Here is a 92,608-nt window from a genome sequence, read left to right as displayed (position 1 = left end):
AACGCTGGATTGGGAGACCCCAGCCCAGCGTCTGGCTAAGCTCCTGGCCGAAGCCAGTTGATCAACTTGTGTTGCAACGACTCCTAGAATCCGCCAGGTCCCGGCGGGGCGTTCGTCTGTCTGGGCGATATCAGGCTGCGCTGCGATGTGACGCCGGCCTTCGGGCGGGCCTTGTGGCTGTCACCGGCCATGGTCGGGTCTGGTCGGGGGCGGGGGTCCAGCGCTCCCGTTCGATCCGTGCCCTGATCGCGCCGCTGTTCTCCGGGGGCATTCGCTGCGGCCAGAGCGCGGCGCGGAGCAGGGCCGCGCCGGGGATCAGGAACGCCAGCATCCATCCCCAGAACAGGGCGGTCTCGTGGTGGACCAGGTAGGTGATCATCGCTCTGACTCCTCTCGCTCGGAATCCTCTGCACCACAGGTGATTTCATTCATGCTCGGCGCGTCGGCGGCGGCCACGCCCAGAGATTCGAGGGCTGTGACGTCGGCCGCCAGTTCGCGCAGCTGCGCCAGGTACTCATCCATCGGCACGGGCCACCCGTCCGCCCCAACCACGAACCACGACCCATCCGAGCACTGGAGGTAGCGGCCTTCGGGTTCGATACTGGGCGGTCCGGATTGCCTTGCGGGCCGCGCCTTTCGGCGGCTCATCGGGCGTACCTGCGGAACTTCGTGGTCCAGGCCGCGCGTCCCCTGGGGGTAATCGACCAGCGGGACGCGTACGGGGCGGCCGTCACCAGGCCGCGTGATTCCAGCTGCCCGATCGCCCGGCGGGCCGACCACCCGGTGATCTGGGCCTGTTCGCTGATCTGAGCGGCGGTCAACATCCCGCCGGGCGCGAGCACGCCCAGCACCGCCGCCTCCGCCATGGACCCGGTTGCCATAGCTACCCCCTTTGGTCGCCAATGCGTCTGTAGGGCGGGTACCGAACGCCAGGTGGACCGGCTGCGGATACCCACCGTTTGACCTTGACACCCTGGTCAGGTGACTTTGTCCCGCTGCGGGACAAGGGCTTGCCAACGCACGTAATCTGAGCTCTGTCAGGGGTACGGAGGGAGCGGGCATATGACCGGCGAAGATCTGTTCATCGGGCAACGAGTCAAGGCGATCCGGAAGCGGCGCGGCATCACGCAACAGGTGCTGGCCGACCGGACGGGGCTCTCACGCGGCGCGATCGCCAAGTACGAATCCGGTGAGCGCCCGGTGGATTCGCGACGCACCCTGCTGGCCCTGGCGGCGGCGCTGGGCGTGACCCTGGGTGATCTGACCGGGCACGAACAAGACAAGCTGGACCCGTCCACAGCCGAATTCCACACCGCCGTACCGGATCTGGAAACGGTCCTGTGGACGCGGGGCAACGTCACGGACACCCGCCCGCCACGCACCCTGGATCAGCTTGCGGCGGACGCACACCGGGCCACCAAGCTGCGCAACAACTGCGATTACGCGACGCTCGGGCCGATGCTGGTCCCGATGCTCACCGACGCCTACCGACACGTCGGTGAGGCCAAGGCCGACCAGACGGAGCGGGCCTGGGACGTGCTGGGCACGGTGGCCTATGGCATCGCCTCCGCGTTACGAGCGCGCGGCTATCACGCACTCGCTTGGACAGCGGCGCTGGAGGCGGAGCGGGCGGCGAACCATATCGGTGGGGCCGCGCCGATCGCCGCCGCCGCATTCAGCCGGGCACAGATCATGTTGTCGCGCCCGGGTGCTCTGCCCGCCGCCCTGGCCACGGCGACAGAGACGGCGGAGCGGATCGCCGCCGAGGTTCGCACGCTGGGCGAGATCGAGACGTATGGGATGCTGCACCTCCAGGCGTCGATGGTCGCGGCGACCCTGGGTGGCGATCCGGAGCCCCATCTGGCTGAGGCGGCGGAGACGGCGGGCAGGCTGCGCAGCGCCCGGCCGAATACCTCTGTGGCGCGCAATGAATCGTTCGGCCCGGCGAATGTGGCGCTGTGGCGGATGTCGGCGGCGATGGAACGCCGTGAGCCGAGCGAAGTACTCGCGCTCGCACCGACTTTGCAACCCGCGGATCTACCCAATGAAGGGCGGCGCGCGCAGTACTTCGTGGAGATCGGCAAGGCACACGCCATGCGCAAGGACTACCGCGAGTCGATGCACTCCCTGCTTCGGGCCGAGCACGCCGCACCCCAGCACGTCCGCACCATGCCGCCCGTACGTGAGCTGGTCGGGCACATGATGCGCACGGCGAAGCGGGATCTCACGAGCGGAGACCTGGGCAAGCTGGCACAGCGCGTAGGCGTCGTCCCCGCCTGACCGAATCCACGGTCTCGAATACCTACAGATCAGAACGATATTCGGTGTGCCTTCTGGCCCACCGCCACAGCGGCACCATCCTGGCGTTCGCGAGGACGGTGTCACTCTGGGTCGAGGGATGGAAGTGGAGGCCATCGATTTCGGTGCGGGACGGGGATTCCTTTCAGCTGGCCGCACCGACGGACAGCGGACGAGGTTAGCCGTTGGTTGGGCTCAACTGCCGCAACCATTGGTCAACGATCTGGGCGGTCGTATGCGCCTCGGTGCTGCACAGTGCGACGTGTTCCGTGTCCACGGTCTGGACAGTCTGTTCGGTTGACCATGTTTCGATGGGCCACTCGTTGAGGTTGTGCGTCGGTGACGGTTTCGTGCATTTGATGACGAGCGCCTGGCATTCGACAGGCTGATACTCGAGTTGCAGCAACAGGTCGAGCCAGCAGGCCAGTGCGGTCAAGCGTTCGGTGGTGAAGCCGGCGAGGTCGGGAATCATGGCTTCCGTATCGACCACGGCGTCTCTCGCGGTTCCCATTTGGCGCTCGTTCGCCTCCCGGGCGATGAAGGAATCGAAGATGATCAATCCGCGCAACCGGGTGTTGTCTTGTTCCAGCAATCGAGCTGCGGTGGCGTGGGCGAGGTTTCCCCCTCCCGACATGCCGGCCAGGACGAATTCGTCGTCACCGACGGTGTCGAGGACGGTCCTGCCGATACTGTCGATGGCGGCGTCGAGCGACGCCGGCAAGGGCTCATCCGGCTCATATCCCGAGAGCGGGATGACCGAGACGCGGCGATGACCACCCAGATGGGCGGCGAGCAGAATGTACTGAATATATCCGCCGAGGAATGCCGGGGTGGAGATCAATACCACGTGGGGCAGGGTATCGCCGCCACTGTTGTGGGGCGTTCCTCCGCTGAGTCCGATGCCCTTCGGTATTCCCTCGGTGTAATGGTCGAACGCCGGGCGGAGTTGCGCAGCCGCGAGGAGGAACTCCAAGCCGTCGGCGAACCTGTCGTCGGCGACCGCCTGTCTGAACATGCGGACAATAGATGGTTCCGTGGATGGGGCGCTCGCCACGGTGGCCCGGTCGGGGGCGTGTCCGACCCCGTTGCGTCGAGGCGCGAACAGGGTGGCTCCGCGTATGGCGAGTTGCGGTTCGCCGCTGGCGACCGCGGTGACGGTCATGTTCCGTACGGCCATGAGCCCGAACAAATCCCCGAGACCTTTGTCGAGGGAGTCGGTGTCGACGAGAATGATCCGCCCCGGGTTCTCGGATTGAGCCGACTTCACCAGCTCCCATATCGCCGATCCCGTCGGGTCCGCAACCTCGTCAGCCGATACCGAAATCGCGCCGCGCGTGAGCACCAGGAAGGTACTGGCATCGAAGCGTTGTTGTCCGGACCAGGACCGCAAAGCGTCCGACACCTTCTGGGTCATGGCGTGCGTATCCGTTGGGAGCGCACCGGATTCGTCTCTGCGGCAGTCCAGAACTATGACCTGAGTATTGTCGATATCGGGCCCGTTCAGCGCTTCCGTCCAGTCGCAGGGCGCCACTTCGGGTAATGACGCGGGAGCGGGAAATGTGGACCACTCGACGGTGTGATTCTCATTCATGGCTGCTTCTTTCAGGATTGCGGCTGCGGCACCCCCCGAGGTGTAGAACCTGTTACTGCGACTGGCATGTATGGCGTTGCCAGTGCCTCGCTGACGGTCCGCAATGAACTAGCTCCGGGAGCACTCGTCCCTGCTCCACGGCGCGTCGCCAGCATGCCACGAGGAACTGGCGCCGTCCATCGCTTGACTAGAACGTGTTCTTGCATGATGCTGAGAAGCACTGGGCGAGTCAGCTAGTGAGGGTGGGGCGGATGAACCGGGCGACGGCAATGCCGAGCGAATGGCGCGGACGGAAGTCGAGTGCGACTTGATGCTCGCCACGGGTCCTGTTGAGCTCGAGCCGATCTCGCAGGTCGATCCGGATGGCGTTCCGACTTCGGAAGCCAGGTACTCGCTGGACTTTCCGGAGATCTCGAGCGGATTCATCACCTAGTCGAATTCGACTCGGTTGACCTATCTTGATTCGACGACAGCTGATGAGACTGCCGCTTTGTTGAACGCCGAGTTCGGTATACCCATGTCTTTATCCGGATTGGGTTCTTGCTCTTTGGAATAGGGGTTCCAAAATGGTCGATCAGCAGAAGCTGCAACATCTCCTGCGACGGGTCACAGCCGAGCTGCAGGAAAGCCGGGCCAAGCTGCGGGAGCTGACGCAGCAAGCCTCGGAGCCGGTAGCGATCGTGGGTATGGGGTGTCGTTTTCCGGGAGGCGTGGAGTCGCCGGATGATCTGTGGCGTCTGGTTGCCGAGGGTCGTGATGTGGTGTCGGCGTGGCCCTCTGATCGTGGGTGGGATCAGTCGGGCTTGTTCTCCGCGGAGCCGGGGGTGGCGGGAAAGTCGTATGTGCGGGAGGGCGGGTTCGTCTACGAGGCGGGCGATTTCGATCCGGAGTTCTTCGGGATCAGTCCGCGAGAGGCGATCGCGATGGATCCTCAGCAGCGGCTGCTGCTGGAGACGGCGTGGGAGGCTTTGGAGCGGGCGGGCATCAAGCCGGATTCGTTGCGTGGCAGTGACACTGGCGTGTTCGTCGGTGTCATGGGGCAGACCTATGGCGGGATAGTCGGACTCGGGGCTGATCATGGGTCGGAGGGGTATCGGTTGACCGGCGCCGCGCCCAGTGTGGCGTCGGGCCGGGTGTCGTATGCGTTGGGGTTGGAAGGCCCTGCGGTGTCGGTGGATACGGCGTGTTCGTCGAGCCTGGTGGCGTTGCATCAGGCGGTGGCCGCGTTGCGTGCGGGGGAATGTTCGCTGGCGCTGGCCGGTGGCGTCACCGTGATGGCAACCGCGGGAACGTTTGTGGAGTTTTCCCGGCAGCGGGGGTTGGCGCCGGATGGTCGGTGTAAGCCGTTCGCCGACGCCGCCGACGGGACAGCGTTCGGTGAAGGCTCGGGCGTGCTGGTGCTGGAACGATTGTCCGATGCCCAACGCAACAGGCATCAGGTGCTGGCGGTGGTTCGAGGCACCGCGGTCAATCAGGATGGTGCGTCCAATGGGTTGACCGCACCGAATGGTCCTTCGCAGCAGCGGGTTATCCGGCGCGCGCTGGCCAATACCGGGATATCCGCCGCCGAGGTCGATGCGGTCGAGGCCCACGGCACCGGAACCACGTTGGGTGATCCGATCGAGGCGCAGGCGCTGCTGGCCACCTACGGGCAGGACCGGCCGCAGGATCGGCCGGTGTGGCTGGGTTCGATCAAATCGAATATCGGGCACACGCAGGCGGCCGCCGGCGTGGCCGGGGTGATCAAGATGGTGCAGGCACTGCGGCGCGGAATCCTGCCCAAGACACTGCACGTGAATACACCGTCCACACAGGTGGATTGGACCGCAGGGCGGGTGGAACTGCTCACCGAGCAACGCGACTGGCCGACGGTCGACCGGCCGCGTCGTGCCGCGGTATCGGCCTTCGGTGTCAGCGGCACCAATGCCCACGTCATCCTCGAACAGGCGCCGGAGTCGGTGACCGATCCCGCGATCGGTGGGGACCGGTCGGTGGCCTGGGTGGTGTCGGGCCGGACGCCGGAGGCGTTGGCCGGGCAGGTGCGGCGTCTGCGGGATTTCGTGGCCGGTGACCCATCGATGAACGCGCACGACGTGGCGCGGTCGTTGGTGTCTCAGCGGTCGCGGTTCGACCACCGTGCGGCGGTGGTGGGTGCGAATCGTGAACAGTTGCTCGCGGGGCTGACTGCGCTGCTGGAGCAGACTCCGAGGCCCGGCGTGGTGACGGGCGTGGCCGGGGTGTCACGCAAAACTGTGCTGGTATTCCCTGGTCAGGGGGCTCAATGGCTGGGCATGGGGAGACAGCTGCTGGACCGCTCGCCGGTGTTCGCTCGGAAGATGGCCGAGTGCGATGCCGCGTTCTCGCCGCTGGTGGATTGGTCGTTGTTCGACGTGCTCGCGGGCGCGGAAGGAGCGCCGCCGCTGGAGCGTGTCGACGTGGTTCAACCGGTGCTGTTCGCGGTGATGGTGTCGTTGGCCGAGCTGTGGCGCTCGGTGGGTGTCGTCCCGGACGCGGTAGTGGGTCATTCCCAAGGCGAGATCGCCGCGGCGTGTGTGGCCGGGGCATTGTCTCTCGAGGATGCCGCTCGGGTGGTGGTCCTGCGGTCGGCCGCGTTGATCGCCTTGACCGAGCAGGGTGGGATGGCGGCGGTGTCCTTGCCGGTCGACCGAGTCGCCACACTGCTGACCGGATACGACGAATTGTCGGTGGCCGCGGTGAACGGCCCGCAGGCGACGGTGGTGTCCGGGGTGGCAGCGCAGCTCGAGGATTTCCTGGAAGCCTGTGCACGCGACAACGTTCACGCACGCCGGATCCCGGTGGACTATGGCTCCCATTCGCCGCAGGTCGACGTGCTCCGCGAACCACTGCTGAAGGTGCTGGCCGAACTTCGGCCCGGATCCTCACACGTGGCGTTCTGGTCCAGCGTGACCGGTGGTGTGCTCGACGGCACCGAGTTGGACGCGGACTACTGGTTCCGGAATCTGCGGGAACCGGTGCGTTTCCAACAAGCGGCTCAGGCCCTGCTGGAGGACGGGTACGACGTCTTCGTCGAGGTCAGTCCGCATCCGCTGCTCACGGTCGGTATCGAGCAACTGTGTGATCTTCGGGTGGGCGCCGATCCCGTGACCGTGGTGGGTTCGCTGCGACGTGACGCGGGGGACATGGACGATCTCCTCCTGTCGGCGGCGCAGTTGGAAGTGTCCGGCGTGGGCGTGGATTGGGCGGCGTTGCTGGGACCTGCGCAGGGGACCGGGGTGTCTTTGCCGACGTATGCGTTTCAGCGGCGCCGGTATTGGATGGATGGCGGCTCGAGTGGTGGGGATGCGTCGTCGTTGGGGTTGTCGGCGGCTGATCATCCGCTGTTGAGGGCGGTGGTGGCGTCCCCGGACGGGGGCGGTGTGGTACTGACCGGCCGTGTCGGCCTGGCAACCCATCGGTGGCTGGCCGATCGTGCCGTGGGTGGGTTCGTGCTGTTGCCGGAGACCGCTGTCGTGGAGTTGGTGTTGCGTGCGGCAGCGGAAGTGGGGTGCGCGCTGCTGCAGGAGCTGACTCTCCTGACGCCTCTCGTACTGCCCGACGAGGTCGGGATGCAGTTGCAGGTAGTGGTGGACGACGCCGACGAGCTCCGCTGCCGGTCGGTGTCGGTGTATTCCCGCGCCGAGGCCGCCGACGGCATGTGGGTTCTGCACGCACAGGGCGTGTTGGGTATCGAGGGTGCGCCGGAACCGGATTCGGGCCTGGCAGTGTGGCCGCCCGATGGCGCGGTCGCCGTGCCCATGGATGGTCTGTATGACCGGTTGACTGTCGCCGGTTACGAATACGGACCGGCGTTCCAGGGGTTGCGATCGGTATGGCGTTCCGGCGCGGAACTTTTCGTGGAGGTCGAGCTGCCCGAGACGCTGACCGATGTGTCGCGGTTCGCGGTGCATCCGGCCTTGCTGGAGTCGGTGCTGCACGGACAACTCGTCGATGTCGATCCCGATCCGGGACGAGTGACGTTGCCTTACCGCTGGCAGGGGGTGACGTTGCAGGCGACCGGAGCGTCGCTGCTGCGGGCGCGTATCAGTCCGGTCCCCGGCGATATCGACGCAGTATCGATCCAGGTCGCCGATGCGTCCGGCCGGATGGTGCTCACGACGCGGTCCATGACCGTGCAGGAGGTATCCGCCGCACAGCTGGACGCCGTCTCGGCGCGGGACGGGTTGCATGGAGTGCAGTGGACGCCCATCGCGGCGCAGGCCATCTCGTTTGTTGATGCCGAGTCCTTCACCGATGGTGAGGTTTTCGGGAACCGGGTGCAGAACCAGGACGTACCCGTACCCGCGGTAGTCGTATTCGACCGTGGCGTGGCCGGTTCCGGCGCGGACGAGGATGTGCCGGGCCGGGTCCGCGATGCGACGCACGAGATGTTGGGCGTGTTGCAGTCCTGGCTTGGCGAGTTGCGATGCGCGACAAGCACCCTGGTTGTGGTCACTCGTGGCGCGGTCGGCCAGGCTGGGCACGACGTCACTGATGTCGCAGGATCTGCGGTCTGGGGTCTGGTGCGTTCGGCTCAGTCGGAGGCTCCCGGCCGAATCGTCTTGGTCGACACCGACACTGATGCGCTGACCGCCGAAGCGCTGGCGGCAGTCATGGTTTCGGGCGAGCCCCAGGTGGTCATCCGTGCCGGTGTCGTGCATGGAGCCCGCCTGACGCGGATACCTTTTCCGGACCGCGATTCCGGGAAGATCGTCCGCCCTGGGACAGTGCTGGTAACCGGCGGTACGGGCGGTTTGGGTGCGGTGCTGGCGCGACATCTGGTGACGAACCATGGGGTGCGGTCGCTGGTGTTGGCGAGTCGCCGCGGTGCGGCCGCGCCGGGAGCGTCGCTGTTGGCGACGGAGTTGGGCGAGCTGGGTGCTCGGGTGCGGATCGTGGCCTGTGATGTCGCGACTCGCGATGGGGTGGCCGAGCTGTTGGCGGCGGTACCTGAACAGTTCCCTGTGACGGGCGTGGTGCATGCGGCCGCCGTGCTCGATGACGGTGTGATCGCGTCACTGACACCGGACCGGATGGACCCGGTGCTGGCGGCGAAGGCCGATGCCGCGTGGTATCTGCACGAGGCGACGAACAGTATGGATTTGGGGATGTTCGTGCTCTACTCGTCGATGGCGGGTGTGTTGGGCAATGCGGGGCAGGGCAACTACGCGGCCGCGAATGTGTTCCTGGACGGGTTGGCCGAGCATCGGCGTGCGAGGGGGCTGGCCGCGACTTCGATCGCGTGGGGGTTCTGGGCTTCCGATACCGGGATGACCGGGCATCTCGCTGATACCGACACCGCTCGGCTGAGTCGTGTTGGGCTGTCACCTATCTCGACCGAGCAGGGTCTGGCGCTGTTCGACGCGGCGATCGCTACGGACCGTGCCGCGGTGGTCGCGGCGCAGCTGGATCGTCGGGCGCTGGATGCGCAGGTCAGGGCTGGGACATCGATCCCGCTGCTGCGGGGATTGGTATCGAGTGGCCGCCGTTCGGTGCTGGAGCTGTCGCGGGAACCGGGAGGTGATCTGCGAGAGCGGGTTTCAGCGCTGGCGGACGTCGAGCGACTGCCGATGCTGCTGGACGTGGTGCGAGACCAGATGGCGGTTGTGCTCGGCCATGATGGTCGCGACGCGATCGATCCGGCTCGCAACTTCCGGGAGTTGGGTTTCGATTCGCTGGCCGCGGTCGAGGCCCGTAACCGACTGAATGCGATCACGGGACTGCGACTGCCCGCGACCTTGATCTTCGACCACCCCACCCCGGCCGCCCTCGCCCGGCACATCCTGCACGAACTGCTCGGATCCGATGGGGAGACCGTGGCGGCGCCGATGCGGCCGGCGGAATCCGCTGCTCCCGAAGACTCTTTGGTCGGCGTCATCCGGCAGGCGATCGCGGACAACAGGTTCACGCAGGGTGTGGCGCTCTTGCGAGCGGCAGCGAAACTCCGTCCGCGGTTCGACCACTTCACCGAGGGAATGCCGACCGGCATCGGAGTCAGTGGCGGGGATGTCCTGCCGCACTTGGTATTCATCAATGCCCCGGAATTCCTCGGGGGATCCGTTCAGTACACGCGGCTCGCCGCCCAGGTGGGCGGTCACCGCCGGGTCTCGGCCATCCCGCTGTCGGGATACGCTCCGGATGAGCCGCTCCCCGCATCGCTCGACGCCGCCATCGGCAGCATTGTCAAGACGGTCCTCGACACTGTCGGCCAGGACGAATTCGTGCTGGGCGGCTACTCGGTAGGGGGAAACATCGCCCACGCGGTGGCGGCTCGGCTGGTGGAACAGGGAAATGCCCGGTTGCGGGGCCTGGTCATCCTGGACGGCCTCATCACCCGCGAGGCGAACGAACGCCGATTGAACGGCCTCGGGAGCCACATGCTCGAGCTGGACGCGACAATTCCCGACCACGCCGGCCTCACCACCGCACGGTTGACCGCATTCGGTTGGTGGTTCGACCTGGCGATGCAGATCGAACACAAGCCGCTGGACTGTGCGGCGCTCGTCGTCGAGTTCACGCGATCGTCGCCCGTGCGTCAGAGCCTCGATGAGTGGCCGGCAGGAGAGTGGTCGACCGCGTCCACGGTCCGGACCGTGGACGCGGATCACGGTGCGGCACAGCTCATAGACCAATGGCTCACGCAGCTGAGCGCCGGCAGCCGACCTATTCAGTGAGGGAGACGTAATGAGCACTACGACATCGCAACCCGATCACGAGATCGTGGTGATCGGGGCGGGTCCCGGCGGTATCGCGGCGGGTGCGCTACTCAAGCGCGCGGGAATCGACGAGTTCACCATTCTGGAACGCGCGGGCGAGGTCGGCGGCAGTTGGCGCGAAAACTCCTACCCGGGGATCAGCGTGGACGTACCCGCGTTCATCTACCAGTACTCGTTCGCGCGCAAGGCCGATTGGCCGACGCTGTTCCCGACAGGCGCCGAGATTCAGGCGTATAACCAGGATGTCGCTCGCCGCTACGGTCTCTATCGGCATCTGCGGTTCCACACCGAGGTCGTCCGCGAAGTCTGGGACGAGACCCACCGTCGATGGGTATTGCACACCGCTGACAACGAGATCATTACCGCCAGGTTCGTGATCAGCGCGGTCGGCGCCTTTCTGCGACCCAAAGTCGACAGTGGCATCAAGGGTCTCGATGACTTCACCGGTACGGTGCAGAGCCCGGCCACCTGGGACCATGCGCTCGACCTGGCGGGTAAGCGGGTGGCCGTGATCGGTACCGGTGCGAGTTCCGTGCAGATCACGCCCGCGATCGCGCCCGAGGTGAGTCACCTCGATGTCTACCAGCGGACGCCCGTGTGGTGCCTACCCAAACCCAATTATCCGGTCCCGCGCCGACTCCAAGCCGCCTTGCGAGTGCCGGTTGTGGCAGCGGCCCAGCCCGGGATCATCTTACTGGGGTTGGAACCCATCGCCAGACTGGCCACCTATGTGCCCCTGAGGGTGATGAAACCGCTGATGGCGGCTTTCGATGCCTTCGCCAAGCGGCTGTACCGAGCGTATCTTCGGCGGACCATCGACGACCCCGAAACGGCCGCCGCGCTGACACCCGACTATGGGCCCCTGGCGAAGCGACTCACCCTGTCGACCGGATATCCGGCGGTGTTCAATCGCGACAATGTTCGCCTGGTCACCGACGACATCGAGCAGTTCACCGAGCAGGGCATCCGGACCAGCGAAGGCACCGAGCGCAAATACGACGTCATCGTGCTGGCGACCGGCTACGAGATGCACACCGATCCGGAAAGTTACGCGCCAGGCGCCGTTGTCGGGCGGGACGGATTCGATCTCGGCCAGTTCTACGGCGCCCATGGAGTACAGGCCTACGAGGGTGTGGCGGTAGCCGGCCTGCCGAACCGCTGGATGCTGGTCGGACCGTATGCGTTGTCCGATATCGGATGGCACGGGATGGTGGAAACGACTGCATCACACGCTATTCGAGCGATCACCGAGGCGCGGAGGCGGCGGGCCTCGACCGTCGAGGTGAGCCAACGGGCGCACGCCGCCTACCATGCCGAGATCCGCAAGCGTGGTCAGTTCCTGCGGAGCTACATCGAGACGCAGGGTGTTCCGACCTACTACCGCAACTCGCACGGTGACACGCCCTATTTCCGGCCTGCCGGTGCGCTCGAAACACGGTGGCGTGGCCGACATTTCCCGTTCGCCGACTACGACTTCGGCGCGGAGTAGTCGACCCGGGCCGGCCTCATCGGCCGGCCCGGGGTGTGACCTTCAGCTGATACGGCTCGGGTCGCATCGTCCCACGCTCCCTCATGACCAGCGGTGCGCCGTCGGTGCTCAGTTCGAAAGCGGACAGAATGCGGGCGATCAGCAAGGTGGCCTCGTGGAGCGCGAACTGACGGCCGATACAGCTACGCGGCCCGGTGCCCCACGGCTCGAAGAACCGGTCGGGATGGCCGCGCAAACGGTCGGGTTCGAAGCGCGACGGATCGAAGACGTCGGCGTCAGGACCCCAGACGTCCTTGTCGCGATGTGCGGCCAGGGCGAGGACGAAAACCATTTGCCCGGCAGGGATCCGATACCCGCCGAGATCCTGGTCGGTGCGGGCTCTCCGGAAGTAGCCCGGCGCCGGCGGCCATAGTCTCAGGCACTCGTTGAGAACCTGTCGAATCAGGCGCATCCCGGTTATCGCTTTGTAGTCGAACCCGCCGCGCGCCGAAACCTCGGCGCGGAGTTGCTCTTGCAGTTCCCGGTCAGCGGCGATGTAGTACAGAACGGATTCGAGCAGTGCGGCTGTGGTTTCGTAGCCTCCCGCCATGAAGGTCAGCACTTGCTCGCGCACGTTGTCCGTCGGCAACCGTCGGCCGGTTTCCGGGTCGGTAGCAGTGAGCATGAGGTTGAGCAGATCCTCATCATCCGTCGGGTGAGCTTGTCGTTCAGCGATGATTCTGTCGGAAAAGCTATGTATCACCTCGACATCGCGGCGCACTCTGGGTTCGAGCAGCCGCCGTCGCAGTGGGCCGACGACGGGTAAGGCAAGGCCGGCGTCCGACGCCATTCGCAGTAGGTCCCCGAGGGAATCGATGAACGCCCGAGAATCGGCGCTGTCGGGCGCATCATGGAAGAGCCCTAGATCCCTGGTGAATCCGGCACGGCCGATGACTTCCCCCGCGGCCCGCGTCATGGCCGAATACGTGTCGATCACGCCGTCACCGGCGGACCATTCCGCGACGAGATCATCGGCGACCGACTGCATGGCCCGGTGATAGCTCCGCATTGCCTTCTGCGCGAATCCCGGAGTAAGAATGCGGCGCGCCTGGCCCCACAGCGGATTGTCGGAATCCACCACGAACAGAGCGTCCGGCATGAACCGCTGGAACTCGAGCACCGGCCCGTACAGCGCACGCTCCCAATGCTTTTCATCCGAACACTGGGCCGCGAGCCGAGCGCCTGTCACGTAGATGAAGTGCAGGCCGAGGACCTTCCGTTCGAAGATGGGACCGAGCGATGCGGCCAGGGCCATTTCATTTTGAATGGGACGATAGCGGTCGATACGGGTGATATCGCCCAAGAGGGGCACACGCCGAGGGGGATGCGGGAGGTCTCGCCGGATCAGGGGCGATGCCATGCGCTCTTCCTTCACGAGATACCGAATTCATCCTCGAGCAGATCAAGCAATGTTTGATCACTCATGGCCATGATGTCCTCCGACGGGGACGCATCCCGATCCTCGTTCGCCCGACTGGCGATTCGAGTCAAGTTCAGTAGCTTCGAGTAGAACTCGCTGGTCATTCTCTTGCTGTCGATCATGTCCATGACTTCTTTCTCCAGGCGCGAAAGAGAGTCGGAGACATCGGTGTCGGTGAGTTCGGTGAGGAGGTACGCGGTCACCGCGTCCGGTGTCGGATAGTCGAAGACCAGTGTCGCGGGCAACCGCAACCCGGTGACGGTGTTCAACCGGTTGCGCGCCTCGACGGCGGTCAGCGAATCGAAGCCCAGATCCCGGAAATTACGGCCGGCATCGATGACCACACCACTGTCATGACCCAGCACAGCCGCGACCTGACCGCGAACAGTGTCCAGCACCAACGCCTTTCGCTCGGCCTCGGTCAGTCCCGCCAACCGCTGCCGCAGACCCACCACAACCTCCGGGACGCGACGGACCCCCGGCAGCAAGCCCTCGAGCAACGGAGCCAGCGTGCCGGCGCGCGCACCGGCGGCCAACGAGGCCATGTCCATGCGGGCAGCGACCACACCCGCATGATGTTGCGCCACAGCGGCGTCGAACAACGCCAAACCCTGGTGGTCCGACATCGCCACCACCCCACCCCGACCCAGACGGGTGGTGTCGGCCTCGCCGAGGTGTCCGGTCATCTCGGTGCCCGCGGCCCACAAACCCCACGCGATCGACACCGCCGTCCGGCCCTCGCCACGGCGACACTCGGCCAACCCGTCGAGGAACGCGTTCGCGGCCGCGTAGTTGCCCTGCCCCGCGGTGCCCAGCACACCCGCGACCGAGGAATACAACACGAACAACCCCAGATCCGACTCACGGGTCAACTCGTGCAGATGCCACGCCGCATCCGCCTTGGCCGCCAACACCGCATCCACCCGATCCGGGCTCAACGACACCACCACACCGTCGTCGAGCACACCGGCGGTATGCACCACACCGGTCAACGGAGCATCCTCGGGAACCGTGGCCAACAAGTCCACCAGCGCCCCCCGATCCGACACATCACACGCCGACACCCGCACCCGCGCACCCAGCCCGGACAACTCCGTGACCAACTCCGCCGCCCCCGGTGCCGCCGGACCACGGCGACTCGCCAGCACCAGCGACCGCACCCCGTACTCGGCCACCAGGTGCCGGGCCACCATGGCCCCCAATCCCCCGGTCCCACCGGTCACCAGCACCGTGCCCGCCGAAACCGCCGACACCACACCCGAATCCACGCCACCGGGACCGGCCGGGATGGACAGGGCGATCTTTCCGATATGACGCGCCTGACCGAAGTATCGGAACGCGTCCTGCGCACGTCGAATGTCATATGTCCGGACGGGCAGCGGGACGATCACTTCCCTGTCGAACATCGCCTCGAGATCGGCCAGCATCTCCGCGATCCGATCCGGCCCGGCATCCCACAGGTCGAACGCGCGATAGCGCACTCCCGGATAGCGAGCGGCGATCTCTCCGCCGTCGCGGATATCGGTTTTGCCCATCTCCAGGAACCGACCGCCGCGCGGCAGCAGCCGCAAAGACGTATCGACGAAGTCCCCGGCCAGCGAGTCCAGAACGATGTCCACACCACGACCACCCGTGGCCGCCATGAACTGTTCTCCGAAATGAAGAGACCGGGAATCACCGAGGTGCTGTTCATCGAATCCCAGGGAGCGCAAGGTGTCCCACTTGCCCTGGCTCGCGGTCCCGTAGACCTCGATTCCCCAGTATCGGGCCAATTGGGTAGCCGCCATACCCACGCCGCCGGCAGCCGCGTGCACCAGCAACGTCTCGCCCGGCTGAGCCCGAGCCAAATCCCGGAGCCCGTAATAGGCGGTGAGGAACACAATCGGAACCGTGGCCGCTTCGGCGAACGACCACCCCTCGGGCATGCGGACGATCAATCTCTGATCCGTCACCACGAAAGGCCCGAGACCGTCTTCGATCAGCCCCATCACCCGGTCTCCGACGGCGAAACCCGCCACCTCCGGGCCGACCTCGACGACCACCCCGGCGGCTTCCATGCCCATCAGGGTGTTCTCCGCGGCCACCGTACCCAGACAGATGAGAACGTCTCGGAAGTTCAGGCCACCGGCCCGCACCGCGACACGGACCTGCCCCTCCCCCAATGGTCGATCCGCGGCACCGCACGGGTTCAGCTCGAGTCCATCGACGGTGTCGTCACCGGCTTCCAGTCGCCACGACACCGACTCCGGCACAACCAGACCCGGCGAATCAGTCAGCCGGGTCAGTCGGGCCGAGTGCAGCACCCCGCCGCGGACCATCACCTGGGGTTCACCACAGGCCAACACCTCGGCCAGAGTCGCCACCGGCATGTCGGCGGGGTGATCGGTGTCCAGGAGCACGACCCTGCCCGGGTCCTCCGACTGTGCCGAACGCACCAAACCCCACACCGCGGCGCCGGCCAGATCGGTGATCCGCTCACCCGCACGCGCGACCGCCCCGCAGGTCGACACCACCAACACACTGGCGGCGAACCGCGGCTCACCCAGCCAGGCCTGCAACCCGACCAGCACCTCACCGGTCGCCCGATGTACCCGCCGCGGCACATCCTCAGCCGTGTCGAAGGTCGCACGCCGGTCCAGCACCACCACCGGCGGCACCGACGCGGTCTCGTCGCGCGTCCAGGACAAGAATTCCTCGACCGTGGTGAACACCCGAGACTCCGGCGTCGACCCCGCACTCGGGATCGGAGTCGGCGCGGGTGTCCACCGCACCGCGCACAACCGCTCACGCGTGCTCGCGGCGCCCAATTGTCCCGGCGACACCGGCCGCAAGGTCAACGACCCGGCCGTCAGCACCGGGCGACCGGCGGTGTCGGCAACCTCGATCGCCACCACGCCGGCGCCGGAATCAGTCGGCGCGATCCGGGCCCGCACCACCGACGCGCCGACCGCATGCAGCGACACCTCCGACCACGCGAACGGCAACATCACCTCGCCATCGGCACCGGCCATCACCGCGGCATGCAGCACCGAATCCAGCAAGGCCGGATGCAGCCCGAACCCCGACGCATCACGCACCGAATCCGGCAGTGCCGCTTCGACGAACAACTCCTCGCCACGACGCCACAACGACCGCAACCCCTGGAAAGTCGGGCCGTAGTCGTATCCGAGCCCCGCCAGCACCGCATACAGATCGTCCACCCCCACCGCCACCGCGCCGCGGGGCGGCCATACCGCCAACCCCTCCGACATCGCTCCGGCGGCAACCGAATTCGCGAGATCGGCGCCCTGCGGTTCGAGCGCCCCCTCGGCATGAGTGACCCACCCCGCCTGCGGGTCACCGGCAGCACGGGAATACACCATCACCCGCCGTACACCCTGCCCATCGTCGCCATCGACCACGACCTGCAGCTGCACCGCGGTCTCGGCGGTCAACACCAACGGGGTCGTCAGTGTCAGGTCCCGCAACACCGGGCAGCCGACTTCCTCCCCGGCCCGCATCGCCAACTCCACGAACCCGGTTCCGGGGAACAACACCACCCCGGCGACGGCGTGATCGACCAGCCACGGCCGCGACGCCAACGACAACCGACCCGTCAAGACCACCGCACCCGTGTCCGCGGACACCATCACGGCGCCCAACAGCGGATGCCCGGCCCCGGCCAACCCCAACGACGACGCGTCACCGGTCCCGGTCGAGGTCAGCCAATAGCGGTGGCGCTGGAACGCGTACGTGGGCAAGTCGATTCGGCGACCACGCCCCTGGCCCGCCGCATCCCACGCCACATCCACACCCGACACGTCCAACCGGGCCATCGAACGCGTGAACGCGACCGCGCAATCCTCGCCACGCAGCAGCGAACCCACGATCACCGGGTCATGGGTGTTCGGGGGAACGCCGCCGTCGGGATCGGCTGCCGCACAGATCTGTTCGAGGTCGACGGTCAGCAGGGGGTGTGGGCTGGCCTCGACGAACACGCTGTATCCGTCGCGGCGCAATGCCCGCACGGCCTGCTCGAAACGCACCGTTTCCCGCAGATTGCGGAACCAGTACCGGGCATCCAATTCGGCCGGGTCCAGGATCGTGCCGGTGACGGTGGAATAGAACGCCACCCCCGCCGAATCTCTCGAACCGGTGGAATCTTGTGAACGCGGCCGGATTTCGGTGAGTGCGCCGAGTAGGTGCTCGCGGAGTCGCTCGACCTGGGGGGAATGCGAGGCATAATCCACGGCGATCCGACGGGCGCGAACATCGAGTCGCTCGCACTCGGTCAGGAACAACTCCATCTGCCCGATGTCACCGGACACCACCGTCGATCCCGGGCCGTTGACCACAGCCACCGCCAACCCGTCGAACCGCTCGAGCAGTCGCTCGACCTGCTCGGCCGAGAGCCCGACCGCCACCATCGCGCCCCGACCGGCCAACGCCGTCAACGCCGCCGAGCGCAGGATCACGATCCGGGCGGCATCCTCGAGCGACAACACACCGGCCACCTGGGCCGCGGCGATCTCTCCCTGGGAATGACCCACCACGGCATCTGGTTCCACACCGACCGAACGCCACAGCCGCGCCAGCGACACCATCACCGCGAACAACACCGGCTGCACGATCTCGACACGCTCCAGCGAGGGCGCACCTTCGCCACCGTCGAGCACCTCGAGCAGCGACCAGTCCACCAACGTGGAGAACACCCGATCGCACTCGGTCATGGCCTGCGCGAACACCGGCGAGGAAGTCAGCAACTCCCGTCCCATCCCCAGCCATTGCGCACCCTGTCCCGGGAACACCAGCACCGTCCTACCGTGGCTGCCGGCAACCCCCGACACCACGGCGCCGGCACCGGCGGGTAGCCCCCGAGCGACCGCGTCGAGCCCGTCCAGCAACTGCGCCCGATCCCCGCCCACGATCACCGCGCGATGATCGAACCGCGAACGCCCCGACAACGTCGCGGCCACATCCACCGCGTCCACATCCGGACGCCGCCCCAGGTAGGCCGACAACCGAGATGCCTGTTCCGCCAACCCATCCCGGGTTCTTGCCGACACCATCCAGGCCACCGGGACCGACCCATCCATCGGTGTCTGTCGTTGCGGCGCCGGCTCGCTGACCGGCGCTTGTTCGAGGATGACGTGGGCATTGGTGCCGCTGATCCCGAACGCCGACACCGCGGCCCGTCGCGGACGATCGGCCTCCGGCCAGTCCCGTGCCCGACTCAGCAGATCGGCGTGTCCCGCGGTCCAATCCACCTGCGAGGACGGCGCGTCCACGTGCAGGGTTCTGGGCAGCACCCCGTGGCGCAGGGCCTGCACCATCTTGATCACACCGGCCAACCCCGCAGCCGCCTGGGTGTGCCCGATATTCGATTTGACCGAACCCAACCACACGGGTTCCGAATCACGATCGCGCTGACCATAAGTCGCGAGCAACGCCTGCGCCTCGATCGGATCACCCAACCTGGTCCCGGTGCCGTGGGCCTCCACCACATCGACCTCGGCGGCCGACACCCCGGCATTGTCCAACGCGCGTCGGATCACCCGCTGCTGCGAAGGCCCGTTCGGTGCGGTCAACCCATTCGACGCGCCATCCTGATTCACCGCCGAACCACGCACCACCGCCAAGATCCGGTGCCCGTTGCGTCGGGCATCCGACAACCGTTCCAGCACCAGCACACCCGACCCCTCACCCCACGCCGTCCCGTCAGCCGCCTCCGCGAACGGCTTGCACCGACCATCCGGGGCCAACCCCCGCTGCCGCGAGAACTCGACGAACATTCCCGCCGTCGCCATCACCGTCACACCACCGGTTAAGGCCAGCGAACACTCCCCCGACCGCAACGCCGCCACCGCCTGATGCAACGCCACCAGACCCGCCGAACACGCCGTATCCACCGACACCGCAGGGCCTTCCAACCCGAGCACATACGACACCCGACCCGACACCACACTCGCTGTCACACCGGTGAACCCGCCGTCCCCGCCCCCGTCACCACCCGCGCCGACACCGTAGGACTGGTCGATCACACCGACGTACACGCCGGTGTCGCTGCCCCGCAGCGTCGCAGGGCGGATCCCCGCGTGTTCGAGTGCCTCCCACACCGTTTCCAGCAGGATCCGCTGCTGTGGGTCCATCCCGATCGCCTCACGCGGACTGATCCCGAAGAACCCGGCGTCGAACTCGGCCGCGTCGTACAAGAATCCGCCCTCATTCGTGTACGACTTGCCCGCCACGCCCGGCGCCGGATCGAACACTCCGTCCCAGCCGCGGTCGGTCGGGAACCCCGAGATCACATCACGCTCGTCAACCACCAACTGCCACAACTCTTCCGCGGAAGACACCCCGCCCGGAAACCGACACCCCACTCCCACGATCGCCACCGGCTCCGACGACGACAGTGGCATCAGCGATGCCGATTCCGAAGCCGCGGCGATATCGGTGTCGGTGAGCTGGGAGAGGATGTGCGCGGTCACCGCGTCCGGTGTCGGATAGTCGAAGACCAGGGACGCGGGCAATCGCAACCCGGTGACCGTGTTCAACCGGTTGCGCGCCTCGACGGCGGTCAAGGAATCGAAACCCAGATCCCGGAAATTACGGCCGGCATCGATAGCGACACCACTGTCGTGACCCAGCACGTCGGCGGCCTGACCACGAACAATGCCCAGCACCAACGCTTTTCGCTCGGCGTCGGTCAGCCCCGCCAACCGCTGCCGCAGACCCATCACAGCCTCCGGGACGCGACGTTCCGCCGGATGCCCGGCCTCCGACGGCCCCGACGACGACGCAGCACCGACCCCCGACGAACTCAACCAATATCGGCGGCGCTGGAACGCGTAGCCCGGCAACTCCACACGTCGCCCACGGCCCCCCGACACCGCATCCCACTGGACACCCACACCCGCCACATCCAAGCGAGCCATCGAGCGGGTGAACGCGAGAACACTGTCCTGGTCGCGCTGCAACGAACCCACGATCACCGGATCCGGGCCACCATCGGAAGCCGAAGCCTCACAGATCTGTTCGATGTCGACACCCAGCAACGGGTGCGGGCTCGCCTCGACGAACACGGTGTACCCGTCCGCGCGCAATGCCCGCACCGCCTGCTCGAAACACACCGTGTCCCGCAGATTCCGGTACCAATAGTCCGCGTCCAGCACGGCCGGATCCAGGACCGTACCGGTGACGGTCGAATAGAACGCCGCCCGCGGCGATCCGGTCTCGCGTGGTGGTGTCCGGTCCGTGGTCAGTGCCCGCATCAGGTGATCACGGAGCTGGTCGACCTGGGCCGAGTGCGAGGCGTAGTCCACCGCCACCCGCCGGGCACGAACACCACGTCGCTCACACTCACCCAACAACGACTCCACCGACGCGATCGCACCGGAAACCACCGTCGACCCCGGGCCATTGACCACCGCCACCGTCAACCCGTCGAACCCCTCGAGCAGCTCCTCGACCCGCTCCCGCGACGTGAACACCGACGCCATCGCGCCCTGACCCGCCAACGCCGACAATGCCGCCGACCGGCCGATCACGATCCGGGCGGCATCCTCGAGCGACAACCCGCCCGCGACATGCGCTGCGGCGATCTCCCCCTGGGAATGACCCACCACCGCATCGGGTATGACACCGACCGAGTGCCACAACTCCGCCAGCGACACCATCATCGCGAACAACACCGGCTGCACGATCTCGACATGCTCGAGCCACTCCGCGTCCTCGGCGGCAAGCACATCCGGCAACGACCACTCCACCAAGGGAGCGAACGCCCGATCACACTCGGCCATCTTCCGCGCGAACACCGGCGAGGAAACCAGCAACTCCCGCCCCATCCCCAGCCACTGCGCACCCTGACCCGGAAACACCAACGCCGTCTTGCCGTGCGCACGTGCGGTCCCCGACACCACATCACCACCAGGCAACCCGTCGGCCACCGCCGCCAAACCGCTCAGCAACGCCGCTCGGTCCCCGCCCACGACCACCGCGCGATGATCGAAACGCGACCGACCCGCCAATGTCACCGCCACATCCACCGGATCCACATCCGGATGCCGGCCCAGGTAGTCCGACAGCCGAGATGCCTGCCCCGCCAACGCCTCCGGCGTCCGGCCCGACACCACCCAGGCCACCGACCGGTCCCCACCGATCGCGGGATCGGTCACCGACTCCGGCGCCTGCTCGAGGATGACGTGGGCATTGGTGCCGCTGACACCGAAGGCCGATACCGCGGCACGACGCGGCCGGTCGACCGTCGGCCAGTCGCGTTGCTCGGTGAGCAGTTCCACCCGCCCTGCGGTCCAATCCACCTGTGTGGACGGTGTATTCACGTGCAGTGTCTTGGGCAGGATTCCGCGCCGCAGTGCCTGCACCATCTTGATCACCCCGGCCACACCGGCGGCCGCCTGCGTGTGCCCGATATTCGATTTGATCGAACCCAGCCACACCGGCCGATCCTGCGGCCGGTCCTGCCCGTAGGTGGCCAGCAGCGCCTGCGCCTCGATCGGATCACCCAACGTGGTTCCGGTGCCGTGGGCCTCGACCGCATCGACCTCGGCCGCGGATACCCCGGCATTGGCCAACGCTCGCCGGATAACCCGCTGCTGGGAACGCCCGTTCGGCGCGGTCAACCCATTCGACGCACCATCCTGATTGACCGCGGTACCCCGCACCACCGCCAGCACCTGATGCCCGTTGCGTCGGGCATCCGACAACCGTTCCAGCACCAGCACACCCGAGCCCTCACCCCAGGCTGTCCCGTCGGCGGCATCGGCGAACGGCTTACACCGACCATCGACAGCGAGCCCCCGCTGCCGGGAAAACTCGACGAACGTCGCGGGTGTGGACATCACCGTCACACCACCGGCCAGCGCCAGCGAACACTCCCCCGACCGCAACGCCTGGACTGCCAGATGCATTGCCACCAACGATGACGAGGCCGAAGTGTCCACCGAAACCGCCGGGCCCTCCAACCCCAACACGTAGGACACCCGACCCGACACCACACTGGATGAACCGCCGGTCAATTGATAGCCCTCGACGTCGACCGGAACCTGCCCGCCGACGCCGACCCCATAGTCGTTGTGCATCACCCCGCAGAACACCCCGGTGTCGCTTCCGCGTAGCGCGGAGGGGTCGATGCCCGCTGATTCCAGCGCCTCCCAAGCGGTTTCCAGCAGTACTCGCTGCTGAGGGTCCATCGCCAACGCCTCGCGAGGACTGATCCCGAAGAACTCGGCGTCGAACTCGGATGATTGATGGAGGAATCCGCCCACGCGCACGTAGGACTTGCCCGGCACACCCGGCTCCGGGTCGTAGAGGTGTTCCAGGTCCCAGCCGCGGTCCGCCGGAAACTCCGAGATGCCATCACGACCGTCGATGACCAACTGCCACAGGTCATCTGACGACTCCACCCCGCCCGGAAACCGGCAGCCCGTACCCACTATCGCGATCGGCTGCGTCCGCTCGGGCTCGTCATCGAGAAGCTCAGCGCGCTCTGGATATACCCGAGTCATACCAATCCCCTAGCCAAGTCGTGTGAAGTTGAGTTGCGATGTGTTGCCGCAGGTATGCAGAGGGATAAACCACGAAATTGTCGCGAGTGGCATCAGCGACGGAAAAGGTCGACACCGCATTCGCATCGATGGGCGTACGCATCCAATACCTGAAACGCCGCGAACGCCGACATATGACTCCTCATACGTGATTTCCCACCCCTCGGATCTGGCCCGGCAGGATCGTCGGGCCGGTCAGAACCGCTTCACCAAAGGTAGAACACGTTCCTGTTCGATGCAAGGGTCGCCACACAAACACCCATGTACGAGCCCTTACCATGCCCTCTCTCGACCCGAAGTTGCCTGATGAACTTGTTCTGACAACGGCGTGGACAGACTGCTAGCATCGGCGAGTGGCCCCGCATATCGGCGGGGTTCCATCGCCTGGAGGGGGCAGCATCATGACAGTTATGGAGTTTCGCGACTCCGAGAGCTCGACCCGACGCATTATGCGATGGGTTCGCGAATGGGGGTGGTTCGCGTCCTTGGTCTTCGTGCCCGCGATTCCTCGTCGATTCAGTCGGCTGTACGACGATATTCTCACCGCATCCAACTGGCTGGGCGAAGAATCGATGTTCTTCAATCTGGGCTACTGGAAGGACAGCCCCCAAACGTTCGATCAAGCGGGCGCGGCGCTGGCCCGGCTGGTAGCGACCGAAGCGAGCCTCGGGTCCGATGATGTGGTGGTCGACGTCGGCTGTGGATTCGGCGATCAAGATTTTCTCTGGGCGGATGAATTCGGCCCGAAGCGGATTACAGGCGTAAATATATCCGCGAAACAGATCGAGATATCGACCACACGGGCCGCCGAACGAGGGCTCAACGATATCGTGGATTATGTGCACGGGTCCGCGAGCGATCTTCCTCAGCCCGATGCGTCCGCAACGAAAGTGACCGCGCTCGAATCGGCGCTGCACTTTCCGTCGCGTCCACGATTCTTCGATGAAGCATTCCGAGTCCTGGCGCCTGGCGGTCGGTTGGTGACCGCCGATGTTGTGCCGCTCGCAAGCAGGACCAGCCGTTTGCGCCCCGCGGGCATAGTGGTGCGCGGAATATTCACGACTGCTCGCCAGAATCACACCAATGCGGAGGAATACCGCCAAGCGCTCATAGCCGCCGGATTCGAAAATGTGCGAGTCCACTCCATCCGCGATCACGTCTACCCGCAATACGCGGAGTATGTCAGCCGTAAGCTCAGGCAGCCGGAGATGAGGAGAATCAATCCGTTGATTCGGGGCTTTTTCGGCCCACGAGGAGCTTCGTTCTGGGCCCCTTGGCTGGACTACATCGTTGCTGTTGCAGACAAGCCGCCGGTGGGAGATGGCCGCTAGCCTCGCTCCTTCTCGCACTGATCCCGCGCCGGCGTCGCCGGCGCGGGATCAGTGGCCGTAGCGGGTGTGGATCGCGTTCGCGAGGACGGTGTCGCCCTGGGTCGACGGATGGAAGGGGAGGCCGTCGATTCCGGTGCGGGGGTCCAGGATTCCGTTCAGCCAGGGCTGCGGTGAGCAGAGGTCGTGGCCGGCGGTGACGGCGCGGGTATCGAAGAAATCGACGCCCAGCAGCTGGGCGGCTTCTCGTTGCGCCAGGTCGATCCGATCAAGGTACTCGACCAGCGCGCGGCCGCGCGGGTTGATGAATGGCGACGCGCCCAGGATGGAGAGGCAGATGGTGCTGCTGCCCGGGGCGAAGAGTTCGGGGTAGCCGACCAGGACGATGCGCGCGTTCGGGGCGTAGTACTTGATATAGGTGACGGCATTGCTCATGCGATGGGCCATCAGCGCACCGGAGACACCGGTGTAATCCGTCATTCGGCCCTGGGCGACGGAGTCCGGGTCACAACCCTGTTCGAGATTGAATACACAGGAATGCAAGGAACTCCACAGCGTCCGAGCTGATGTTCCCCATGTGTCGTTCATCCCGAATTGCAGTGTCACCAGTTCGGTGTTCGGCCCGAAAGCGCCCGCCGCCTCCGCCCGCGCCGCTTCCTGACCCAGGGTCCATCCGGGCCCGCTGTCGATCGACGCGCCCGGACACGACGTGTCGGACACCTGCTCCGTCCCGTACACATCCATCAGTCTGGCCAGCTGCACCGGCCAGGCCGTGGGCCCGTGACGATGGCAGCCGTACGAATCGTCGAAATGATTCCAGTCGTTGGCGGAGAACGAATCCCCCAGCACCACAAGCTCTTTGCCCGCCGGAGCCGGATCCGCCGCGCCGCCGCCCGCCGTCGCCGTGGTGACCGCGAACGCCACGATGGCCGCGCACATCCACCGCCGAAGGCCCACGGTCAGTGTCCGTATCGGCTGTGGATCGCGTTCGCGAGGACGGTGTCGCCCTGGGTCGACGGATGGAAGGGGAGGCCGTCGATTCCGGTGCGGGGGTCCAGGATTCCGTTCAGCCAGGGCTGCGGTGAGCAGAGGTCGTGGCCGGCGGAGAGGGCGCGGGCGTCGAAGAAGTCGATGCCCAGCAGCTGGGCGGCTTCTCGCTGAGCTACGTCGATGCGATCGAGGAATTCCACCAGTGCGCGGCCGCGCGGGTTGACGAACGGCGCGACACCCAGGACGGAGAGGCAGATGGCGGTGCTGCCCGGGGTCAAGACCTCCGGGTAGCCGACCAGGACGATGCGGGCGTTCGGCGCGTAGTACTTGATGTAGGTGACGGCGTTGCTCATTCGCTTGGCCATCAGGGCGCCGGAGACGCCGGTGTAGTCGGTCATGCGGCCTTGCTCGACCGAGTCCGGGTCACAGCCCAGTTCGAGGTTGAAAACGCAGGACTGCAGCGACGTGAACAGGGTCTGATCCGACGTTCCCCATTTATCGTTCATCCCGAATTGCAGTGTCACCAGTTTGGTGTTCGGCCCGAAAGCGCCCTCGTTGTCGGCGCGCTGTGCCTGCTGAGCCATGGTCCAGCCGGGGCCGCTGTCGATCGACGCGCCAGGGCATGACGGGTCGGATACCTGCTCGGTTCCGTGCACGCCCATCAGTGTGGCGAGCTGCACCGGCCAGGCGGTGGCGCCGTGACGGTTGCAGTCGTTCTTGCCCTCGAAGTGGTCCCAGTCGTTGGCGGAGAACGAATCCCCCAGCACCACGAGCTCTTTGCCCGCCGGAGCCGGGTCCGCGGCGACGCTGGCCGCCGTCGCCGCGGTGACCGCGAGCGCCGCGACGGCGGCACACATCCACCGGCGGCCATTACCCAGCGACCCAACAGACACTATTGACACCCCGAATCCACACTGAAGCGCGATCTTTTCAACTCAACCGCGCAGCGTATCCGACCGGAGGCCCGGATATCCCCGATTCGGGAGGTCAGGGGATATCAGTCGCCATTCGCGCGCGACGCCATTCGGCGGGGGTGCAGCCGTGGTGGCGGCGGAACCAGCGGGAGAAGTTTGCGGGGGCGGAGTAGCCGAGGAGGCCGGCGGTCTCGGTGAGGGAGCGGCGGGGGTTGGCGACCAGGTGGCGGGCCAGTTCGGCGCGGGTGGAGTCGAGGAGGGAGGTGAAGGTTTCGCCTTCGGCGGCCAGGCGGCGGTGGATGGTGCGGCGGTCGACGCCGAGGCTGCGGGCGACATTGTCGATCGAGCAGCGGCCGGTGGGGAGGAGTAGTTCGATGAGTTCGCGGACGCGTTCGGCGGTGGTGACCGGGCGGATGGGGAGGACGGGGTCCAGGAGCTGCTGGGTGTAGGCGCGCAGCTGGGGGTCGGCCATGGCGTTGGGGGCGTCGAGATCGCTGGTGTAGGTGAGTATTCCGTTGAAGTCCTGACCGAAGGCGACGTGCGGGCCGAAGGCGCGGTAATGGGCGCGAGGGTCGGGCGGGGCGGGGTGGGTGAAGCGGACCTCGACGGGCTGCCATGCGGCGCCGCGGAAACCAGCGAGCAGGCCGTGCAGGACGCCCACGGCCAGTTCGATGGACTGGCGGGTCTCGCCGGGCTGGCCGGTATCGAGGGTGAGGCGGATGGTGGCGAGGCCGTTCTGTTCGGTCAGGCGAGTGCGCAGCGCCTCGTTGTAGGTGTCCTCGTGCCGCGACATCACGGTCAGCGCGCTGCGCACGTCGGGTTCCTCGCGGATGACCAGGCTCAGCGGACCCAGGTTGGCGAAGCGGCGGCGGGCGGCCAGGCGCAGCCCGAAATCGGGGCAGTCGGCCGCGGCGGCCGAGCGTTCGAGGAGGTCAGCTATCGCCGCGGCGGGAACCCATCGGTCCTGCAAGCTCAGCCCGGCGGGATCCAGACCCGATGCGCGCAATAACCCCACCGGGTCGATTCCCAGCGATTTGCCCAGGTCAACGTACTCGTTCAGGGCCGCGTAACGGGCCAGCGGCTTCAACGTCTCTCCGATGTCCCCAAATGATCAATCTTCCGTCCCGCAATGATAAGCGATCGACATGTCTCCTCCCTACAGTTGGTTATGTTCCAGCTACCGCAGCCAGATCGAAGTGGAAGGACGAGAACGTGGCCACAAGCAACGAGGATTGGTCCAAGCCGGCGGCAATGGCGCTCCCGGACACGGGATATTTCGAATTCGAGCAGGGACGGTACGGACCGGTCTATCCCCGCACCCCCGCGAACTACGGCTTCTCGATCATCGCCAAGGTGAAACCCGGCCACGAGGCGGCGATCCGCGAGCACGGCAAGGTCATTCAGTCCGCGGTCGAACAGGACCCGACTGTGCTCGCTCCCCTGCGGCTGCACTACCTGCGCTGGGTGCTGTTCGATATCGGCGACGGCCTCACATTCCAGTACCAGGGCATCTTCGACACCGACTTCGACAAGTACCTCGAGGACGCCCTCGACCTGTTCATGTCCACGGGCATCACCACCGTATTCGTGAATCTCGAAGGCTTTCCCGAGGATTGGCTCACCAACCGGGCCGCCGCCATCGAGTTCTTCCGCAAGCACCAGTTCCCGAGCTTCCTCGAGTACGGCGAATACCCGTACGCGACCTCGGATGAGATCAAGAAGGCGCTGCGGCTCAAGTCGGCGTTCTCGCACATGCTCGACGAGATGCAGTAGCGGGATCGATCGTGCTCGAATTCGACGATATCCAGCACATCCTGATCACTCGGGTGCCCGCGCTGACCGGGCGCTACGAATTCCTCTCCTTCACCGACCCCGCCGGGGCGCGCGCCTGGCTCGCGGCCATGACCGACCGCGTGCCCTCGGTCGCCGATCTGCAGGAATCGGTGGACACCGACAAGCAGTGGGTGTCAGTGGCTTTCACCTGGAACGGCCTGCGCGCCCTGGGCGTCCCGGCGGACGCGCTGGCCAGCTTTCCGGAGGAATTCCGCCAGGGCATGGCCGCGCGGTTCGAGGTCCTCGGCGATGAGGGCGCCAACCATCCCGACCATTGGATCGACGGCACCGCCGGCGAGGATCTGCACGCCATCGTGATCCTGTTCGCCCGCGACGCCGCCGAACGCGAGCGCCAGGTGACCGACCACAACGCCCTGCTCGCCGACTGCCCGGGCGTGACCGTGCTGTCCTCGCTGGACCTGGAGGCGGTGCCGCCGTTCGACTACGCGCACGACCACTTCGGCTACCGGGATCGCCTGTCGCAGCCGGTGATCGAGGGCGGCGGCGAGGAGCCCACGCCCGGCAGCGGTGCGCCGGTGAAGGCCGGGGAGTTCATCCTGGGCTATCCGGACGAGCGGGGCGAGCCGAAGGAACTGCCGCAGCCCGAGATACTTTCGCGCAACGGCACCTACATGGCCTACCGGCGACTGCGCGAACACGTCGGACGGTTCCGCGACTTCCTGGCCGAGCACGGCGAGACCGCCGACGACCAGGAGCTGGTGGCCGCCAAGTTGATGGGCCGGTGGCGCAGTGGCGCGCCGCTGGTCCTGGCCCCGGAAACCGACGACCCGAAGTTGGGCGCGGATCTGTCCCGCAACAACGATTTCAACTACAAGGAGATGGATCCGCACGGTTACGCCGTGCCGCTCGGCTCCCATATCCGCCGCATGAATCCGCGCGATACCGGCGTGAACATCCAGCGCCGCAGGATGATTCGGCGCGGCGCGACCTACGGTCCATACCTGCCGGAAGGCATGCCCGAGGACGGCGCGGATCGCGGGATCGCGGCTTTCATACTGTGCGCGAGCCTGGTGCGCCAGTTCGAGTTCGCACAGAACGTGTGGATCAACGACAAGACCTTCCACGAACTCGGCAACGAACGCGATCCGATCATCGGCAATCAGGACGGCACCTTGGAATACAAGATTCCGAAGCGCCCGATTCGCAAGACCATCAAGGGAATTCCCGCGTTCACCACCGTGACCGGTGGCGCTTATTTCTTCCTGCCGGGGCTGCGGGCCCTGCGCTACCTGACCACTCTCACCGACAGCGAGGAAGCATGAGCTCGTTCACTCCGGCCCGAACCTATAACCAGTCCCACGTGGCCCGCCCCTACACGCCGGGCAAGCGCCGCATCAGCATCTACTGGACCTGGAGCTATCCCTGGGAGTCCCAGCGGAATCCGGCCGAGCTGGACAACCGCTTCTCCACCATGACCGAGGTGCGCCAGGTCCTCTGGCCCGCCTACGAGACCCCCGAATACGACGCCGCCCACTTCCTGCAGGGCATCGCGGGCACCCTCGAACTGTTCCACCGCTCGACCCTGCACTTCCAGCAGCTGGCCGGTGAGGTGACCGGGCATCCGGTGGCGGTGTTCCAGCGCATCGACCAGGCCGGATACAAGCTGCCGATCGACGAGCGCATCCTGGCCGACACCGACACCCTCATGGTCTTCGGCCTGGATCACCTGCTCGCGCAGGAGGCGGCGGCGCCGGAGGAGATCGCGGCCATCCAGCAGTGGTTGCAGCGGGAGGGCACCTGTCTGTTGCTCGCTCCGCACCACGATGTCGGTTTCACCGATGACCTGGCGCAGCGTCAGGTGGAGTTCGAGCACCACGGTGACCCGCTGGTCCCGCGCCAGCAGCGGTTCGGCGCGTACACGCGCTCGCTGATGACGGCCCTGAACGTCCCCGTCCACAATGTGTACGGCTTGCGTCCGGCCGTCGTCGAGGGCACCAAGTCGATCGCGCCGCTCACGGCGTTCCGTGATCTGGACACGCCGCGCCTGCTCGACAACGTCACCACGTTCAACTTCCACCCGCACCTGCCGCACTATCAGCTCACCGAGCCGGAGAGCGATTCGGTGCGACTGCTCGCCCGGCAGCCGATCGAGTTGTCCCGTCCGCATCCGTTCATCGAGGCGGGCAATACCGAGTTCAACACCCTGCTGTGGTTGCCGCCCAACGATGTTCGCGCCGGTGACATCGTGATGGCCGACTCCACCAACTTCACGACCCTGTTCGGCGGCACCGACAGCCTCGTCAACTTCTGGCGCAATCTCGCGGCGATGGCCTCGTGATCGCAGACCTGCTGCCCTTGGCGATCGGTGTGGCGCTCTCGCCCATTCCGGTGGTGGCGGCCATCCTCATGCTGTTGTCCGCCAATGCCGGACGGGCGAGCGCGGGCTTCGCGCTCGGCTGGGTGACGGGGATCGTAACGGTCACGGGCCTCGTCACCGCCGCCGCGGCATCGGGTTTGATGCGGTCGGCGAGCCAGCCGTCGATCGCGGCCTCGGTGATCAAGACCGTCATGGGCCTGCTGCTGGTGTACATCGCGGTGCGCCAGTGGGGCAGTCGCAAGGACGATTCGATTCCGGGGTGGATGAAGGCCATCGACGAACTCGGGGTCGCCAAGGCCGCGGGCTTCGGACTGCTGGTGTCCCTGCTGAATCCGAAGAACCTGCTCCTGTGCATCACCGCGGGAGTGACCATCGGCACCGCGGACCTGAGTCCGACCGGTACGGCGGCGGCCCTCACCGTCTTCGTCCTCCTGGGCGCCGCCTCGGTGCTCGTCCCCGTCGGCGGATACGCCGTCGCAGCCGATCAACTGCGCGGCGCCCTCGCCCGCCTGAAGAATTGGCTACAGGCGAACAATCACACCGTCATCGCCGTCGTGTTCATGGTCATGGGCACCACCGCCCTCGCCAAGGGCGTGACCGGCTTCTGACGGATCAGGAAGTGAGATGGGGACATTCGGTATCGAGTTCGGCGATCCACGGGCGCGATGCGATCCTGCGCTGGTAGGAGGCGTCATTCGGCTTGGCGACAACGCGGAGTATTTCCAGGCGCCGATCGGGTACTGGGGTGTGGACGACTATCGGGCGAGTTGGGCGGCCGGGCTGCGGCGGATCGTCGGTGGGGAGTCGGTGGCGTGTCTGCCCGTGACGATGGGTGATCCGAAAACCTCTAATTTCGTGGAGGTTTGGACACTGTATCGGGATGGGGATGTTGTTCACGCACAGAATCAGCTCATCTTCTTGGGCGAGCTCGGGCATGAATTCGATCCGGGTGCGCCTTGGCGGTCGGTGGGGGCTCGGGTGACGGTCGGGGAGGATGGGGAGGCCGTCTCGGAGTGGACAGTGAAGATCACCGCTGTCGAGGAGTTCCTCGAGAGCGGTGATCTTTCGGGGTGAGGGCGGGTTACCACTGGCCGGGGGTGTAGGAGCCGCCGGCCATGCCCGCGAGGACGTTGAGGCGGTTCCAGGCGTTGATGGTCGCGATGAGAGAGATCAGGGCGCCGATCTGGTCGTCGTCGTAGTGCTTGCGGACCTGGGCCCAGGTGTCGTCGGAGATGGCGGAGGAGGTGTCGGCCAGGCGGGTGCCTTCCTCGGTGAGGGCGAGGGCGGCGCGTTCCGGGTCGGTGAAGACGGTGGATTCGCGCCAGGCCGCGATCATCGCCAGGCGGACGGGGGTCTCGCCGGCGTGGGCGGCGTCCTTGGTGTGCATGTCCAGGCACATCCCGCAGCCGTTGATCTGCGAGGAACGGATCTTCACCAGCTCCTGGGTGGCCTTGGGCAGGCTGGACTCGTCGATCACACGGGCGGCGGTGACCAGTCGCTTGTTGAACTTGGCGGCAATGTCATTGGCGTACAGGTTGAAACGCGGTTCCATGATCTTCTCTTCTCTCGATTGACGGGTTGGTGGTTGGTTTCGGTCAGGCGGCGAAGCCCAGGCCCATGGCCACGGCGACGGGCACCAGGTACAGCAGGGGGAACGGGATGCTGCCGAAGTGGCGAGCCCGGATGATGGTGATCACCGCACCCGCGAAGTACAGGATCAACCCGATGGCGGCGGCCACCCCGACGAAGGGGATGAACAGTCCGGCGATCAGCCCGACCGCGCCCGCCGCCTTGGCCAGGGCCAGCGGGGTCCACCACGCCTCGGGCACCGAATACTGACGCAGCGGGTCGACCACGAACTCGGCCCGGCGGTACAGCGAGAACGCCGAGAACCCCACCCAAGCGGCGGCCACGACGGTGACGATCACATAGGCGATGAACATGACAGACTCCAATTTCCTTGCGGGAGAGGGCGATAGCCGCCCTCAGTGAGTGGTTCAGCCGGGGCCTGGAACGTGGTGCGTTTCAGTCGGCTTCGTCAAGGTGACGACGCAGCCCGAGGATGTGTGACACGGCCGATCGCGCAACGTTTCTCGGGTGGTCCGCGAATAACCGGGTAATACCGAGGGGAGAGGACTGGTCATGAAAAAGATCGTCGGGATTGGTGTGGCGGTGGCGGCGTTGGGGCTGGCCACTGCTTGTCAGGACGGGGCTACCGGGCCGAAGCCAGGTGGGGTGACGACCACCACGGTGGGCGCTCCCGGGGGCGTGCAGCCGACGGGTGGGGAGCAGACACCGGGTCGGGAACAGTCGCCGGGGGTGACGAAGCCCGCGGGGGACGGGGTGCCCGCTACGGCGGGTGGGGGGAATTGTGTGGATTTGAAGTCGCCGGTGGTGACGGCGGCATTGGGGAAGCTCGGGGCGAATGTGGGTGGGGAGGGGTTCTCCGCGCAGAGCGGGACCGAGGCGAAGGTGGGGTCCTGTCCGGCGCTGATGTGGGTGCTGGCGGATACGCCGCATGGGACGGCCAGTTCGCCGTGGCAGGTGATGTTGTTCAACCAGGCCGGGTTCCTGGGGACCGCGACCAAGAAGTCGACGTCCTATACGTCGGTGGTCGGGTCCTCGGATCGCAGTGTGCAGGTGCAGTACCGGTGGCTGGCGGGGAGTGACCCCAGCTGCTGTCCTTCGGGTGGGCCGGTGGTCGTGACGCTCACGCTGGGGGCCGACGGTCATACGGTGACGCCGGATCGGGACTTCCCGACCGAGGTGACCAATCCCAAGTAGTCCTGTCGAAAAGTGAGCAATCCTGCTGCTCCGGTGGGCCGGGAGCGGCGGGATTTGCTGTGTCCGGAGGAAGAATACGCAGGTGGGGCACGGTATTCCGGGGGCTCGGAGGGGTGATTCGAAAGGGAGTAGAAGGTGAGCTGGTGGTCACTTTAGAGTTCGAATCACCGTGAACTTGCGGTAGATCACCTCGGAAGGGAGTCGATGATGACAACCGACCCAGCGCTCCGCACCGGGCTGACCGTGTCCGGCCGTCCCATGTCCGGGCCGCTGCAGGACGTGCGCACGCTGTCCCGGCAATTGGTGGGGCATTTCGTCGACACCGTGATCCCGTGCGGCACCCTGCCCGGGGATGTGATCTCCGGGGACGTCACCCGGGTCACCCGGGTCTGCCTGGAGCTGGCCGTCAGCATGTTGGACGGCAAGGACATTCCCGCGAAGGTCGAGCGGCTGTCGGACGCCGCCGCGGGGTGGGCGCGGGAGGGGGTGCCGATCGACACCGTGCTGCATTCGGTCCACGAGGGATTCAAGGTCGGGATGGACCTGATCACCTCCGGGGCCACCGCACAGGATTACGCGCACCTGATGGACGCCGCCAGACTGGTGGTGGAGCTGCTGGACACCATCAGCGCGACGGTGGCGCGGGCGTACGTGAGTGAGCTCCGGGCGGTGGTCAGCGAACACCACAATGCCGTGCACACCCTCACCTCGGCGCTGCTGGGCGGCCACCCGACCTCGACCATGGCCCGCGAATGCGGCATCGATATCGCGGCCGAGTATTCGGTGGTGGCCCTGGACATTCCGCGGCATCCGGACGAGCGGCATCCGATGCTGGACGGAAAAGTGGTGGCCCGCCGCAAATTACGCCGCGTGCAGGCCGAACTCGCCACACGCTGCGGAGAATCCGCGCTGGCGCTGTTGAGCGTGGACGGCGGCACCGTCCTGTTGCCCACCACGAGCCCGATCACCGAACAACTCGACGAACTGCTCACGCGATTGTCGGCGGCCGCGCGCGTTCCCATCACCGCGACGGTGGTCGTCGCCGCACCGTCCGATATCCCGTCGGCCGCCGACCGGGCCCACGAACTCCTGGACATCGTGCACCGCCTGGCCTGCGAACCGGGCCTCTACCGATTCACCGATATGGCGCTGGAATACCAGCTCACCCGGCCCGGCCTGGGCCGCGAAACCCTCGGGGCCCTCCTGGATCCGCTCGACGCGCATCCCGAACTGCTGCAAACCCTGCGCTGCCACATCAGCACGAACCTCAACCGCCGCCGCACCGCGCGTTTGATGCACATCCACACCAACACCGTCGACTACCGGGTCAAACGCATCTGCCAGATCACCGGTTTCGACCCGACGGTGACCTCTGGTCTGTGGCAGCTGCGGGCGGCCCTGATCGCCCGCTCCTTCACCGACCGCGAGTAGCCGCGAACGACACTTCCGCGGTGGCGTAACCGAACAGCTTGCGCCCCTGTGATCGGGCGTCGATCGCGATCGTCGCGGTCCGCCGCCGCCGGTCACAGGCGATGACGCGGCCGTTGAACTCGATATCCGCGCCCTCGAAACGCGGAACCGCGAGATAGTGCACGTGATTGGCGAATTCGGCCCAGAACTTGACGACCGCGGCCGGATCCCGGGTCCACGAACTGACATACCCGGTGGCCAGCGCCAGCACCAGCTGCCCGGGCGCGACCCGCACGGGCCGCCCCGACGCGGTGAACCGACGGCGGTCGACCTCCGTATCCCCCACCGCGAGCGCGTAGTTCGCCAGATCGCGTGCCGTCACGGTGGCCCCCGCCGTGGGCAGGACGGTATTGACGGCCAGATCGTCGAAATCGATGTGCGGGCCCTCCGCTCGCGGCTGCCCGCTGCGCCGGACGGCCGCCCGGACCACCGGGTCGGCGTATTCGGTGAGACCCGCCCCGGCGACCGGCCGGGTGCGGGCCGGCGCGCCGCCGGTGTCGCGACCCCCGACCAGCAGAGCCGTGGAGCAGGTCTGCACCGGCTTCCCGTGCTGATCGGTGAGCGCGCCAGAGACGGTCACGACATCGAAAGACCGGAAATGGCGGAATGATTCGATGGAGAAATCGCAGTTCAGCACGTCCCCCGCGAGTAACGGACGACCGATCTCGAGGGTTTGGTCCACGTGGACGACCCGGTCCGCCCGATATCCGGTGATCAACCGTTCGAGGACTTCGCGACGCGCCTGCTGCCACACCAGCGCCCCGAAGGTCGGCGGGGCGACGAGTGCGTCGAAACCCCAGCGCGCCGCCGCGGATTCCTGCCAATGCGCGGGATGGTACGCCTGCACGGCTCGCGCGAACTCCCGAATCCTGCCGCGCTCCACCGGAAACGAACCCGCGCACCGATAGTGGTGCCCGACCAGCGCACGCGCCTGCTCCGCGGCCGTGCTCCGAGCATCTGTGTTCACCCGAACGATGATTCGCCGCCCGCCTGGCTACTCGCGCGTTCGTTCGTCAGATTCAGAAGAGTCACCACCGCGCGAAACCGGGTCTGTGACGGAGAACCCCCGCATCGGCGCACCCTTTGTTGCGCGCCATGGCTGCGCCACCGCCGATTCGGGCTGCTTTCCAAACTCCCGTTCAGCACCGGTCCGACCAGCGTTTCCGCTCCTAGGTTCGCCCTCATGAGACGAAGAACCCGCCCGCACGCGCTACGGGCACTGGTCATAGTGGGAGTGTCACTGCTGACGCTCGGATTCGCCGGGACGGCGGCGGCCGAACCCTCCGGCAGCGGCGGCACCGGATCGGCCTGCACCTCCGGGAGCGGCGCCGGCTCGGGCAATGGCTCCGGAAACTGTTTCGGCGGTTCGGGATCCAGCACCGGACTGTCGGGCGGCTACGCCTCCGACACCGTCGGCTCCGGTCCGCCCATGACGTCCTGGCTGGCCGCGTTCGGGTACGGCCTGGCCAATCCGGATGTCGCGCCGCCCGGCACCAATGACTGGAACTGCAAGCCGACCGCCGCGCATCCGCGTCCGGTGGTGCTGGTGCACGGCACCTGGATGAACGCCTACAACGGTTTCGCGTACATGAGCAAGCCCATCACCGACGCCGGATTCTGCACCTTCACCTTCAATTACGGCCGTTCCGGCCTGGTGCAGGGCGGCGGGCTGGGTTCGGTGCTGCCGGGCGTGATGGGCACCGGCTACATCCAGGATTCGGCGAAGCAGCTCGCCGTGTTCGTGGATCGGGTCCTGACGGCGACCGGCGCACCGCAGGTCGACCTCGTCGCGCATTCGCAGGGCGGGCCGATGTCGGGCTGGTACACCAAGTTCGAGGGCGGCGGCGCGAAGGTGAAACACCTGATCACCTATGGCGCGACGCATCACGGCACCTCGCTCGACGGGATCGGCGCGCTGGGCCGGGCGATCAACAACTTCGGTATCGACGTGCTCGGCTTCGTGGAGCTGTTCGTCGGGCACGCCGGTATCCAGCAGACCATCGGCTCGGATTTCATCACCAAGCTGAACGCGGGCGGCGACACCGTGCCGGGCATCGACTACACGGTGGTCGGCACCCGCTACGACGAGATCACCAACCCGTCGGAGCTGACCTATCTGAAGGCGGGTCCGGGTGCGCGCGTGGACAATATCGTGCTCCAGGACGGCTGTGAGCAGGATGTCTCCGACCATCTGACGCTCATGTACTCGCCGCGAGCGCTGTCGATCGCCTTACGGGCACTGGACCCGGAGCGGTTCCCGACGCTGCAGTGCACCTTCAATCCGTGGGTGATCGGCGGCGGCGGCGGGTTGTAGACGCCGCGGTCGGGGGGCTCGGCGGGCATCGCCATCACCGTCATCGGGTGGTGTCCGCCGGGCTGCCGTCCATTTCGGCGCTGATCCACGCCGCGATCATGTACCCGGTCATGGCGACGACCTCCTGCCGCTCGTCACTGCCGACCTCGAGCGCGGACGCGCGCATCACCCCGGCGAATCCGGTATTGACCAGCACCGCGGCCATCACATCGTATTTGTGGTCGTTGCCCGGGCCGAGCAGCTGGATGAGCAGCACCTTGACCAGCAGCCGCAGCCGCGGCTCGAACTCCGGCAGGCCGCTGTTGTAGAACTGCACACCGCCGACCAGGGCCCGCACCAGCTTCGCGTTCGCGACCGGTTCCTGGGTGAACATCTCCAGCAGTCCGGTCACCACGTCGGTGCGCGACCGGAGGGTCTGCGTCTCCGATTGCGGCGGCAGCCCGGAAAGCCATTGGGTGAAGCGGTTCTCGACCCGTTGCAGCAGCTGCTCGAGCAGTTCGTCGACCATGACGCCGCGATCGGCGAAGTACCGGTAGACGGTGCCGATGCTGACCTCGGCCTCGGCCGCGATCCGATTGGTGGAGGTGTCGGCGATGCCGCGCTCGCCGAACAGCCGCGCGGCGGTGTCGAGGATGTGCGCGCGGGTGGCCTTCGACCGCTCCTGGGTGGGTCCGCGACGCTGTCGCGCTGCCTTCGGCGGCATCACAGCCTCCCTGCTGTGCGGCGAAAATGAGCTTTGCTCATCTTAGGGCGGCGAGCGCGACCCGGCTGTATGTTGTTGCCACACAGGCTCGAAGGCCCACACGGAGGTGCCATCCATGACCCGTCGAGTACGCGGCGGCCGGGTGGCCCGGGGCGGCCGATTGGGCACGCTGGCCGCCGGGCAAGCCCTGCGCGGAGCGGGAACCCGTGTGCAGATGATCGGCCGCACCGAGGAGGCCCGGCGCATCCTCGCCGAACGGTCCACGTTGCAGGCGGCGCAACAGCTGGTCACCGTCCTGGGCGGGATGAAGGGCGCGGCGATGAAGCTGGGCCAGATGCTCTCGGTGCTCGACGTCGACCTGATCCCGGAGGCGCATCGGGAGATGTTCCGCGCCAAGCTCGCCGAATTGCGCGACCGCGCCCCCGCCGTGGATTTCGCGGCCATGCGCAAGGTCATCGAGGACGATCTCGGTCCGTTGTCCCGTGTCTTCGCCGATGTCGACGAGACCCCGGTCGCCGCCGCCTCCATCGGGCAGGTCTACCGCGCCACCCTGCACGACGGCCGCACCGTGGCGGTGAAGGCCAAGTATCCGGGCGTCGACGACGCCGTCGCCGCGGACATGCGCAATCTCGAATTCTTCAGCAGGCTCTGGAAATCCGCGCTGCCCAGCGCCGCCGACGGCGGTGTCCTCGACGAGATCGCCCGCAATATCGGCACCGAACTCGACTACGTGCGCGAGGCCCGCACCCAGCACCGCGTCGCCGCCCGCTACCGCGGCCACCCCTACATCGTGGTCCCCGACAGCATCGAAGAATTCTGCGCGCCACACGTTCTCGTCACCGAATTCATCGACGGCTCCCCCTTCGAGCACATCCGCACCCTGCCCGCCGCCGACCGCGACCGCCTCGGCGAACTCATCTACCGCTTCTACATCACCGGTCTTTTCACCGACGCCGAGTTCTGCGGTGACCCGCACCCCGGCAATATGCTGCTCGCCGCCGACGGCCGCATCGGATTCGTGGATTTCGGCCTCTACCACCGGATGGACCCGCGGCACGTCGAATTCGAACGCACCGCCCTGCGCGCCGCCGCCGAGAACCGGCCCCAGGACCTGTACGACCTGTGGACCAACCGCGGCATCATCGATCCGGCCGCGGGCGTCACGCCCCAGGAATGCTTCGAATACGTGTGGGCCGCGGCCGGATGGCATCTCCTCGACGAGGAGATCACCATCACCCCGGAACTCGCCACGGCCGCCGTCGTCCACGCCGTCGACCCGCGCTCGGCCGACTTCCGCGGCATGCGCCGCGAGCTCCTCCCGCCCGAGCACGTCTTCTCCCGCCGCGCCGACCTGCTCACCTTCGCGGCACTCGGCCAGCTCGGAGCGACCGGCAACTGGCACCGGATCGCCCGGGAATGGCTCTACGACGAACCGCCGGTCACCGAGATCGGCCGTCGTTCGCGCCGTCACGCATGACCGTCCGGAAGCCGAGGTGGCAGGTGGACGTGTCCTCGGTCTGGCCCTGCCGGGCCGCCGGTCGATACCGCAGGCAGTAGTTGGGTGCGCACAGGAACGAGCCGCCCTTGGTGACGCGACGCGGAAAGCGTTCCACCGTATCGGATTCCGTGACGACCGGGTTGACGGGCGCGCAGCACGAGGCGGGCGCGGGACGCCGGTGGTCAGCGGTGAAGAGGTCGCTGGTCCACTCCCAGACATTGCCCGTCATGTCCGACAGGCCGTAACCGTTGGGCGGATAGGTGCCCACGGCGGTGGTGCCGGGCAGATCGGATTGTCCACGGGCGGGGAGGAATTCCCACGGGAAGCGGCCCGTCCAGGTATTGGCCATGCGGCGGCCGCGTGGTTCGAACTCGTCACCCCAGGCGTAGGTGGCGGCGGCGAGACCGCCGCGCGCGGCGAATTCCCATTCGGCTTCCGTCGGGAGCGATCTGCCCGCCCAGGCGGCGTAGGCGGTGGCGTCCTCGTGGGCGATCTGGGTGACGGGATGACGGTCGAGGCCGTCGAGGCTGCCGGCCGGGCCGCGCGGATGCCGCCACGACGCGCCGGGTACGTATGCCCACCACCGCCGGTAGTCGTCGAGGCGTACCGGTCCGGTGGTGCGCTGGAAGACCAGTCCGCCGGGCACCAGGTCGGCAGGATCCGCGCCTGGGAAATCGTCTGGGTCCAAGGGTCTTTCGGCAACCGTCACATACCCGGTCGCCTTCACGAAGCGGCGGAACTCGGCGTTGGTCACCGGGTGCTCGTCGATCCAGAACGGTTCGACGGTCACGGTGTGGACCGGTCGTTCCTCGGGGAAGAAGTCCTCCGAGCCCATGGCGAAGCTGCCGCCGGGCACCCGCGCCATGCCCTTCGGGGTTACAGGCAACCCGGTGGTCACCGCTCGTCGAAGCCCACCGCGGGGCCTTGGTAGCGGTCGGCGCGGTGGGATAGTCGCTCGGAGAAGGTCTCGGCCCAGGCCATCGACTCGGTCTCGTCGGTGATCTTCGCACGACGCCGGGTCGCCGACGGCGAGGTCGACGGCCGGCGCTTCGAGCCGCCCGGGCGGGCTTGGAACGCCAGCACCCGAACTCCCCAGGCCACGTATGCCGCCACGCTCATCCCCGCGCATTCGGCGGCATCGCTGAGGGTGAGCCAGTCGTCATCCCCGACGCTCACCACGATGTCCCTGCTTGCCATGACTGAACGGTAGTCCGATTGGGTCTCCGTCGCCGGTAAACCCAGGTCCAATGCCGTGTCAGGAGTATCAGGAGCCGTATCAGGTCGGCATCAGGCCGATATCAGGCGCCGGGTCGAAAGTTCTCCCCATGAACAGCACAGCAATCGCGGCCTCGGGGCTGCGGAAGGCATACGGGGACAAGACGATCCTCGACGGCATCGATCTGACCATCGCGACCGGCAGCATCTTCTCGCTGCTCGGGCCGAACGGGGCGGGCAAGACGACCACGGTCAACGTGCTGACCACCCTGCTGCGGGCCGACGGGGGGACGGCCCGCGTCGCCGGATACGACATCGCCACCGAGACCCGCGCGGTGCGGGCGGCGATCGGGGTCACCGGTCAGTTCGCGGCGGTCGACGACCTGCTCACCGGCGAGGAGAACCTGCGGCTCATGGCGGACCTGCACCGCCTGCGCGGCAGCGAGAGCAAGCGGGTGGTCGCCGGCCTGCTCGAGCGGTTCGAGCTGACCGAGTCGGCACGCAAGCCGGCCTCGACCTACTCCGGCGGCATGCGCCGCAAACTGGACCTGGCCATGACCCTGGTGACCAAGCCGGACATCGTCTTCCTCGACGAGCCGACCACCGGACTGGACCCGCGCAGCCGCCGCACCATGTGGGAGATCGTGCGCGAGCTGACCTCCGACGGCGTCACCATCTTCCTCACCACCCAGTACCTCGAGGAAGCCGACCAGCTGGCCGACCGGATCGCGGTACTCGACGGCGGGCGCATCGTCGCCGAGGGCACGCCCGACGACCTCAAGCGCCGGGTGCCGGGCAGCTACCTGCAGCTCCGGTTCCGCGACAGCGCGCAGCTGGAAGCGGCCGCCCGGATCCTGCCCGACGGCACCGCCGACCACGAGGCCCTCACCCTCCAGGTGCCGGGCGACGGCGGGTCGAATGCCCTGCGCGCCTTGCTGAACCGGCTCGCCGACCACTCGATCGAAGCCACCGACGTTTCCATCCACACCCCCGATCTCGACGACGTTTTCCTTGCCCTGACCGGGCACGCCACCACGGAGGCCGACGCAGCATGAGCACCATCGTTTCCACCGAATCCACCGCGACCGACCGCACCGGCGCCACCGGCGGCCTGAGCGCCTCGCTCGGCGACTCCACGATCATGTTGCGCCGCAACTTCAAACACATCGCCCGCAACCCCGTCGCCATCTTCAATGCCGCGCTGATGCCGGTGATGATGCTGTTGATCTTCGTCTACGTGTTCGGCAGCGCCTTCAATGTCGGCGAGGACTACATCAACTACGCGACACCGGGCATGATCCTGCTGGCCATCAGCTACGGACTCTCCGGCACCGCGGTGTCGGTCAGCTCGGACATGGCCAAGGGCATCATCAACCGGTTCAAGGTCATGGACGTCTCCCGCGGCGCGGTGCTGACCGGGCACGTGGTGGCGACCATGCTGACCAACCTGATCGCCATCGCCGCCGTGCTCGGCGTGGCCTTCGCCCTGGGCTTCCGGTCCCCGGCCTCGGCCACCGAATGGCTGGGCGCGGTCGGCGTCATGGTGGCGACTTCGTTCGCGGCCTCCTGGCTGACCGTCGCGCTGGGCATGGCGGCCAAGACCCCCGAGTCGGCGGGCATGTCGGTGGTGCCGCTGATCATGCTGCCCTTCGTCAGCAGCGCGATCGTTCCGGCCGACCAGATGGGCCAGGGCGTGCGGCAGTTCGCCCAGTACCAGCCCTTCACGCCGATCATCGAAGCCCTGCGGGGCTTCCTGACCGGTCACCCGTCGGGCGGCTACACCGCCGCCGCGCTGGCCTGGTGCGCCGGGTTCGCCATCGTCGGATACCTGTGGTCGCGAGCCACTTTCAGCAAGCGAGCGTGACCCGGGCCAGCTCGTGCCAGTCCGCCCGCGCCCCCTCCCCCGCCGCCTCGGTGAAGCCGTCTTCACCGAGGCGGCTTCGTGTCGTCTGCTCGATCCGGGCCACATCCGGATGCGAGCGGTCGGCCAGGCCGCGCACCGCGTCACCGGCCGCCAGCAGTCGCACGGCCTGCTCGGCCTGGCCGTCGCGCAGGGCCAGATCGGCGATGCCGACGATGATCCGGGCCAGCAGGGGGGCGTGCCCGCCGGCGGTCGCCGCCTGAAAAGCCGCGGCGCGTTCGGTTCTGGCGGCGACGGTGTCCTCGGCCAGATAGCCGCGCAGATCGTGGATCAGGGCGCTCATGAAGGGCTGACCCACATCCTCACCCAACATCATGGTCGCGAACGCGATCTGACGCTCGGTCTCCGCGCCGTCGCCGTTCCAGCGGGCCAGTTCCGCTCGCGCCAAGGCCAGTTCGGCCAGGCCACTCGGCCACGCCGCTTGATCCGCGTACCGCTGCGCCTCGGTCAACGCGACCGCGCTCGCCTCGAAATCACCGAGCAGCCAGTACAACTGGGCCTGGCGTGACCGCATCCGGACGGCGTCCTCGATCGCGCCGACCTCGGTGGCCGCGGCCACCGCCTGCTCGAAATACGCGCACGCGCGGCCGAATTCGCCGCGCATGGCGATCCGGTCGGCCAGCTCGGTCAGCGCGAACGACATGCCCCAGCGTTCACCGATGGCCCGGAACTCGGCCAGCGCCAACTCCAGCTGCTCGTCGGCCCGCTCCCCGTCCTGACCGAGCACGACCCGCAGCTTGCCGGTCTGCAACCGGGCCAGCGCCCGCACCCACGGGTCCGCGTCGTCGAGCAGCGCTTCGAAGGCCGGCAGGAACTCGTCGGGCCCCTGCAACATTCGTTCCAGGGCCGCGAGGAAGGCCAGGGCCGGATGACTGGCCTGGATGCCCCGGCTGACCTCGCTCGCCTTGTGGATCCACTCCTCCACCTGATGCTGGTCGCCGGGGCCGGAGGTGGCGAAGTGCACGACCAGCCCGTACACGGTGGCCCGGATCTCGGCGTCGACCGCCTCGCCGGGCAGCGCCGCGGCGGCGCTCACCAGTTCCAGGCCCTCGGCCTTGTGGCCACTGAGCCACCAGTACCACCCCGCGGCGGCGGCCAGCCCCAGCGCGCCGGGCGCGTCCGCGGCGGCGAGGGCGCCGCGCATGGCGGCCGCGATGTTGTCGTACTCGGCGTCCAGCACCGCCAGCCACCGCACCTGTTCGGCGCGGCGCAGATGCGGTTCCGCGGTCGCGGCCAGCGCCGTGAAGCAGGCGAGATGCGCGCGGCGCGCGGCGTCGGACTCCCCCGCTTCGACGAGACGATCGCGGGCGTACTGCTTGATGGTGTCGAGCATGCGATAGCGCGGCTCGTCGTCACCGGCGGTGCGCAGCAAGGATTTCTCGGTCAGCGTGGTCAGCAGTTCGAGCACCTCCCACTGCTCGACCGCCGTCTCCGCGCCGAACTCGGCGGCCGCGCACACCTGCTCGGCCGCTTCCAGCGTCGCGCCGCCGGAGAACACGGCCAAGCGGCGCAAAACCTTTCGCTCGGCGGCGGTGAGCAGCTCCCAGCTCCAGTCGACCACCGCGCGCAGGGTGCGGTGCTGCGGGATCGCGGTGCGGCTGCCGCCGGTCAGCAGCCGGAAGCGGTCGTCGAGACGGTCGGCCAGCTGCTCGAGGGACATGGTGCGCAGGCGCGCGGCGGCCAGTTCGATGGCCAGCGGGATCCCGTCCAGCGCCCGGCACACCCGGGCCATGGTCGACAAGGTGCGGGCATCGGCCGCGAGATCCTTGCGGACCGCGCTCGCCCGGTCGCGCAGCAGCTGGACGGCCGGGGAGGATTCGATCTCGGCGGCGTCGGCGTTCCCGGCCGGCAGGGCCAGCGGCTCGACCTGCCAGAGCGCCTCACCCGTGATGCCCAGGGGCTCACGGCTGGTCGCGAGGATGCGCAACCGCCGGCACTCGCCGAGCATGCGGTGCGCGAAGGCGGCCGCGGCCTCGATGACGTGTTCGCAGTTGTCGAGGATCAGCAGCATGTCGCGGTCGCGGACGGCCGCGATGAGCCGGTCGACGGGTTCCGCGTTGGGCGCGCCGCCGAGCAGCGCGTCGCGCAGGCCGAGCGCGGCCAGCGCTGACTGGGCGAGATCGCCACCCGCGCCCGCCGATGCCAGCTCCACCAGCCACGCCCCGTCCGGCAGCTCGGCGAGCATGGCGCGCCCGGTCTCGGTGGCCAGCCGGGTCTTACCGGAACCGCCGGGACCGGTCACCGTCGTGAGCCGGTGTGCCGCAACGAGTTCCCGCACGGCGTCGAGGTCCGCCCGCTTGCCGACGAAGCTGGTCAGCTCGGCGCGCAGATTGGTACGGCGATCCTCCTCACGCTGCGCGCCCACCTCGCCGCGCAGCAGCGCGACATGCAGCGCGGACAGTTCCGGCGAGGGGTCCACGCCCAGCTCGTCGGCGAGGGCCTCGCGGGTGCGCTGATAGACGGTCAGCGCCTCCGCGCCGCGGCCCGCGGCGGCGAGCGCGCGCATCAGGGAACCGGCGAGGCGTTCCCGCACCGGGTTTCGATCCACCAGCTCGGTCAACTCGGCGACCAGGCCCGCGCCGCGGCCGAGCCGGACCTCCGTCTCGTAGAGATCCTCGGCGGCGGCCAGGCGCAGGCCGTCGAAGCGGGTGATCGCGGCGTCGACAGCCGCGTTCTCCTGCGCGCCGAGGTCCTGCAGGGGCGCACCGCGCCATAGTTCCAGGGCCTCGCGCAGGGCCTGCGCCTGCTGGGCTTCGGCGCCGCCGCGGGCCGCGTCCAGCAGCTGTTCGAAGCGGACCGCGTCCACGGCGCGGGGTGCGACGGCCAGCCGGTAGCCGCCCGGCTGCACGTCGATCACGCCGTCCGGCAGCACCTTTCGCAGCCGGGACACCAGCGCCTGCAAGGCGTTCGCCGCGTCGGCGGGCGGCTGCTCGCCCCAGATCCAGTCGACCAGCGCGCTTTTCGCGACCGCGCGGCCGGGTTCGAGGGCCAGCGCGATCAACAAGGCCCGCAACCGGACACCCGGCACGTCCAGGGATCCACCGTCCTCGGTTCGGATCTCGAGCGGTCCAAGCATCCTGATCTGCACCGGACCATTGTGCCGTCAACCCGTGACCGGGGCAGAACCTGTGTCAGCAGCCGTGTCAGGACAGCGTCAGCCCGCTGTCAGCGCGGGCCGTCAGAGTTACTCCCATCAGCCCGGTACCAGCCGGAATCGCACCCAGAGGAGCACGTCATGACCGCCTTCGAGACCCCCGCCCCGATCACCGTCGACGTCGCCGTGGCCGCCGGGAACGTCACCGTCACCGCCGCCGACCGCACCGAATCCGTCGTCGACATCCGGCCCGCGAACCCCGGCAAGAAAGAGGACGTGCGCGCCGCCGAACAGGTCCGGATCGACTTCACCGACGGCGTCCTCACCGTGCAGACCCCCACCGGCTGGCGCGCCCACAACCCCTTCGCCGCCGTCGGGACCATCGCGGTCACCATCGCCGTCCCCACCGGCTCCCGCCTCACCGGTACGGTCGGCCTGGGCACCCTGTTCGGCACCGGCGGCCTCGGCGACTGCGAACTCGAGGTGTCCGCCGGCGACATCACCGTCGATCGCCCCCAGGGCTCGGTGACCGCGAAGGTCGCCAAGGGCGACATCCACATCACCGAAGCCGCCCGCGGCGTCCTGCGCCTGGAAACCTCCATGGGCGACCTCACCGTCGGCATCAAGCCCGGCAGCGCCGCCCAACTGGAGTCCAACACCAAGTCCGGCTCGGTGCAGAACCGCCTGGCCGCCGTCGACCAGCCCCAGGACCTCGTCCAGGTCTACGCCCACACCTCCTTCGGCAACGTCAGCATCGGCCAGGGCACCGCCGCCTGACCCTTCCGACCACGTTGACCGGCCCGGTCGCCGCCCCGCGGCGCCGGGCCGAACGCGTGTCCGTACCGAAGTCCCGGCCACCAGCGGGCGCGGTAGCGGTCCGGAGGGGCGGCGGTATCGTGGCGATCGTGGATGGTGGTATCGCCGAGGTCGGGTCGCCCGACGTGGGTCAGGTGCGGGAATGGCTGGCCGAGGCGGAGCGGAATCCCGCGGGCCTGCCGGACGCGGGGTACCTCGCGCTGCTGGAGACCGATGGCCCCGAACTGGACCGGCTGGGGGAACTCGCGGACGCCCTGCGGAAGCAGAGTGTCGGCGATGCCGTTACCTATGTCGTGAATCGGAACCTGGACACGGCCGCGGTGTCGGGCTCGGCCGCGCGGGATCGGCTGGCCGCCCTCGTCGCCGAAGCGTATGAACTCGGCGCCACCGAGATCTGCATGCAGGGCCCGCTGCCCGCCGACAGCGATGACGACTACCTGTCGCTGGTCTCGGCCATCACCGGCAGCGCACCCCTGCATCTGCACGCCTTCCGGCCCGAGGAGCTGCTCGACGGTGCGGCTCGGCTCGGAGCGCCGCTGGACGAATACCTGGTGCGGGCCAAGGCTTCCGGGCTGGGGTCGGTGCCCGGCACCGGGGCCCGGATTCTCGACGACGACGTCCGCGCCCGGCTCAAGGGCGGGCCGGATCTGCCGGTGCGCGAATGGGTTCGGGTGATCGAGGCCGCTCATCGCGCGGGGCTGACCTCCACCGCGACCATGGTGTACGGGCATATCGAGACGCCCGCGCAGCAGCTCGCGCATCTGCGGCTGCTCGCGGAGATTCAGGACCGCACCGGCGGCTTCACCGAATTCATCGCCATGCCCATGGATCCCGTCACCGCGGCGGCCGGATTCCGCACGCCCGAGGTGCCGGAACGCCTGCGGCGGCAGTCCCGGGCCGTTCACGCCGTCGCGCGACTGCTGTTGCACGGGCGGATCGACAATATTCAGGCCGCCTGGCCGCGGCTGGGCGTCACCGCGGCGGTCGAGCTGTTGAGCTGCGGCGCCAACGATTTCGGCGGGCTGCTGCTGGACGGGCGGCTCGCGCCGGAATCGGGTCCCGAGGCCGGACTGACCCTCACCGTCGAGGATGTCGAGCGGATCGCGGGCGAGCTGGGCCGCACCCTGCGGCAGCGCACCACCCAGTACGGCTGGATCTGACGCCATGGCTTCGAATTTCACCGCGGCACATGCCCCGGAAGAGGTCGACGTCCTGATCGTCGGCGCGGGGTTCGCCGGTATCGGCATGGGCATCCAGCTGGCCCGCCGCGGCCGGGAATCGTTCGTGATCATCGAACAGGCCCAGGATGTGGGCGGCACCTGGCGCGACAACCGCTATCCCGGTGTGGCCTGCGATATTCCGGCGCACCTGTACTCGTTCTCGTTCCTGCCGAACCCGCGCTGGTCGCGAGTGTTCGCCGAGGGCGCCGAGATTCACGACTACCTGCGCTCCTGCGTGAAGCAGGAAGCCCTCGAACCGTATCTTCGGCTGAATTGCGCACTGGAACAGGCGGAATGGCTCGAAGCCGAGGAGCGCTGGCGGGTCCGCACCTCGCAGGGCGAGTTCTCGGCCGCGAACCTGGTCATCGCCACCGGGCGGTTGACCGAACCCAAGATCCCGCCGATCGCGAACCTCACCGAATTCCGGGGCCGCCGTTGGCATTCGGCGCGCTGGAACCCGAAGGTCTCCCTGGTCGGCAAGCGGGTCGGACTGGTGGGCACGGGCGCGTCGGCGGTGCAGATCCTGCCGCGGCTGGCGGGCGAGGCCAGTGAAGTCGTGGTCTTCCAGCGTTCGGCCCCGTACGTGCTGCCGCGCGGGGACCGCTTCTACACCCCCGACGAGCTGGCCGGGTTCGCCGCCGACCCGCAGTCGATCACCGCGCTGCGGGACGAGCTGTTCGCCGAGGCGGAGCTCAGCATCGCCGCGCGCCGCCGCCGGCACCCGGAGATCGATCTGCTCAGCCGCCGCGCGCTCGACCACCTGGCCGCGCAGGTCCGCGATCCGGAACTGCGGCGGCGGCTCACCCCGGATTACGAGATCGGCTGCAAGCGAATCCTGTTCTCCGACGAGTACTACGCGGCCCTGCAACAGGACAACGTCCGGCTGGAATCGACCGAGCTGACCCGGATCAGCGACGGCCTCGCCATCGCCGCGAGCGGACAGGCCCACGACCTCGAGGTGCTGGTCTTCGCGACCGGCTTCAACGCCACCCGCCCGTCCATCGCCAAGCGCATCCACGGCCGCACCTCCCTGCTGTCCGAACGCTGGAGCAACGGCATGGCGGCCCACGCCTCCACCACCGTGGACGGCTTCCCGAACATGTACGTCCTGGACGGCCCGAACGCGGCGCTCGGCCACAACTCGGCCATCTACGTGATCGAGACCCAGATCGACTACGTGCTCAGCGCTTTCGACCACCTGGCGGCGGTGCCGGAGACCGTCCTGGAGGTCACACCCGAGGCGGTCGAATCCTCCATGGCCGATATCGAGAACCGCGCCCGCGACACCGTCTGGACCCAGGGCCGCTGCACCAGCTGGTACCGCGACGAGCAGACCGGCCGCGTCACCCTGCTGTGGCCGGACTCGGCGGAGTCGTTCCGGCGGTCCAACGGGGCGTTCGACATCAACGCCTACCGGTAGCCCGTCCGGGCCCGTCCCCGGAATGAACACCGGGTGCCCCGAGTATTTCCACAGCGTTCCCTCCGGGACCTCGGCGGTGCGTCGGCCTAGGCTGAGGGCATGACGCCGCTGCAGCGCTATATCGCAGAGGAAATCGCCACCGACCACGTCGAGGGCCTGCTCAGCCGCCGCGAGGCGCTGCGCCGGTTGGGTCTGCTCGGCATGGGAGCGCCGGCCGCGGTGGCGCTGCTGGCCTCCTGCGCCGAATCGGCCCGGCAGTCGACTCCCGCCACGACCGCCGCCGGACCTTCCGCGAGCCCGTCGTCCCCGCCGCCCGGCGCCGCGAACGCGGTACCGGCCACGCCCATCACCTTCGCCGGACCCGAGGGCCGCACCCTGCAGGCCGCCTGGGCCGAGGCGGCGCAGCCGCGCGGCGGCGTGCTGGTCATCCATGAGAACCGCGGACTGACCGACCACATCCGTTCGGTGACCGGCCGTTTCGCGGGCGCGGGCTATTCGGCGCTGGCGGTGGATCTGCTCTCCGAGGAGGGCGGCACCGCCACCTTCACCGATCAGGCCGCCGCCACCGCCGCCTTGAGCAAGATCCCCCAGGACCGCTTCATCGCCGACCTGCGCGCGGGCCTGACCGAGCTGGGGCGGCGGGCGCCCGGAAAACGGCTGGGCGCCACCGGTTTCTGCTTCGGCGGTGGCCTGACCTGGCTGCTGCTCACCTCCGGCACTCCCGAGCTCGCCGCCGCCACCCCCTTCTACGGCCCCTTCCCCGAGGGCGGCCAGGTCACCGGCTCCCAGGCCGCCGTCCTGGCGGTCTACGGCGCGCTCGATGCCCGCGTGGACGCATCCCGGCCGGCCGCCGAAGCCGCCCTGAACCAGGCCGGCCTGCCGCACGACAGCTATGTCGCCGAGAACGCCGACCACGCCTTCTTCAACGACACCGGCCCGCGCTACCAGCCCGCCGCCGCCGCCGAAGCCTGGCGGCGCGTGATCGATTGGTACGGCCGCTATCTAGCCTGAGCGTCGTGGAGTTGCGCCAACTGCGGTACTTCGTGACCGTCGCCGAGGAATTGCATTTCGGGCGCGCGGCCCAGCGCCTGCACATCGCGCAGCCGGCCGTCAGTCAGCAGGTGCGGCGGCTGGAGCGGGACCTGCGGGTGCAGCTGCTGGACCGTTCCCCGCGCCGGGTGCTGCTCACCGAGGCCGGACAACGCTTCCTGCCCGCGGCCCGGGCCGTGCTGGCCGCCGCGGATCAGGCGCGGGCGTCGGTCGCGGAGCTGGCGGGCGGCCGGGCCGAGGTGTTCCGGCTCGGGACGGTGACCGGGCTCGCCGAACGGCTGGACGCGGTCCTGGACACCTTCGCCGAGCAGGCGCCCGGGGTGCGGGTGGAGCTGGTGGCGCTGCCGGTGCGTGACCGCCTGGCGCAGGTGGCCGACGGGAGTCTGGACGCGGCCTTCGTGCGCTCCCCCGCGCCCGGCGAGACCCCGGACCTGGATTTCCTGCCCGCCTGGGACGATCCGCTGGTGGTGGCATTGTCCGCCAAACACGGACTGGCGAACCAGGATTCGGTGCGGATGGCCGACCTGGCCGCGGTGCCGCTGCGGCTGACCGAGCGGCGCAATCATCCGGCCCTCGTGGATCTGGTGCTGGCCGCGTGCGCGCGAGCCGGATTCGAACCGGCGCCCGCGCCCGCGTCGACCACCTTGCAGGACACCCTCGCCGCCATCGGCGCGGGCTCGCCCATGTGGACGGTGGTGTACGCGTCCAATGCCCGGCAGGTGCACAATCCGCGGGTCGTGTTCCGGCCCTTCACCGATCCGGGTATGAGCCTGCCGATCGCGTTGGCCGTGCGAGCGGATGCCGCCTCGACGAATCTGCGCCTGCTGGGTGCGCTGCTGGCCGGCGAATAGCGATAAGGATCGCTTATCGCTGCGTTAACGAGCCGCCCATTGGCCGGCGTCCGGAATTCCGGTGAACTGTTCTCAGTCCCAATGGATTTCACGAAGGAGAACACGTCATGCCGATCGTCACCGTGCAGCAGGGTCCGCGCACCGTCGAGCTGAAGCGGGATCTGGTGCGCCGCATCACCGACGCGTTCGTGGACGCGTATCAGATTCCGGCCGAGGCCGTGCAGGTCTGGATCCACGAGACCCCCGCGGACAGCTGGGGCACCGCCGGCCGCCTGACCGCGGACGGAAAGTAGCGGTGAACCGGCGGTCGCCAGAACCGGACCCCGCAGTCCTAATCGACTGCGGCGCACCCGAACCGACCCGCCGGTACCGATAGATGTCGGAGCCGTGACAACCTGGCATCGACTGCACATACTCGCAGGTAGACCCCGATTCTAGTGATACAACGGCAGCATGACGGAGGTTGTCGGCCCCAAGCTCGTACCCACACCCGCGGGTCACTCGGTGGAATTCTGGGGCTATTGCATGTGGGGCCTGGCCGCGCTGGCCATCGCCGTATCGGAACTGGCATCGGTGTTCGGGCTGGCGAGCTGGCCCACCATCTCCAATACGATCGGCCACCTCGAGACCCAGCATTCGATCGTGCGGGTGATCGTGGTGACGGTGATCGTGCTGCTCGCCTATTACGCGGTCCCGCAACTGACCACCCCGCCCGAACCCGTCGTACAGCAGGTGGCGGGACGCACCATCACCGTGAACGGCCGTGTCACCAAGACGGATTCGGTGATCACGCTCCTGGGCGCGGGCTATCTCACAGCAGCCTTCGCCACCTATGCCTTCGGCGTCCTGTTCGCCATCGCCGACCGCGGCATGAACCCGCATTCCTATCTGGGCGCGTACGTGCTCTACGGACTGATCGCCCTGATGTGGGTCATCCTGCCCAGCGTGCTGGCCATGGTCTTCACCCGAGATGTCCCGTTCCCCACACTGTTTCGCACCATCGGCTACCTGGAGCGACGCGCGCACCCGGTCGCCGCGATCCTGCTCGCCGGACTCGTGGTGCTGCTGATCCACCTGGCCTTCTACCCCTGGCCGCGCGTGGAGAGCTGATCGATGGACGACGCGAAAACCGTTGTCAGCGAATTATTTACGCCCCCGTAGCAGTAGGAAGGCCGCGTAGGCCGCGCCCGAGAGACCGATCACCGCGACGACACCGATGGTTGTCAGGATTGCGTCCACCTTTGCGATTTTATGGACCCGGCGGGTCACGCATGCCCGATCGCGGGAAATGGCGTATGCAGGAGGTGTGGGTCGCCATCCGCAGCGCACCCCCCTCTACGGGGCGTTGATGCTGGTCGGGGTCATGCTCACCGGACTCTGGGTCCGGGACTGGCCCTGGCTGTGGCTGCGGGCGCTGGGTTTCCTCGCGTTGTTCGTGATCGCCTTCGCCGGGTTCCTCATGACCTTCCGCGATCTCTCATGACCAGGTCTGGGCACATTTCAGGCAATCCGGTCGAATCGAACGTGTCACAAACATTGCACACATAGCGATTTATGCATATGGTCTTGTTCGAGCGACAACGGAGGAGGGTTATGAGCGACCACGGGCATTCACACGGACACGATCACGCCGGGCATTCGCACGGCGCGACCGCCGACAGCGACAAGCGCTGGCTGGCCGGCGCGCTCGCCGTCATCGTCGTGTTCCTGCTCGGCGAAGTCGTCGTCGGCCTGATCGCCCAATCGCTGGCCCTGCTCTCCGACGCCGCGCACATGCTCACCGACGCCGCCTCGATCGTGCTGGCGCTGTGGGCCATCCGTCTGGCCGCCCGGCCCGCCGAGGGCCGCATGACCTACGGCTGGAAACGCGCCGAGATCCTCTCCGCCCAGGCCAACGGCCTCACCCTGCTGGGGCTCGCGGGCTGGCTCACCTACGAGGCCATCCGGCGCCTCAACGACCCGCCCGACGTCACCGGCGGCCTGGTGCTGGTCACCGCGCTGGCGGGCATCGTGGTGAACGTGCTGGCCAGCTGGATGATCAGCAAGGCCAACCGCACCAGCCTCAATGTCGAGGGCGCGTACCAGCACATCCTCAACGACCTGTTCGCCTTCATCGCCACCGCGGTCGCCGGTCTGATCATCATGCTCACCGGCTTCGCCCGCGCGGACGGCATCGCCACCCTGATCGTGGTGGTGCTCATGGTGAAGGCCGGCGTGGGCCTGGTCCGCGCCTCCGGCCGCATCTTCCTCGAGGCCGCGCCCGCCTACCTCGACCCGGTCGAGATCGGCGCCGAGATGGCCGCGATCGACTCCGTGATCGAGGTACACGACCTGCACATCTGGGAGATCACCTCGGGCACCCCGTCATTGTCGGCGCACATCCTGGTCGACGAGGACGCGGACAGTCAGGCGGTGCGGGCCGCGGTCGCCCACATGCTGGCCGAGAAGCACCACATCGACCACAGCGTGCTGCAGGTCGACTACACCGACCACGCGGAATGCCCCGACGACGACCACCACCACGTCCCGCACTGCCAGGACGCGCACGGTCCGGTGCACCGCAAAACCATTGCGACGAACTGAGATCCGGCCCGCGGATCAGACGCCGACCGAGCGCAGGCCCGCCAGCCGGGCCAGCGCCTCGGCGGTCGGCGAACCCGGCTCGGCGGTGTAGACCACCAGCAGCTGATCCGGATCGGCGGGCAGCGCCAAGGTCTCGTAACCGAGTTCGAGGCGGCCCACCTCGGGATGCTGGATCAGCTTGGCGCCGCGCGTCTTCTCCTTGACCGGATGCGACGCCCACAGCCGCCGGAAATCCGGGCTGCGCTCGGACAGCTCCGCGACCAGGGCGGTGAGGCGCGGATCGTCGGGGTGCAGGCCCGCGTCGCGGCGCAGGAACGCGACCGTCTCACCGGCCACCGTCTCCCACTCCGGGTAATAGGCCGGCGCGGCCGGCTCGAGGAACAGGTAGCGGGCCTGATTCCGCTCCCCCGCCGGAACCCGGGAGAAACCGGACACCGAATCGCCCAGGGCATTCCAGGCCAGCACATCCATCCGCCTGCCCAGCACGAAAGCGGGTGCGGCGAGAGCGTCGAGCACCAGGCGGACACCCGGATGGATGGCGTCGCTGTACACGCCCGACGCCGTGGTGGGATGCGCGTCGACGGTGCCGCCGGGCCGGGCCAGCGCGTACAGGTGCAGCCGCTCCGGATCGGTGAGCCGCAGCGCCCGGGCCACCGCGTCGAGCACGGCGTCCGAAACATGTTTGCCGCGGCCCTGTTCCAGGCGGATGTAGTAGTCGACGCTCACCCCGGCCAGCTGCGCCACCTCCTCGCGGCGCAGGCCCGGAACCCGGCGGCGGCCGTAATCGCGCAGTCCGGCGTCGCCCGGCTGGATACGGGAGCGGCGGGAGCGCAGGAAGTCACCGAGGTCGTTCTGCATGGGATCCAGCGTACGAACCCATCCTGGTACCGGCAGACCCAGGAAAAGCGCAACCCTCGTTGGGTAGGGGAAACGCTCGCAGGATGAGGACATGACTTACGAGAACCTGTCCGGCCGTACCGCCGTCATCGTCGGAGCCGCCAGCGGCATGGGCGAGGCCACCGCCCTGCTGCTGGCCCGCAATGGGGCCCGCGTCGCCCTGCTGGCCCGCCGGGCCGACCGGCTGGAAACCCTGGCCGCCAAGATCGAGGCCGACGGCGGGACCGCGCTGGCCGTCACCGTCGACGTCACCGACTCCGCCAGCGTGACCGCCGCGGCCGCCGCCGTGCACGCCGCCTTCGGCCCCGCCGACCTGGTCGTGAACTCGGCGGGCGTGATGCTGCCCAACCCGATCACCGACGGGCGCGAGGACGAGTGGACCCGCATGCTCGACACCAATGTCGCGGGCCGGCTGCGCATCATCCGCGCCTTCCTGCCCGACCTGCTCGCCGCCGCGGACGCGGGCCGACCCGCCGACCTGGTGAACATCTCCTCCATCGGCGCGCACGTCACCTTCCCCGCCTACTCGGTGTACGGGGCCACCCAGGCCGCCATCACCCAGCTCTCCGCCACCCTGCGCACCGAACTCGGCGCCCGCAAGGTCCGGGTCACCAATATCGAGCCCGGCCTCACCGACACCGAACTCGGCACCCACATCGACAATCCGGAGATCAGCGGCCAGCTCGACGGCATGTTCGGCCTCGTCGACGCCCTGAGCGCCGCCGACATCGCCGACCTGATCGCCTACACCACCAGCCGCCCGGCGCATGTGAATCTCCGCCAGGTCATCGTCCTGCCCACCCAGCAGGCGTGACCAGGCGACACCTGCCGCGCAGCGAAAGCCACTGCGCGGCAGCCATTTCACCCGAGACACCCCCCATCGAAGCGGCGGCCCTTCGGGTTCGGACGCGCCACCGGGCTGACTGCGCCCGCAGCAGGGCGCAGCCGCCGGTCGCAGGAGCGGCCGGGTCCGCGCCGCCGTCACCGCCAGACGGCCGCGGTGTTGTTGAGGACCGTGGCGTCACCGTAGCCGACCAGTTGGCCGATGGGGAGCATGCCGAGGCGGCCGTGGTGGTCGAGTTCGCCGTCGCCGCGCCAGCAGCCGATCTCGCCGGTGCGGAACATGCGGTCGCCCGGATCGCCGAAGGGGTCGGCGACCAGGCGCTCGCCGGTGGGGGCGGCGCGGCGGTGGTAGCCGCGGGCCAATCCCGCACCGGCGACATAGATTTCGCCGATCACGCCGGGCGGCAGCGGATTCAGTTTCTCGTCCAGGATGTAGCAGCGGGTGCCGACCACCGGGCCGCCGATGGAGACCGCCACGTGTGGGGCGACCGGGGTCAGGGGGCGGCTCACGGTGGCGTGCAGGCCGGTCTCGGCCCAGCCGTAGCCGCTCACGAACGACCGTCCGTCCGACCAGATTCCGGTCAGCTTGGCGGGGCATGCCGCACCCGTGGTGGCCAGCAGCCGCAGGTCCGGGAGCGGTTCCGCGCCGGGCAGGGTGGCGAGGATGTACGGGGTCAGCACGGCGTGGGTGACCCGGGCGTCCAGCATGAGTTCGTACAGGTCCGCGCCCGCGTACGGCCCCGCGGGGGCGAGCACCAGGGTGGCCCCGGAGGCCAAGGCCAGCAACAGTTCCCAGATCGCCGTGTCACGACCCGGCGTGGCGGCGGCCAGCACCCGGGCGTCGGGATCGGTGTCGCAGCGCTGCGCCTGGGTCACCACGAGGTGGGCGAGCGCGGTGTGGGTCATGGTCGCGCCCCGCACCACACCGCTCGATTCGAGCGGGTAGACGACGTAGGCGGGATTCCGCAGATGCAGCGGGCGCACCCGATCGGCATCGGTGATCGGGTCCGCGAGCGGAGCCGCCCACACCCCGGCCGGGCCGGGCGCGCTCTCGCCGCCGGTCCGGCGCCACGGGGCGTCGGCGCCCTCGGCCACCAGTTCCCGGGCCCGCGCGTCGAGCACCTCCAGCGCGTCCTCACCGTCCCCGGCCGAGGACGTGATCGGAGCGATGCTCAGCCACGGACCGGCGCCCGCCGCGGGCAATGAGTCCCGCCGGTAATCGGCCGTAATCCCCGCGACCGCACCGGAATCCGCGAGGATCGGGGCGATCCTGGTGATCGGCGCGTCCGGGTCGACCGCGAGGAACGCGGCCCCGGCCTGCGCCACGGCGCACACCGCCACCACCCATTCCGGCGACCGCGGCAGCGCCACCGCCACCACGTCCTCGGGGCCGATGCCCGCACCGATCAGCTTGCGCGCCAATCTGTTCGCGTGCGCGTCCAGTTCGCGATAACTGAGGGTCAGGCCCCCGCACACCACGGCCGGGGCCTCCGGGTCGTAGGAGGCGGCCCGGGTCAGCAGCCGGGGCAGGGTCAGCGCGACGGCCGTGCTGGTGTCGTTCCAGCGCCGTAGTTGCCGTTGCCAGTCGTAGGGCGAGTCCATGGACTCGGCGGTGCGACGGACGAAAGCCGGTGCGGCATCGCAAACATCCGGAGAATCGGCGAGCATTGTCCCTCCCGAAGTCGAGACCTGCGGATAGCGCCGGAGCGCGGCGGTTTCGCGCTCCGACTGCGGACAGTACAGCACCGAGACAGCAAGTCCGCTGCTATTCCTTTCGTGCCGCGAATGGACGCATGATCAGGCGTTATATGGACGTCCGATCAGGCCGCGCCCGCGGCCGGGAGATCACGCCGCGACGGTGTCCGAGCGCGCGAGCGCGGCGGCCGTCCGGAGACGACCGCCGCGCTCGATGTCGAGGAGAACCGGGTGGCGTGCGGGAGAACTAGGTGGTGGACGCCTTCTCGGTCTCGAGCACGGTGTGCTGGCCCGAACCCCAGCCCACATGGGCCTCCGCGCGCATGCGCTCGACCATGTGCGGGTAGTGCAGCTCGAAAGCCGGTCGCTCCGAACGGATTCGGGGCAGCTCGTAGAAGTTGTGCCGCGGCGGCGGGCAGGATGTCGCCCACTCCAGCGAGTTGCCGTAGCCCCACGGGTCGTCCACGGTCACGACCTCGCCGTAGCGGTAGGATTTGAAGACGTTCCACACGAACGGCAGCATCGACGCGCCGAGCACGAACGAGCCGATGGTGGAAATGGTGTTCAGCGTGGTGAATCCGTCGCTCGGCAGGTAGTCGGCGTACCGACGCGGCATACCCATGTTGCCCAGCCAGTGCTGCACCAGGAACGTGGTGTGGAAACCGAGGAACGTGGTCCAGAAGTGCCACTTGCCCAGGCGCTCGTCGAGCATGCGGCCCGACATCTTCGGGAACCAGAAGTAGATGCCCGCGAAGGTGGCGAAGGCGATGGTCCCGAAGAGCACGTAGTGGAAGTGCGCGACCACGAAGTAGCTGTCGGACACGTGGAAGTCCAGCGGCGGGCTCGCGAGGATGACGCCCGACAGACCACCGAAGAGGAAGGTCACGATGAAGCCGAGCGACCACAGCATCGGCGTCTCGAAGGTGAGCTGGCCGCGCCACATGGTGCCGATCCAGTTGAAGAACTTCACACCGGTCGGGACCGCGATGAGGAACGTCATGAACGAGAAGTACGGCAGCAGCACCGCGCCCGTGGCGTACATGTGATGCGCCCACACCGCGATCGAGAGCGCCGCGATGGCGATCGTCGCGTACACCAGTGTGGTGTAGCCGAAGATCGGCTTGCGGGAGAAGACCGGGTAGATCTCCGAGACGATGCCGAAGAACGGCAGCGCGATGATGTACACCTCGGGGTGGCCGAAGTACCAGAACAGGTGCTGCCACAGCAGATTTCCGCCATTGGCGGGGTCGTAGATGTGCCCGTGCAGGTGCCGGTCGTAGAACAGGGCCAGCGCGGCCGAGGTCAGGATCGGGAAGGCCAGCAGGATCAGCAGACTGGTGATCAGGATGTTCCAGGTGAAGATCGGCATCCGGAACATGGTCATGCCGGGGCAGCGCAGGACCACGATGGTGGTGATGAAGTTGACGCCGCCGAGGATGGTGCCCAGACCGGAGACGGCGACGCCGAGGATCCACAGGTCACCACCCACGCCCGGGGTGTGCACGATGTCCGACAGCGGGGTGTAGGCCGTCCAGCCGAAGTCCGCCGCGCCGCCGGGGGTGATGAAGCCCGCGGTCGCCATGCTCGCGCCGAACAGGTACAGCCAATAGCTCAGCGCGTTCAGCCGCGGGAAAGCGACGTCGGGAGCGCCGATCTGAAGCGGCACAATGATATTGGCGAAGGCGAACACCACCGCGGTCGCGTAGAACAGCAGCATGATGGTGCCGTGCATGGTGAACAGCTGGTTGAACTGTTCGGTGGACAGGAACTGCATGCCCGGCCGCGCCAGCTCGCCACGCATGAGCACCGCCATCAGACCGCCGATCAGGAAGAACGAGATCGACGTGAACAAGTACATCTGACCGAGCATCTTGGGGTCGGTCGTGGTGACCAATTGATAGATGAACGATCCTTTGGAGCGCTTCCGGGGCGGGTAAGGCCGGACCGCCTCGAGGTCCTTTTCAGGTTTTGGAGATACCGCAGTCACCACATCCTCCTCGGGAGGGTTCCGTCCAGCTCTACCAATCGGGGCACATAGAACGGCGCACAGCGTACCGACAGCTACTCAATCTTGACCGAAAACACTCCGGTCGGTGCGGAGTGGGATCGAAATGCAAGATACTGCAGGGCAACCGTGACGTTCACAGCGGCCACCACCCAGGTTTGACATGCTGTTCACCCGCGATTCACGCCCCGACATCATCAAAAGCTCATATGGCGCGGTCCAATATCAGTGTTATGTCTCGATCGCTGCGCAACCGCGTACTCACCGTCACCGTGGTCGGCAGCCTCGGCCTCCTGCTCGCCGTCGGGTCGGCCACCACCGCCCATGGCGAACCCCGGGCAGTCATCCAGGGGCGCGGCGAGGTGACCGCGCACGTCACCGGCGAGAAGCCGAACAACAAGTGCCAGATCGCGGGCCACGACGTGAGCGGGCCGTGGGGGGTCGTCGGGGCCGACGGGACCGTGAACCTCACCCTCGGCGCGGCGTATCACGGCGGCAAGCGACTACGGGTGATCTGTGAGGACCCCACACGCGGTGACGCCAGCCTGCACACGGTGAAGTCGGACCGCGTCGCCTTCGACGGACTGCTCTCCCCGATCCGCCAGATCATGCACAACCGGTTCTTCGGGGCCTGATCAACTCTCGTGACTCTCAGGGGCTTCGCCCCCGAACCCCCAGAGGGGTACGTGCCCGGCACGGGCGGCGGCGACCGCCGCACGCACCGCGGGGGCGGTCTCAGCCGCGAAATGCTGGGTGGGGCGCTCGCCTTCGGGGTCGACAGGGAGCAGGAATTGGCTGATGCCCTGGGTCAGGGCGAGATCGGTGAGCTGGGGCGGACCCATGGTGGGGTCGATGACGTAGGCGCGGCGGATCAGGGCGGGGATGCGGCCGGATGATCGGGCGGCGTCGTCGATGGCGGCCATGCGGGCCGGGAGGGTGACGGGCGGGGCGTAAGCGGCGCTGCCGAGCCAGCCGTCGGCGAGTTCACCGGTCAGGCGGAGCGCGCGGGGGCCGTAGACGCCGAGCCAGATGCCGATCGGATGTGCCGGGAGCGGGCCGGGTTTCGCGCCGCGCAGCGGGTAGAAGTCGCCCGGGAGGCGGGAGCGGTCGGCCTCACCCCAGAGCGCGCGCAGCACGCCGATGGCCTCGCGCAGCGCGCTCAGGGCTTGGCCGGGCGTGCGTCGCGCGCCGCCCATGGCCTCGATGGCATCCCAGAACGCGCCCGCGCCCAGACCCAGTTCGACACGACCCGCGCTGAGCAGGTCCAGGCTGGCGGCGCTGCGGGCCAGCACCGCGGGCGGGCGCAGCGGCAGATTGGCGACCGCGGGCATCAGGGTCAGGGTGCGGGTGACGCCGGCCAGATAGGACAGCAGGGTCCAGGTGTCGAGGAACGCGGGCTGATACGGATGATCCTGGACGGCCAGCACTTCCAGCCCGGAGTCGTCGGCCTGCCGGACCAGGCGCAGCAGGGCACGCCCGCGCGCCGCATCGGGCGGGACGAAGATGCCGAACCTGAGCTCATGCCCGTAATCCGCCATAGCAATTATCAAGCTACCGCGCGGGCCGGGGACGCGGGCGATATCGGGCCGATTCGGCGCGTCCGGCGAAGGAATTCGTTTCAGATCGTGATCGAGCGGAAACCCAACTCCATAGTCGTTGCCGGACAACGCAATACAATCGAATCCGAAAGGGTGTGCGCGATGCGGGTTCACAACACGGTCGATACGGCTCGGCGGCACTTGAGGGAGGTCGATCCCTCGGCTCTGGCCCACGCGCGAAAACGGTTGGCCGAGACCGGCATCGCCAGACTCGGTTTCCTGCTCCCACACCGGGTCAAACGCGTGCTCGCGGCTGAGACCCTCGCACTGCTCGACCACCACCGGCAGTGGGGCGAGCTGCTCCCCGAGGGTGAGAGCCTGACCCGCCAGCAAGTGGACTTGACCGGCTCCGACGTCGCGGCCCACACCGCCTGCATCCCCCAGCTCTACGACTGTGAACCCTTGCGGCACAGCCTGTCCGTGATCGCGGCCGAACCCGTCCTGCCCTGCCCCGAAGCCGAACGCTTCCAGGTCAGCCGCCGCCGGCACGACGACGCACTCGGCCGATGGCATTGGGACGCTTACGCTTTCACACTGGTTCTGGTGGTGGAGTGCCCGCCGCTGGCCGAGGGCGGCTTCGTGCAGACCGTGGCGCACACCTGCCCCGATCCCTACGACACCGATGTGCACCGGATCCTGACGCGCAATCCGATCCACTCCTGGGAGCTCGGCCCCGGCGATCTCTACCTGCTCCGCACCGACACCACCCTGCATCGCGTGCACCCGTTCGCGCACGGCCGGCGAACCACCGTCGCCATGGCCTTCGCGGCCCGAACGGAACGTGATGCCGTAGGTTTGCTCAAAGGCTCAACGAGAGCCGAATCACAGACAGTGATAGCCTGATTTTCTGTTAACGCAGCGGGGGGCAGCGTCGCCGCACCGTATCCGCTCCGGGCAGTTCTGCCCAACCCGGCAAAGGCGGCTTCCCATGGACCTGCTCAACCCGCTCGACGCGATATTCCTGGCCATCGAATCCCGCGAGCACCCCATGCACGTGGGTGGCCTCCAGCTGTTCGAGCCGCCCGCCGACGCGGGCCCCGACTACACCCACGAACTGTTCGAGGCCATGGCCGCGCGCACCGAGGTGCGCACCCGCTTCCGCCGCAAACCGAGCCGACTGCTGGGCGGCTTCTCCAGCCTCGCCTGGTCGCACGCCGACACCGTGGATCTCGGCTACCACCTGCGCCGATCCGCGCTGCCCGCGCCCGGCGGCATGAGCGATCTGCTGGATCTCACCGAGCGTCTGCACGGCATCCTGCTGGACCGGCACCGGCCGCTGTGGGAGGGCCGCATCATCGAGGGCCTGAGCGACGGCCGCTTCGCGCTCTACATGAAGATGCACCACGCCCTCATCGACGGCGTCTCGGCCATGCGGCTGCTGCAGCGCACCCTCACCGACGACCCGCTCGACACTCGGATCGCCGTCCCGTGGGGCACCCCGCCGGTGCCGCGCGACGACAGCGCCGAACCCGAAAGCCTGTGGGCCCAGGCAGGCAAGGCGCTGCCGCGGCTGCTGCGCGCGAGCGGGTCGATCGCCGCGCCGTTGCGGGGCGCCCTCGACGGACGACTCACCCTGCCCATGACCGCACCGCGCACCCTGCTCAACACCTCCATCGGCGGGGCCCGGCGCATCGCCGTGCGGTCCTGGCCGCTGGAACGGATCAACGACGTCCGGCAGGCTACCGGGGCCACCGTCAACGACGTGGTGCTGGCCATGAGTTCCGCCGCGCTGCGCGCCTACCTGCTGGAGCGGGACGCGCTGCCCGACGAGCCGTTGATCGCCATGGTGCCGGTCAATATCCGCAATGCCGCCGAGGCCGACACCTCCGAGGGCAATATGGTCGCGGCCTGCCTGGCGAACCTCGGCACCCACCTCGCCGACCCGGTGGCGCGGCTCGACCAGATCCGCACCTCCATGCGCGACGCGAAGCAGGTGTTCACGCAGCTGCCGAAGCTCGAGGCGATGCTGCTGTCGGCCGCGCTGATGACGCCGCTGGGCGTCTCCCTGCTACCCGGTTTCGAGGCGTTGCCGCGCATGCCGTTCAACCTGGTGATCTCCAATGTGCCGGGCCCGCGCAAGCCGGTCTATCTGCAGGGCGCGCGCCTCGACGCCAACTATCCGCTCTCGATTCCCTTCGAATCGCAGGCCATGAACATCACGCTCACCACCAATGGCGACAACCTCGATTTCGGTCTGGTCGGCTGCCGCCGCACGGTGCCGGACCTCGATCGCATGATCGACCATCTGGAGAACGGCCTGGCCGAGCTGGAGCAAGCGGTCGCCTGACGCGGACCCGGGAGTCGGCCCTCGCTACGCTGGAGCGGGTGATGTCGTGGCCCGAACTGCGGAAAGAGTGCCTGATCCTCGAGGACGAGGCGGTGCTGGCGTTGAACAAGCCCGCCGGGATCTCCGTCACCGGTGAACGCCACGACACCGACATGGTGGAAATGGCCGCCGCGCAGGGCGAGACGCTCTACCCGGTGCACCGTATCGACAAGGTCACCTCGGGCCTGGTGCTGCTGGCCAAGGAGCTGCCCGCGCACGGGCAGCTCACCCGTCAGTTCAACAAGCGGACCGTGGAGAAGGCGTACCTGGCCGTCACCGCCTCCACCGGGCTCCCCGACCGCGGCGTCATCGACCTGCCGTTGAGCGTGGGCCGCAAGAACCGGGTGCGCATCGCCGCGCCCCGCGAGAGCATTCGCCGCGACGGCGACACCTGGCGGGTGGACGCGCAGGATGTGCTGGCGGGCAAGAATTATCCGTCGGTCACCGAATTCACCACGCTGGCCCGCGCCGCGGACAGCACCGTCCTGGCATTGCGCCCGATCACCGGGCGACGGCACCAGATTCGCGTCCACCTGGCCTGGATCGGCCACCCCATCGTCGGCGACCCGCTCTTCGACAAGTCCGGCGCGTTCCCCCGCACCCACCTGCACTCCTGGCGACTGTCGCTGGACGCGTCCTGGCGGCCGGGCGGCCGCCTGGAGCTGGAAGCCGAGCCGGGTGCGGACTTCTGGCGCGTCGGCGACGCCGGCGTGGTGGACGACCCACGGCAACTGCTGAGCAGCGCAAGCGAACTCATGGCCCGCACCACATAGCCGGGACATTGATTTACGTTCGCTATATTGGGTGGCGGGTCTCACCGCGACCACATCCGGGCAGGTCAATTAGCCTTAATGAGTGACCGCGGTGCGGCGGCACAGCCGGGCGCAACGCTGCGACCCATGACAGAAAGCGAACGCCGATGGTTCTGCTCGCTCAGCTCAGTGACACCCACTTCAATATGGGCGCGCGCAATGTCGAACGCGCCGAACGGGTGATGGCCTTCCTGGCCGAGCTGCCGCGGCGACCCGACGTCATCATCGTCACCGGCGACATCGCCGACGAGGGCGAGCCGGAGGAATACCAGCAGGCCCGCGCCGCGCTGACCGCCGACCTGCCCGTGCTGATCCTGCCCGGCAATCACGACGACCGCGGCAATATGCGCAACGTCCTGTTCCCCGGCACCGAGGGCGCCGGCCCGATCAACCAGTCCTACCGCGTCGACGGCGTCACCCTGGCGCTGCTCGACTCCAGCATCCCCGGCAAACCGGAGGGCCTGCTCGAGGACGAGACCTACGACTTCCTCACCGACTTGCTCGCCGCGACCCCCGCCGACCAGACGGTACTGATCGCCATGCACCATCCGCCGGTGCCGGTGCGGTCCACCGTGGTCGACCCGATCCGGCTCACCAATCCGGAACGGCTGGCCGAGATCGTGGCGGGCGACGACCGGATCGCGGCGGTGCTCACCGGGCACGTGCACGCCGGGCTGATGACCCAGTTCGCGGGCAAACCGCTGATCGTCGCGCCGAGCGTGTCCTCCACCATCGGCTGCGAATGGGAAACGGCCGCACCGGGACACGTGCCGATCGACTTCGCGCCCGACCCGTCGATCATCTTCCACTCCATCGAGGACGGCCGGCTGCTGTCCATGTTCCGGCCCATCGCCATGGGCGGCTGGCTCAGCGAACCGCTGGACTGACCGCACCGCGCCGGTACGCCGACGGGGTGGTGGCGGTCCAGCGTTTGAAGGCGTGGATGAAGGTCGACGCCTCCGCGTAGCCGAGCCGGATAGCCACATCGCTGACCGACAGCGGTGTGGCGGTGAGCATCTCCTCCGCCAGCGCGCGCCGCACCTCGTCCAGCAGCTGCCGGTAGCTGGTGCCCGCCGCGTCCAGGTGGCGGCGCAGGGTGCGGGTGCTCATGTTCAGATCCCGTGCCACCGAGTCGATTCCGGGCGGCACCGCGAAACCGTCCAGTCCGCCGCGCGGCACCAGCCGCTCCCGCACCTCCGCGGCGATGCCGGTGCGGGCGCGGCGGCGCGACACCAGCTCGCGGCACTGCGCCAGGCACATGGCCCAGGTGTGTTCGTTGGCTTGCGGCAGGGGCTGTTCCAGGACCGCCGGGTCCATCGTGAACAGGTTGTGTTCGGCCTCGAAAGTCGGTGTCACGCCGTAGATCTCGGTGTACATGTCGAGGCTGCCGGGCGCGGGGAAGTCGAAGTCGGCGCGCAGCAGGTGGATCCGGTTGCCGGTGAGGTCCGACATCATCTGGTGCATGGCGGTGACATCACGCTCCACCAGGAAGCGGCGGACGTCGGCGGGCACGCCCTCGTCGTGGATACGGGCCACGAACTCGCCCGGCCGCCAGCGGGCCGCCGGGATACAGAAGGTGAAGCTCAATTCCAGGTAGCGCAGGGCGAAGGCGATGGCCTCACCCAGGGTAGGGCTGCTCACGCAGGCGAACCCGAAGATCCCGAACGTGGTGATCCGGTACCGCCGCCCCACCTCCAGCCCGAGGTTGGGGCGCCCGCCCAGTTCACGCACCAGATTCCGGATCACCGCCAGCTCGGTGTGCGCGTCGATCTGCTCGTCCGGATTGGCCAGCTGCTTCTCGCTCAGCCCGCTGCCCTGCAGCATGCGCGCCGCCGGGACCCCGTGTTCGCGTGCGAAACCGACCATGAGCGCGACACTCGCCACCCCACGTGGGAAGTCCCAATCCCGGATTCCCGCCTCCTGCACCGTGCCCATAGCCTGATTATGGCCGAAATTCTCGATCCGGTCGCCCACTAAATTCGACGAGCGCTCCTACCCTGAGAAGAGTCTTCGATGTGTGAGGAGCACCACAATGCCCGAGGTCATCATCATCGGCGCGGGGTTCGGCGGGCTCGGCATGGCGATCGAGCTGCAACGCAACGGCTTCCGTGAATTCACCATTCTGGAACGGGCCGCGGACCTGGGCGGAGTGTGGCGGGAGAACACCTACCCGGGGGCGGCCTGCGATGTGCCGTCGCCGCTGTACTCGTTCGCGCACGAGCCCAAACCGAGGTGGCGGCAGCGGTATTCGACGCGCGAGGACATCTGGGAGTACATGCGCGGGATCGCCGATCGGCACGGGCTGCGCGACCACATCGTGTTCGGGGCCGACGTCAGCGAGGCGGAATTCGACGAGACGACCGGGCAGTGGACGGTACGGACCGCCGACGGGGCAGCCCGGACCGCCGATGTGCTGATCTCGGCGGTCGGGCAGCTGTCGCGACCGGCCATGCCGCCGATACCCGGGATCGAGCAGTTCGCCGGGGAGTCCTTCCACTCGGCGCGGTGGGACCACAGCGTCGAGTTGGCCGGCAAGCGGGTGGCCTGCATCGGTACCGGGGCCAGCGCCATCCAGTACGTTCCCGAGATCCAGCCGAAGGCAGCGCACCTGACGGTGTTCCAGCGCACCGCGGCCTGGGTGCTGCCCAAGTTCGACACCGACTACAAGCCGGTGCATCAGCGCGTGCTGGTCGCGGTACCGGGAATGCCCGTGGCCGAACGGCTTTCGTGGTGGCTGCTGGCCGAATTCCTGGCGCTGGGGCTGGTCGAGTTCCCCGGAATCGCACGATTCGTGTCCCGGATCGCGGAGAAGCATCTCGAGGAGCAGGTCGCCGATCCGGCGCTGCGCGCCAAGCTCACCCCCGACTTTCCGATCGGCTGCAAACGCGCGCTGTTCTCCAACGACTACTACCCGGCCCTGTGTGAACCCAATGTCACCGTGGAGACCGCCGCCATCAGCGAGATCGTCCCCGAAGGCATCCGCACCGCCGACGGCGCGCTGCACGAGGCCGACGTGATCATCTACGGCACCGGCTTCAAGGGCACGGAATTCCTGTGGCCCATGAAGATTCGCGGCCGCGGCGCCCGCAACCTGGAGGACGCCTGGGACGGCGGCGCGCACGCCTACCTCGGCATCACCGTCCCCGAATTCCCCAACCTGTTCCTGGTCTACGGCCCCAACACCAACCTCGGCGTCGGCTCCATCATCTACATGATCGAATCCCAGACCCATTACATTCGCCGCGCCCTGCAACTCCTCGGCGAACACCCCCGCACCTACCTCGAAGTCCGCCCCGACCCCGAACGCGCCTACAACGACGCCCTCCAGCACCGCCTGGCCCGCACCCCCTGGAACTTCTGCACCAGCTGGTACCGCACCGCCTCCGGCCGGATCACCAACAACTGGCCCGGCACCACCCGCAGCTACCGCCGCCGCACCCGCGACCTCCACCTCCCCGACTACACCTTCACACACATCCGCCCCTGACCTGCGCCATCGACCAACGCCCCGGGCCCAACCCGCCCGCCGACGCCCCCTCCGTCACCGAGCTTTCGGTCGAGCAGCTCAGCGGGGACCCGGCGTGGCCGACGAGGGTGGTTGTGGGGGTGGCGCCCGGACTCTGTGGAGATGGTGAGAGGTCTGCGGGGGTCGGGGCCCGGACACGGCAGACTGGTAGGCGTGACCGATTCGTACCGGATTCGCGGCGGCCTGGCCGAGCCCGTCGGCGTGGCGCAAGCCGGAAGAACCGAGGGGCCGCCGCTGCCGCACGGGGCGCTGCGGCCCATCGAGCTGGCGGCCGGAGCCGTGCTGGGCGGGGCCACGGTGGGGCTGGTGACCCTCGGGGCGCTGGTGCCGTTCGCGGCGGTGCTGCAGTTGGTGGCCGCCGTGCCCATGGGGCTGCTCGCGCATCGGCATCGATTCCGGGCGCAGTTGGCGACCACCATCGCGGGCACGCTGGTGACGTTCGTGGCGGCGGGTCTGCTGCCCGCGGAGAACCTGGTCGGTGTCGCCGTCATCGGCGGGATCATCGGAACGGTGAAGCGGCGGCGCGGCGGGCTGCCCGCGGTGGTGGCGTTGTCGGCGATGGCCGGGTTCGTGATGGCGACGCTCACGGTCGGGATGCTGCTGGCGTTCACGCGGTCGCGGGACCTGGTGTTCGACAACATCCGGAACACCGCGGAGGGTCTGGAGAGTCTCGCGGCGAAACAGGACGCGCTGCAGCCGATCGGGCGGGCCATCGCCGGTTACACCGACACCATCCTGCAGTGGTGGTGGGCGTTCGTGGGTGGCGGAATCATGGCCGCGATGCTGGTCAGCGGCGTGTTCTCGTGGTTCGTGCTCGGGCGGGTGCTGGATCGGCTGGCCTGGCTGCCAGGCCGGGACAGCCTGCTCGACGCGCCGGACGATCCGCGACCGGTCGCCCCGCTGCCGGTTACCTTGCGCGGCGTCACCTTCCGCTATCGGGGAGCCCGCGCCGACGCCCTGCACGGCATCGACCTGACCGTCGATGTCGGCGAGTTCGTGGCGGTGGTCGGGCACAACGGGTCCGGAAAGTCCACGCTCACCAGGATTCTCGCGGGCCGTCCGCCGACCTCCGGAACGGTGACCCGCCCGGGCGCGGCGGGCCTCGGCGTGCGCGGCGGCACCGCGATGGTGTTGCAGCGACCCGAGAGCCAGACCCTGGGCGTGCTCGTCGCCGACGACGTGGTGTGGGGTCTGCCCACCGAGGACGCGGCGACCGTGGACATCGATGGCCTGCTCGCCGAGGTCGGATTGACCGGCATGGGCGGGCGCGAGACCGCGACCCTGTCCGGCGGCCAGCAGCAGCGGCTGGCGGTCGCCGCCGCCCTGGCCCGGCAGCCCACCCTGCTCATCGCCGACGAGGCGACCTCCATGATCGACCCCGAAGGCCGCCGCGACCTGGTCGCGCTGCTGGCCCGCCTGCCGCGCCGCCACCCCATGGCCGTCGTGCTGGTGACCCACCACGAAGCGGACGCGTCCGCCGCCGACCGGGTGATCCATCTCGAACAGGGCCGCTCGGTCGCGCACCTGCCCGCCTGGCCGCGGCCGGTCGGCGACCCGCGGCGTCGGCCGATGGGCGAACCTGTGCTCGAATTGACCGGCGTCGGCCACACCTACAACCGCGGCACCCCGTGGGAAGCGCCCGCCCTGCACGATATCGACCTCAGCGTCCGGCGCGGCGAGGCCCTGCTCATCGTGGGCGGCAACGGGTCCGGCAAGTCGACACTCGCGTGGATCATGGCCGGGCTGACCGTGCCCACCTCGGGCACCTGCACACTGCGCGAACCCATGGGCACGACCCGCCCGGTGCACAAGCGAATCGGGGCCGTACAGCTGGCTTTCCAGCATTCCCGGCTGCAGATGCAGCGTCAGGACGTGGGCGCCGAGATCGAGGATTGGGGTGGCCGCGGCAGTTACGCGGTGGCCCGCGCGCTGGACGAAGTCGGCCTGGACCGGAGCCTGGCCACCCGTTCGATCGAGGAACTCAGCGGCGGCCAGGCCAAACGGGTGGTGCTGGCGGCCATCGTGGCCAGTCACCCGCACGTGGTGGTGCTCGACGAGCCGCTCGCCGGACTGGACCCCGAAGGTCGCGCGGGAGTGGTGGAACTGCTTGCCCGCCTGCGTGATTCGGGTCTGACCCTGATCGTCATCTCGCACGACGTGGCCGATATGGCCGCCGTCTGCGACCGCACCGTCCACCTGCGCGACGGCCGGCTCGTCGAGAACGCCACCGCCGCGGCGCAATACGCGCACGACTTCACCGGAGGCCTCCGATGAGCAGCGTCGTCCTCCGTGAGGTCCCCGTCGACAGCCCCGTGCATCGACTGTGGGCCGGTACCAAGATGATCGCCGTCTTCGCGATCAGCCTGCTGCTCATGTTCATCCCGTCGTGGGCGCTGCTCGGAGTGGCGGCCGCGTTCCTGATCGCGGTCTTCCTGCTGGCCCGCCTGCCGCTGGGCACGCTGCCGCGTTTCCCGTGGCTGCTCTGGCTGGGCATCGCGATCGGCGCGGCCATCAACGCGCCCGTCGGGTCGTCCGCGCTGCTGCGGTACGCGCAGGTGATCGTGTTCGGATTCCTGCTGCTGGGCGCGTCGTTCCTGGTCGCCTGGACCACGCCGATGGGTGAGGTCGCACCCGCGCTGGCCCGGCTCGGCGCGCCGCTGAAGCGGATCGGCTGGACCCGCAACGGGGTTCGCCACGCGGTGCCCGTCGACGAGTGGGCGGTGGTGGTGGCGCTGACGCTGCGCGGCCTGCCGCTGCTGCTCGAGGAGATGCGCCTGCTGCGGGCGGCGCGACGGCTGCGACCCAAGGACTCGCTGCTGCATCGCGCCGCGGAGAATCCGCTGGTCGACATTCTGACCGCGAGCATGGCCGTCTCCAGCCGCCGCGCGGGCGAGCTCGGCGAGGCCATCACGACCCGCGGCGGCACCGGCGAGTTGACCGCCCGGCCCAGCTCGCCGGGTCGCGCCGACGCGGTGGCGCTCGTGGTGGTGGGATTGGTGTGCGCGCTCGGAATCGTCGTGGAACTGGTCATATAGGACGACGCGGGCCGAAAATTATCCAGGTTGTCGGCATCGCACGCTACCGTGAGGCGCGTAGAACGCGTTGCTGATAGCAACCGGGCTCAGGGCGGACGCACAAGGGGGGAATTCTTCAACCCGGGCCGTGTGTTGCCACAAAAACCTGATGAAGATTGGAAGACCCATGATGCTGCGCAAGATCACCGCTGTCACCGCGCCGGTAGTCACGGCCGTCGCCATCGCCGGAGCCGGTGTGGCCCACGCCGACGCCACGGTGCCCGATATCGGTTACCAGACCCAGCTGGTCGGCAACACCGTCGTGACCACCCTCACCGATGGCACCTTCGAGCTGTCCGGCGGCGCCGTCGATATCAAGGACGCCTCGGGTGCGACGGTGCTCGAACTGCCGCTCGCCTTCACCCAGGACGGTCTGAGCTACCCGGTGCCCGCCACCGTCAGCGATGACGGCACGGTCCTGAACATGACCGCGGTCAAGGATGTCGCGGCGGCCAGCCCGGCGCTGCACCCGGTGGCGTCGCTGACCGAGAACCAGCTGGCCATGCAGGCCTTCGCCAGCCAGTTCGGCATCGCGACCGCGATCGGCAGCTTCGTCGGCCTGGCCCTCGGCGCAGCCGTCGGTCTCATCGGCTTCGCCGGTGGTCCCGCCGGCCTCGCCACGGTGCCGGTCGCGGCCACCGTCGGCGCGATCATCGGCACCCTGGTGGTCGGCGGCCCGGCCCTGGTCATCGCGGGTGTCGACCTGATCAGCACGCTGACCGCGGCGCCCGGCACCACCAAGTGGGCGAACCCCGGCGCGTAGGACTCCGGCCGGCGGGTGCGCCGCGCCTCAGCGCACGGTGCACCCGGCGGTGACCGGCTCGCCCGCGAAGCGGTCGGTCAGAAAGTTCATGGCGCCCCAGGCTTCTCCCACCGCCGCCGGGTTGTGGCCCGGGATGCCCGAGTGCACGGCGGTGAGGGTCGCGCCCAGCGCGCAGTAGCGGTCGACGAGGTCGCTGAAGCCCGATGACGGGATCACGTCGTCGGAATTGCTGTGATACAGGTACAGCGGGACGTCCGGCGCCCAGCCACCCAGTTCCTGGCGATCGGTGACGGACCGGAAGGCCTGGCTGCCGAGGATGTCCGGGATCGCCGAGTAGTCGTCGATGCGCCGGAACACGTGGTGAGCCACGAGATCGCTACCGCAGGAAGCGGATTCCTGTGTGATCAGCGCGCGGCCGCTGTCATTGAGCGAGTCCGCCAAGTCGGGATCGTTGCGTGTCATGGCGATCAGGATGAGCACCCCGAGTCCGGCCTGCACGCTGCCGTCCACGCCACGGGCGATGGCCGGGATACCGGCCGGGACGCCGCCGGAGGTCACGCCGGCGAACCAGAGCTCGGGCGCGTAGCTCGCCCGCAACTGCATGGCCCACAGGGTGGCGAAGGCCCCGCCGGAATATCCCCAGGCCCCGAGCGGGCTGGCATCGGTGATCCCCAGCGGCGCAAAGGCTTTGGCGGCGCGGACGCCGTCCAGGACCGCGCGGCCGGAGTTGACGCCGTCGAAGAATCGGGACTGCGCGCCCTCGTAGTCGGATACCACCACCGCCCAGCCGCGGCGCAGCGCCTCGGCCAGGAACGGCACGTCGAGCAGGGTGTTGGTGATGGCGAGGTCCCGGCCGCCGCCCAGCGCGAACGATGGGGCGCAACGGGTTCCGAGACTGTCCTCGGCAATCTGATACGACAGCAACGGACGATCCCCGGGCCCGGTCCACGGGGTGAGCGGAGCCATCACCGTGGCCACGTCGGCGGCGGCCTGCCCGGCGGAATCGGTGGTGCGGTATCGCACCTGCCAGCCCGCGACCGGTAGCGGCAGCCCCAGGACGGCGATCGGCCGGGAATCGAGAATCGTCCCGTTTCCGTACTCTCCCAGATCGATTGGCGTCGAATAGAAGGGATCGGCGTCGGGAACCGGAATCTCCGCGCTGGCACCGGGCACGGCGATCGCCACCGCCCAGAGGGTTGCCGCGCCGATCAGCCCGATCCGCCACCCCGATCCGAACCATGCGCCATCCCGCCGCATCACGCCTCCAGCGTCCGACCTCCCGACGCTCCGGACCCCACGGACCTGCTGTTCGCCTGATGACTCCAGCGCATCGGAGAACCAAAAGGTACTGCCGCCGTCCGGCCCGGTCAATGGCGTCCCGCGCGCCGTAACTACGGCGTTGCGCGGTTTCTCACACGAAAAGATATATCCAGCAAGAAGTCCAGCTCTTTATAACTGGCTCTACCATTTGCATACCAGTTGCCGCCATGCTCGACCAATGCCGCGCCGCCTCCTCGCCCTCTACATCGGACTCTGGCTCTACGGCCTCTCCATGTCCGTCATGATCCGCGCCGCCCTCGGACTGGACCCGTGGGACGTCTTCCATCAGGGCGTAGCCGACCACGTTCCCCTGAGCTTCGGCACCGTGGTCGCGATCACCGGCGCCGCCGTCCTCCTGGCGTGGATTCCCTTGCGCCAGTGGCCAGGTCTGGGCACGGTCAGCAATGTCGTGGTCATCGGCATCTCGGTGGACGCCGGCCTCTGGCTCCTGCCCGAACTCGACGGCCTCCCGATCCGCGTCGCCGCCATGGCCGCAGCCGTCGTCCTCAACGCGATCGCCACGGTCCTCTACATCGGCGCGGGCATGGGCCCGGGCCCACGCGATGGCCTGATGACTGGCCTGGTCCGCCGCACAGGACGACCGGTATGGCTGGTGCGGACAGGCCTGGAGGCGACCGTGTTGTCCGTAGGTTGGGTCCTCGGCGGCAGCGTCGGCATCGGCACCGTGGTCTACGCCTTCGGCATCGGCCCCCTCATCCAATTGATGATCCCGTTCGTAGATCGCTACCTGCCGGGCTTCCATGAGGCGGAATCCCCGACGTCAGCGGCCACCGCGGCGGAGCCGATGGTCGCCTGAATCACGCTCAGCCCCGGTCGATGAGGTCGGCGAAGATGCGGGTGATGCGGTCGGTCAGCGCTTCCGGGGTGGTGCCGGATTGGGTGGCGCGAAGGGCGAATTTGCCGTCGACGGTGAGCGAGGCCATGCCGTGGGCGAGGGACCACCAGGCCAGGGCCATGGTTTCGGCGTCGGCGGCGGGGAGGAAACCGGAGGCGACGGCGTCGGCGACCGCGGATTCCAGGACGGCGAAGGCGGCGTCGCCGGCGGCCTCGGTGTCGGGATGTTTCTCGGGTTGGGAGAGTTCGGGGCGGAACATGATGCGGAAGTAGGCGGCGTGGTCGCGGGCGAACTCGACGTAGCGGTTGGCCATGGCGATCAGGGCGGCGCGCGGGTCGGGGGCGGTGTCGCGAGCGGATGTCATTGTCGCGCCGAGGATTTCGAAGCCGCGGGCGGCGAGGGCGGACATCAGAGCGGCGCGGTCGGCGAAGTGGTGATAGGGGGCGCCGGGGCTGACGCCGGCGGTGCGGGCGACTTTTCGCAGGCTCACGGCGGCCAGGCCCTCGGACTCGATCAGTTCCAGGGAGGCGCGCAGTAGTTCCTCGCGGAGGTCTCCGTGGTGGTAGCGGTCCTTGGTCGGCGGCATGGCATGAGCGTAAGGGGTTGACGGCGCGCGGCCTCGCAATCTATACATTGTTTAGATTCTAAACACTGCTCAGATTGGAGTCGGCGATGTCCGATCTCGTTCTCGTCACCGGTGCTTCGGGGTATGTCGCGGGGCATGTCATCCAGGAATTGCTCGACCAGGGTTATCGAGTGCGCGGCACGGTCCGCTCGGCCGCCCGCGCCGCCGACGTGGCCGCGCTGCTGCCCGGCATCGAACTGGTCGAAGCCGATCTCGGCGCGGACGCGGGCTGGGCGGCGGCCGTCGCGGGCTGCCGATACGTGCTGCACACCGCGTCGCCCTTCCCGTCGGACGCCCCCGAGCACGAGGACGACCTGATCCGCCCGGCCGTCGACGGCACCCTGCGCGTGCTGCGCGCGGCCGCCGCCGGTGGCGTCGAACGCGTCGTGGTCACCTCCTCGATCGCCGCCATCCAGGCCGGGCACGAGGGCCGCCTGCTCACCGAGGCCGACTGGTCCGATCTCGCGGCCTGCGAGGCCTACCCCAAGAGCAAGACCCTGGCCGAGCGCGCCGCCTGGGATTTCGCCGCCGAACACCCGGAACTCGAACTGGCCGTGATCAATCCGGGCATGATCATCGGGCCCGTCCTGCGCGCCGAAGCCGGCACCTCCGTGGACGGCATCCGCGCCTTGCTCGCCGGGGGCATGCCCGGCGTGCCGCGCCTCAACTTCGCCACCGTCGACGTGCGCGACCTCGCCGTCGCCCACCGTCTCGCCATGGAAACCCCCGGCGCCGCGGGCAACCGGTACATCTGCGCGGGCGACAGCATCGCCTTCCCCGAGATGGCCCGCCTGCTCGCGAGCCGCTACCAGGTCCCCACTCGCGCCCTGCCCGACTGGCTGGTCCGGCTGAGCGCGGCCTTCAACGCCGACGCCCGCACCGCCGTCCGCTACCTCGGCCGCAAGGAGACCGTCAGCGCGGACAAGGCCCGCCGCGAACTGAACTGGACCATGCGCCCGGTCGCCGACTCCTTGCTGGACACCGCCGACAGCCTGGTCCGCTTCGGGCTCGTCCCCGCACCCAAGCCCGGCCGGGCCGCGGCCGCCTGACCGTCCGGCGCCGTTCCGCACAGGCGTAGGGTGGCGAAAGAGGGTGGGGCGGAAAGCGATTGCGGAGGGCTTATGCGGCGCGGCAACGGTGTGGAGATTCCGGAGACGCTCGAGGATGTGTGCGCACCGGACAAGATGGCGATCATCGTCTACGACATGCAGGCCGGAGTGCTGGGCCAGCTCGAGGACGGCCCGGCGATCACCGAGCGCGTCGTGCGCGTGGTCGAGGCCGCGCGGCGCGGCGGCTACCCGGTGATCTTCCTGCGGCACTTCTTCCTACCCAAGCGGCTCATGGGCAGTTTCGCCATGCGGATGGCGATGACCTGGCAGGGCAAGGACTCCATCGACGAGGTGGTCCCGATCCTGCAGCGCGACACCCCGGGCTTCCAGCTGGTGCCGGAACTGCGGCCGCAGGACGGCGAGGTCGTCTTCGACAAGACGTCGATGTCGGCGTTCGAGGGCACCCCGCTCGCCTCGACGCTGCGTGACCTCGGGATCGGGGCCTACGCCATCGTCGGCGTCGCGCTGGAGATCGGGATCGCGCCGACGGTGTGCCACTCCACCGATCTGGGCTTCGTGCCGGTCGTCGTCCGCGACGGGGTCGGCGGGCGCGACGAGCCCGGCAAGCAGCGCGCCTGGGAGGACTTCGAATTCCAGGGGCACGCCATCGTCACCGACTCCGACAGCCTGATTCCGTTGCTGGAGAAGTCGAGCTAGTCGGAACCGGGGATCCAGGCCGGGTGCCACAGGCGTCCGGTCTCGGTCCAGTTCTGGAAGCGGACCATGCCCGTCAGCTTCGGCGTCACCCAGACCGCGTCGCGGCGCTCGTCGGCGGTGAGCTCGTTGTCGAACGGGCTGGTCTTGCGTTCCAGCCGGCGCAGGCGGTCGGCGAGATCGCTCATCTCCCGCTCGCCGAACCCGGTGCCGACGCGGCCCAGGTAGTACAGCTCGCCCTGATGCGGGACGCCGACCAGCAGGGACGCGAACTGCCGCGCCTCCGAACGCCGGTAGCCGCCGATCACCACCGACAGCGTCCGCCAATTGCGGGTCTTGATCCAGGACTGACCGCGGCGGCCCGGGAGGTAGACCGAGTCGCGCCGCTTGGCGACCACGCCCTCCATGCCGTGCTCCTGGCTGTAGCGCAACGCGTCCGCGCCGGACCCCGGCAACTGCTCCGGCACGATCAGCGAACGCGCCTGCCCGGCAAGGACTTCCAGCACGCGCCGCCGATCGTCGTAGCGTTTGCGGATCAGCGAGGTGCCGTCCAGGTACAGCAGATCGAAGGCCAGGAAGACCGCGCGGCCCGAATCCGCGCGCAGCAGGCCGAGATTCGCGCCGCCGTGATCGTCGAAGACCACCGCCTCGCCGTCGAGCACCGCGGAGTGGCCGGACAGTTCCTCGCCGAGCACGGCCAGGCCGGGGTATTTCCCGGTGACGACGTGCCCGGCGCGGCTGTGCAGGGTCACGGTTCCGTCCTCGATCTCGGCGATCAGCCGGAACCCGTCCCACTTGGTCTCGAAGGCCCACTGTTTCGCGTCGAGCGTGGTCACGTCACCGGCGGTGGCGAGCATCGGCATGACGCCGCGCGGCATGGGCGCGGGGGTCCGCGGGGTCGAAACCGCCTGCGCCCCCGCGCCGTCCTTCCCCGTGCCCCCCGGCGGCGTCTGATCCTTCATCAGATGCATGAGCCACTGGTTGCCATTGGTCTGGATGAGCGCGTACCGCCCGGTCAGCCGCTGCCCGCGCAGCCACACGATGACCTCGTCGTCGCGCCACTTCTCGGTCTCGTAGGTGCCGGAATCCCAGATGGTCATCTCGCCGCCGCCGTACTCGCCCTTCGGGATGGTCCCGTGGAAGGTGAGGTACTCGATGGGATGGTCCTCGGTGTGCACGGCCAGCCGGTTCTCGCCGGTATCGGTGGGCGGGCCCTTGGGCACGGCCCAGGAGGCGAGCACGCCGTCGCGTTCCAGCCGGACGTCCCAGTGCAGGCGGCGGGCGTGATGCTCCTGCACGACGAAACGATCGCCCGGCCCGTCCGCGGGCGCGCCCGGGGGCACCGGTTCGGGGGTGCGGCCCGGGTCGCGCATGGATCGATAGGTATCGAGCCGATCCGGTCGCGGCACCGCTTCGTCGAGTCCGTCGAGCAGGTCGCCCTGGTCCTCGAAGCGGCGCAGGACCTCGTCGAAGGTCAAGTGCCGCAGTTTCTTCGGCTTCTCGATTTCCGCCCAGGACCGGGGCGCGGCCACCCACGGCTGGGCGCGGCCGCGCAGCGAGTACGGCGCGATGGTGGTCTTGGCCGGATTGTTCTGGCTCCAGTCCAGGAACACCTTGCCCTCGCGCGCCGACTTGGCCATGGTGGCCGTGACCAGTTCGGGGCGCAGCTGCTGCAGATTGGTGGCGACCTGCTTGGCCACGGCCGAGGTCCCGTTCGGGCCGAGCCTGCGGTCCAGCGGGACGTAGATGTGAATTCCCTTGGAGCCGCTGGTGACCGGGTACGCCGGTAGGCCCACCTCACGGACCACATCGCGGAGGATGAGCGCGACCTCGGCACAGTGCGCCAGTCCGGCGCCCGGCCCGGGGTCCAGGTCGAAGACCAGCCGGGTGATGTCACCGACCTCGGGGCCGTCGAAACACCATTGCGGCACATGCAGTTCCAGGGCGGCCTGCTGCCCGAGCCAGGCCATGCCCGCGACGGTGTCGATGAGCGGATACGTGACCGGGCGGTCGGAATGCTGAACGGTGCGTCGCTCCAACCACTTCGGCGCGTGCTCGGCCAGATTCTTCTCGAAGAACGACTGCTCGTCCACGCCGTTCGGCCAGCGCTTACGCGTCACCGGCCGCTCCGCGATATGCGGCAGCAGGGCCGGGGCGATGGCGGTGAAATAGTCGATGACCTCGCCCTTGGTGGTCCCGGTGGCCGGGTACAGCACCTTGTCGAGGTTGGTCAGCCCAACCTCGATGCCCCCGAAATCCCTGCGGGACCCCATGACAGCAGTTTAGAGCCGGGACCCGCCGAAAACCGGCAACCCGGAAGGCCCGTGAAAAGCCAACGGGCCGTTCGGGTCAAGCGGCGGAGCTTCCCCGCCACTCCCGAACGGCCCGTGGATGACCGCTACGACTACGCCGGAGGCTGTTCGCCTGCCGGGGTTTCCGGGGCCGGGGCGGGTTCGGCCGCCGCCTCGGCGGGCGCGGGCTCCGCCGCGGGGGCCGCCGCCGCGCCCTCGGCGGTGTCGGCCCCGAGCGCCGACTTGACCGCGTCCGCGCCCTTGTCGATCTGGGAGGAGTACTTCCCCCCGGTCTTCTCGTCGATCACCTGGCCGGCCTTGTCGACCGCCCGCTCAACCTTCTCGGCGTTCTGGGCCGCCACCTCTTTGCCCTTGCCGACCAAGCCCTTGAGCGTGTCCATGAGACTCACAGCCCTGCTCCTTCACTCTCGGTCCGTCATTGGCGAACATCTTCCCACCACGAATCCCGTGGTGGGAGGCCAATCGGGTCGATCCGCTGGCCGGGCTTCGGCACGGCGATGCGTGTCCCGGCCGCCTCCGCCGCCTCGACCAGTCGCCGCACCGGCTCCGACCAGCCGTGGAAGGCCAGATTGAAGGTGGCCCAGTGAATCGGCACCAGCGTCCCGAAGCCCGCGTCGCCGACACACAGGTCGGCGTGGGCGCGGACCGCCTCCTCCGGGTTCATGTGCACGTCCGGCCAGTGCCGGTCGTAGGCGCCGATGGGCAGCAGGGTCAGGTCGAACGGGCCCAGGCGCGCGCCCGCCTCCGCGAACGCCTTCGTGTAGCCGGTGTCGCCACCGAAGTAGACCCGCCGGGTCGGGCCCGCGATGGACCACGACGCCCACAGCGTGGTGTTGCGCACCAGGCCGCGACCCGAGAAGTGCCGCGCCTCCGAACAAGTGATCACCAGGTCCGTGCCGTCACCGCGGTCGCGCCGCAGCTCCGACAACGAAACCGAGGCGGCCCAATCCAATTCGACGATGCGGTGCTCCGGCACCGACCAGTGCCGCAGATGCGCGCCGATGCCGACGGGCACGATGAACACGCAGTCCTGCCCCTCGACCAGCCCGGACACGGTGTCGCGATCCAGGTGGTCGTAGTGGTCGTGGGAGATGAGCACCGCGTCCAGCGGCGGCAGCGCCGACAACGGCGACGGCACCGGATGCAGGCGGGCCGGGCCCACCAGCGGCGACGGCGACACCCGCTCGCTCCACACCGGATCGGTCAGCACCCGGTAGCCGTCCACCTCGACCAGGCAGGTCGCGTGGCCGTACCAGGTCACCGCCAGTTCCCCGGCCTGCTCCGGCAGTTCCGGCGTCACCAGCGGGATGGTCCCGGACGGGCGGCCGTTATTGCGCTGGGTTGCCAGCTGGTAGAGCAGCTCCAGCGGGGAACCGGTGAGCTGACTGCTCGGTTCGGTGTTGTGGAACTGCCGATTGCGATAGGTGGTCGCCCCGCGCGCCGTCGGTGCGATCGCCGAGATCGACGCACCCATGGCCGAGGGAATCCCCCATGCCGCCCGAACCACCCAGGAAAGACCGAAAGCGCCCGCTGCCATACCCACCAGTCTCCGCGCATTCTCTTGCGCGCGCCCCCCGTTCATCGGCCCTCGAACTTCGCCGACCGCTTATCCTGGCGAGCCGCGCGCGCCTCCTGCGCGTCGGCGCTCTGCCAGGCGGCGTCCAGGGCGGCGCTCTGCGCGGCGGTGTCGGGGCCGCGAGTGTCGTCGTCGTTGAAGACCAGCTTCAGATGCCGCAGCGACAGCGGCGCGAGTTCGGCGATCTGCTTGGCCCAGGCCTGCGCGTCGGCCAGGGTCCCGATCTTGTTGGCGAAGCCGAAGTTGTAGGCGTCCGCGGCGGGGACCCGCTCGGCGCCCAGCAGAATCGTGCGCGCCGGACCGGCGCCGATCAGTGACGACAGCCGTCGCACAGTCCAACGGTCAACGGAGATACCGAGTTTCGCGGCCGGGACCGCGATGAACGAATCCGGTGACATCACGCGGAGGTCCGAGGCCAGGGCCAGTTGCACGCCCGCGCCCAGCGCGCCCCCGTTGATCGCCGCGATCACCGGCACCGGAATGGTCTCGATGGTGCGCAGCATGGCCAGCAGACCGGTCAGGAAGCTGTCCGAATACACCCCGTCCAGATCCGCGCCCGCACTGAAAATCGGCCCCTGACCGGTCAGCACGATCACCCGCGCCGAGGCCGCGGCCTCCTCGAGGGCCGCGCGCAGGCGGCCGATGAGCTCCTCGTTCAGGGCGTTCCGGCGATCCGGACGCTGCAGTTCGATGGTCACGACCTCGCCATCGCGGCTGACTCCGAGCATCTGTCCCTTCCCCACTGTCCACCTCATCGGGCTGCCTACCCATTGATCTGCTTTCACTGTAGGTGGGCGTACTGTCGGGTCCGTGACCGCAACACCCGATGTCGACATCCTTGTCATCGGCGCGGGACAGGCCGGATTGTCGGTCGGCTACCACCTCAGGCGGCTCGGGCTGCGACCCGAACAGGACTTCCTGATCGTCGACCACTCCCCCGGCGCGGGCGGGGCGTGGCAATTCCGGTGGCCGTCACTGACATTGAGCACCGTCAACCGGGTGCACGACCTGCCCGGCATGTCGTTCCAGGAGACCCTGCCCGCCGGATCGGACAACGCGCAGGCCGCCACCGCCGTACCGCACTACTTCGAGCTGTACGAGAAGCGCTTCGACCTGCGCGTGCACCGGCCCATCTCGGTGACCGTGGTGTGCGATCGCGCCACCGCCGCCACCTGCCCGAACCAGGAGGTCGACGGGCTGCTGCACGCCGAACTCAACCCCGGCGCGACGGTGCGCGCACGCGGACTGGTCAATGCCACCGGCACCTGGGACAAGCCGTTCATCCCCTACTACCGGGGCGCGGAGACCTTCGCCGGACGCCAGCTGCACGCCCACGACTACCGCGCCGCAACGGAATTCGAGGGCAAGCAGGTCGTGGTGGTCGGCGGCGGAATCACCGCCATCCAACTGCTGGACGAGATCTCGCAGGTCACCGGCACCACGTGGGTGACCCGCCGCGAACCCGTCTTCCGCTCCGGGCAATTCGCGCCCGAGGACGGGCGCGCCGCGGTGGCCATGGTGGAAGACCGTGTCCGGCGCGGACTTCCACCCGGATCGGTGGTGTCGGTGACCGGGCTGCCCGAGGACGCGCGGGTGCGGGCCATGCGCGCCCGCGGGGCATTGGAACGGCGACCGCTGTTCGACCACATCGAACCCGACGGAATCCGCTGGGCCGACGGCGCCTTCCAGCGCGCCGACGTCATCCTGTGGGCCACCGGATTCCGCAGCGCCCTCGACCATCTGGCCCCGCTGCGACTGCGCGGGCCCGGCGGCGGCATCACCATGGGCGGTCGCCTCGCCACCCGGGTCGAGGCCGATCCGCGCATCCACCTGATCGGCTACGGGCCGTCGGCCAGCACCATCGGCGCGAACCGCGCGGGCCGGGCGGCGGCCGTCGAGCTGACCTCGTACCTGGGCATTCCGACCCACCGGAACGGCGACGCGGAGAACTGAGGCGTCAGGCGGGCGCGTCCATATCGAAGACGTCCGGGTCGCCGCCCTGCCGCGCGCCCTTGTCCAGACCGGCGATCTGGGTCATCTCCCGGCCGGTCAGCTCGAAATCGAAGATGGCCAGGTTCTCCGCCATCCGCGACGGGGTGTTGGACTTCGGGATGGCCACGTTCCCCAGCTGCATGTGCCAGCGCAGGATGATCTGCGCCGGCGTGCGGCCCAGCTTGTCGGCGAGGGCGATGATCACTGAATCATTGAACTCCGCGCCGCGGCCCAGCGGACTCCACGCCTCGGTCACGATGCCGTGCGCGGCGTGGAAGGCGCGCAACTCCGACTGGGCGTAATACGGGTGCAGCTCAACCTGATTGATGGCGGGCACCTCACCGGTCTCGGCCATCACCCGCTCCAGGTGCGCCCGGGTGAAATTGGAGACGCCGATCGAGACGACGCGGCCCTGCCGCTTGAGCGCCTGCAAGGCCCGGAAGGTGTCGACGTAGAGGTCAGCGGACGGCACCGGCCAGTGGATGAGGAACAGGTCGATGGCGTCCAGACCCAGCCGCTCGGCGCTGGCGTCGACGGCGCGCAGGGTGGCGTCGTAGCCGTGGTCGGCGTTCCACAGCTTGGTGGTGACGAACACCTCCTCACGCGGCAGACCGGACTCGTGGACGGCGCGGCCCACCTCCTCCTCGTTGCCGTAGAAGGCCGCGGTGTCGAGGCTGCGGTACCCGAGTTCGAGGGCCTTGACGATGGTGCCGACCCCGTCGTCGCCGTCGACCTTGTAGACGCCGAACCCCAGTTTGGGCATCACCTGGCCATCACTGAGCACGATCGCTGGAATGTCGCTGGCCTCGAACCGGTACGTCACCATGTCGAAGTTAGAAGCGCAGGTCCATGGCGTCAACCGAGTGCTCTATACCGAAATCCGCGTGTCGAGCCCCCGCGGCAGCAAATAGACAGCTTCATGGAAGTTCGACGTGACGAGAACTACGTTCGAAGGCCGAGTCGCCGATAGCGCAGGTGCCGGGCGGCGAGCAGCTCCGCCGGGGAGCGAGCAGTCAGACCGGCCAGTTCGCCCGCGATTGCCTCCACCATGCGCAGCGCGAAATCCGCGGGCTCCTCGGCGGCGTCCGGATACTCGTGCACGATCCGGTCCACGATGCCGTCCTCGCGCAGGTCGACCGCCCGAATCCGCTGGGCGGCAGCCAGTTCCGGGGCGTGCCAGGTGTCGCGGTAGACGATCTCGCTCGCACCCTCGGGCGGCAAGGGGGCCAGCCAGCCATTGGCGGCGGCCAGCACCCGATCGGCCGGCAGGAGGGCCAAGGCGCCGCCGCCCGTGCCCTGCCCCAGCAGCACCGAGACGGTCGGGGTGTCCAGGGTGACGAGATCGGCGATGCAGCGGGCGATCTCGGGGGCCAGGCCGCGTTCCTCCGCCTCCCGGGACAACGACGCACCCGCGGTATCGATCACCAGGACCAGCGGAACGCGCAGCTCGGCGGCCAGATGCATGCTGCGCCGCGCCTCCCGCAATGCCGCCGGACCCATGGTGTGCTCCGGCGACTGACCCGCGCGGTCGTGGCCGAACACGATGCACGGCTGACCCCGGAACCGGGCCAGGGCGTGCACCACCGTGCGATCCAGCTCGCCTTGTCCGGTGCCGGACAACGGAACCCGGTCGGTCACGTGGCGCAGCAGCTCACGAATGCCCGGACGATCCCCGCGCCGGGAGATCAGCACCGTCTGCCAGGCGTGCACCTCAGCGGTGTCGAGCACCGCGACGCGCTCCTGCGGACCCGCCGGAAACGAACCCGACCCGAGCGCGGGTGGCATTGCGTCACCGGCCTTTTCGGGCAGCGGGACCGGACCGTCGCACAACACCGTGAGCGCCCGATGCACGATGCGCCGGAACACCGACACCGGCACGACACCGTCGATAACGCCGTTGCGGTAAAGGTTTTCGGCCGTCTGCACGCCCTCCGGGAACTTCTTCCCGTACAGCGCCTGGTAGACCCGCGGCCCCAGGAAGCCGACCAGCGCACCCGGTTCGGCGAAAGTCATGTGCCCCAACGACCCCCACGACGCGAACACCCCGCCCATGGTCGGATCGCGCAGATACACCAGATACGGATGCCCCGCCGCCTTGTGCACGGCCAGCGCCCCCGCCACCTTCACCATCTGCACGAAAGCGACTGTGCCCTCCTGCATTCGGGTCCCGCCGGAGGTCGGTGAGGCGAGCAGCGGCAAGCCCAGCTCGGTGGCACGCTCCACCGCGGACACGATCCGCTCGGCAGCGGCCACCCCGACCGACCCCGCGAGAAACGCGAACTCGCACGCGATCACGGCAACGCGCCGTCCGCGCAGCAACCCCTCCCCGGTGAGCACCGATTCATCGGTGCCCGCCGTTGCCGCGGCGGCCAGCAAATCCCCGCGATACGCGGGCGACGCCGCCACCGGCACCGGTGGCCGATCCCAGCTCACGAAGGAACCGGGATCCAGCAATTCGCCCAGCAACTCCGCCGCCGAGACTGTCATAAGGCATGAGAGTAGCTACACACGGCTCACCCGCGGTTCGCGGCCCGCCTCGGCCTGGACTGACGGAGGGGGAGCGAAGCGGAGGAGGAAGGGCCGGGGTTACGAGGGCCGCGAACCGCGGCGGCGGAGCCGCCGCAATTCAACACAGCTCAGTAACCCTGTACGACCTTGCGCAGGGCGTACTCGGTCACGGCGACCAGAGCCTGCTTCACCGGCTCCCGGCGACGGGCGTCGATCGAGAGGATCGGCACGTCCGCGGGCACCGCCAGCGCCTGGCGGATGTCCTCCACCGGATACCGTGGCGCATCATCGAATTCGTTGATGGCCACCAGGAAGGGTAGGTTGCGCGCCTCGAAATAGTCGACGGCCGCGAAACTGTCCTCCAACCGACGGGTGTCGACCAGCACCACCGCGCCGATGGCGCCCTTGATCAGGTCGTCCCACATGAACCAGAAGCGGTACTGGCCCGGCGTACCGAACAGGTACAGCACCAGGTCGTCGGCCAGGCTGATGCGGCCGAAGTCCATGGCCACCGTGGTGGTGGCCTTCGACGGGACACCGGTCAGGGAGTCCACGCCGACACTGGCATTGGTCACCAACGCCTCGGTGCGCAGCGGAACGATCTCCGACACGGCACCGACCAGGGTGGTCTTGCCGACACCGAAACCACCGGCCACGACGATCTTGGCCGACGTGGGCTTGCTGGTGCGCGTGTCGACCTGTGTCGTCGAATCAAATACGCCGGAGTCCACTGAGAACCCTTTCGATCAGCTCGCGACGTTCATCGTCGCTGGAATCGTCTTTCAATGTCGCCGATACCCGCACGTGTCCGGCATCGATGAGGTCGGCGACCAGCACCCGCGCCACACCGAGCGGGATGCCCAGGCGCGCGGCTACTTCGGCAACCGACGGCGATTCTCTGCACAACTCCACGATTGACGTCTCGATATTGGTGAGTTCGAACTGCCGCTCGAGGGCGACCGGATGCGATGCGACGAGCGCCTCCAAGGCGAGCTCCACCTTCGGCCGGGTGCGACCGGCCGTCAGTGAATACGGGCGAACCAGGCTCGGTTCGGCGCTCCCAACGCGTTCGTTGTCTATGTCCATCCCGCCATCAGGAACCCATCGTGACGCGAGGTGTGGCCTGAACCGTCTGGCCCACTCGCTCGACCAACAACGCCATCTCGTATCCGACCTGACCGATGTCACACGAGGTGTTGGTCAGGACCGCCAGATACGAGCCGTCACCGACAGCCATGAGCAGCAGGTAGCCGTGTTCCATCTCGACCACCGACTGCAACACGGTGCCGCCCTCGAACAAGTTCGACACACCCACCGAGAGGCTCGCGAGCCCCGCGGTCACTGCGGACAGCTGTTCGGCACGGTCCACGGGCAGCTGCGCGCTCGCGGCCATCAGCAGGCCGTCGGCGGATACCAGGACCGCGTGCGCAACGCCGGGAACCTCATTGGCGAAGTTCGAAACCAGCCAATCCAGCTGACGCTTCGTACCACCTAGATCGGGGTTCATCGGTCTCCTTTATCTCCGGTTAGGTTCATAGCTTGCATCGCGCGGCCATCCCGGACGCCCTTCTGGTGGCGACTCAGACTTGACCTGATGGATTCTGGGTCTCGGTGGGCCGCCTTGTCAGCGTTTCCGTTCACACCGCCGGGCACAAGTCGGTTACCCGGATCACGTTGCGGCAGACCGGCGGCCGTCCGCTTCTCCGGCGCCGACTGGCTGACCCGGTGTGCGGCCTGCCAGCCCTCGTCGCCCGGTGATTCGAAGGACGAGGCCACCTGGGACCGATCGGCGTTCGGATCGGAGAGCCACGCCGACATCATCTCCGCGAAGATCGGCGTGCCGCCCATGATCGAGTCACCGGGGGCGTCCGTCGGCTGCAAACGCGTCTGGAAGAACGAGGCCGCCTTGGCCGGATTCGACCGGAAGCTGTGGCGTCCTGGCTCCTTGACGCCGTCGTCACCGCGCTGCGGCAGACCCACACCCGGAATCGGGGACGGACGCTGCGGCAACACCGAGCCCGGATCCCGCTGCGGCAGACCGGTGGCGCCGCGCTGCGGCAGACCACCGTCCCGCTGCGGCAGCGGATCGTTCAACGGATCCGCTCCGCCTCTCCGCGCTTGTTGCGGGAGCGGACCACTCAACGGATCACGCTGAGTCAGACCACCCGAGAGCGAATCGGCACCCGCGGCGGCCGGGCGCTGCGGCTGACCGGCACCCGGACCACGCTGCGGCAAGCCGCCACCGGAATCCCGCTGCGGCAGGCCGTTCGAGCCACGCTGCGGCAGACCACCATCGCGCTGCGGCAGACCACCGGCGGCGGGGCCACCGTCGCGCTGGGGCAGACCACCGGCGGCAGGACCGCTGTCCCGCTGCGGCAGGCCACCCGGACCACGCTGCGGCAGACCGCCCGCGGCCGAATCACGCTGCGGCAGACCACCGGGAGCGGCATCACGCTGGGGCAGACCACCGTCACGCGGGGCGAGACCGTCCCGCGGACGCAGACCCTGCCTGTCCGAATCCTGTGCGGCAAGACCATTGGACCCGTCACGCTGCGGCGCGGCTCCGCGCTGCGGGAGACCACCGGGCGCTCCCGGACCACGCTGCGCCGGAGCGCCATTGGCACCGGGCTGACGGGTCGGCAGACCACCAGCGGCCGAATCACGCTGCGGGAGACCACCGGCAGCAGAGTCACGCTGCGGGAGACCACCGGCGGCAGCGTCACGCGGCGGCAGACCACCGGCGGCGGGCTCCCGGCGGGTCGGACCCGAGTCCGCTCCACGCGGCGCGGGAGCACCGTTCGCACCCGGCTCCGCTCCGCCACCCCGCGCTTGCTGCGGCATACCGCTGGGAGCGGAACGCTGCGGCTGACCCAGACCGGCCTCACGGCCGGGGGCGCCATTGGCGCCCGGCTGACGGGTCGGCAGGCCAGTCGGCCCGGCCGGAGCAGCGCCCGGCGCGGAGTCCGCTCCGCCTCCCCGCGCTTGCGACGGCGGAAGACCCACAGAGGGATTGCGCTGCGGCATCGCACCGGTCTGACCCGGCTGCGGCGCTCCCCCCTGCCCCGGACCACGCGGCGCGGGTCCCGGCTCCCCCGGTGCGCCCGGTCGCGGCGGCATGCCGCCCGGAGCACCTTGACGCTTGAGCATATTGGCGGCGAGGCCGCCCCGCGGCTGCGCCGGGGGCTCGCCCTGGCCGCGCTGCGGGAGGTTCGACCCCGGGCGGTCGGCGGGCGCGGACGGACCGTTCACACCCGGATCCCGCTGGGGTAGTCCCGGTCTCGCGCCGCCCGGCGCCGAGACGGTGTGCTTGACGGTCGGGCCGTTCACACCCGGCTGACGGGTCGGCAGACCACCCGGCACCTGCGCACCCGGCTGACGGGTGGGCAGACCGGTGGCGGCACTGGCCGCGGCCGGCGCGGGGGCGGAAGGCGCCGGAGCCGGAGCCGGAGCCGGGCTCGGGGCGGCGCCCGCCGCCGTGCCCGCCGGAATCGGCCCGCTCACACCCGGATCCACGGTGACCATCACATTGCCGGTCGCCGTGCGGGTGACCGCGCGCATCTGCATGGAGGCCGGGGCTCCGGCCTGGTTGCCCGCACCCTGCGGCGCGGACGCCGTCGGGGCCGGGGCGGGAGCCGGCTGCTGCTGGCCCTGCTGCGGCGGCACCGAGATGACGCCACCCGGCGAGACGATCAGCGGCTTGGGCACGTGCACGGTGACGGTCACACCCGGATCCCGGGCGGTGTCGAAGGTCGGGCGCAGGCGCACGGTCAGGCCGTGGCGCTCGGCCAGACGGCCGACCACGAACAGACCCATGTGGCGCGCGGTGTCCGGGCCGACCTCGGCCACGGCCTCCAGTCGCCGGTTGATCTCGGCCATCTCGGCCGGGGGCATACCGATACCGCGGTCCGCGACCTCGATCAGCAGACCCTGATCGTGGGCCTGGGCGAAGGTGAACTTGACGTCGGTCTCCGGCGGAGAAGCGCGCAGCGCGTTGTCCAGGAGCTCGGCGAACAGGTGCGCGAGGTCGGACGCGGCGGGCTCGACCAGCGAACCGCGCGGGGTGGCGCCCAGCTTGACGCGCTCGTAGTCCTCCACCTCGGAGATGGCGGCGCGCAGCACGTCGGCGATCTCGACCGGCGCCGACTTGGTCCGGCGCTGCTTGGTGCCGGCCAGAATCAGCAGGTTGTCGCCGTTTCGCCGCATACGGGCGGCGAGGTGGTCGAGACGGAAGAGGTTCTCGAGCAGGCGCGGGTCCTTCTCGTCGTACTCCATCGCCTCGATGAGCGAGAGCTGATGGTCGACAAGGGACTTGGAGCGCCGGGCCAGGGTCTCGAACATGTCGTTGACCTGGGTACGCATGGCGGCCTGGTCGGCGGCCAGGCGCAGCGCCTGACCGTGGATGTCGTCGACGGCGCGAGCCAGCTGTCCGACCTCTTCGTCGGTGTGCACCGGCATCGGTTCCAGTGGAACGTCTTCGGGGTCGGCGCCCTCACGCAGCGCGGAGACTTCCTGGCCGAGGTCGTATTCGGCGACGCGCAGGGCGGCCAGGCGCAGACGGCGCAGCGGGACGATCATCGCGCGCGCGATCAGCACGGCCAGCGCCAGGGCGCCGAGGATGGTGGCGATCACGATGATCGAGTAGCGGATGGCGTCCGAACGGGCCGCCGCCGCCAGGTCGTCGACTCGGGACACGATGTCCTTGGTCGCGCCCGCCGCGATCGACTGATAGCCGTTGATGCTCGCGACCAGCGAGTCCTTCAGCTCGGCCACCGGCAGCTGACCGGCCAGCGCCTGCGGGCCGTTCACCAGCTGCACGCGGGTGTCCGCGCCACGCTGCAGATCGGCGATGGTCGCGTCGCCGTCCGGGAAGCGGTGGGCCAGCACGGCCAGCATCTGCCGCTCGGTGCTGACACTGATCTGGATGTCCTTGAGGCCATCCTTCGGGTTGCTGCGTAGCGCCTCCGCCATGCCGGCGACCTCGTTGAACAGCATCCATCGGGTGTTCAGCGAGTCGACCAGGCGCAGCTTGGACTGGTCCACGTTCTTGTCGGCGATGGTCGCCACGATGGACTCCACCGTGCGCACGCTGTCGCCACGAATCCGCTCGACCTGGGCGACGGTGTCGGGAATCGACTTCGAGGGCGCGAGGCCCTGCGCCCGGATCGCCTTGGCGCCCACGATCATCTCGTCCAGCGAGGAACGGGCGTTGGGGAGATCACTCAGGCGGCTCGCGGCCTTCTCGGCGAACGAGATCGCGGTGTCCAGCTGAGTGAGTTCCGGATCAGAGGTCAAGGACTGGTTCGGGCCCAGCATGACCATCTGGCCACTGGCCACCTGCGCCGCGTCCGCACTGAGACCGGTGATCGCCGGGATCACCCCGACGTGGTCGGTCGCCGTCGAGAGCCTGCTCGAATCGGCGAACTCCGCCGAGATCCTGGACGCACCCAGCACAACAGCGACCAACAATGGCACGGCGAGGACCGCCGTGACCTTCCATCGCAGGTCCCAGTTGCTCAGCGCCCAGCGCTTATTGCTGCCGGACCTAGCGGCGTCACGCATCTCCCACTCACTTTCCAAACTGGCCCCAGCCACGCGCCATCAGCGAGCCTCCGAGCGATCGCACGCTCGGCTCGACAGACGGAGCTGACCGAGAACGGCGGCTGGCCGAGAAATTGCGTCCATGACGGCCGAAATATGTGACATGCGATTCTAACGGATCAATAACTTCTTGTGTGACCTCTTGGCAACCACCGATCCCTGACCTGCCAATTCCAGGCAAAATCAAAGGTCGCGGCGCCCGCCCGGACGTCGCGTGAAGTCTGCCACAATCAGGCTGATCTATCGAGGCGGGCATCTTCAGCGCTTCTCAGGACACAAGTCGGAGCTAGGGAGTCACCGGGTTGAACGCTAAGCAGGAGTACCGACCGGCGTATCAGCTGAGCCTGGTCGATCCCTCGGAGTTCTGGCGCACCGCGGCCGAATCCATCAGCTGGGACGTGTCTCCCACCCAGATTCTCGATACCGCTGCCCGCCCGACGGCGCGGTGGTTTCCCGACGCTCGCCTCAACACCTCCTACAATGCGCTGGATCGGCATGTGCGCGAGATCACAACCCCCGAAGGCTCTTTCGAGGGCCAGGAGGGGGGTCGCGCCCAACAACCGGCCCTAATATACGACTCGGCTATGACCGGGTCCAGGCAGATTTACACATATCGGGAGCTGCTCGACGAAGTCGCCCGGTTTGCCGGATCCATGCTGCGACTGGGCGTCAAGACCGGTGACCGCGTCGTCATCTATATGCCGATGATTCCCGAAGCCGTGATCGCCATGCTGGCCTGCGCCCGGATCGGCGCGGTGCACTCGGTGGTCTTCGGCGGTTTCGCCGCCCACGAACTCGCGGCCCGCATCGACGACGCCGAACCTGTGTTGATCATCACGGCCTCCGGCGGCCTGGAACCCGGACGCCGCATCGAATACCCGCCCATCGTGCTCGCCGCCCTCGACCTCGCCGAGACCACCGCCCCGAGAACCGTGCTGGTCAAGCAGCGAGACGGCTTCCCCACCATTCGCTTTCCGGCCGAGCAGGCCGCCACCGACTCGCTGCCCGCCTCCTCCGAGACCGTGGTGGCCCGGTGGCTCGATTGGGACGAGGCGCAGATCGGGGCGGAACCGGCCGATCCGGTGTCGATGGCCGCCACCGATCCCCTCTATATCCTCTACACCTCCGGCACCACCGGGAAACCCAAGGGCGTGGTGCGCGACAACGGCGGCCACGCGGTCGCCATGGCCTGGTCCATGCGCAATATCTACGAGGTCGGCGCGGGGCAGACCATGCTCACCACCTCCGATATCGGCTGGGTGGTCGGGCACTCCTACATCGTCTACGCGCCGCTGCTGGTCGGGGCCACCACCGTGCTCTACGAGGGCAAGCCGATCGGGACCCCCGACGCGGGCACCTTCTGGCGCCTGGTCGACGAGTACCAGGTGGATGTGATGTTCACCGCTCCGACCGCGCTGCGGGCCATCCGCCGCGCCGACCCGGACGCGGCGCTCGCCCATCAGCACGATTTGTCCCGCCTGCGGGCACTGTTCTGCGCCGGGGAACGCCTGGACCCGGCCACCTACGAGTGGACCGTGGACACCCTGCTCGCCGACCACCCCGACTGCCCGGTGGTGGACCACTGGTGGCAGACCGAGACCGGCTGGCCCATCTGCGCGAATCCGCTCGGACTCCAGCAGCTCCCGATCAAGCCCGGTTCGGCGTCGGTGCCGGTGCCGGGGTACCGGCTGCGGGTGCTGGACTCCGAGGGCAACGCGGTCGCCCCGAACACCGAGGGCAATATCGTCATCGGGCTGCCGCTGCCGCCCGGCACACTGACCACGCTGTGGAAGGACGACGAGCGGTACGAGCGCTCCTATCTGTCCGCCTACCCCGGCCACTATCTGACCGGCGACTCCGGCTATTTCGACGAGGACGGCTACCTGTTCGTCCTGGGCCGCAGCGACGACGTCATCAATATGGCCGGGCACCGGCTGTCCGCGGGCGGGATCGAGGCGGCCATCTCGGGTCATCCGGCCGTGGCCGAGACCGCGGTGGTCGGCATTCCGGACGAGCTCAAGGGGCAGCGGCCGATCGGGTATGTGGTGCTCAAGACCGGCGTCGACATCGAGCCCGAGCGGCTGCGCGCGGAGATCATCGACCGGGTGCGGGAGCGGGTCGGGGCCATCGCCACCCTCTACGACGTGGTCGCGGTGACCTCGCTGCCCAAGACCCGGTCGGGAAAGATCCTGCGCCGCACCATGCGTCAGATCGCCTCGGGTGAGTCCTTCGAGGTGCCGCCGACGATCGACGACGCCGCCATGCTGCCCACACTGGAGAAGCAGATCCGCGACGCGGTGACATTGATGGAGGACAAGGAGCGCATCGCCGCCGCCGAGGCCGCGGTCGCCACCACTCCGATCCGCCGCCCGGACCCGGCCGCCGCCGATCCGGCCGCTCAGTCCGGGGATCAAGCCGCCTCGGGCTAGCCTCAGAGTCTTTTCAGAATTGGCTCATCGACTTCCTAGAGCGGTCGTTTAGCGTCGGTCGGGCGCGCGGGAATCGCGCGCGCCCCGTTGCTGTGCCTACTGAGAAGAAGGTCGCTGTATGAGCTTCGTCCGTAATCGTCGTGCCGGTGTGCTCTTCGGAGCCGGTGCGGTCGCCGCCGTCGCCCTCGCCTTCGCGCCCGCCACCGCCTCCGCCTCCCCGGCGGATCTGGTTGCGCCGCTCCTGAACTCCACCTGCAGCTTCGCCCAGGTGGACGCCGCCCTGCACGACAAGTCCCCGATGCTGGCCCAGTACCTCGACCAGAACCCCGGCTACAAGGCGGAATTGAAGGCCAAGTTCGACCTCTCCCCCGCCGAGCGCCAGGCCGAGCTCGACCAGTACCTGCGCGACAACCCGGACGCCGCCAACCAGGCCGCCTCCGACCCGCGGGCCGGTGGAATCGCCGCCACGATCCAGCAGGTCGCCGATTCCTGCCACAATTACTGACCTCCGCCAGGCAATACTGTGGTGGGGCCCCCCCGGGGGCCCACCACCCAACCCCCCCCGCGCGAAGCGGCGGGGCAATGGTCGCAGCGGGACCGACACTCCAGGGCGGCGACGACCATGAGGGTGTGGT

72 protein-coding genes, 1 tRNA gene and 2 pseudogenes are annotated in these 92,608 nt (G+C 68.4%); 41 read left to right on the top strand and 34 right to left on the bottom strand.

Features of this window, described 5'->3' with window-relative positions; genetic code table 11:
* Window positions 1–130: 130 nt before the first annotated feature.
* The 3 genes from ACFRAQ_RS35585 to ACFRAQ_RS35575 form a co-directional block, all read right to left on the bottom strand.
* The gene (locus ACFRAQ_RS35585) at window positions 131–379 is read right to left on the bottom strand and encodes a hypothetical protein (protein WP_379107456.1); all 249 of its coding nucleotides are present in this window, start codon (window positions 377–379) and stop codon (window positions 131–133) included.
* Window positions 376–522: a hypothetical protein gene (locus ACFRAQ_RS35580; RefSeq protein ID WP_379107455.1), complete on the bottom strand. Its 147-nt coding sequence runs from the start codon at window positions 520–522 to the stop codon at window positions 376–378. The genes ACFRAQ_RS35585 and ACFRAQ_RS35580 overlap by 4 nt, the downstream gene beginning before the upstream one ends.
* 122 nt (window positions 523–644) lie before the next feature.
* Window positions 645–881 (bottom strand): hypothetical protein, encoded by a 237-nt coding sequence (locus ACFRAQ_RS35575; protein WP_379107454.1) that lies wholly within the window; start codon window positions 879–881, stop codon window positions 645–647.
* Window positions 882–1,062: 181 nt separating this feature from the next.
* Here ACFRAQ_RS35575 and ACFRAQ_RS35570 point away from each other — a divergent pair, with 181 nt between their 5' ends.
* The gene (locus tag ACFRAQ_RS35570) at window positions 1,063–2,280 is read left to right on the top strand and encodes a helix-turn-helix domain-containing protein (protein WP_379107453.1); all 1,218 of its coding nucleotides are present in this window, start codon (window positions 1,063–1,065) and stop codon (window positions 2,278–2,280) included.
* Between the two features lie 196 nt (window positions 2,281–2,476).
* Here ACFRAQ_RS35570 and ACFRAQ_RS35565 read toward each other — a convergent pair whose 3' ends face one another.
* Window positions 2,477–3,889 (bottom strand): thioesterase domain-containing protein, encoded by a 1,413-nt coding sequence (locus tag ACFRAQ_RS35565; RefSeq protein ID WP_379107451.1) that lies wholly within the window; start codon window positions 3,887–3,889, stop codon window positions 2,477–2,479.
* Between the two features lie 566 nt (window positions 3,890–4,455).
* Here ACFRAQ_RS35565 and ACFRAQ_RS35560 point away from each other — a divergent pair.
* On the top strand, window positions 4,456–10,581 hold the full coding sequence (locus tag ACFRAQ_RS35560) for an SDR family NAD(P)-dependent oxidoreductase (protein ID WP_379107450.1): 6,126 nt from the start codon (window positions 4,456–4,458) through the stop codon (window positions 10,579–10,581).
* A gap of 10 nt (window positions 10,582–10,591) precedes the next feature.
* Window positions 10,592–12,112: a flavin-containing monooxygenase gene (locus ACFRAQ_RS35555; protein WP_379107449.1), complete on the top strand. Its 1,521-nt coding sequence runs from the start codon at window positions 10,592–10,594 to the stop codon at window positions 12,110–12,112.
* Window positions 12,113–12,128: 16 nt separating this feature from the next.
* Here the strand turns inward: ACFRAQ_RS35555 and ACFRAQ_RS35550 are convergent, their stop codons facing one another.
* Both ACFRAQ_RS35550 and ACFRAQ_RS35545 read right to left on the bottom strand, forming a co-directional pair.
* Window positions 12,129–13,511, bottom strand: coding sequence for a cytochrome P450 (locus tag ACFRAQ_RS35550; protein ID WP_379107448.1), 1,383 nt, complete (start codon window positions 13,509–13,511; stop codon window positions 12,129–12,131).
* Between the two features lie 11 nt (window positions 13,512–13,522).
* A pseudogene (locus ACFRAQ_RS35545) lies at window positions 13,523–23,020 on the bottom strand (type I polyketide synthase); the annotation flags it as partial.
* Window positions 23,021–23,514: 494 nt separating this feature from the next.
* Here ACFRAQ_RS35545 and ACFRAQ_RS35540 point away from each other — a divergent pair.
* Window positions 23,515–24,444 (top strand): SAM-dependent methyltransferase, encoded by a 930-nt coding sequence (locus tag ACFRAQ_RS35540; protein ID WP_379107447.1) that lies wholly within the window; start codon window positions 23,515–23,517, stop codon window positions 24,442–24,444.
* 48 nt (window positions 24,445–24,492) lie between these two features.
* On the opposite strand, the gene ACFRAQ_RS35535 is transcribed toward ACFRAQ_RS35540, so the two are convergent.
* From ACFRAQ_RS35535 to ACFRAQ_RS35525, 3 genes are all read right to left on the bottom strand, one after another.
* Window positions 24,493–25,398, bottom strand: a complete 906-nt coding sequence (locus ACFRAQ_RS35535; RefSeq protein ID WP_379107446.1) for an SGNH/GDSL hydrolase family protein — start codon at window positions 25,396–25,398, stop codon at window positions 24,493–24,495.
* Between the two features lie 2 nt (window positions 25,399–25,400).
* Window positions 25,401–26,324 (bottom strand): SGNH/GDSL hydrolase family protein, encoded by a 924-nt coding sequence (locus ACFRAQ_RS35530; protein WP_379107445.1) that lies wholly within the window; start codon window positions 26,322–26,324, stop codon window positions 25,401–25,403.
* A gap of 94 nt (window positions 26,325–26,418) precedes the next feature.
* The gene (locus ACFRAQ_RS35525; RefSeq protein ID WP_379107444.1) at window positions 26,419–27,432 is read right to left on the bottom strand and encodes an AraC family transcriptional regulator; all 1,014 of its coding nucleotides are present in this window, start codon (window positions 27,430–27,432) and stop codon (window positions 26,419–26,421) included.
* 164 nt (window positions 27,433–27,596) lie between these two features.
* On the opposite strand from ACFRAQ_RS35525, the gene ACFRAQ_RS35520 reads away from it, so the two are divergent.
* From ACFRAQ_RS35520 to ACFRAQ_RS35500, 5 genes are read left to right on the top strand one after another with little or no spacing between them, the layout of a single operon-like run.
* Window positions 27,597–28,118, top strand: a complete 522-nt coding sequence (locus tag ACFRAQ_RS35520) for a hypothetical protein (protein ID WP_379107459.1) — start codon at window positions 27,597–27,599, stop codon at window positions 28,116–28,118.
* A gap of 11 nt (window positions 28,119–28,129) precedes the next feature.
* The gene (locus ACFRAQ_RS35515) at window positions 28,130–29,461 is read left to right on the top strand and encodes a Dyp-type peroxidase (protein ID WP_379107443.1); all 1,332 of its coding nucleotides are present in this window, start codon (window positions 28,130–28,132) and stop codon (window positions 29,459–29,461) included.
* Window positions 29,458–30,477 (top strand): hypothetical protein, encoded by a 1,020-nt coding sequence (locus tag ACFRAQ_RS35510; RefSeq protein ID WP_379107442.1) that lies wholly within the window; start codon window positions 29,458–29,460, stop codon window positions 30,475–30,477. The genes ACFRAQ_RS35515 and ACFRAQ_RS35510 overlap by 4 nt, the downstream gene beginning before the upstream one ends.
* On the top strand, window positions 30,474–31,124 hold the full coding sequence (locus ACFRAQ_RS35505; protein ID WP_379107441.1) for a GAP family protein: 651 nt from the start codon (window positions 30,474–30,476) through the stop codon (window positions 31,122–31,124). The genes ACFRAQ_RS35510 and ACFRAQ_RS35505 overlap by 4 nt, the downstream gene beginning before the upstream one ends.
* A gap of 16 nt (window positions 31,125–31,140) precedes the next feature.
* Window positions 31,141–31,590, top strand: a complete 450-nt coding sequence (locus ACFRAQ_RS35500; RefSeq protein WP_379107440.1) for a hypothetical protein — start codon at window positions 31,141–31,143, stop codon at window positions 31,588–31,590.
* A gap of 7 nt (window positions 31,591–31,597) precedes the next feature.
* Here the strand turns inward: ACFRAQ_RS35500 and ACFRAQ_RS35495 are convergent, their stop codons facing one another.
* Both ACFRAQ_RS35495 and ACFRAQ_RS35490 read right to left on the bottom strand, forming a co-directional pair.
* A complete protein-coding gene (locus tag ACFRAQ_RS35495; RefSeq protein WP_379107439.1) occupies window positions 31,598–32,068 on the bottom strand; it encodes a carboxymuconolactone decarboxylase family protein in 471 nt (156 codons plus the stop codon).
* Window positions 32,069–32,111: 43 nt separating this feature from the next.
* Window positions 32,112–32,459, bottom strand: coding sequence for a DoxX family protein (locus ACFRAQ_RS35490; protein ID WP_379107438.1), 348 nt, complete (start codon window positions 32,457–32,459; stop codon window positions 32,112–32,114).
* Between the two features lie 430 nt (window positions 32,460–32,889).
* Between ACFRAQ_RS35490 and ACFRAQ_RS35485 the strand changes: the two genes are divergently transcribed.
* The gene (locus ACFRAQ_RS35485; protein ID WP_357089305.1) at window positions 32,890–33,300 is read left to right on the top strand and encodes an LppP/LprE family lipoprotein; all 411 of its coding nucleotides are present in this window, start codon (window positions 32,890–32,892) and stop codon (window positions 33,298–33,300) included.
* A 207-nt stretch (window positions 33,301–33,507) separates the two neighbouring features.
* Complete coding sequence (locus ACFRAQ_RS35480; RefSeq protein ID WP_379107437.1) at window positions 33,508–34,731, top strand: PucR family transcriptional regulator; 1,224 nt, start codon at window positions 33,508–33,510, stop codon at window positions 34,729–34,731.
* On the opposite strand, the gene ACFRAQ_RS35475 is transcribed toward ACFRAQ_RS35480, so the two are convergent.
* The gene (locus tag ACFRAQ_RS35475; protein WP_379107436.1) at window positions 34,715–35,737 is read right to left on the bottom strand and encodes a MaoC family dehydratase N-terminal domain-containing protein; all 1,023 of its coding nucleotides are present in this window, start codon (window positions 35,735–35,737) and stop codon (window positions 34,715–34,717) included. The genes ACFRAQ_RS35480 and ACFRAQ_RS35475 overlap by 17 nt on opposite strands.
* A 216-nt stretch (window positions 35,738–35,953) precedes the next feature.
* On the opposite strand from ACFRAQ_RS35475, the gene ACFRAQ_RS35470 reads away from it, so the two are divergent.
* Window positions 35,954–37,084 (top strand): esterase/lipase family protein, encoded by a 1,131-nt coding sequence (locus ACFRAQ_RS35470; RefSeq protein ID WP_379107435.1) that lies wholly within the window; start codon window positions 35,954–35,956, stop codon window positions 37,082–37,084.
* Between the two features lie 40 nt (window positions 37,085–37,124).
* Here ACFRAQ_RS35470 and ACFRAQ_RS35465 read toward each other — a convergent pair whose 3' ends face one another.
* Window positions 37,125–37,787 carry a TetR/AcrR family transcriptional regulator gene (locus ACFRAQ_RS35465; RefSeq protein ID WP_379107434.1) on the bottom strand — a complete coding sequence of 221 codons (663 nt, stop codon included), beginning with the start codon at window positions 37,785–37,787 and terminating at the stop codon, window positions 37,125–37,127.
* Between the two features lie 115 nt (window positions 37,788–37,902).
* On the opposite strand from ACFRAQ_RS35465, the gene ACFRAQ_RS35460 reads away from it, so the two are divergent.
* Window positions 37,903–39,264, top strand: a complete 1,362-nt coding sequence (locus ACFRAQ_RS35460; RefSeq protein ID WP_379107433.1) for an ABC1 kinase family protein — start codon at window positions 37,903–37,905, stop codon at window positions 39,262–39,264.
* On the opposite strand, the gene ACFRAQ_RS35455 is transcribed toward ACFRAQ_RS35460, so the two are convergent.
* Together ACFRAQ_RS35455 and ACFRAQ_RS35450 are read right to left on the bottom strand one after the other, a co-directional pair.
* A complete protein-coding gene (locus tag ACFRAQ_RS35455; RefSeq protein ID WP_379107431.1) occupies window positions 39,227–40,150 on the bottom strand; it encodes a formylglycine-generating enzyme family protein in 924 nt (307 codons plus the stop codon). The genes ACFRAQ_RS35460 and ACFRAQ_RS35455 overlap by 38 nt on opposite strands.
* A gap of 29 nt (window positions 40,151–40,179) precedes the next feature.
* Window positions 40,180–40,482: a hypothetical protein gene (locus ACFRAQ_RS35450; protein ID WP_379107430.1), complete on the bottom strand. Its 303-nt coding sequence runs from the start codon at window positions 40,480–40,482 to the stop codon at window positions 40,180–40,182.
* 128 nt (window positions 40,483–40,610) lie between these two features.
* Here ACFRAQ_RS35450 and ACFRAQ_RS35445 point away from each other — a divergent pair, with 128 nt between their 5' ends.
* Both ACFRAQ_RS35445 and ACFRAQ_RS35440 read left to right on the top strand, forming a co-directional pair.
* Window positions 40,611–41,555, top strand: a complete 945-nt coding sequence (locus ACFRAQ_RS35445; RefSeq protein WP_379107429.1) for an ATP-binding cassette domain-containing protein — start codon at window positions 40,611–40,613, stop codon at window positions 41,553–41,555.
* Window positions 41,552–42,364, top strand: a complete 813-nt coding sequence (locus ACFRAQ_RS35440) for an ABC transporter permease (RefSeq protein WP_379107428.1) — start codon at window positions 41,552–41,554, stop codon at window positions 42,362–42,364. The genes ACFRAQ_RS35445 and ACFRAQ_RS35440 overlap by 4 nt, the downstream gene beginning before the upstream one ends.
* Here the strand turns inward: ACFRAQ_RS35440 and ACFRAQ_RS35435 are convergent.
* On the bottom strand, window positions 42,348–45,509 hold the full coding sequence (locus ACFRAQ_RS35435) for a BTAD domain-containing putative transcriptional regulator (protein WP_379107427.1): 3,162 nt from the start codon (window positions 45,507–45,509) through the stop codon (window positions 42,348–42,350). The two genes, ACFRAQ_RS35440 and ACFRAQ_RS35435, sit on opposite strands and share 17 nt — an antisense overlap.
* A gap of 147 nt (window positions 45,510–45,656) precedes the next feature.
* Here ACFRAQ_RS35435 and ACFRAQ_RS35430 point away from each other — a divergent pair, with 147 nt between their 5' ends.
* The 5 genes and pseudogenes from ACFRAQ_RS35430 to ACFRAQ_RS35410 all read left to right on the top strand — a co-directional run.
* Complete coding sequence (locus tag ACFRAQ_RS35430; protein ID WP_379107426.1) at window positions 45,657–46,292, top strand: DUF4097 family beta strand repeat-containing protein; 636 nt, start codon at window positions 45,657–45,659, stop codon at window positions 46,290–46,292.
* Between the two features lie 128 nt (window positions 46,293–46,420).
* Window positions 46,421–47,491, top strand: a complete 1,071-nt coding sequence (locus tag ACFRAQ_RS35425; RefSeq protein WP_379107425.1) for an FO synthase — start codon at window positions 46,421–46,423, stop codon at window positions 47,489–47,491.
* Between the two features lie 4 nt (window positions 47,492–47,495).
* Window positions 47,496–48,971, top strand: a complete 1,476-nt coding sequence (locus ACFRAQ_RS35420) for a flavin-containing monooxygenase (RefSeq protein ID WP_379107424.1) — start codon at window positions 47,496–47,498, stop codon at window positions 48,969–48,971.
* Between the two features lie 99 nt (window positions 48,972–49,070).
* Window positions 49,071–49,982, top strand: coding sequence for a dienelactone hydrolase family protein (locus tag ACFRAQ_RS35415; protein WP_379107423.1), 912 nt, complete (start codon window positions 49,071–49,073; stop codon window positions 49,980–49,982).
* 5 nt (window positions 49,983–49,987) lie between these two features.
* Window positions 49,988–50,113, top strand: a pseudogene (locus tag ACFRAQ_RS35410) (LysR family transcriptional regulator); the annotation flags it as partial.
* Between the two features lie 504 nt (window positions 50,114–50,617).
* Here ACFRAQ_RS35410 and ACFRAQ_RS35405 read toward each other — a convergent pair.
* Window positions 50,618–50,694 (bottom strand) — tRNA-OTHER (locus tag ACFRAQ_RS35405).
* On the opposite strand from ACFRAQ_RS35405, the gene ACFRAQ_RS35400 reads away from it, so the two are divergent.
* The 5 genes from ACFRAQ_RS35400 to ACFRAQ_RS35380 all read left to right on the top strand — a co-directional run bounded on the left by ACFRAQ_RS35400 (window position 50,666) and on the right by ACFRAQ_RS35380 (window position 53,455).
* Window positions 50,666–50,872, top strand: coding sequence for a hypothetical protein (locus ACFRAQ_RS35400; RefSeq protein ID WP_379107422.1), 207 nt, complete (start codon window positions 50,666–50,668; stop codon window positions 50,870–50,872). The genes ACFRAQ_RS35405 and ACFRAQ_RS35400 overlap by 29 nt on opposite strands.
* A 107-nt stretch (window positions 50,873–50,979) precedes the next feature.
* Window positions 50,980–51,165 carry a 4-oxalocrotonate tautomerase DmpI gene (gene dmpI / locus ACFRAQ_RS35395; protein ID WP_036545806.1) on the top strand — a complete coding sequence of 62 codons (186 nt, stop codon included), beginning with the start codon at window positions 50,980–50,982 and terminating at the stop codon, window positions 51,163–51,165.
* 160 nt (window positions 51,166–51,325) lie between these two features.
* On the top strand, window positions 51,326–51,982 hold the full coding sequence (locus tag ACFRAQ_RS35390; protein ID WP_379107421.1) for a hypothetical protein: 657 nt from the start codon (window positions 51,326–51,328) through the stop codon (window positions 51,980–51,982).
* Between the two features lie 196 nt (window positions 51,983–52,178).
* The gene (locus tag ACFRAQ_RS35385) at window positions 52,179–52,355 is read left to right on the top strand and encodes a hypothetical protein (RefSeq protein WP_379107420.1); all 177 of its coding nucleotides are present in this window, start codon (window positions 52,179–52,181) and stop codon (window positions 52,353–52,355) included.
* 110 nt (window positions 52,356–52,465) lie between these two features.
* The gene (locus tag ACFRAQ_RS35380; protein WP_379107419.1) at window positions 52,466–53,455 is read left to right on the top strand and encodes a cation diffusion facilitator family transporter; all 990 of its coding nucleotides are present in this window, start codon (window positions 52,466–52,468) and stop codon (window positions 53,453–53,455) included.
* Window positions 53,456–53,470: 15 nt separating this feature from the next.
* Here the strand turns inward: ACFRAQ_RS35380 and ACFRAQ_RS35375 are convergent, their stop codons facing one another.
* Window positions 53,471–54,313, bottom strand: coding sequence for a helix-turn-helix transcriptional regulator (locus ACFRAQ_RS35375; RefSeq protein ID WP_379107418.1), 843 nt, complete (start codon window positions 54,311–54,313; stop codon window positions 53,471–53,473).
* Between the two features lie 91 nt (window positions 54,314–54,404).
* On the opposite strand from ACFRAQ_RS35375, the gene ACFRAQ_RS35370 reads away from it, so the two are divergent.
* Window positions 54,405–55,166, top strand: a complete 762-nt coding sequence (locus ACFRAQ_RS35370) for an SDR family oxidoreductase (protein WP_379107417.1) — start codon at window positions 54,405–54,407, stop codon at window positions 55,164–55,166.
* A 167-nt stretch (window positions 55,167–55,333) separates the two neighbouring features.
* On the opposite strand, the gene ACFRAQ_RS35365 is transcribed toward ACFRAQ_RS35370, so the two are convergent.
* Window positions 55,334–56,863 (bottom strand): AMP-binding protein, encoded by a 1,530-nt coding sequence (locus ACFRAQ_RS35365; RefSeq protein ID WP_379107416.1) that lies wholly within the window; start codon window positions 56,861–56,863, stop codon window positions 55,334–55,336.
* A gap of 274 nt (window positions 56,864–57,137) precedes the next feature.
* Complete coding sequence (gene ctaD, locus ACFRAQ_RS35360; protein WP_379107415.1) at window positions 57,138–58,877, bottom strand: cytochrome c oxidase subunit I; 1,740 nt, start codon at window positions 58,875–58,877, stop codon at window positions 57,138–57,140.
* Window positions 58,878–59,128: 251 nt separating this feature from the next.
* On the opposite strand from ctaD, the gene ACFRAQ_RS35355 reads away from it, so the two are divergent.
* On the top strand, window positions 59,129–59,530 hold the full coding sequence (locus tag ACFRAQ_RS35355; RefSeq protein WP_379107414.1) for a hypothetical protein: 402 nt from the start codon (window positions 59,129–59,131) through the stop codon (window positions 59,528–59,530).
* On the opposite strand, the gene ACFRAQ_RS35350 is transcribed toward ACFRAQ_RS35355, so the two are convergent.
* Window positions 59,531–60,433 carry an LLM class flavin-dependent oxidoreductase gene (locus tag ACFRAQ_RS35350; protein WP_379107413.1) on the bottom strand — a complete coding sequence of 301 codons (903 nt, stop codon included), beginning with the start codon at window positions 60,431–60,433 and terminating at the stop codon, window positions 59,531–59,533.
* Window positions 60,434–60,595: 162 nt separating this feature from the next.
* Here ACFRAQ_RS35350 and ACFRAQ_RS35345 point away from each other — a divergent pair, with 162 nt between their 5' ends.
* The 4 genes from ACFRAQ_RS35345 (at window position 60,596) to ACFRAQ_RS35330 (ending at window position 64,518) form a co-directional block, all read left to right on the top strand.
* Entirely contained in the window at window positions 60,596–61,336 is a 741-nt protein-coding gene (locus tag ACFRAQ_RS35345) for a hypothetical protein (protein ID WP_379107412.1), read from the top strand.
* 85 nt (window positions 61,337–61,421) lie between these two features.
* Entirely contained in the window at window positions 61,422–62,780 is a 1,359-nt protein-coding gene (locus ACFRAQ_RS35340; RefSeq protein WP_379107411.1) for a wax ester/triacylglycerol synthase family O-acyltransferase, read from the top strand.
* 41 nt (window positions 62,781–62,821) lie between these two features.
* Complete coding sequence (locus ACFRAQ_RS35335; protein WP_379107409.1) at window positions 62,822–63,592, top strand: RluA family pseudouridine synthase; 771 nt, start codon at window positions 62,822–62,824, stop codon at window positions 63,590–63,592.
* Window positions 63,593–63,738: 146 nt separating this feature from the next.
* Entirely contained in the window at window positions 63,739–64,518 is a 780-nt protein-coding gene (locus tag ACFRAQ_RS35330; RefSeq protein WP_379107408.1) for a metallophosphoesterase, read from the top strand.
* On the opposite strand, the gene ACFRAQ_RS35325 is transcribed toward ACFRAQ_RS35330, so the two are convergent.
* Window positions 64,499–65,566: an AraC family transcriptional regulator gene (locus ACFRAQ_RS35325; RefSeq protein WP_379107407.1), complete on the bottom strand. Its 1,068-nt coding sequence runs from the start codon at window positions 65,564–65,566 to the stop codon at window positions 64,499–64,501. The genes ACFRAQ_RS35330 and ACFRAQ_RS35325 overlap by 20 nt on opposite strands.
* 97 nt (window positions 65,567–65,663) lie before the next feature.
* Here ACFRAQ_RS35325 and ACFRAQ_RS35320 point away from each other — a divergent pair, with 97 nt between their 5' ends.
* From ACFRAQ_RS35320 to ACFRAQ_RS35305, 4 genes are all read left to right on the top strand, one after another.
* Entirely contained in the window at window positions 65,664–67,118 is a 1,455-nt protein-coding gene (locus ACFRAQ_RS35320; protein ID WP_379107406.1) for a flavin-containing monooxygenase, read from the top strand.
* A 192-nt stretch (window positions 67,119–67,310) separates the two neighbouring features.
* Complete coding sequence (locus ACFRAQ_RS35315) at window positions 67,311–69,431, top strand: ABC transporter ATP-binding protein (RefSeq protein WP_379107405.1); 2,121 nt, start codon at window positions 67,311–67,313, stop codon at window positions 69,429–69,431.
* The gene (locus ACFRAQ_RS35310) at window positions 69,428–70,192 is read left to right on the top strand and encodes an energy-coupling factor transporter transmembrane component T family protein (RefSeq protein WP_379107404.1); all 765 of its coding nucleotides are present in this window, start codon (window positions 69,428–69,430) and stop codon (window positions 70,190–70,192) included. Before ACFRAQ_RS35315 ends, ACFRAQ_RS35310 begins: the two co-directional genes overlap by 4 nt.
* A gap of 148 nt (window positions 70,193–70,340) precedes the next feature.
* The gene (locus ACFRAQ_RS35305) at window positions 70,341–70,994 is read left to right on the top strand and encodes an ammonium transporter (RefSeq protein WP_379107403.1); all 654 of its coding nucleotides are present in this window, start codon (window positions 70,341–70,343) and stop codon (window positions 70,992–70,994) included.
* Between the two features lie 27 nt (window positions 70,995–71,021).
* Here the strand turns inward: ACFRAQ_RS35305 and ACFRAQ_RS35300 are convergent, their stop codons facing one another.
* Window positions 71,022–72,251 (bottom strand): lipase family protein, encoded by a 1,230-nt coding sequence (locus ACFRAQ_RS35300; RefSeq protein WP_379107401.1) that lies wholly within the window; start codon window positions 72,249–72,251, stop codon window positions 71,022–71,024.
* Window positions 72,252–72,492: 241 nt separating this feature from the next.
* Here ACFRAQ_RS35300 and ACFRAQ_RS35295 point away from each other — a divergent pair, with 241 nt between their 5' ends.
* The gene (locus ACFRAQ_RS35295; protein ID WP_379107399.1) at window positions 72,493–73,131 is read left to right on the top strand and encodes a YitT family protein; all 639 of its coding nucleotides are present in this window, start codon (window positions 72,493–72,495) and stop codon (window positions 73,129–73,131) included.
* A 7-nt stretch (window positions 73,132–73,138) separates the two neighbouring features.
* Here the strand turns inward: ACFRAQ_RS35295 and ACFRAQ_RS35290 are convergent, their stop codons facing one another.
* On the bottom strand, window positions 73,139–73,756 hold the full coding sequence (locus ACFRAQ_RS35290; RefSeq protein WP_379107398.1) for a TetR/AcrR family transcriptional regulator: 618 nt from the start codon (window positions 73,754–73,756) through the stop codon (window positions 73,139–73,141).
* 86 nt (window positions 73,757–73,842) lie between these two features.
* Here ACFRAQ_RS35290 and ACFRAQ_RS35285 point away from each other — a divergent pair, with 86 nt between their 5' ends.
* Together ACFRAQ_RS35285 and ACFRAQ_RS35280 are read left to right on the top strand one after the other, a co-directional pair.
* On the top strand, window positions 73,843–74,844 hold the full coding sequence (locus tag ACFRAQ_RS35285; RefSeq protein WP_379107397.1) for an SDR family oxidoreductase: 1,002 nt from the start codon (window positions 73,843–73,845) through the stop codon (window positions 74,842–74,844).
* Window positions 74,845–74,916: 72 nt separating this feature from the next.
* A complete protein-coding gene (locus tag ACFRAQ_RS35280) occupies window positions 74,917–75,561 on the top strand; it encodes a cysteine hydrolase family protein (protein ID WP_379107396.1) in 645 nt (214 codons plus the stop codon).
* Here ACFRAQ_RS35280 and ACFRAQ_RS35275 read toward each other — a convergent pair.
* From ACFRAQ_RS35275 to ACFRAQ_RS35260, 4 genes are all read right to left on the bottom strand, one after another.
* A complete protein-coding gene (locus ACFRAQ_RS35275; protein WP_379107395.1) occupies window positions 75,558–77,831 on the bottom strand; it encodes an ATP-dependent DNA ligase in 2,274 nt (757 codons plus the stop codon). The two genes, ACFRAQ_RS35280 and ACFRAQ_RS35275, sit on opposite strands and share 4 nt — an antisense overlap.
* A gap of 131 nt (window positions 77,832–77,962) precedes the next feature.
* A complete protein-coding gene (locus ACFRAQ_RS35270) occupies window positions 77,963–78,250 on the bottom strand; it encodes an antitoxin (protein WP_379107458.1) in 288 nt (95 codons plus the stop codon).
* A gap of 35 nt (window positions 78,251–78,285) precedes the next feature.
* Window positions 78,286–79,407 carry an MBL fold metallo-hydrolase gene (locus tag ACFRAQ_RS35265; RefSeq protein ID WP_379107394.1) on the bottom strand — a complete coding sequence of 374 codons (1,122 nt, stop codon included), beginning with the start codon at window positions 79,405–79,407 and terminating at the stop codon, window positions 78,286–78,288.
* A 41-nt stretch (window positions 79,408–79,448) separates the two neighbouring features.
* Window positions 79,449–80,174: an enoyl-CoA hydratase gene (locus ACFRAQ_RS35260; protein WP_379107457.1), complete on the bottom strand. Its 726-nt coding sequence runs from the start codon at window positions 80,172–80,174 to the stop codon at window positions 79,449–79,451.
* An 82-nt stretch (window positions 80,175–80,256) separates the two neighbouring features.
* On the opposite strand from ACFRAQ_RS35260, the gene ACFRAQ_RS35255 reads away from it, so the two are divergent.
* The gene (locus ACFRAQ_RS35255; protein ID WP_379107393.1) at window positions 80,257–81,399 is read left to right on the top strand and encodes an NAD(P)-binding domain-containing protein; all 1,143 of its coding nucleotides are present in this window, start codon (window positions 80,257–80,259) and stop codon (window positions 81,397–81,399) included.
* A gap of 4 nt (window positions 81,400–81,403) precedes the next feature.
* Here the strand turns inward: ACFRAQ_RS35255 and ACFRAQ_RS35250 are convergent, their stop codons facing one another.
* From ACFRAQ_RS35250 to ACFRAQ_RS35225, 6 genes are all read right to left on the bottom strand, one after another.
* Complete coding sequence (locus ACFRAQ_RS35250) at window positions 81,404–82,261, bottom strand: aldo/keto reductase (protein WP_379107392.1); 858 nt, start codon at window positions 82,259–82,261, stop codon at window positions 81,404–81,406.
* Window positions 82,262–82,380: 119 nt separating this feature from the next.
* Window positions 82,381–83,925, bottom strand: a complete 1,545-nt coding sequence (locus ACFRAQ_RS35245; protein ID WP_379107391.1) for a carboxyl transferase domain-containing protein — start codon at window positions 83,923–83,925, stop codon at window positions 82,381–82,383.
* A 149-nt stretch (window positions 83,926–84,074) separates the two neighbouring features.
* Window positions 84,075–84,677 (bottom strand): ATP/GTP-binding protein, encoded by a 603-nt coding sequence (locus ACFRAQ_RS35240; protein WP_174391578.1) that lies wholly within the window; start codon window positions 84,675–84,677, stop codon window positions 84,075–84,077.
* The gene (locus tag ACFRAQ_RS35235; protein ID WP_033085504.1) at window positions 84,658–85,032 is read right to left on the bottom strand and encodes a DUF742 domain-containing protein; all 375 of its coding nucleotides are present in this window, start codon (window positions 85,030–85,032) and stop codon (window positions 84,658–84,660) included. Before ACFRAQ_RS35235 ends, ACFRAQ_RS35240 begins: the two co-directional genes overlap by 20 nt.
* A 7-nt stretch (window positions 85,033–85,039) precedes the next feature.
* On the bottom strand, window positions 85,040–85,453 hold the full coding sequence (locus ACFRAQ_RS35230; protein WP_029930951.1) for a roadblock/LC7 domain-containing protein: 414 nt from the start codon (window positions 85,451–85,453) through the stop codon (window positions 85,040–85,042).
* A complete protein-coding gene (locus ACFRAQ_RS35225) occupies window positions 85,450–89,505 on the bottom strand; it encodes an ATP-binding protein (RefSeq protein WP_379107390.1) in 4,056 nt (1,351 codons plus the stop codon). The genes ACFRAQ_RS35230 and ACFRAQ_RS35225 overlap by 4 nt, the downstream gene beginning before the upstream one ends.
* Window positions 89,506–89,846: 341 nt before the next feature.
* Between ACFRAQ_RS35225 and ACFRAQ_RS35220 the strand changes: the two genes are divergently transcribed.
* The gene (locus ACFRAQ_RS35220) at window positions 89,847–91,973 is read left to right on the top strand and encodes an AMP-binding protein (RefSeq protein WP_379107389.1); all 2,127 of its coding nucleotides are present in this window, start codon (window positions 89,847–89,849) and stop codon (window positions 91,971–91,973) included.
* 118 nt (window positions 91,974–92,091) lie between these two features.
* Window positions 92,092–92,478 (top strand): hemophore-related protein, encoded by a 387-nt coding sequence (locus ACFRAQ_RS35215; RefSeq protein ID WP_357282520.1) that lies wholly within the window; start codon window positions 92,092–92,094, stop codon window positions 92,476–92,478.
* The last annotated feature ends 130 nt before the right edge of the window (window positions 92,479–92,608 follow it).

The sequence above is a fragment of the Nocardia sp. NPDC056611 genome, assembly GCF_042792755.1.
Taxonomy (GTDB): domain Bacteria; phylum Actinomycetota; class Actinomycetes; order Mycobacteriales; family Mycobacteriaceae; genus Nocardia.
Note: the sequence above shows the minus strand (reverse complement) of the source record. Positions and strands in the feature narration are given on the sequence as shown.

What these genes read in the sequence shown, in the direction of transcription:
- ACFRAQ_RS35585 (WP_379107456.1), bottom strand. Translation starts at nt 379, where the DNA reads ATGATCACCTACCTGGTCCACCACGAGACCGCCCTGTTCTGGGGATGG.
- ACFRAQ_RS35580 (WP_379107455.1), bottom strand. Translation starts at nt 522, where the DNA reads ATGGATGAGTACCTGGCGCAGCTGCGCGAACTGGCGGCCGACGTCACA.
- ACFRAQ_RS35575 (WP_379107454.1), bottom strand. Translation starts at nt 881, where the DNA reads ATGGCAACCGGGTCCATGGCGGAGGCGGCGGTGCTGGGCGTGCTCGCG.
- ACFRAQ_RS35570 (WP_379107453.1), top strand. Translation starts at nt 1,063, where the DNA reads ATGACCGGCGAAGATCTGTTCATCGGGCAACGAGTCAAGGCGATCCGG.
- ACFRAQ_RS35565 (WP_379107451.1), bottom strand. Translation starts at nt 3,889, where the DNA reads ATGAATGAGAATCACACCGTCGAGTGGTCCACATTTCCCGCTCCCGCG.
- ACFRAQ_RS35560 (WP_379107450.1), top strand. Translation starts at nt 4,456, where the DNA reads ATGGTCGATCAGCAGAAGCTGCAACATCTCCTGCGACGGGTCACAGCC.
- ACFRAQ_RS35555 (WP_379107449.1), top strand. Translation starts at nt 10,592, where the DNA reads ATGAGCACTACGACATCGCAACCCGATCACGAGATCGTGGTGATCGGG.
- ACFRAQ_RS35550 (WP_379107448.1), bottom strand. Translation starts at nt 13,511, where the DNA reads ATGGCATCGCCCCTGATCCGGCGAGACCTCCCGCATCCCCCTCGGCGT.
- ACFRAQ_RS35540 (WP_379107447.1), top strand. Translation starts at nt 23,515, where the DNA reads ATGACAGTTATGGAGTTTCGCGACTCCGAGAGCTCGACCCGACGCATT.
- ACFRAQ_RS35520 (WP_379107459.1), top strand. Translation starts at nt 27,597, where the DNA reads ATGGCGCTCCCGGACACGGGATATTTCGAATTCGAGCAGGGACGGTAC.
- ACFRAQ_RS35510 (WP_379107442.1), top strand. Translation starts at nt 29,458, where the DNA reads ATGAGCTCGTTCACTCCGGCCCGAACCTATAACCAGTCCCACGTGGCC.
- ACFRAQ_RS35500 (WP_379107440.1), top strand. Translation starts at nt 31,141, where the DNA reads ATGGGGACATTCGGTATCGAGTTCGGCGATCCACGGGCGCGATGCGAT.
- ACFRAQ_RS35495 (WP_379107439.1), bottom strand. Translation starts at nt 32,068, where the DNA reads ATGGAACCGCGTTTCAACCTGTACGCCAATGACATTGCCGCCAAGTTC.
- ACFRAQ_RS35490 (WP_379107438.1), bottom strand. Translation starts at nt 32,459, where the DNA reads ATGTTCATCGCCTATGTGATCGTCACCGTCGTGGCCGCCGCTTGGGTG.
- ACFRAQ_RS35480 (WP_379107437.1), top strand. Translation starts at nt 33,508, where the DNA reads ATGACAACCGACCCAGCGCTCCGCACCGGGCTGACCGTGTCCGGCCGT.
- ACFRAQ_RS35470 (WP_379107435.1), top strand. Translation starts at nt 35,954, where the DNA reads ATGAGACGAAGAACCCGCCCGCACGCGCTACGGGCACTGGTCATAGTG.
- ACFRAQ_RS35465 (WP_379107434.1), bottom strand. Translation starts at nt 37,787, where the DNA reads ATGCCGCCGAAGGCAGCGCGACAGCGTCGCGGACCCACCCAGGAGCGG.
- ACFRAQ_RS35460 (WP_379107433.1), top strand. Translation starts at nt 37,903, where the DNA reads ATGACCCGTCGAGTACGCGGCGGCCGGGTGGCCCGGGGCGGCCGATTG.
- ACFRAQ_RS35455 (WP_379107431.1), bottom strand. Translation starts at nt 40,150, where the DNA reads ATGGCGCGGGTGCCCGGCGGCAGCTTCGCCATGGGCTCGGAGGACTTC.
- ACFRAQ_RS35450 (WP_379107430.1), bottom strand. Translation starts at nt 40,482, where the DNA reads ATGGCAAGCAGGGACATCGTGGTGAGCGTCGGGGATGACGACTGGCTC.
- ACFRAQ_RS35445 (WP_379107429.1), top strand. Translation starts at nt 40,611, where the DNA reads ATGAACAGCACAGCAATCGCGGCCTCGGGGCTGCGGAAGGCATACGGG.
- ACFRAQ_RS35440 (WP_379107428.1), top strand. Translation starts at nt 41,552, where the DNA reads ATGAGCACCATCGTTTCCACCGAATCCACCGCGACCGACCGCACCGGC.
- ACFRAQ_RS35430 (WP_379107426.1), top strand. Translation starts at nt 45,657, where the DNA reads ATGACCGCCTTCGAGACCCCCGCCCCGATCACCGTCGACGTCGCCGTG.
- ACFRAQ_RS35420 (WP_379107424.1), top strand. Translation starts at nt 47,496, where the DNA reads ATGGCTTCGAATTTCACCGCGGCACATGCCCCGGAAGAGGTCGACGTC.
- ACFRAQ_RS35415 (WP_379107423.1), top strand. Translation starts at nt 49,071, where the DNA reads ATGACGCCGCTGCAGCGCTATATCGCAGAGGAAATCGCCACCGACCAC.
- dmpI (WP_036545806.1), top strand. Translation starts at nt 50,980, where the DNA reads ATGCCGATCGTCACCGTGCAGCAGGGTCCGCGCACCGTCGAGCTGAAG.
- ACFRAQ_RS35390 (WP_379107421.1), top strand. Translation starts at nt 51,326, where the DNA reads ATGACGGAGGTTGTCGGCCCCAAGCTCGTACCCACACCCGCGGGTCAC.
- ACFRAQ_RS35380 (WP_379107419.1), top strand. Translation starts at nt 52,466, where the DNA reads ATGAGCGACCACGGGCATTCACACGGACACGATCACGCCGGGCATTCG.
- ACFRAQ_RS35375 (WP_379107418.1), bottom strand. Translation starts at nt 54,313, where the DNA reads ATGCAGAACGACCTCGGTGACTTCCTGCGCTCCCGCCGCTCCCGTATC.
- ACFRAQ_RS35370 (WP_379107417.1), top strand. Translation starts at nt 54,405, where the DNA reads ATGACTTACGAGAACCTGTCCGGCCGTACCGCCGTCATCGTCGGAGCC.
- ACFRAQ_RS35365 (WP_379107416.1), bottom strand. Translation starts at nt 56,863, where the DNA reads ATGCTCGCCGATTCTCCGGATGTTTGCGATGCCGCACCGGCTTTCGTC.
- ACFRAQ_RS35355 (WP_379107414.1), top strand. Translation starts at nt 59,129, where the DNA reads ATGTCTCGATCGCTGCGCAACCGCGTACTCACCGTCACCGTGGTCGGC.
- ACFRAQ_RS35350 (WP_379107413.1), bottom strand. Translation starts at nt 60,433, where the DNA reads ATGGCGGATTACGGGCATGAGCTCAGGTTCGGCATCTTCGTCCCGCCC.
- ACFRAQ_RS35345 (WP_379107412.1), top strand. Translation starts at nt 60,596, where the DNA reads ATGCGGGTTCACAACACGGTCGATACGGCTCGGCGGCACTTGAGGGAG.
- ACFRAQ_RS35340 (WP_379107411.1), top strand. Translation starts at nt 61,422, where the DNA reads ATGGACCTGCTCAACCCGCTCGACGCGATATTCCTGGCCATCGAATCC.
- ACFRAQ_RS35335 (WP_379107409.1), top strand. Translation starts at nt 62,822, where the DNA reads ATGTCGTGGCCCGAACTGCGGAAAGAGTGCCTGATCCTCGAGGACGAG.
- ACFRAQ_RS35330 (WP_379107408.1), top strand. Translation starts at nt 63,739, where the DNA reads ATGGTTCTGCTCGCTCAGCTCAGTGACACCCACTTCAATATGGGCGCG.
- ACFRAQ_RS35325 (WP_379107407.1), bottom strand. Translation starts at nt 65,566, where the DNA reads ATGGGCACGGTGCAGGAGGCGGGAATCCGGGATTGGGACTTCCCACGT.
- ACFRAQ_RS35320 (WP_379107406.1), top strand. Translation starts at nt 65,664, where the DNA reads ATGCCCGAGGTCATCATCATCGGCGCGGGGTTCGGCGGGCTCGGCATG.
- ACFRAQ_RS35310 (WP_379107404.1), top strand. Translation starts at nt 69,428, where the DNA reads ATGAGCAGCGTCGTCCTCCGTGAGGTCCCCGTCGACAGCCCCGTGCAT.
- ACFRAQ_RS35305 (WP_379107403.1), top strand. Translation starts at nt 70,341, where the DNA reads ATGAAGATTGGAAGACCCATGATGCTGCGCAAGATCACCGCTGTCACC.
- ACFRAQ_RS35300 (WP_379107401.1), bottom strand. Translation starts at nt 72,251, where the DNA reads ATGCGGCGGGATGGCGCATGGTTCGGATCGGGGTGGCGGATCGGGCTG.
- ACFRAQ_RS35295 (WP_379107399.1), top strand. Translation starts at nt 72,493, where the DNA reads ATGCCGCGCCGCCTCCTCGCCCTCTACATCGGACTCTGGCTCTACGGC.
- ACFRAQ_RS35290 (WP_379107398.1), bottom strand. Translation starts at nt 73,756, where the DNA reads ATGCCGCCGACCAAGGACCGCTACCACCACGGAGACCTCCGCGAGGAA.
- ACFRAQ_RS35285 (WP_379107397.1), top strand. Translation starts at nt 73,843, where the DNA reads ATGTCCGATCTCGTTCTCGTCACCGGTGCTTCGGGGTATGTCGCGGGG.
- ACFRAQ_RS35280 (WP_379107396.1), top strand. Translation starts at nt 74,917, where the DNA reads ATGCGGCGCGGCAACGGTGTGGAGATTCCGGAGACGCTCGAGGATGTG.
- ACFRAQ_RS35275 (WP_379107395.1), bottom strand. Translation starts at nt 77,831, where the DNA reads ATGGGGTCCCGCAGGGATTTCGGGGGCATCGAGGTTGGGCTGACCAAC.
- ACFRAQ_RS35270 (WP_379107458.1), bottom strand. Translation starts at nt 78,250, where the DNA reads ATGGACACGCTCAAGGGCTTGGTCGGCAAGGGCAAAGAGGTGGCGGCC.
- ACFRAQ_RS35265 (WP_379107394.1), bottom strand. Translation starts at nt 79,407, where the DNA reads ATGGCAGCGGGCGCTTTCGGTCTTTCCTGGGTGGTTCGGGCGGCATGG.
- ACFRAQ_RS35260 (WP_379107457.1), bottom strand. Translation starts at nt 80,174, where the DNA reads ATGCTCGGAGTCAGCCGCGATGGCGAGGTCGTGACCATCGAACTGCAG.
- ACFRAQ_RS35245 (WP_379107391.1), bottom strand. Translation starts at nt 83,925, where the DNA reads ATGACAGTCTCGGCGGCGGAGTTGCTGGGCGAATTGCTGGATCCCGGT.
- ACFRAQ_RS35235 (WP_033085504.1), bottom strand. Translation starts at nt 85,032, where the DNA reads ATGGACATAGACAACGAACGCGTTGGGAGCGCCGAACCGAGCCTGGTT.
- ACFRAQ_RS35230 (WP_029930951.1), bottom strand. Translation starts at nt 85,453, where the DNA reads ATGAACCCCGATCTAGGTGGTACGAAGCGTCAGCTGGATTGGCTGGTT.
- ACFRAQ_RS35225 (WP_379107390.1), bottom strand. Translation starts at nt 89,505, where the DNA reads ATGCGTGACGCCGCTAGGTCCGGCAGCAATAAGCGCTGGGCGCTGAGC.
- ACFRAQ_RS35215 (WP_357282520.1), top strand. Translation starts at nt 92,092, where the DNA reads ATGAGCTTCGTCCGTAATCGTCGTGCCGGTGTGCTCTTCGGAGCCGGT.